Origin of the sequence: Neisseria flavescens, assembly GCF_005221285.1 — a bacterium.
Lineage (GTDB): Bacteria > Pseudomonadota > Gammaproteobacteria > Burkholderiales > Neisseriaceae > Neisseria > Neisseria flavescens.
This window is the reverse complement of the sequence record NZ_CP039886.1, coordinates 628,778-744,120: the sequence shown is the minus strand read 5'-3', so window position 1 is coordinate 744,120 and position 115,343 is coordinate 628,778. Positions and strand designations below refer to the sequence as shown.

The following is a 115,343-nucleotide window of genomic DNA, read 5'->3' as shown; positions in this document are numbered from 1 at the left end:
CGATCGACCAAAATTCGCAAGAGTCTTTGCGCCGCTTCAGGGCTTTTGTCGACCAATGGAACAAGGACAAGCAGAACGAAGACATTTATTTCTCTTTCGTCAGCCTGAATCGCAAAGACCTTCCACCGTCCCAGCTGAGGGACAAGGTATTGAATATCCCGACCAGTTTCTATCTGCCGCCGGAAGACGTGGACAACCTGCGCACCGCCGCCGCCGAACTGATGAAGCAATCGCTGGACTATCGCAACCTGCTGGCAGAATTTGCGGCACACCCCAATCCAGACACTATCTTCGCAGCCCCGCCTCCGGATACGCAAGAGTTCAAGCCATTGAACGAAAAGAAAAAGCAGGAGAAAACTGTTCCATAAAGTGCAGCTCTGTTAAAATATATGCTTCATCCTATATTTCAGACGGCCCCGATACCCAAGGCCGTCTGAAACACTTGACAATAAATAGAATCCAACCATGACCGAATTAAACACTCCCATCGTTACCGATATTGACCGCCCCATCCTCGTTCCGCCGGGCGGCCATAAAAAAGTCCTGCTTCATTCCTGCTGCGCCCCATGTTCCGGTGAAGTGATGGAAGCCATGCTTGCCAGCGGCATCGACTACACCATTTATTTTTACAACCCAAATATCCATCCGCACAAAGAATATATGTTGCGCAAAGAAGAAAATATGCGCTTTGCGGACAAATTCGGCATCCCTTTTGTCGATAAAGACGACGACTACGAAAACGACCGCAAAGAATGGTTCGCCAAAGCCAAAGGCATGGAATTCGAACCCGAACGCGGTATCCGCTGCACCATGTGTTTCGATATGCGTTTTGAAAAAGCGGCGCAATACGCCCATGAAAACGGCTTCCATGTTTTCACCAGTTCACTGGGCATTTCACGCTGGAAAGACATGAAACAGATCAACGGCTGCGGCCATCGAGCCGCCGAGCCGTATGATGACTTGGTTTATTGGGATTTCAACTGGCGCAAAGGCGGCGGCAGCGCACGCATGATTGAAATCAGCAAGCGAGAGCATTTCTACCAACAAGAATATTGCGGTTGCGCCTACTCCCTGCGCGATTCCAATGCCCACCGCAAATCGCAAGGCCGCATCCCCATCAAGCTGGGTGTATTGTATTACGGTGATGAATCCACCCAATACGAGCCTCAAGCCGAAAACAAAATTATTGTTGAGAAATAAATATCAAAGGCCGTCTGAAACATTCAGACGGCCTTTGTTTGAATCAGATGATTAACGGCGGCGGAATTTGCCGTGATCAAAATCATCAAATGCCTGATAAGCAGCTTGGCATTGAATTTTTTGCTCAGCATAAGGCAAACCGCGGAACGATTTTGCTGCTTTACGGTTTTCCCTCAACTCGGCCTTGTTGCCTTTGTAGCGATACCAAGCGGCACGACGCTCAAGGTATCTCTTACAAGCAGGATGCAATTTGTTTTTCTTCGCCTGCTGGTGTTTGCTCACGTGATGGCCATGCGGTTTGGCCGCCGCTTCAGCAGAATAAGTACCCAAGCTCAATACGGCAACCACTGCCAGTGCAGAACCTAAAGTTTTCAGTGTCAACATGATTTGCTCCCAATTCAGGTTGGATGGTTCTTCCATTATATGCCTCACCTGATGCCTCGACAAACCGCCTAATGTGTTGCATGACAGGCGAGTGTCAGCAATTACGACATTATCCTTCTTGCTTTGCAAAATTTAACACATACTCTATGCATACAGAAGCTGAATATAAATTTCTTTATTTCATAAGCCTCTAGCCAATGTTTAACCAAATGTGATGCAAATGCAAAATAATACCGAATCGCCACAAAGCCACATGAAACCTAGTCTGAGCCCTCCCCCTCCTTAATCAGCCCCCCGAAAAAAGCGCATTGTCAAGTCTAGTTAAACAAAGAAAAATACATTATATTGTGCCGTTCAAAGCAATCACATACCGTATCTTGTGTTTTTTAATGGGAAGACTGAACAATGAATGCAGCAACGAATATTAAAGTAACCAAACGCGACGGACGCTTGGAAGATATCAATTTAGACAAAATCCACCGCGTTGTTACTTGGGCGGCAGAAGGCTTACAAAACGTCTCCGTATCGCAAGTCGAGCTTAAATCACATATTCAGTTTTACAACGGTATCCGTACCGACGATATCCATGAGACCATCATCAAGGCCGCGGCCGACCTGATCTCACAAGATACGCCCGATTATCAATATCTGGCCGCCCGCCTCGCCATTTTCCATCTGCGCAAAATCGCTTATGGCGAATTCGAACCGCCCCACCTCTACGATCACGTTAAAAAACTGACCGAAGCAGGCAAATACGACCGCCATATCATCGCAGATTACAGCCGCGAAGAATTCGACGAGCTGAATGCCTATATCGACCACAGCCGCGATATGACCTTCTCTTATGCTGCCGTAAAACAGTTGGAAGGCAAATATCTGGTTCAAAACCGCGTTACCCGCCAAATTTATGAAACACCGCAGTTTTTATACATTTTGGTGGCCATGTGTCTCTTCAGCAAATATCCGAAAGAGACCCGTTTGGATTACGTCAAACGCTTTTACGATGCCGTTTCTACATTCAAAGTATCGCTGCCTACGCCTATCATGAGTGGAGTGCGTACGCCTACCCGTCAATTCTCAAGCTGCGTATTGATTGAATGTGACGACAGCCTCGACTCCATCAACGCCACCACCAGCGCAATTGTGAAATACGTTTCCCAACGCGCAGGCATCGGCATCAACGCCGGCCGTATCCGCGGCTTGGGCAGCGAAATCCGTGGCGGTGAAGCGCAACACACCGGCTGCATCCCCTTCTTCAAAATGTTCCAAGCGGCCGTTAAATCCTGCTCACAAGGCGGCGTACGCGGCGGTGCGGCAACCTTGTTCTACCCATTGTGGCACATCGAAGCCGAAAGCCTGTTGGTATTGAAAAACAACCGCGGCGTAGAAGACAACCGTATCCGCCAACTGGACTACGGCGTACAAATCAACCGCCTGCTATACACCCGTTTGATTAAAGGCGGCAACATTACCCTGTTCTCACCGAATGAAGTTCCGGGTTTGTATGATGCCTTCTTCGCCGACCAAGACGAATTTGAGCGCCTCTACACTCAATACGAGCAAGACCCAAACATCCGCAAACGCACTTTGCCGGCAACAGAATTGTTCTCCACCCTGATGCAGGAACGCGCCGGTACCGGTCGTATCTACATCCAAAACGTTGACCACTGCAACACGCACAGCCCGTTTGATCCGCGCGTTGCGTCTGTTCATCAGTCCAACTTGTGCATGGAAATCGCCCTGCCGACCAAACCGCTGGATAACATCAACGACGCAGAAGGCGAAATTGCCTTGTGTACCTTGTCTGCCTTCAACTTGGGCGCATTGAACGACTTGGACGAACTGGAAGAGCTTGCCGATTTGACCGTACGCGCACTTGATGCCCTGTTGGATTATCAAGACTATCCGGTTGCGGCCGCTCGCACCGCGACCATGAACCGCCGCACACTCGGCATCGGCGTCATCAACTACGCCTACTATCTGGCGAAAAACGGCGTACGTTACAGCGACGATTCCGCGCTTGGTCTGACCCACCGCACCTTTGAAGCCATGCAGTATTACCTGCTCAAAGCATCGGTAAACCTTGCCAAAGAATACGGCGCATGCCCGCTGTTCAACCAAACCGTTTATTCGCAAGGCAAACTGCCTATCGACACCTACAAAAAAGACTTGGACGCCGTGTGCAACGAACCTTTGCACTACGACTGGGAAAGCCTGCGCGCCGACATCGTCAAATACGGTCTGCGCAACTCTACCCTGACCGCACTCATGCCGTCTGAAACCAGCTCACAAATTGCCAATGCCACCAACGGCATCGAGCCTCCACGCGGCCTGGTCAGCGTTAAAGCATCAAAAGACGGTATTTTGAAACAAGTCGTACCGGAATTTGAAACCCTGAAAGACGCCTACGAAACCCTGTGGCAGCTTCCAGGCAACGAAGGCTACCTGAAACTCGTTGGCGTAATGCAAAAATTCGTCGATCAATCGATTTCCGCCAATACCGCCTACGACCCGAACAAATTCGAAGGCAGCAAAGTTTCCATGAAACAAATGCTGAAAGACCTGCTGACTGCCTACAAATACGGCGTCAAAACCCTGTACTACCATAACACCCGCGACGGCGCGGACGATACGCAAGCCGATATTCAAGATGACGGCTGTGCAGGTGGGGCTTGTAAGATTTAATAATATTCTATTTTTTCATATTAATGTTAAATTAAAAAATATTAGCAATGGTAACTAATATTTAAATAATTAATAAATTTTAAAGTTTAATTGGTAGCATGAAATAATATTATCAATAAGGATTTATAAAATGAATAAAATAAATTTGGCTTTATGTTTATTTTTCCTAACTGCTTGTGCCGCACCTAAATTTAACTATACAGGAAAAGCAGAAAATTTAAGTTGGCCTTCTATTGGTGAAACTAATACCGTAGGTATTGGTGAGAATATGTTGAATCAAGGTTATGCTTTACAGATGGATGCTCTATCCTTTGATTCTTTACAAAAAATTGCGGGAGGCGCATATAAGATTCCCCCTGGTGAATATGTAAAAACAGGTGAGGATGAAAATGCTGACTATTATCTAATTAGTAATACTAATGGAAGTCGTGTTATGGTAGGAATGTTAGCTGATCCTGTTATATCGATCATGAAAATTAAAAAAAATAATGAAATTTGTTTAATTACTGCTTTAAATTTAAAAAGCTGCTCAAAAAATATCCCAACAACTATTAAAAAGATTAATTCTACTAATGCAAATGGATTTCAACAAACTCTTTTATATAGTGGAAAAGTAGGAAATAGAATAAAACTTTCATATAGAGAATTCCAAAATAATATGGCACGTCAGGCATTTAGTAATGATGTTGAATATGATTTAAGTGAATCTCATCAAGTAGGATATAAAGGTGCATTACTAGAAATAATAAATGCAACAAATCAATCTGTCACATATAAGGTGATACGTAATTTCAACACTCCAAAATAACTATAAATATTATAAATTCTTTAGAAATTCTATTCTAGAAAATTATTGAATAAAAATTATAATATTTATTTTTTTAAGAAATGAAAGACACCATGTCCTGCGAACACCTAGTCATGTCATACAGCACTTTCTCCAAAACCAAAAACGACGCGCTGAAAGAGCCGATGTTTTTTGGTCAGCCGGTTAATGTTGCCCGTTATGACCAGCAGAAATACGAAGTATTTGAAAAACTGATCGAAAAACAATTGTCTTTCTTCTGGCGTCCGGAAGAAATCGACGTGTCGCGCGACCGTATCGACTACGCCAATCTGCCCGAACACGAAAAACATATTTTCATCAGCAATTTGAAATACCAAACCCTGCTCGATTCGATCCAAGGCCGCAGCCCGAATGTTGCTTTCTTGCCTTTGGTGTCCATTCCCGAGCTGGAAACTTGGATTGAAACGTGGAGCTTCAGCGAAACCATCCACTCGCGCAGCTACACTCATATCATCCGCAATATTGTGAATGATCCTTCAGTCGTGTTCGATGATATTGTGCAAAACAAATACATTATCGCCCGTGCTGAAGACATTGCCTGCTATTACGATGATTTGATTGAATACACTCAGTATTACAATCTGTTGGGCGAAGGTTCACACAATATCGGCGGCAAGCTCGTTACTGTATCTTTGCGCGAGTTGAAGAAAAAACTCTATCTCTGCCTGATGTGCGTCAATGTATTGGAAGCCATCCGCTTCTACGTTTCATTCGCCTGCTCTTTCGCCTTTGCCGAGCGCGAATTGATGGAAGGCAACGCTAAAATCATCAAGCTGATTGCCCGCGATGAAGCCCTGCACCTGACCAGCACCCAGCATATGCTCAACCTGATGCGCGCCGGTGCCGATGATCCTGAAATGGCTGAAATTGCGAATGAATTGCAGGACGAGTGTTTCAACCTCTTCAAAAAAGCAGCCGAGCAGGAAAAAGAATGGGCTGCCTATCTGTTTAAAGACGGTTCGATGATTGGCCTGAACAAGGAAATTCTGGCTCAATACGTTGAATACATTACTAATCTGCGTATGCAGGCGGTTGGTCTTCCTGCCGGATTTGAAGGCGCCACCCAAAACCCGATTCCGTGGATTAACGCGTGGCTGTCTTCTGACAATGTACAGGTTGCGCCGCAGGAAGTGGAAATTTCCTCTTACCTGATTGGTCAGATTGATTCGGAAGTCAATGCCGACGACTTGGGCGATTTCGAGCTGTAATCGAACATTCGGTTTTATGATCAAGGCCGTCTGAACGGTGTGGCAGAAATCTTTGATTTCGTCTTTACACCGTTTCAGACGGCCTTTCCAATCCAAACAAATCACATGGCACTCATCAGCACACACGACAAAACCTTCCAACTCCAACAAGGCGAAACCTTATTGGAGGGCTTGGAGCGCACCGGCCACGAGGTTGAATACCAATGTCGCAGCGGTTATTGCGGTTCATGCCGGGTTAAAATCTTGGATGGGAAAGTCTCTTATGATAATTTTCCGCTCGCTTTTGTCGCGCCCGGAGAAATTTTGCCGTGCTGCTGCCGGGTTATTGAAGACATCAAGCTTGATTGTCGGGAGCGCATCAAAGAGCCTGATTTATTTGATGTCGATTTATTTGAAGACAAATAAAAATGCCGTCTGAACATTCTGGCTGAAATCATTGATTTCATTTCCACCGTTCAGACGGCATTTTGTATGGTTAAGCTTATTTACGCTCGCCAACCGGCAAAACTGTCTTGCCGAAAGATTCGTTGATGACCTCTGCCGCTGCCAAGTAGAACGCACCAAGTGCAGTTACCAAGCCTAAGCAACCGCCGATATGGACGATGCTGTGGTTTTGCATACCATCGCCAATACCCAGTGCAAAGAAAGTCAGTGTCAAGCAAAAGAAAATACCGCTCAATACTTTAGGCTTGGTCAAGGTAGCCACAAACATCATCAGCGAAAACATACCCCATGCGCAGAGATACCAACCGATAAATGCCGGGGCTGTTTCACCTTTGAAAAAGATGGTAAACAAAGCCCATGTCCACCAGAATGCACCATAGCTGATAAAAGCGGTAAAGCCAAACGTATTGCCTTTCTTGAACTCAAACATACCGGCAATAACTTGGGCGATACCACCAAAGGCGAGAGCCATGCCCAAAACTAAGCCGATACCCTCTTGAGCAGTAAAAAAGCCGCCGTTAATCAGACTGAGCAACCAAGTTGTCAATGCAAAGCCGCACAGGCCTACTGGACCTGGATTTGCCAGGTTTTCTTTAGTAGTAGTCATTTTATTTCTCCTCTAGTTATTAAAATAGGAAGCCTATTGTTACCTATTTTATTTAGAATTGAAAGAAAAAAATGATAAAAAATCAGTCCATTTGAAAAATATCTTTCAAATGGACTTAAATATTAATAATTGAATTATCCTAAAATAGCCAGGATTTTCCTCAATTCATTGGCATCAATTTGACCGGGAGCTGACGTTTTTCCTGCTGCACCAAAGGTTACGGCTGAGCCGAAAGCCGAGCCGGCCAGACGACTGATCGCACCGATTTTATTCATAGACATAGTAATAATCGGGCAGTTTATACTTTGTGAAACATCATATGTTGCCTGCAATAAAGTTAATACATCTTGCGGAGATTGCGGCATCACGGCAATTTTACAGATATCCGCGCCCCACTCGGCCATTGTTTTCAGACGGCCTGTAATGTCTGCCAAAGACGGCGTGGCTTGGAAATCGTGATTACAAAGCAAGGCGGCAGTTTGATACTCATGCGCCAAAGCAATGGTTTGTTTTACACCGCCTTCCTCGGCAAAAAGCTCGATGTCGATCATATCAGCCTGCTTAGAACGGATGACTTTTTCCAATAATTCAAAATAATAGTCTTCCGAACAAGGCGTATTACCTCCCTCTTGCACCCTTCTAAACGTAAACAGTAAAGGCTTATCAGGAAAAGCCTGTCGGACAATGCTTAATTGCTCGGCAATAAAATCGGCATCAAGCGCAGCTTGAAAAAAATCTGCACGAAATTCAATAATGTCAAAAGCCGTCTCTTTCAATACGCGTAAAGCCTGCTCCAATTCCTGCGTGTTGGCGGCCACCAGCGGCACGGCAATTTTAGGCAGGTCTTTGCCGATCTCGATATTTTTGATGATGACAGGTTTCATATTGTTCCTTTTTGCTGTTCAAGCCAATCAGTGCAGATGCTCGTAAATGGTTTCCGCCAATGCTTTACTGATGCCTTCCACTTTTTCCAAGTCTTCGCGGCTGGCGGCAATCACGCCGCGCAGTCCGCCGAATCGGGTAAGCAATGCTTGGCGGCGTTTGCTGCCGATACCGGGGATTTCGCTGAGTGAGGAAGTAACGCGTGCTTTGTCGCGTTTTTTGCGATGGCCTGTAATCGCAAAGCGGTGCGATTCATCGCGTACGGTTTGCAATAAATGCAAGGCCGGGCTGTTGGGTGGCAGGCGGAAGACTTCGCCGGTAAAAGGCAGTATAAGTTCTTCCATACCGGCTTTGCGCTCAGGGCCTTTGGCGATACCGACCAAGGGGATGTGCAGCCCGAGTTCTTCCCATACCGATACGGCTACGCCGATTTGCCCTTTGCCACCGTCAATCAACACGACATCCGGCCATTTGACGCTTTCGCCGTTGGCCTCGGCTTCCAGCATTTTGCCGTAACGGCGCGTTAGGACTTCGCGCATAGCGGCGTAGTCGTCGCCGGGTTTGGCGGTGGTGATGTTGTAGCGGCGGTATTGCGAAGGCTGGATGTTTTGCTCATCGTACACAACGCAGGACGCAATAGTGGCCTCGCCTTGTGTGTGGCTGATATCGAAACATTCAAGGCGGTTGAGGCCGTCTGAATCCATGCCGAGGATTTTTGCCAGTTCATCAATACGGTGTTGCTGGCTACTTTGTTGCAGGCGGCGTTGTGCAATCGCCATTTGTGCGTTTTGTTCCGCCATTTTCAACCAGACTTTGCGTTCGCCTATGGTTTTGGTGACAAATTGCATCTGCTTGCCGTGTTCGCCTTCCAAAGCCTCTTTCAGCGCATCGGGAACGGAAAAGTTGCTAATAATGATGTCGGGTTTGCTTTTGCCCAAATAATGTTGGGCGACGAAGGCTTCGGCGTAATCTTGTCCGTTTGGATCGGGATCGTTTTTGGTGTCGGGGAAAAAGCTTTTGTCGCCGACGTGTCGTCCGCCGCGGATGCTGACCCAGTGTACGCAGACCAGGTCGTCTGAAACCGCCAGCGCGAGCAAATCGATATCGTTGGGATTGTTCGGATTTTTGCTGTCGATAAACTGATTACTCTGCATGATGCCGAGTGCTTGGATTTGATCGCGGTAACGGGCTGCTTCCTCAAATTGCAGATTGGCGGCGGCGGTTTGCATTTTGTGTTGCAAGGTACGCGTCAGTTCGTCGGTTTTGCCATTGAGGAAAGTTGCTGCTTCACGCACGCTGTCGCGATAATCTTCTTCGCTGATGTGGCCTACACAAGGCGCGGTGCAGCGTTTGATTTGGTAAAGCAGACAAGGACGGTCGCGGTGCTCGAATACACTGTCTTCGCAGGTACGCAGCATAAAGACTTTTTGCAACACTTGAATACTGTCGCGCACGGCGTTGCTGTTGGGATACGGGCCGAAATATTGATTTGGCTTTTTCAGCGTGCCGCGGTAATACGCCATTTGCGGATATTGATGGCCACTGAGCATCAAATAAGGATAGCTTTTGTCATCGCGGAAAAGAATATTGTATTTCGGCGATAAGGCTTTGATGAAGTTGTTTTCGAGAATCAGTGCTTCGGCTTCGGAACGCGTGATGGTGGTTTCGATATGATGCACCTGTTTTACCATCAATGCGATGCGCGGCGAATGGTCGTTTTTTTGGAAATAGCTGGAAACGCGCCGCTTGAGATTGACCGCTTTGCCGACATACAAAACATTATTGTCTTCGTCAAAAAAACGGTACACGCCCGGCAGATTGGGTAGATTTTTCAGAAAAAGAGGTAAATCGAACGGTTCGGTTGCGCTCACGGGATTTTCTTTTGGAATAAGCAGGCCGTCTGAAAACTTTTCAGACGGCCTTTTTCATTGACGTTTAAGATTCTTGAGACAGGGTATCTTCAGCTTCTACTACTTGGTTTTCAGCTGCATCGCTTTCCAAAGCGGCTTCATCTTCAGCCTCTTCGGCCACTCGTTCCAAGCTGACCAAGGTTTCGCCTTCATCCAGATTAATTAGGCGGACACCTGCGGCAGCACGGCCGGTTTCACGGATTTGCTCAACTTTGGTACGAATCAGGACACCGCCGCTGGTAATCAGCATCAGGTCGTCGGTTTCGCTGACCAAAGTCGCGGCAACCAAATCGCCGTTGCGCTCGCCGGTATTAATGGCGATATTACCTTGGCCGCCTTTGTTTTTACGGCTGTAATCGGCAATCGGGGTGCGTTTGCCATAGCCGTTGGCGGTAGCGGTCAATACTTGCAAATCGCTTTGCTCAGCTTCAGGGGCGAAGGTAATCAAGCTGACAATCTTGCCATCAGCCGGCAGGCGCATACCGCGCAAACCGCCGCTGCCGCGACCGGACGGACGGACACCGTGTTTGCCGCTTGGCAATGCATTTTCGGCATTTTCATCATCCAGGCCGTCTGAATCTTCATTTTCGGTTTCAATATCTGCATCTTCTGCTTCATCGTTACCGGATTTTTCCCAATATTCGTTAAAGCGGATGGCTTTGCCCAAGTTGGAGAACAACATAATGTCGTCCGCACCGCCGGTTTGCGCTGCGCCGACCAAGTAATCACCTTCTTTAAGCGTAATGGCTTTGATGCCTTGGCTGCGGACGTTTTTAAACGCAGACAGCTGGACTTTTTTCACCATGCCTTGTGCAGTGGCGAAGAAGACGTATTGGTCTTCCGGGAACTCGCGGACGGCCAAGATGGCGCTGACTTTTTCGCCCTCTTCCAATTGGATAACGTTGTTAATCGGACGACCTCGGCTGTTGCGGCCGCCTTCCGGCAGTTTGTACACTTTAATCCAATGGCACTTGCCCAAATTGGTGAAGCACATCAAATAATCATGCGTGTTGGCAACAAACAGGGTTTCGATGAAGTCTTCGTCTTTGGTTGCCGCTGCCTGCTTGCCGCGACCGCCGCGACGTTGCGCCTGATAATCGGTAGTCGGCTGGGTTTTGATGTAGCCGCCATGAGTCAGGGTAACGACCATTTCGCGTTGCGGAATCAGGTCTTCATCGGCGATATCACCGCCAAACGGATTGATTTCGCTGCGGCGTTCATCGCCGAAGTTGGCTTTAATGTCTGCCAATTCTTCGCGGATAATTTGGGTAACGCGCTCAGGTTTGGAAAGAATATCCACGAAATCAATGATTTTGCTCATCAGATTTTTATATTCGCCGACAATTTCTTCCTGATCGAGGCCGGTCAGGTTGCGCAGGCTCATGCGTAAAATGGCATCGGCTTGCAATTCGCTCAGATAATAGCCTTGGCTGTGCAGGCCCAAATTCTCTGGCAAGCCTTCAGGGCGCATCATATGCAAATCTAAATCCGTACGGCTGAGCATGTCTTCAACCAAGCTGCTACGCCATGGGCGGGACAGCAGTTTTTCTTTGGCTTCCGGCGCATTGGCAGATTCTTTAATCAGACGGATGATTTCGTCGATATTGGACAAGGCAACTGCTTTACCTTCGGCAATATGGCCTTCATGACGCGCTTTTTTCAGGCGGAATAAAGTACGACGGGTAACGACTTCGCGACGGTGGCGCAGGAACTCGGACAGGATTTGTTTCAGGTTCAGCAAGCGCGGCTGACCGTCAACCAAAGCCACCATGTTGATACCGAAGCTGTCTTGCAGCTGGGTCATTTTGTAGAGTTGGTTTAAAACGACTTCGGCATTTTCATTGCGTTTCAATTCGATCACAACACGCATACCGGATTTATCGGACTCGTCGCGCAGATCTGATATGCCTTCCAACGTTTTTTCGCGTACCAACTCACCGATTTTCTCAACCAGCTTGGCTTTGTTGACTTGATATGGGATTTCATCAATAACGATGGCTTCGCGTTCGCCGTTTTTGCCGATAGGCTCGATATGGGTTGTACCGCGCATCACCACGCGGCCACGGCCGGTTTTATAGCCTTCGCGCACGCCGCTTAAGCCGTAAATAGTTGCGCCGGTTGGGAAATCGGGCGCTTGGATAATATTGATCAGCTCGTCGATTTCAGTTTCAGGATCGTCCAACAAACGCAGGCAGGCATTGATGGTATCGCCTAAATTGTGCGGCGGGATATTGGTTGCCATACCGACGGCAATACCGGACGAACCATTGACTAACAGCGCAGGGAAACGGGTTGGCAATACCAGCGGCTCATGTTCGCTGCCGTCATAGTTGGGACCGAAATTAACGGTTTCTTCTTCAATATCCGCCAGCATTTCATGGGAAATTTTTTCCATGCGGATTTCGGTATAACGCATGGCTGCTGCGGCCAAGCCGTCGACAGAACCGAAGTTGCCCTGACCGTCAATCAGCACATAACGCATGGAGAAGTCTTGCGCCATGCGGACGATGGTGTCGTAAACGGCTGTATCGCCGTGGGGGTGGTATTTACCGATAACGTCGCCGACGATACGCGCCGATTTTTTATAGGCGGAATTCCAGTTGTTTTTCAACTCGTGCATCGCGTATAACACGCGGCGGTGTACCGGCTTGAGACCGTCGCGGACATCCGGCAGGGCTCGTCCCACAATCACGCTCATGGCGTAATCGAGGTAGCTCTTGCGCATTTCGTCTTCAAGGCTGACAGGCAGGGTTTCAAGTGCAAATTTATGGTCGTTGCGGATGGTTGCGTCGGTCATGATTATCTGTAATTTCGTATGGCAAAAATCTTGTTGATTCTACCACAAAACAAGCGGTTTATGGCTTTTGCGTGAAGGCCGTCTGAAACAGGATTTCAGACGGCCTTCGTTATTTAATAAAATTCAATTTAGTTGCAGCTAGAATTTTCGTTCGCAGCCTGCAAACTCAACTCTTTGCGCTTTTTAGCCTTTTCATAACGGCAGCGTTGGCGCGGTGTATTGATTTCCAAGGGCGGTACAGGAACCGGCTTACCGTCCTTAACGGCAACCATGGTGAAGTAGCAGCTGTTGGTATGACGCACTTCGCCGGTGTGGATGTTTTGCGCCTCTACGCGGATGCCGACTTCCATAGAAGTACGGCCGGTGTAGTTGATACTGGCATAAAAGGTTACCAGTTCGCCGACATGAATAGGCTCTTTAAACAATACTTTATCAACAGACAGAGTAACGCAATAAGTACCGCTGTAACGGCAGGCGCAGGAATATGCTACTTGGTCAAGCAGGCGCAAAAGATCGCCACCGTGAACATTGCCGCTGAAGTTTGCCGTATAAGGCATCATCAGCTCGGACATGATCAGTTCATGGGAAGGGAGTTGGCGTTCTGGTTTCATAGTTTATTATCCTTTTGATATTTATTTTTAAATTGTCTGAAAACTTCATACTGCACGTGTGCAAAATCATTCTACCGTTTTTCATCGTTGAATTTCAACTCTTTGCCTACCCGTTTACAGCCATTTTCTACGTGAAAAGAAAATCAGCAGTCCGATGATGATGCACAGCATCACACCCAAAACCATAAAATAGCCGTAATGCCAATGCAGCTCGGGCATATTGTCGAAGTTCATGCCGTAGATGCCGGTGATGACGGTCAGCGGCATAAAGATGATGGTGATAACCGTCAACACGCGCATTTGCCGGTTCATGCGGTTGGATTGGAAGGAAAGATAAATGTCCATCATGCTCAACACCATATCACGCGAGGCATCAAGCGACTCGATAAGCTGCATATTGTGGTCGTACACGTCGCGTAGATAAACAGTCGATTCGCCTTTGAAAATAGCAAAATCGCCGCGTACGGCCAGTTGGTAGAACACATCGCGCAATGGTAAAAGCGTACGCCGCAGACGGACGGCATCGCGCTTGAGGCGGTGAATCTTACTGAGAATATCGCTGTTTTCATTTTTAAACAGGGACTTGTCTATTGCTTCAACACGGTTGTTGTACGACTCCAAAACGATGAAATAGTCGTCCACAATGCGGTCAAGCAGGCAATAAGCAAGAAACGCTGTATTTTTGTTCAAAATATTGTGCGGGTTTTCGTGCATCTGCCGGCGGAGATGGCTGAACAAGCCCAACGGTTTTTGCTGGAAAGACAACACAAAATCTTTGCCGATAATCACATACACTTGATCGGAATGGAGCTTGCCTGTGGAGGTATAGTGGTAAACCTGTGCGGCAGTAAAAACATAGCTGCCGTAGTCTTCGATTTTTGGACGCTGCTTGCGGCTGAGAATATCTTCAATAACCAGCTCATGGATGCCGTACGGCTCAAGCGCGTGTTTGAGCAAGGCAACATCATTGATGCCGACAAAATGCAGCCAGTTGATTTGGCCTTCTTGCGGATGGGTAATATCAGGCAAGTTTTTTCCGGCAAGATAATCATGCTGAATAAAGGTATCGGCGGAATACAAGGTTTGATGAATGGCAGAGCGCGGCGCATTGTCGGTATTGCTGCGCTGCATGGCTTGGTCTTGCAGATTGTCGGTTGTCTCAACTGGATTGGCTGATTTGCTCATAAAAATAAATCATGCTTTTTTAGTTAGAATGAATTGTACAGACAGAAAAGGCCGTCTGAAAACTAATTTTCAGACGGCCTGACAATATTGATCAACGCTTTATTAGGCTTGAGGTGCGGTTTTCTCCAACTCCAATGCAGCGGCAAGCAAGGACAGGCGCGCCATTACGCCGTAAACATAGAGGCGGTTGTGTTCGTTGTCCACGTCACAGTCTTTTTCAGAGCGCGGCATACCGAGTGAGTCCCATTGTTCGAATACGCGTTTGCAGGCTTCAGGAGCTTCTTGGGAATTATCGCCATTGCCGGTAGGAATGCTGTTGGACAGCGGAACAAACACCATACCGCCGGCGTTGAGGTTTTCGTCTGCACCACGACCTTCGTGTACACGGAAGAAGCCGCCGATAACGAAACGGTCCATCATATAAACGACAGGTTCGCACACGGCGCCGTTCATGGTTTCGTAGGTATAAATACCTTCTTGAACAATGACTTCGCTAACTTCCAAACCTTCTTTGACTTTCGCCATTTTATTGCGGTTTTTACGGTTCAAGCCGCGCACTTCATCCGCAGATTTAACGCTCATCACGCCCATGCCGTAAGTACCTGCATCGGCTTTCACAATAACGAAAGGCTGGTCGGTAATACCCAATTCGTCGTATTTGGCTTGGATTTTCGCCAATACGCGATCTACCGCGCCTGCCAACGCATCCTCGCCTTCACGCTCTTGGAAATCCAAACCGCTGATTTTTTCAAAATAAGGGTTAATTTGCCATTCGTCGATGTCAATCAACTTGGCAAAGTCGGCGGCGACTTGATTATATGCGCTGAAATGTTCTGTTTTGCGGCGCGTCGTCCAACCACCATGCAGCGGAGGCAATACGGTTTGACTGATGTCTTTAAGGATTTCAGGAATGCCTGCAGACAAGTCGTTATTTAACAAAACAACGCAAGGCGAGAAACCGTCTGCAAGATGTACACGCTCACGGGTGCGCAATAAAGGCTCAAGCAAAATTTTGTCGCCTAATGCGGTTTCAAACTCGGTCGGCTCGGTAACTTCCGGATTCAGACTGCCCAAGCGTACTTCATATCCTGCAGAACGCAAAATCTCACTGAGGGCGTAAACGTTTTGCAGGTAAAACGTATTGCGCGTGTGGTTTTCGGGAATAATCAATACGGATTTTGCCGTTTCGCAGGCACGCTGTACCGCATCTTGCGCCGCAACCGCCGCCAGCGGGATAAAGTTGGGATTCAAATTATTGAAGCCGCCCGGAAACAAATTCATATCGATAGACGAAATTTTGTAACCGGCGTTACGGATGTCGACCGAACCATAAAACGGCGGACGGTGAACATTCCACTGCGAACGGAACCATGCTTCGATTTTGGCGTGGTTACACAAGATTTTCGCTTCAAACGCCTGAAGTTGAGCCAAATGCTCGGACGATATAACCGGTAATTTCATCTTTCCTCTGCCTGACGTGGTTTTAACAAGGTACAAATAATAATGCCTTTAAAAGAATCCCGACAAGTATTCTTTCATATCAAATTATTCTTTGAATATAACCATTCTCTCAAATAGACAATATGTCTAATTTTTATCTATAAATTGTTTTCAATTTTCTATTTCTTCAAAAATTAGACAAATTTTGTTGCATGGCGTGTAAAATCCGTCTAGAATCTTCATCCTACATTACTACCCACATAAAAGAACAACATCATGACAGCACAAACCCTCTACGACAAACTCTGGAACAGCCACGTCGTCCGCGAAGAAGAAGACGGCACTGTCCTGCTTTACATCGACCGCCACCTGGTTCACGAAGTAACCAGCCCGCAAGCATTTGAAGGCTTGAAAATGGCCGGCCGCAAACTCTGGCGTATCGACAGCGTGGTCTCCACCGCCGACCACAACACCCCGACCGGCGATTGGGACAAAGGCATCCAAGACCCGATTTCCAAGCTGCAAGTCGATACTTTGGACAAAAATATCAAAGAGTTCGGCGCACTCGCCTACTTCCCGTTTATGGATAAAGGTCAGGGCATCGTACACGTTATGGGCCCGGAACAAGGCGCTACCCTGCCCGGCATGACCGTTGTCTGCGGTGACTCGCACACTTCTACCCACGGCGCATTCGGCGCATTGGCTCACGGTATCGGCACTTCCGAAGTCGAACACACCATGGCGACCCAGTGCATTACCGCGAAAAAATCCAAATCCATGCTGATTGCCGTTGAAGGCCGTCTGAAACCCGGCGTCACCGCCAAAGACGTGGCACTTTACATCATCGGCCAAATCGGTACGGCAGGCGGCACGGGCTACGCCATCGAGTTTGGCGGCGAAGCCATTCGCAGCCTTTCTATGGAAGGCCGCATGACCCTGTGCAATATGGCGATTGAAGCCGGTGCGCGCTCAGGCATGGTTGCCGTCGACCAAACCACCATCGACTATGTCAAAGGCAAACCTTTCGCACCTAAAGGCGAAGCGTGGGACAAAGCCGTCGAATACTGGCGCACGCTGGTGTCTGACGAAGGCGCGGTTTTTGACAAAGAATACCGTTTCAAAGCCGAAGACATCGAACCGCAAGTTACTTGGGGCACGTCGCCCGAAATGGTTTTAAACATCGGCGGCAAAGTGCCGAACCCTGCCGAAGAAGCCGATCCGGTCAAACGCAGCGGTATGGAGCGCGCACTCGAATATATGGGCTTGGAAGCCGGTACGCCATTAAATGAAATCCCTGTCGACATCGTATTCATCGGTTCTTGCACCAACAGCCGCATCGAAGACTTGCGCGAAGCCGCCGCCATCGCCAAAGGCCGTAAAAAAGCCGGCAACGTACAGCGCGTGTTGATCGTCCCCGGCTCCGGCTTGGTTAAAGAACAAGCCGAAAAAGAAGGCTTGGACAAAATTTTCATCGAAGCCGGCTTTGAATGGCGCGAACCGGGCTGCTCTATGTGCCTCGCCATGAACGCCGACCGCCTGACTCCGGGACAACGCTGCGCCTCCACTTCCAACCGTAACTTTGAAGGCCGTCAAGGCAACGGCGGACGCACCCACCTCGTCAGCCCCGCTATGGCAGCCGCCGCCGCCGTTACCGGACACTTTACCGACATACGCACGATGGCTTAAAGTATTTTCAGACGGCCTTTATTCATCAGGCCGTCTGAAACAACACCTTACACAAGTAAGTTTTCCTATTGCGAAAAACGTCCGAAAAACTTCTCAATCATTGATAACTTGAAAGGAAACTAGTATGAAAAAACTGTTTGCATTGGCTGCCGCAGCCCTCATCCTGTCAGCTTGTTCCAGCACTTGGTCTGGCGCAAAAGACGATGCCAACCGCAATTGGGACAAAACCAAAGAGACTGCCGAGCGCGTAGCCGATAAAACCAAAGAAACCGCTGAACACGTTGCCGACAAAACCGGCGAAGCCGTTAAAAAAGGCGGCAATGCCGTAGGCCGCGGCATGAGCCATGTTGGAGAAAAAATCGAAGCCGCTACCGAATAATTCGGTAAATCAGGCCGTCTGAAGCTCCTGACTCCGTTTCAGACGGCCTGACACCTTATTACTTGTTCAGACATTTTCACGATTCCAAGCAAAGGGAGAAACAATGAGTAATCCGTCAAGCTGGTTTGGTATTCACGCTCATGATTTGGATCGCGCCAAAGCCTTTTACGAATCCGTATTCGGCAAGCCCCTGCAAGACGTTGGCAGCAACGGATTCCGTTTCATCATTTTCCCAGCCGATTACACCCAACACGGTACGGCCGGCATGATTTGGCACGACAGCAATGCCCAACCCGGTCACGGCGGTACAACTATTTTCTTCAATTGCCCGGATTGTGCCGAAACAGCAGAAAAAGCCGTTGCAACAGGCGGCAAACTGTTACAAGAAAAATTCCGCATTGCCAACGGCTTTGCAGCATTTATCGAAGACACAGAAGGCAACCGAATCGGTTTGTACAGCACACGCTGACCCGAATAGCCATAAAATTTCCCATTATTACTATAAGAATCTGACATGAAAGCCTTTACCAAAATTACCGCCATCGTCGCCCCGCTCGACCGCAGCAACGTCGATACCGACGCCATCATCCCCAAACAATTTCTGAAATCCATCAAACGCAGCGGCTTCGGCCCCAATGCCTTTGATGAATGGCGTTACCTCGACCACGGCGAACCGGGCATGGACAACAGCAAACGCCCGTTGAATCCGGATTTCTCCCTGAACCAGCCGCGTTACCAAGGCGCGCAAATCCTGTTGACGCGTAAAAACTTCGGTTGCGGCTCTTCACGCGAACACGCCCCTTGGGCATTGGACGACTACGGCTTCCGCGCCGTCATCGCCCCCAGCTTCGCCGACATCTTCTTTAACAACTGCTACAAAAACGGCCTTTTACCTATCGTGTTGACCGAAGAACAGGTTGACCGGCTTTTCAAAGAAGTTGAAGCCAACGAAGGCTATCAGCTCTCCATCGACCTTGCCGAACAAACCCTGACCACCCCTGGCGGCGAAACATTCGCATTCGACATTACCGAACACCGCAAACACTGCCTCTTAAACGGCTTGGACGAAATCGGTCTGACCCTGCAACACGCTGACGAAATTCACACTTTTGAAGAAAAACGCCGCCAAAGCCAGCCTTGGCTGTTTAACGGTTAAACCTATGCCGTCTGAAGACCGTTCAGACGGCATTCCTGATAACATATAATTGCTGCAACTAATGTAAACAGAGGGGCGATAAATTGCTTTCATCTTTCAAGCGGGCTTAGCAACGCTCTAAATTAATGCAATACAGCTCTATTTCAAATAAATTTTTAGATTTTTAATATGCAACAGATTAAATTTATTGACTTATTTTCCGGGATGAGCGGTATCAGGAAAGGATTTGAACAAGCCTGTCGGAAACAGTCGGTTGCTTGCGAATGTGTTTTTACCTCAGAAATCAAACCGGCAGCTTTGGAAGTATTGAAGCAAAACTATCCTGATGAAGTGCCGTATGGAGATATAACGAAAATTGAAACGGGAGATATTCCCGATTTTGACATCCTGTTGGCAGGCTTCCCTTGCCAGGCTTTTTCTTTCGCCGGAAAAAGATTGGGCTTTGAAGATACGCGGGGAACGCTTTTCTTTGATGTAGCAAGGATTTTAAAGGCAAAAAAACCAAAAGGTTTTATTTTGGAAAATGTGGAAGGATTGGTAACGCACGATAGAAAAGATCCGACACAAAAAATAGGGCGCACCCTGACCGTTATTTTGGAAACCTTGGAAGCATTGGGTTACTATGTTTCTTGGAAAGTTTTAAATGCAAAAGATTTCGGCATTCCCCAAAACAGGAAGCGCATTTATCTGACAGGCAGTTTGAAATCCAAACCCGACTTATCTTTTGAAACAACTCTAAGTCCGAAATTAAAAAATATTTTGGAATCGGGACTGCCTACCGAAAGCAGTCCTTTCATCAAAAAATTGCTAAAAAAATTTCCCCCGTCCGAACTGTACGGAAAATCAGTAAAGGACAAACGGGGAGGGAAAAACAATATCCACAGTTGGGATATTGAATTAAAAGGCACAGTAACCGAAGAAGAGAAGCAATTATTAAATATGCTTCTAAAAGAACGGAGGAAGAAAAAATGGGCTTCAGAAATCGGCATCGATTGGATGGATGGGATGCCTTTGACAAAAGCGCAAATTTCAACTTTCTATAAACACCCCAATCTTCAAAATATTTTGGACAGCCTGACAGATAAAGGCTATTTGGTTTTGGAGCATCCGAAACAAAAAATTGGCGGGCGAAGAATCAAAGATGAATCCCTGCCCAAAGGCTACAATATTGTTTCAGGAAAAAAATCATTTGAAATCAATAAAATATTAGACCCAAATGATGTTGCGCCAACCTTAGTTGCAATGGATATGGAGCACCTTTTCGTCGTTGACAACGGCGGTTTGCGCACACTTACCGGAAAAGAAGGTTTACGCTTATTCGGCTATCCGGACGATTATTCGTTTGATATTCCTAAAAAAGACAAATACGATTTATTGGGCAATACCGTTGCCGTTCCTGTGATTAAGGCGGTATCTGAAAGGCTTCTGCATACTTTATAAACCGATAGGGATAAAATGGTAAAACTTACTGCACAACAAATATTTGATAAGTTGCTGAATGAGGAAAAAATCTTATCGGCTAATGGTCAAATTAGATTTTTCTTGGGCGATGTGGATATTATCGTCAAACAAAAAGATGTCGTCGGCAACATCATTCAGGAATGGCTCGGCGGATGGTTGAGAAAAAGGGAAATTGAATTTGATGTTTCAACCAATACCCAAATGCCCCCCGATTTCTTTTTAAATAAAAAAGACCGCAGTAGAGAATTGTTGGAAGTAAAGGCGTTCAACCGAAATGCCGGCCCGGGTTTTGATATTGCAGATTTTAAAATGTATTCTGATGAAATCATTCATAAACCCTATATGCTGGATGTAGATTATTTAATATTCGGTTACGATATGGACGACAACGGCAATGTAACCATCAAGGATTTATGGCTTAAAAAAGTATGGCAAATTACCAGAAGTATGGATGGGTGGGCAATTAATCTTCAAGTCAAAAAAGGCGTGGTGCATAAAATCCGCCCAGGTGTTTGGTACAGCATCAATAAAAAGAATATGCCTATGTTTGAATGCTTGGAAGATTTTGTTTCCGCAATTGAAGAAACCGTTTATCAAAACCCGGCAACACGGCATAACGCATCCTTATGGAAAAAGAAATTTGAGGAAGCCTATAAAAAACACTACAACCGATCGATTTCCATACCCCGTTGGCACGAAATTGCACACAAATACAAAAAGAAATAACCCTTCAACCATCAACCCATAAGGAAACTTGAAATGACCAAACATATCGCCATCCTCCGAGGTGACGGCATCGGTCCCGAAATCGTCGCCGAAACCGTCCGCGTACTCGACAAACTTATCGCCCAAGGCTTGGATGCCGGCTACGAATACGCCCCATTGGGCGGCGAAGCCTATGACGAATACGGCCATCCTTATCCCGAATTTACGCAAAACCTCTGCCGCAAAGCCGATGCCGTCCTGCTTGGTGCAGTCGGTTCTCCTCAATACGACAACCTCGACCGTCCGTTGCGCCCTGAGCGCGGCCTGTTGGCAATCCGTAAGGATTTGAACCTGTTTGCCAATTTGCGTCCTGCCGTTTTATATCCCGAATTAGCCAACGCCTCCACGCTGAAGCCTGAAATCGTTGCCGGTTTGGATATTTTGATTGTGCGCGAACTCACCGGCGACATCTATTTCGGCGAACCGCGCGGCATCCGCGTTCTGGAAAACGGCGAACGCGAAGGCTACAACACCATGAAATACAGCGAAAGCGAAATCCGCCGCATCGCCCACGTCGCTTTCCAATCCGCCCAAAAACGCAGCAAAAAAGTCTGTTCCGTAGGCAAAGCCAACGTTTTGGAAACCACCGAACTGTGGCGCGAAATCTTTGAAGAAATCGGCAAACAATATCCCGATGTCGAGCTTTCCCATATGTATGTGGACAACGCCGCCATGCAGCTCGTGCGCGCGCCCAAACAGTTTGACGTGATTGCCACCGGCAACATCTTCGGCGATATCCTCTCCGACGAAGCCTCCATGCTGACCGGCTCCATCGGTATGCTGCCTTCCGCCTCGCTGGACGAAAACGGCAAAGGACTGTACGAACCGTCTCACGGCTCCGCCCCCGACATTGCCGGACAAAACAAAGCCAACCCGCTGGCCACCATCCTCTCGCTTGCCATGCTGCTGCGTTACAGCCTGAACGACGAAGCCCGCGCGCAACAAGTTGAAAACGCCGTACAAAAAGTGCTGCAACAAGGCTTGCGTACCGGCGATATTTACGAAGAAGGCACGAAACTCGTTTCCTGCTCCGAAATGGGCGATGCCGTATTGGCTGCTTTGTAAGAGGCCGTCTGAAAAAAAGCGTGGGACCAATCCCACGCTTTTTTATATGCGAAAACTTGAAACCATAAAAAAGGGCGTGTCTTCACACGCCCTTATGTCTTTTCAGACGGCCCTCAGATTGAAAAAATCAACCTCTTTTGTGTTTGCCGCCAAAGCTGTCGTTAGACTTGCGCTTGCCTTTAAAGCCTTCGCCGCCTTTTTTGAAACCGTCAGCCTTTTTGAAACCGTCTTTCTTAAAGCCGTCTTTTTTGAAACCGTCTTTTTTATGACCTTCGCCGCGTGAATTTCCGCCGAAGCCTTCTTTGCCCGGTTTCTTATCGCCGCGCCGGCCGCCGGATTTCCTATCGCCCCAGCCGCCTTTGCCTTTTGGCTTGCCGCCTGCGGATTTGCGTTTGCGGGTCGGTTCCATGCCTTCGATGGTCAGTTCGGGCAGTTTGCGGTTAATGTATTTTTCGATTTTGTGGACTTTGACGTATTCGTTCACTTCGGCAAACGTAATCGCAATACCGGTACGGCCTGCGCGGCCGGTACGGCCGATGCGGTGAACGTAGTCTTCCGCCTGTTTCGGCAGGTCGTAGTTGATAACGTGGGTAATGGTCGGTACGTCGATACCGCGTGCGGCAACGTCGGTGGCAACCAAAATTTTGCAGCGGCCTTTGCGCAAATCCATTAGCGTGCGGTTGCGCCAGCCTTGCGGCATATCGCCGTGCAGGCAGTTGGCGGCAAAACCTTTTTCGTACAATTCATCCGCAATGACTTCGGTCATGGCTTTGGTGGACGTGAAAATCACGCATTGGTCGATGTTGGCATCGCGCAGGATGTGGTCGAGCAGGCGGTTTTTGTGGCGCATATCGTCGCAGTACAGCAGCTGCTCTTCGATTTTGCCTTGGTCGTCCACGCGTTCGACTTCGATGACTTCAGGGTCTTTGGTCAGTTTGCGCGCCAGTTTGCCGACCGCGCCGTCCCAAGTGGCGGAGAATAATAAAGTCTGACGGTCGGCCGGGGTGGCTTCGACGATAGTTTCGATGTCGTCGATAAAGCCCATGTCCAACATGCGGTCGGCTTCGTCCAGAATCAGCACTTCCAAACGTTCAAAATCAACTTTGCCGCTTTGCATCAAGTCCATCAGACGGCCCGGCGTGGCGACAATCAGGTCGACAGGTTTGCTCAGGGCACGGGTTTGGTAGCCGAAAGATGCGCCGCCGACGATGCTGACGGTGCGGAACCAGCGCATATTTTTAGCATACGCCAGCGCGTTTTTCTCGACTTGCGCCGCCAATTCGCGGGTCGGCGTCAACACCAACGCGCGCGGGCCTTTGCCCGGTTTTTCGCTGCGTTTGGTCAGCCGCTGCAAAGTCGGCAGCAGGAAGGCGGCGGTTTTGCCGGAGCCGGTTTGCGCCGAAGCCATAATGTCGCGGCCTTCCAAAGCAAACGGAATGGCTTGCGCCTGAATCGGGGTCGGGCTTTCGTAACCCTCGCTGCTCACAGCGGACAAAATGTTTTTATCAAGGTTCAAATCGGCAAATTTAATAGACATAGCTATCCTAAAGAGACAACAACGCGCACGTCTGAACGGTTTTCAGACGACCTGAAGCAAAGGAAAGTAACGATACGGAAAATGTGAAGTTACAGGGTTGTCGCAAGCATCTTGCTTGTGGTTAACATCGACGACAACCTGCACAGAAAGGCTTGGCAAATATGCAAGCAATAAAAGAAACGCGCCCGAAACGGCGGTTTAGGTTGGAAGACGATGGCTTCGTATAAAAAAGCGAACGACGGATAATATAGATTTTATAGACAACGGTCAAGAAAAAAAGCATCAAGTGCGTTAAAATCCAAACCCTTCCCAATACTCATTCAGGCCGTCTGAAACCATGACCGACATCACACCCTTCGCCAACCGCATGGGCAAAAACATCAAACACCTCATGAAATGGGCGAAACGCAACGGCATCGAAGCCTGGCGCATTTACGACCGCGACATCCCCCAATTCCCCTTTGCCGTCGATGTTTACGGCGACCAAATCCATCTTCAGGAATACGATACCGGCTGGCTGATGCAGCCCGAAGAATACGAAGCATGGCTTGCCGATGTATTGGAAGCCATCGGTTTTGTAACCGGTTTTGCGCCCGAACAAATCCACCTCAAACGCCGAGAACGTCAAAAAGGTTTGCAGCAATACGAGAAAACCGGCAAAACCGGCGACGATTTCGTCATCACTGAAAACGGCCGCATGTTTTTGGTTAACCTCGACAAATACCTTGACACCGGCCTTTTCCTCGACCACCGCAACACGCGCAAAAAAGTCGGCGAAACCGCAGCGGGCAAACGCTTCCTCAACCTGTTTTCCTACACAGGCAGCTTTACCGTCTATGCCGCAACCGGCGGCGCAGCGTCCAGCGAAACCGTCGATTTATCCAACACTTATCTCGAGTGGGCAAAACGCAATTTCGAACTCAACGGCATCAACCCCGAACAACACAAAATCGTCCGCGCCGATGTGTTCCAATACCTACAAAATGCCGCTGGCGAAGGCAAAAAGTTTGACCTGATCGTCATGGATCCGCCCAGCTTTTCCAACAGCAAAAAGATGCTCGACATCCTCGACATCCAGCGCGACCATAAAAAGCTAATTGACGGCGCAATGAGCCTGCTCGCTTCAGACGGCATTCTGTATTTCTCCAACAATCTGCGCAGCTTTATGTTGGACAATTCGGTATCGGAACAATACGCAGTCAAAGACATTTCCAAACAGTCCGTTCCTGACGATTTCCGCAATAAAAAAATCCATCAATGCTGGGAAATCAAGCATAAATAAGTAAGTATCAGGCCGTCTGAAATCCAGTTTTCAGACGGCCTGATTGCCATATTGAATCTCGCAATCAATCGGCGCATAATTCAAGAGATTGTTGACAATATCAAAAGGAAAAGAACATGCAAAACTACCTGACACCCAATTTCTCATTCGCCCCCATGATTCCGGAACGCGCGCTCGGCAGCCGGGTTTGGGATACCGAAGGACGAGAATACATTGACCTGTCAGGCGGTATTGCTGTGAACGCGCTGGGCCATTGCCATCCCGATTTGGTCACAGCTTTGGCCGACCAGTCGCAAAAACTCTGGCACATTTCTAATATCTACACAACCCAACCGGCGCAAGAATTGGCCAAAAAACTGGTCGAAAACACCTTTGCCGACAAAGTATTTTTCTGCAATTCCGGCGCAGAGGCCAATGAAGCCGCGCTGAAACTGGCGCGCAAATACGGCCGCAATCATTTTGGCGAACACAAAACCGAAATCATCTCCTGCCTCAACAGCTTCCACGGTCGCACCCTGTTTACCGTATCCGTCGGCGGCCAGCCCAAATACAGTAAAGACTACGCGCCGCTGCCAGCCGACATTACCCACGTTCCCTTCAATGATGTTGCCACATTGGAAGCGACCATCAGCGATAAAACCTGCGCCGTGATTATCGAGCCAATTCAAGGCGAAAGCGGCATCCTGCCTGCCACCCAAGAATATCTGCAAGCCGCACGCCGTTTGTGCGACAAACACGGCGCTTTGCTGATTTTGGACGAAGTGCAAACCGGCATGGGCCATACGGGCAAACTGTTTGCCTACGAGCATTACGGCGTGACACCCGATATTCTCAGCTCCGCCAAAGCCTTGGGCAGCGGCTTCCCGATTGGCGCGATTCTGACAACCGATAAGATCGCCCCAACCTTCGGCCCCGGAACACATGGTTCGACCTTTGGCGGCAACCCAATGGCGTGTGCCGTCGGCAGTCGCGCATTCGACATCATCAATGCGCCCGAAACATTGGCACACGTTAAACAACAAGGCCAAAAACTTCAGACGGCATTGCGTGAATTGGGCGAAAAGAGCGGCGTATTTAAAGAAGTCCGCGGCATGGGTTTGCTGCTCGGCTGCGTGTTGGCAGACAAATACGAAAGTAAGGCATCGGAAATCACCGCCACCGCTTTAAAACACGGCCTGATGGTACTGGTTGCCGGCGCCAATGTGGTGCGTTTCGCCCCCAGCCTGCTGCTGAACGATGAAGACATGGCCGAAGGCTTGAAACGTTTTGAAGCGGCCTTGGCCGAATGGTTGGCCTGATTTTTAAAACCCAATATCCAAATCAGCCGACAGCTTTTGTTCCTAATTAATGCCATATAGTGAAGGCCGTCTGAAAGACTGTTTGAGTTTTTCAGACGGCCTTTTTTCAATATTGAAAACAACATCCGCCTACATACTTTGTCATTTGATGTTTGTTAAAAATCGTACCGCCTCTTCGTGTTACGCTTGGCAAACAATTTGATTTTGCGAAGAAAAGGAGCAGGAGATGGTATCTTTGAAAACCCAAATCGCCGGTTTTTCTTTTGACAACTGCCTGATGAACGCGGCTGGTGTGTCATGTATGACTGTTGAGGAATTGGAAGCAGTCAGACAGTCTTCGGCAGGCACTTTCATTACCAAGACCGCAACGCTTACCCCGCGTCAAGGCAACCCCAAGCCGCGTTATCGGGACGTGCCTCTAGGCAGCATCAATTCGATGGGCTTGCCGAATCAAGGCATTGATTACTATATGGATTACCTGCTTACCCTTCAAGAGTCTCAGCCGGAACGGACATTTTTCTTATCACTGGTCGGCCTGTCGCCCGGCGAAACACATATTCTGTTGGAAAAGGTGCAAAACAGCGGGTTCAACGGCATTACCGAACTCAACCTATCCTGCCCAAACGTCGCCGGCAAACCGCAAATTGCCTACGACTTTGAAACCACCGAGATGATTTTGGATAATGCCTTTACCTACTTCGACAAGCCCTTGGGCATCAAATTGCCGCCGTATTTCGATATTGCCCATTTCGATCAGGCGGCGAAAGTGTTCAACCGCTATCCCCTAAAATTTGTCAACTGTGTCAACTCCATCGGCAATGGCATGTATATCGAAGACGAATCCGTCGTGATTCGCCCGAAAAACGGCGTCGGCGGCATAGGCGGCCAATACATCAAACCGACTGCGCTCGCCAATGTTCACGCGTTCTATCAAAGACTGGATTCGTCTATCCAAGTCATCGGAACGGGCGGTGTTTACAGCGGCCGTGATGCGTTTGAACACATCTTGTGCGGCGCAAGTATGGTGCAGATCGGCACGGCGCTACACCAGCAAGGCGTAGACATTTTTGAACGGATTTCCCTTGAATTAAAAGCCATCATGGCACAAAAAGGCTATGAGAAGCTGGAAGACTTCAAGGGCAAATTGAAATATTTTGAATAAAGTTTACTCTAAAAAACGCCCAAGGCCGTCTGAAAATTTCAGACGGCCTTGTTGTATAATTGCTCCCCACATTACCCGTCTTTCCCTTCAATGAAACTCAACCCCCAACAGCAAGCCGCAGTCAAATATCTAGGCGGCCCCCTGCTCGTCCTTGCCGGCGCAGGCAGCGGCAAAACCGGCGTGATTACGCAAAAAATCAAGCATTTGATCGTCAATGTCGGCTATCTGCCGCATACCGTTGCCGCGATTACCTTTACCAATAAAGCCGCCACGGAAATGCAAGAGCGCGTCTCTAAAATGCTGCCCAAGTCGCAAACGCGCGGGCTGACGATTTGCACCTTCCACTCTTTGGGCATGAAGATTTTGCGCGAAGAAGCCAATCAAATTGGTTACAAAAAAAACTTTTCCATCCTCGATTCCACCGACAGCGCGAAAATCATCGGCGAACTCTTGGGCGGTACGGGCAAAGAAGCCATATTCAAAGCGCAACACCAAATTTCCCTTTGGAAAAATGATTTAAAAACGCCTGAAGATGTTGTTCAGACGGCCTCGAATGTGTGGGAACAACAAACAGCACGTGTCTATGCGAGTTATCAGGAAACCCTGCAAAGCTATCAGGCAGTGGACTTCGACGACTTAATCCGCCTGCCTGCCGTACTGTTGCAGCAAAACAGCGAAGTGCGCAACAAATGGCAGCGGCGGCTGCGTTATCTGTTGGTTGACGAATGTCAGGACACCAACACCTGCCAATTTACCCTGATGAAGCTCTTAACCGGCGCGGAAGGCATGTTTACCGCCGTCGGCGATGACGACCAGTCCATCTACGCATGGCGCGGCGCAAACATGGAAAACCTGCGCAAAATGCAGGAAGACTATCCGCAGATGAAGGTCATCAAGCTGGAGCAAAACTACCGCTCCACCGCGCGGATTCTCAAAATCGCCAACAAAGTCATCGAAAACAACCCCAAACTCTTTACCAAAAAACTTTGGTCTCAGTTCGGCGAAGGCGAAATCGTCAAAGTCGTTGCCTGTCAAAGCGAGCAACACGAAGCCGACTGGGTTGTCAGCCAAATTGTCAAGCAGAAGCTGGTCGGCGGCGACAAAACCCAATACGCCGATTTCGCCGTCTTATACCGCGGCAACCATCAGGCGCGGATTTTTGAAGAAGCCTTGCGCAGCGCACGCGTTCCCTACCAACTCTCCGGCGGACAAAGCTTTTTCGACAAAGCCGAAATCAAAGACGTTTTATCCTACTTACGCCTGCTTGCCAATCCCAACGACGATCCTGCCTTCCTACGCGCCGTCACCACACCCAAACGCGGCATCGGCGACGTGACACTGGGCAAGCTCAACACCTACGCGCACGAACACGAATGCAGCCTATATGAAGCCGCGCAAACCGAAGAAGCGCTTGCCCTGTTGAACCATACCAACCGCCAATACCTGCAAGCCTTTATGGATATGATTGAAAGCTACCGCGCCAAAGCCGAAACCAGCGAAGCAGGCGAGCTTATTCATAACTTACTGAAAGAAATCGACTACGAAAACCACCTGTTGGACAACGAAGAAGGAAAAGCAGGCGAAATCAAATGGCGCAACGTTACCGACCTGACCGGCTGGCTGGAACGCAAAGGCGAGCAAGACGGCAAAAACATCATCGAACTCGCCCAAACCATCGCCCTGATGACGCTTTTGGAGGGCAAAAGTGAAGAAGAAGTCGATGCCGTCAAACTCTCCACCCTGCACGCTTCCAAAGGTTTGGAATACCCCTATGTTTTCCTTGTCGGTTGCGAAGAAGGCATTTTGCCGCATAATGACAGCATTGAAGAAGACAATGTTGAAGAAGAACGCCGTCTGATGTACGTCGGCATTACCCGTGCCAAACGTCAACTTACACTGACCCACTGCCTCAAACGCAAAAAGCAAGGCACATGGCAATTCCCCGAGCCGAGCCGTTTCATAGATGAAATGCCGCAGGAAGACATCAAGATTTTAGGCCGCAAAGGCGGCGAGCCGATTGTGAGCAAGGAAGAAGGAAAAAGCAATCTGGCAGGTTTGCTGGATATGCTGGGAAACAAAAGAAAAGGATAAAGCAAGGCCGTCTGAAAGTAAGGTTTCAGACGGCCTTATTGTCAGCAAAATATCAAAGACAACAATCAAATAATTTTCACTTTATATCGTTACGTCTATCCATCCCCCTTCTCCCGATTCTTCAAAATTAAACAAAAACAATCGAATAATCAGGTACAAAATAAAAAAGCAGGTGACACGATCGCCTCATTCCCCTTCAATTTACAAGCAAAAATTGTCAACACTTGAAGTATAAATTCACAAGCAAAATTGCATTTTTCAGGTATAATAATGGATTCCCCAACTGCATTTTGTGAGCTGAATCCATGTCTGTTGTTCTGCCCTTGCGCGGTGTAACCGCCCTTTCCGATTTCCGTGTTGAAAAACTCTTCCAAAAAGCAGCCGCCCTCGGCCTGCCCGAAGTCAAATTAAGCAGCGAATTTTGGTATTTTGTCGGTAGCGAAAAAGCACTTGATGCCGCGACAGTCGAAAAACTGCAAGCCTTACTGGCAGCGCAAAGCGTTGAACAAACGCCCAAAGCGCGCGAGGGCTTGCATTTATTTTTGGTAACACCCCGTTTGGGTACCATTTCGCCTTGGGCTTCCAAAGCAACCAATATCGCCGAAAACTGCGGTTTGGAAGGCATTGAGCGTATCGAACGCGGCATGGCCGTATGGTTGGAAGGTGCGCTTACCGACGGGCAAAAACAACAATGGGCAGCCCTGTTGCACGACCGCATGACCGAAAGCGTGTTGACCGACATCGATGCAGCAGCACAACTGTTCCACCATATCCAATCGGAAACCTTCTCCAGCGTAGATGTATTGGGCGGCGGCAAAGAGGCATTGGTCAAAGCCAATACCGAAATGGGCTTGGCGCTTTCAGCCGACGAAATCGATTATCTGGTTGAAAACTATCAGGCTTTAAACCGCAATCCGTCCGATGTTGAATTGATGATGTTCGCTCAGGCAAACAGCGAACACTGCCGCCACAAAATCTTCAACGCCGACTTCATCCTCAATGGCGAAAAACAACCGAAATCCCTCTTCGGCATGATTCGCGATACACACAATGCGCATCCCGAAGGCACGGTCGTTGCCTATAAAGATAATTCGTCCGTAATCGAAGGCGCCAAAGTTGAGCGTTTCTATCCGAATGCGGCAGAAAACCAAGGCTACCGTTTCCACGAAGAAGATACCCATATCATCATGAAAGTGGAAACGCACAACCACCCGACCGCCATCGCTCCGTTTGCGGGCGCGGCAACGGGCGCGGGCGGCGAAATCCGTGACGAAGGTGCAACGGGCAAAGGTTCACGTCCGAAAGCGGGCTTGACCGGTTTTACCGTGTCCAACCTCAACATCCCTGACCTCAAACAGCCGTGGGAACAAGACTACGGCAAGCCAGAACACATTTCCTCGCCGCTGGACATCATGATTGAGGGCCCCATCGGCGGCGCGGCGTTCAACAACGAATTCGGCCGTCCAAATCTCTTGGGCTACTTCCGTACCTTTGAAGAAAAATTTGACGGTCAGGTCCGCGGCTACCACAAACCGATTATGATTGCCGGCGGCTTAGGCAGCATTCAGGCACAACAAACACACAAAGACGAAATCCCCGAAGGCGCATTGCTGATCCAACTGGGCGGCCCGGGCATGCTCATCGGCTTGGGCGGCGGCGCGGCTTCTTCCATGAACACCGGCACAAACGACGCATCTTTGGACTTCAACTCCGTACAACGCGGCAACCCCGAAATCGAACGCCGCGCGCAGGAAGTCATCGACCGCTGCTGGCAGCTTGGTGATAAAAACCCGATTATCTCCATCCACGACGTCGGCGCAGGCGGCTTGTCCAACGCCTTCCCCGAACTGGTCAACGATGCCGGACGCGGCGCAGTATTCAAATTACGCGAAGTGCCGCTAGAAGAACACGGCCTCAATCCATTGCAGATTTGGTGCAACGAATCGCAAGAGCGTTATGTATTGTCGATTTTGGAAAAAGATTTGGAGACCTTCCGCGCCATCTGCGAACGCGAACGTTGCCCATTTGCCGTAGTTGGCACGGCGACCGACGACGGTCATTTGAAAGTACGCGACGACTTGTTCTCCAACAACCCTGTCGATTTGCCGTTGAACGTTTTGCTTGGCAAACCGCCCAAAACCACGCGTACCGACAAAACGGTTGCGCCGTCCAAAAAACCGTTTAACGCGGGCGATATCGACATTACCGAAGCTGCCTACCGCGTTTTGCGCCTGCCTGCCGTAGCCGCCAAAAACTTCTTGATTACCATCGGCGACCGCAGCGTCGGCGGCATGACCCACCGCGACCAAATGGTCGGCAAATACCAAACCCCCGTAGCCGACTGCGCCGTGACCATGATGGGCTTCAACACCTATCGCGGCGAAGCAATGTCTATGGGCGAAAAACCGACCGTCGCCCTGTTTGACGCGCCTGCCTCGGGCAGAATGTGCGTCGGCGAAGCCATTACCAATATCGCGGCGGTCAATATCGGCGACATCGGCAACATCAAACTTTCCGCCAACTGGATGGCGGCATGCGGCAACGAAGGCGAAGACGAAAAACTCTACCGCACCGTCGAAGCCGTTTCCAAAGCCTGTCAGGCACTGGATTTGAGCATTCCCGTGGGCAAAGACAGCCTGTCGATGAAAACCGTATGGCAGGATGGCGGCGAACAAAAATCCGTGGTTTCGCCTTTAAGCCTGATTATCTCTGCGTTCGCGCCTGTTAAAGACGTGCGAAAAACCGTTACGCCCGAATTGAAAAATGCCCCAAAAACAACCATCGCCATGATCGATTTTGGTTTCGGCAAATCGCGTATGGGTGGATCAGCACTAAGTCAAGTCTATAATGATTTGGGGGGCGAAAGTCCTGATATTGATGATTTGGCTTTATTGAAAAACTTCTATTTTGTCATTCAACGCTTGGTAGATGAAGGCAAACTTTTAGCATATCACGACCGTTCAGATGGTGGACTGTTCACGACATTAGCAGAAATGGCATTTTGCAGTCGTTTGGGAATCAGCGTCAATTTAGCTCCCTTGGTTTGGAACTTTAAAGGTTTCAATTTAGAAGAAAACCTTACCGAGGAAAAATGGATCGATGCCCTAAATCGAATTTTGTTTAATGAAGAGTTAGGTGCGGTTTTCCAAATTCATAACGATGATATTAATTATATTATTGAATTATTTGAAGCAGCTGGTTTTGGGGGGGCATTGTTGCCGATTGCATCTGTTGTTGATGATGGTAATTTAACAATACGTTACGATGATGGTAATGTTCCAGAGGGAGATTATTATAAAACTTTAATTTTTAAGGAAAATATTGAAAACCTGCAACGCGCATGGCAGGAAACTTCTCACGCCATTCAAAAACTGCGCGACAACCCTGCCTGCGCCGACAGCGAGTTCGCCCTGATTGGCGACAATGGACGCAGCGCATTGTTCGCCGACGTGAAGTTTGACGTGAACGAAGACATCGCCGCGCCGTTTGTCAACAGCGGCGCGAAACCCAAAATCGCCATCCTGCGCGAACAGGGCGTAAACGGACAAATCGAAATGGCCGCCGCCTTTACCCGCGCCGGATTCGATGCCTACGACGTACATATGTCCGACCTGATGGCAGGCCGCGTCCACCTTGCCGACTTCAAAATGCTGGCGGCGTGCGGCGGCTTCAGCTACGGCGACGTACTCGGCGCGGGCGAAGGCTGGGCAAAATCCATCCTGTTCCACCCTGCTCTACGCGACCAGTTCGCCGCCTTCTTTGCCGATCCGGACACGCTGACATTGGGCGTGTGCAACGGCTGCCAAATGGTCAGCAACCTTGCCGAAATCATCCCCGGCACGGCAGGCTGGCCGAAATTCAAACGCAACTTGAGCGAACAGTTTGAAGCGCGCCTGAGTATGGTTCACGTCCCCAAATCCGCGTCGCTGATTCTGAACGAAATGCAAGGCTCCGGCCTGCCCGTCGTCGTCAGCCACGGCGAAGGCCGCGCCGACTTCACGCTTCACGGCGGCAAAATTTCAGACGACCTCGGCATCGCGCTGCAATACGTCGACGGAAAAAACCAAGTTACCCAAACCTACCCGCTCAACCCTAACGGCTCGCCGCAAGGCATCGCCGGCGTTACCAACGCCGACGGCCGCGTTACCATCATGATGCCGCATCCGGAACGCGTATACCGAGCCGCACAAATGAGTTGGAAACCGGAAGACTGGACGGAATTGTCCGGCTGGTACCGCCTCTTTGCCGGTGCAAGAAAAGCTTTGGGCTAATGGAAAACTTAATGTAATCAAGCTTTAAGAAAGGCCGTCTGAAACAGGAAAAGCAAAATTTGCTGCCCCCTGTTTTCAGACGGCCTTTATGTAAGCTTTTACTTATAGAAACCGACTGCCGTCATTCTGTATAATTCCCACTTTTAAACTATAATCGACATATTCAGACGGCCTTTCCCGACATTATGACTCGACAAGCCTTTATCCTCAGCGATTGCGAATTTTCCGAATGCGGCGAAAAGCCTTACGCCCTGTTGACCGCGAATCCGACGAAGGAACACCACTTCATCGCCCAAACCGAGCAGCGACAGCATTCGCATAATCCGCAGGTCAGCCCGCAAAACCAAAACGTTTACCGCCTGCCGCTGTCTATGTTCCATACTGGAGAAAAAGCCCGCGGCAAAGAACAAAACCGCAACGAAGCGATAAGCGTCAACATCATCAGCAACTTGGCGGCGAAAAACCTCTATACACTGACCTTTGTCGAAGACTCCGCCAACCAATACAATCTGGAAACCTGGTTCAACCGTCATGAAAGCGGTTACGAAGAGGCCTGCAACCACCTGCGCACCTTACCTGCAGGCCGTCTGAATACAACTACGGCAAATGCCGATACCGTCAAAGTACCGGATGCCTTGTGGCGGATATTGCGGCTGAAATTCCTCGGCATTCTGCGCAATCCGCACAACCATAAAAACCTGTTTGCCCACCGCCTGCATCAAACACTTCGGGCGCGGCTGCCAGAGGTTGGTTTTGAATTTGTCCGTTTGATCAGTAAACGCGACCCCAAGCGCATCGAAGCCATTATGCAGGACTACCGTTTTTCTTTTCTAGGCTATGTCGATTGGCTGGGCGGGCTTTACGGTATGTTGAGCGAAGGCGTGGCGCAGCCGTCGTTGTTTGAACGGTTGTTTTGTAATATCTTTGCCGAACCCGAAGCTGTGAAAATCGAATTGTTCCGCTATCCGGAAAACACGGGGCTGTGCCTGTTTGGCGACAGCAGTTTCTGCCTGCAAGCCTCGGCCAAGCTATTCAGCGTCGGCGTTAATATTTCGCACGATATGTTTGCCATCGTCCATCTGCAAACCGACCGTTGGCACGCGTTTAAGAATACCTTTCATCACGACGCGCCCAAACTGCAAGGCCAAGTGCGGATTATCGACGACGACCAAACCCAAAGATTGCTGTTCAACCGACTGTGCATCCATCAAGCCCATGAAGCCGTATTCGGTCAAAGCCCGAATATCAAAGATTATTTAGAGGCCGTCTGAAACCCCAAACCAGAAGAAAGCATATGAAAATCACACCAATCCAAGCCCTAAACGACAACTACATCTGGATGATTCAAGAAGGCAACCATGCCGCCTGCGTCGATCCGTCCGATGCCACGCCCGTTTTGAAATTCCTCGTCCACAACCGCCTGATGCTGGCGCAAACATGGATTACCCATCCACACCCCGACCATACCGGTGGCGCAAAAAGCCTGTTCCACGGCTTTTTAGAATCCCCAATCTATGGCGAAAGCGACATCGACGTGGCGACGCATACCGTCACCGCAGGTACGCAGTTCCCGTTTGGCGAAGGCTTGGTTACCGTTTGGGCAACCCCCGGCCATACCGACCGCCACATCAGCTATCTGCTGGAAAATTCAGACGGCCTGCACGTTTTCTGCGGCGATACCTTGTTCTCCGCCGGTTGCGGCCGCGTATTTACCGGCACAATCGAGCAGCTTTACGACAGCTTCCACCGATTCAACCAGCTGCCCGAAGAAACGCTGTTTTATCCGGCGCACGAATACACCGCCTCCAATCTGCGCTTTGCCCAGCATATCGAGCCGGACAACGCCGATATTCAGACAGCCTTGGCCGCAGCCGAACACATGCCGACACTGCCTGTCAGCCTGGCGCATGAACGCAAAGTCAATCCGTTTTTCCGCGTACACCTGCCCCAAGTTCAGGCACGCGCCGAAGAATTGAGCGAACGAAAGTTAAACAGCGAACTCGAAGTCTTCGCTGCCTTGCGTGAATTGAAAAATCAATTTTAATTGGGCTTAGTTCCTGAAGAATAAGGCCGTCTGAACAATATCTGTTCAGACGGCCTTTATTATTTAGGGATTATTCCCATTCAATCGTGGCAGGCGGTTTGCCGCTGACATCATAAACCACGCGGTTGATGCCTTTGACTTCGTTGATGATGCGGTTGGACACGCGGCCAAGCAGCGAGTATGGCAGCTCTGCCCAGTGCGCAGTCATAAAGTCGCTGGTAATCACGGCACGCAAGGCAACGACGTAATCGTACGTGCGACCGTCACCCATCACGCCGACGGATTTCACAGGCAGGAATACGGCAAAGGCTTGGCTGGTCAGGTCATACCAAGATGTGCCGTTTTCATCGGTAGTATTGCGCAATTCTTGAATGAAAATATCGTCTGCCTGACGGAGCAAGTCGGCGTATTCTTTTTTCACTTCGCCCAAGATACGCACACCCAAACCCGGGCCCGGGAACGGATGACGGTACACCATTTCACGAGGCAGACCCAAAGCGACGCCCAATTCACGTACTTCGTCTTTGAACAAATCGCGCAATGGTTCAAGCAATTTGAGCTTCATGTTTTCAGGCAGGCCGCCGACGTTGTGGTGCGATTTGATGGCGTGGGCTTTTTTGGTTTTCGCGCCGGCGGATTCGATTACGTCGGGGTAAATCGTGCCTTGCGCCAGCCATTTGGCGTTAGTGAGTTTTTTCTCTTCGGCATCAAATACTTCGATAAATTCCGCGCCGATGATTTTGCGTTTTTTCTCAGGGTCGGTTACGCCGGCGAGTTTCGCTATAAACTGCCCTTCGGCATCGACGTGTATCACTTTCACACCCAAGTTGCGGGCGAACATATCCATCACCATTTTGCCTTCGTTCAGGCGCAACAAACCGTGATCGACGAACACGCAGGTCAGTTGGTCGCCGATGGCGCGGTGGATCAGCGCGGCGGCTACGGAAGAGTCCACGCCGCCGGACAAGCCTAAAATCACTTCGTCGCTGCCGACTTGTTCGCGGATTTTGGCAACGGCTTCTTCGATGTAGTTCGGCATTGTCCAGCCCGGTTGTGCGCCGCAAATATCCAAAACAAAGCGGTTCAACAGGGCGCGGCCTTGTTTGGTGTGGGTTACTTCGGGGTGGAATTGGATGCCGTAGAATTGTTTTTCGGCGTTTTCCATCATGGCAATCGGGCAGGACGGCGTGTCGCCGATGACGGTGAAACCGGTAGGCAGTTTGGAAACTTTATCGCCGTGGCTCATCCATACGTCGAGCGTGTTTGGCGTATCGTCTTGAATGCCGCGTGTCAGCTCGCTGTCGATGGTTTTGACTTGCGCGTAACCGAATTCGCGCTGGTTGCCGGGTTGCACTTCGCCGCCCAAGTGGTGCGCCATAAATTGCATGCCGTAGCAGATGCCCAAAACCGGAATACCCAAATCAAAAATACCGGTATCGGCTTGATAATCGGATTCGTAAACGGAATTGGGACCGCCGGAAAGGATGATGCCTTTGGGGTTGAAGGCTTTGATTTCGTCCAAAGGCATATCGAAGGAATGCAGTTCGCAGTAAACGTGGGCTTCGCGCACGCGGCGGGCGATAAGCTGGGTAACTTGCGAACCGAAGTCGAGGATGAGGATTTTGTCTTGGGTCATGGCGGAAACTTTGCAAAATGTAAGAAAACGGTGTGGCCGAGAGGGTAAATTTCAAGTTTAAACCACAATAAAAAAGGCCGTCTGAAACGGCGGATTATACCATTGTTCAGACGGCCTTTATAGGGCAAAACCCAAATCTCTCATCTTTCTATTTTGTGTGTTTCTCAGGAATCATATCGCTGCGTGAGAGCAACAGCAGGCAACCCAACACAACCATGCCGATGGCCAGCAACGGCGAGAGGTAAATCCAGTAGCTCATGTGCAGATAAATGGCTGTGCCGATATAAACCAACATCGGGCCGGAAACGATGGACTGTTTGTTGATGCCGTCCATAATCAATACGGCAAGGCCTAAAATAATTAATGCGCCAGCAATCATTGTCGATGTCGCAGGCAAAATATCCGTAGCGCGTAAAAACCAAATCGCACCAAAGATAATCAAAAACAAAGGCAGAAAAAGTGAGGGACGGGACATAACAACGCTCCGTAAAGGTTTCAGACGGCCTGTATTATTGGGTGCGTCGGCAATGCAGGCAAGATATAAAAATGCAATCTTGTGTGTAATTATGCAAAGGTTGGCTCAACAAAAAAGCCGTCTGAACAGCGGCAAACCGAAATCGAATATTTCAATTTTCCCTGTTACAGACGGCCTTTCAAATCATCAGGCTTTGCCGGTGCTGCCGAATCCGCCTTCACCGCGCTCGCTGGCGGCAAACTCGTCCACAACCTTAAACGCAGCTTGGACAACCGGCACAATCACCATCTGCGCGATACGTTCCATCGGCTCGATGGTAAACGCTTCTTTACCACGGTTCCACAAAGAAACCTTCAATTCGCCTTGATAATCCGAGTCAATCAAACCGACCAAGTTACCCAAAACAATACCATGTTTATGGCCCAAGCCGGAACGCGGCAACAAAACGGCTGCATACGCAGGGTTGGCCAAATGCACCGCCAAACCGGTCGGAACGAGATACACATCGCCCGGCTGCAACACAACAGCTTCATCCAAGCAGGCACGCAAGTCCAAACCGGCAGAACCGGGCGTTGCATAAGCAGGCAGGGAATCGGCCATTTTCGGATTTAAGATTTTCAGTTCGACTTCGGTTTGCATGACAGGACTCCGTATTGTTCTATATTGGAAAGGGCTACGATTATACACAAATGCCCTTGAGGCCGTCTGAAAAAACGGAGTATGATTCAGTCAGACCTAAGGAGAAAAATCATGGATCTGCACAATATCCGCGAAGATTACAGCAAACGCGAGCTGTCGGAAGCCGAATGCCACGCCGACCCTATTGTCCAATTCGAGCAATGGCTGAATGAAGCGATTCACGCCGAAGTCAACGAGCCGACAGCAGTTAACGTTGCCGCCGTGGGCGAAGACGGTAGGCCCAACAGCCGCATGGTACTGCTGAAAGAAGTCAACCCCAAAGGCTTTGTTTTCTTTACCAATTACCACAGCCGCAAAGGCCGCTCCTATACGGCACACCCCTTTGCCGCCATGACTTTTTTCTGGCCGGAACTCGAACGCCAAGTGCGCGTTGAAGGACGCATTGAAAAACTCGATGCCGCCGCTTCGGACGAATATTTTGAAAGCCGCCCGTATACCAGCCGTATCGGCGCATGGGCAAGCGATCAAAGCGAAGTGATTTCCAGCAAAGCCGTATTGGTGGCCAAGGCCGCGGCCGTCGGTGTCAAACATCCCCTGCATGTTCCCCGCCCGCCGCATTGGGGCGGATACCTCGTTATTCCCGACCGTATCGAATTTTGGCAAGGTCGCCCCAGCCGCCTGCACGACCGCATCCAATACCGCCTGATTGACGGCAACTGGATACGCGAACGCCTTTCGCCATAATTTTCGGATTTTCAAACAAAAATTTACTGGTTGAGTTACAATACAGCCTTTCATCAGCAGGCCGTCTGAATCTGATTTTCAGACGGCCTTTTCCCCCCAATCCAACCCCTGCCGCAAATGCCGCAGAAGAACCGCTTTTTCAAGCGAGTTAGGAAAAATCATGTCCAAACAGCCTTCCAGCAAACGCCAATGGCGCGACGGCGTATCGTCTACCTCCAAAAAACCTTCCAAACCGGCCAAATCCTTTGCCAATAAAAAACGTCCCGACGACGAACGCAAAACATCAGGCAAACCTTACGGCCAAAAAGTTTCAGACGGCCCCAAAGCTCAAAATACCGCGCCTAAACAACGTGCCGCCAAAGCTAAAAAACTGGTTGTCCGCAATCCCAACCAAAAAATCATGGAGCACGCCCGCGATTTGAAAGAACGCCGCAGCGACCTTTCACGCTTTGAACCCGAGCGCCTGCAAAAAGTCCTGGCCGCTTCCGGTGTCGGCTCACGTCGCGAAATGGAAGAATGGATCAGCAACGGCTGGGTAACAGTCAACGGCCGCGTAGCGCAACTGGGCGAAAAAGTTACGCCTGACGACCACGTTACCGTCAAAGGCAGCATCATCAAACTCAAATGGGCCGACCGCCTTCCACGCATCATCCTCTACTACAAACAAGAAGGCGAAATCGTTTCCCGCGATGACCCGCAAGGCCGCGTCAGCATTTTCGACCGCCTGCCGCAAGCAGCCAGCAGCCGCTGGGTAGCCATCGGCCGTTTGGACATCAATACCAGCGGCCTTTTGATCCTGACCACTTCAGGCGAACTGGTTCAACGCTTTGCCCACCCCAGTTTTGAGGTCGAACGCGAATACGCCGTGCGCGTATTGGGCGAGTTGACCACCGAACAGATGCGCGTCCTGACCGAAGAAGGCGTCATGCTCGAAGACGGTTTGGCTAAAGTAGAACGCATCTACGAACAAGGCGGCGAAGGCGCAAACAAATGGTACAACGTCGTCATCAAAGAAGGCCGCAACCGAGAAGTACGCCGTATTTTTGAAAGCCAAGGCCTGACCGTCAGCCGCCTCGTCCGCGTAGGCTTCGGCCCCATCGGCCTGCCAAACCGCCTCAAACGCGGCCAGTTCTACGAACTCAATCCGGCAGAAGTCGCCAACATCATCAAATGGGCAGATATGCTGCTTCCGGGCGAACGTCGCCGGAAGAAAAGTTAATGTAAGATAAATCGGGGCTGAGACTTTTGCAAAATCGTCTCAGCCCGATTCAGCCCGAAACGGTTTTGTCCGATGCAAAAATCCGACACAAGAACTGAAAAATCAAAATAGTTGCGCCTGCCGCCGTGTCGCAATAACCTATACATTTCTTAACAATATTCAATATCCGTCTTAAAAAATAAAATATGGCTAAAAGAGAAATCAAAACAGACCTGTGGGTTTACGACCTGCTCAAAGAGGCAGAATTAAACTTATGCCCGCAAGGCAGTGATATTGCCGAACTGGACAAAGCATTAAAAACCGCTTCCAAAGCGCAAACAGGCAAAGCGGGCTATCCCGAATACTGCGGCGTTGTGAAAGATTTCGTGATTGTTGTTGAAGACAAAGCCGATACCGCCGACCACATCAAACGCGACGATAACGACTTAATTTGTCAAACCGCCGCCAGCGTCAAAGATTTTGCCGTAAACGGTGCGCTGCATTACGGCATCCATTTGGCAAAAAACACCGGCTACAAGAAAATCATTGCCATCGGCGTATCGGGCAACGAAAAACGTCACAAAATCTCACCGCTCTTTATTGACGAACGTGGCGGCTATAAAGAACTGGAAGATGTGGAAACATTCACCTTGTTCAACGAAAAGAACATTGGCGAGTATTACACTAAAAACATCTTGAAAGAGCAGACAGACGAAGAAAAAACCACTGCCGAAATCCTAAAAGATGCCAAAGAACTGCACGAAGATCTACGCAATTACGGCAGTATTCAGGATAAAGACAAGCCGTTGATTGTGTCCGGCATTTTGCTTGCACTGCGTGAAATCGAACATAAAAACTTTGATATAGATAATTTAAACGGCGACGATGTAAAAACCGATGGGCAAAAAATTTACGAAGCCATTCAGTCAAACTTAGAGCGTGCCCAAGTCAAACCACAGGTAAAAAAAGACAAACTGCTCAGCCAGTTTTTGGTTATCCGCGATACCAAAGCCATCAATGAAACCAATTCCATATTGGGCAAAACCCCGCTCAAACACTACACTCAATTTATCTACGACCACATTTACAAAAACATCAAATACATCCATTCCGCTGAAGACTATTTGGGACGCTTTTATGGTGAATTTATGTCCTATTCGGGCGGCGACGGACAGACGCTGGGTATTGTACTGACCCCGCGCCATATCGTTGAACTGTTTTGCGAACTGATTGACATCAAACCAACCGATTCGGTATTCGACCCCTGCTGCGGCACAGCAGGCTTTCTGATTGCCGCCATGCACCATATGCTGCAAAAAACCGATAAAGAAGCTGAAAAACGCAATATCCGCAAAAACCAACTGCACGGCATCGAATTGCAGCCCTATATGTTTACCATCGCCACCACCAATATGATTTTGCGCGGCGACGGCAAAAGTAACTTGGAGCAGGAAGATTTTTTAAAACAAAACCCTGCCCAGATCCAGCTCAAAGGCTGCAACATCGGCATGATGAATCCGCCTTATTCGCAAGGCTCGAAAGCCAATCCCAACCTTTACGAAATTTCCTTTACCGAACACCTGCTGGATTCCATTACAGCTGATGGCAAGGCCATTGTGATTGTGCCGCAGTCTTCCATGACGGGAAAAACCAAAGAAGAACAGGCAATTAAAGAGAACATCCTCAAAAAACACACGCTTGAAGGCGTAATTACCCTGAACAAAAACACCTTTTACGGTGTCGGAACCAACCCCTGCATTGCCGTCTTCTCCACAGGCATCCCACATGATAAAGACAAAACCGTCAAATTCATTAACTTTGAAAACGACGGTTTTGAAGTGCAGAAACACATCGGCCTAGTGGAAACCGTCAGCGCAAAAGACAAAAAACAGCATCTGCTGGACGTATGGTTCGGACGAATTCAGGCAGAAAGCAAATTCTGCGTGGAAACCACCGTGGAAGCCGATGACGAATGGCTGCATTCGTTTTACTACTTCAATGACGAAATCCCCACCGAGGCCGATTTTGAAAAAGTGATTGCCGATTATCTGACCTTTGAAGTCAATATGATTACGCACGGCAGGGGATATTTGTTTGGATTGGAGAGTGGCGATGAGTAAGTTGAAATTGACGGATAGGGTATGGCAAGGTTTCTTTATCGGCGGAAAAGAAGGCATTTTTCAAATTAAAGCAACCAAAAGTGGAATTGATAAAAATAAGCTGAAAGTTTCTGAAAACGGCAAAACACCCTATATCACCCGCAGCGATATGGATAACGGCATCAATTTATTTGTATCCGATGAACAAATGCCAAAATATAAAAAAGATGATGGAAATGTAATTACCATCGGCTTAGATACACAAACCGTTTTTTATCAAAAAAATAGTTTTTGGACCGGACAAAATATTCAGGTATTAAGTAATGACAATCTGAATTATTTGGTTGCTATGTTCATTATTCCGCTGCTAAAAATCCAGATGAAAAAATTTGCATGGGGAAGTACAGGAGCAACATTGGGTAGATTGAACCGTACTCGCATAATGCTCCCCGTCAATTCAGACGGCTTGCCCGACTGGCAGTTTATGGAAGGCTTTATGAAGCAAATCGAACGGGACAAAATCGCCTCCGTGCTAAGCTATTATAATAATTCATTAAATAACAATAGTTTGCGGGGGGGGGGGGTAGAACGTTGGACGCCGTCTGAAAACCGCTGGGCGGCGTTTGCGATACAGGATATTTGCGAGATTTATTCGGGTGTGCGATTAACCAAACAAGATATGAAAAGCGGCAAAATCCCGTTTGTCGGCGCAAGCGATTCAAATAACGGCATCACCGCCTTTATTGCGAATAAAAATGCCAGCTTGGATAAGGATGTTTTAGGCGTAAACTACAACGGCAGCGTGGTGGAAAATTTCTACCATCCTTACGAATGCCTGTTTTCAGACGATGTAAAACGCTTGAAAATCAAATCAAAACAGGCTGGAAAATATGCCTGTCTGTTTTTAAAAACCATGATTTTGAAACAGAAATCCAAATACCAATACGGCTATAAATTCAATGCAACCCGCATGGCGAAACAAAAAATCCTGCTGCCCGTCAATGCCGATAACCAGCCCGATTGGATGAATATCGAACGCTTTATGCAGCGAATCGAACTGGAAAAAATTGTATGCTATTTGAAGAGTAGGCAACAGATTCAGTTCCCTTGCAAGACTGTCTGAAACCCAAAGGCTGCCTGAAAAATAAAAAGCAGCCTGTACATTTGGAAAACAAAGTGCAGGCTGCTTTCAGGTAGCCCATTCCAAGCGTTCTTTCAAATGGTTGATCACGCCCTGCCCGTGCTCAAACCCGCTTTGCCGTTTTCCCACAAAGTTTTCAGCAATACTTTCCACGCCGACAATTTAGGATTGGGCTGTTTGCCTTGCCCGATCAAGTCCATTTGCGTCATATACCAATTCATTTCCAGCATCGCGCCCGCTTTTTTATCAACAAATGCTACGCCAGTTTGAATGCGGTCGGTTTGCACGGTTTGGTAGGTGCCGTTTTGCATTTTGTTTGCCAAATCAGGGACTAAGGCAAACGGACGAGCGACACCGACCAAATCCAAATGGCCGCTGGAGAGTGCGTCTTCCATGGCGTTTTGCGAACGGAAGCCGCCGGTGATAATCAATGGAACTTGGCTGACTGCACGGGCTTTTTCAGCGTAATCGATGAAAAAGGCTTCGCGTTTGCGGGTGCTGTCTTTGGCGGCGAGCATTTGCGGGCTTTCGTAGTTACCACCGGAAACTTCAATAAAATCAATGCCCATTTCTGACAGTTTTTGTACCACTTGCACCGATTCGCTTTCGTCAAAACCACCTTTTTGGAAATCCGCCGAATTAAGTTTTACGCCCACCAAGAAATCTTTGCCCACAGCGGCGCGGATGGAGGTGTAGGTTTCCAAAAGAAAGCGCATACGGTTTTCCAAGCTGCCGCCCCATTGGTCTTGGCGGCGGTTGTGGTGCGGCGAGAGGAATTGGCTGATGAGATAGCCGTGCGCGGCGTGAATTTGTATGCCTGAAAAGCCTGCTTGTTCGGCAATTTTCGCGGTTTGCACAAATTGCTGAATCAGCCCGTTGATTTCGTCGGCACTCAATTCGCGCGGCGGATTGATAAAGCCGTCCATGCCCACCAACGGCACGGCGCTAGGCGCAAGTGGGGTTTTATTGATCACCGCAGGCGACTGTTTACCCGCATGGTTAATTTGCATGATGAGCAGCGTGTCGTTTTGCGTGCCGGCTTTCGTCCATTTTTTCAGCATCTCAAGGCTGCGGCCGTCTGAAATTACCACATCGTTTATCGAACCTTTGCCGCTTTCAGCCACCATCACATTTCCCGTAACCAACACGCCCGCACCGCCTTTTGCCCAAGTGCCGTACAGGTGGATGAGTTTTTCAGACGGCTGGTCGTTTTGGGCAAGTTGCTCTTCCATGGCGGATTTGAAGATACGGTTTTTGGCGGTTTTGCCGTTTGGAAAAGTGAATGGAGTGAATAACATAATCGTTCCTTTAAGTTGATAAGTTTAAAAATGTAAACGTATTTGGGTAAAAATAAAGGGTTAACGGATAACCCTATTTTGAAAGCGGGCAATTTTGAGCCATCAAATCGGCAAGCTGTTTGAGCTTTTCCACCGCATCCGCCATGGCAATACTGTAAAACCGCTCTTTGCCAACCTGCTCCACCGTCACCGCACCAGCTTGCAGCATGATTTTCAAATGATGCGACACCGCAGGACGCGACAGATGCAGATGTTCGGTCAGCTCATTCACATTCATCCTGCCGTGTTCCCACAGCACGCGCAGGATTTGATGGCGGTTTTCATCGCTCAACACGGTAAAGATGGGAATGCACTCGCGCATTAAATTCATGGTTTGTTGCGGCATATTCGGCCTTTTAAGTTTATATGTTTAAAAACATGAACGCATTTTAGCAGGAAAGATGGAGAATGTCAAAGGGAATTTTCAGAAGATGGTTTTTTAGGTACTCAATTCAGGGCAACCGGTCGAGCTGTTGCCCGAGTACGCCATTACTTACGATCCGCTTTACCTCTATTACCCCAGCCGCCGCAGGCATTCCAATGCGTTTAAGTTGATTGTGGATGCGCTGCGGGTGGAGGTCGTCTGAAAATGCAAAAGCAGCCTGAGTTTCGTTTGCCGAAATGCAGGCTGCTTTCAAATAATCTCAATATGTCCGTCTGATTTTCAGACGACCTCTCCGTGCCGTCTTCATGACTGTGTGCTCTCGGAATCCGCGCCATTTATACGCGGATTAACTTTAATCCACCATAACAAACGTCGTCTGAAAACCGAATTTCCAGTTTTCAGACGACGTTTTCCATTCATAAAACTAAATCCTATTTCTCTGCTTTCAACACCCGCTGACGGCGTGTTTCGCTCAATACCATGCCCGCGCTGACGGAAACGTTCATGCTTTCTACCGTGCCAAACATCGGAATCGATATCAGCATATCACAATGTTCGCGCGTCAGGCGGCGCATGCCCTCGCCTTCGTTGCCCATTACCCAAGCCACGCTGTCAGGCAAGTCGCAATGGTAAAGGTCGGAGTCGCCGCCCATGTCCGTGCCGACGATCCAAATGCCGTATTCTTTCAGCTCACGCAAAGTACGGGCAAGATTGGTTACGGTAATATACGGCACGGTTTCCGCCGCGCCACAGGCAACTTTGCTGACGGTCGCATTCAGGCCGGCACTTTTGTCTTTGGGCGCAATCACGGCATGCACGCCCATCGCATCGGCAGTACGCAGGCACGCGCCGAGGTTGTGCGGATCGGTAATGCCGTCCAATACCAGCAAAAATGGCGGTTCGCTCAAGTTTTCCAACACATCTTCCAAGTGAACATGGTTTTTGGAAGCGTCGATAAATCCGACCACACCCTGATGGCGCGCCCCTTTGCTGATGGCATTCAGGCGGTCGGCATCAGCAAAATGCACGCGCACGTTTTCAGAGGCCGCTTTATCCAATACATCTCGGGTGCGCGCATCGGATTTTCCCTCTTGGATATAGAGTTCGGTAATCGATTTCGGGTTTTGCCACAAACGGGCATTGACGGCGTGAAAGCCATAGATGAGTCGTTGGTTTGCCATGTTTTTGCTTTATCAAAAAATTCAGACGGCCATTATAACAAGTAAGGCCGTCTGAAAATTTTTTATTTCATCAAATAACCAAGTATGCCCGAAGTGCCAACGCCGATTAATACCGTCACCAACATCGAAAACCGGCTGGCCGCCAATACTGTCAAAGCAATGGCTATCAGCTCATGCGGTTTATCCGATACAAAATAAGGCGCAATCACAGAAATCAACACGCAGCCCGGCGCAGCCTCCATAACCACTTGCGCACGACGGCTCAACGTACGGTTGCGCAAGGCAAAAAAGCCGATTAATCGGGTTGAATAAGTAACGGCCAACATGCTTAAAAACAGCAAAAACGATTGCAGCGACAACAAATCCTTCATTTTTGCTCTCCCCACAAATACGCCGCCAACAAGCCCGACAACGTTCCGGCCGGAACATACCATGCGCCATCCACGGTCAAATAGGTTACGCACGCCACAATCAGGCTGACAAACCAAGGGCGTGAAGCCGCAAAGCTCTTCCACATCCCGCGCAGCAACACCAAAAACACCGCAGGAAACGCCATGCCGAAGCCCCAAGCTGCCACATCGCCGAACATCGGGCCGACTGCCGCGCCAAATGCCGCAAAACCAATCCAAGTTACATACAAAATAAAACTCACACCGGCATAAAACGGCATATTGAACGCAGGCAAACCTGCCGCCTTACGCTTTTGAATTTCAGCAAATGCCATCGCCCAGCTTTCATCACACATAAAAAACAGCGCGGGCATTGCCTTTTTCAGCGGTATATCCCTCATATACGGCGCAATCGCCGCACCCATCAGGATATGGCGCGAATTGATCATAAACGTAACCGTTGCAATCAGCATAATCGGCAAAGGATTTGCCCACAAATTGACTGCGGCAAATTCCGAACCTCCGGCAAAGTTCATGCCCGTCATCAGCAGCATTTCCAGCCAACTCATGCCTTTCTGCCCGCCCTGCATGCCCAAAATCAGCGCCCACGGCAACAAGCCGATCAGCATGGGCGATGTTTCTTTGATACCGCGCAGAAATTCCGATTGAGGAGAAGCAGTGTGATTCATTTTGATTGAAACGGTTTATTAAAAAGAAGCGACGTATTATAAAGCAGGCCGTCTGAACAAGGTATAATACGGAAAAATTAGATTTATTTACGGAAACCAATATGACCCATACCGTCCATTTGCAGTTTGAAGAAATTGACAATATCGTGTTGCAACGCCTGTGCGGCGCGCTCGACAGCAATCTCGAAGCCTTAGGCAAAGCCCTTGATATCCAAATCAGCCGCCGCTTCGAACATTTCACCTTCATGGGCGAACTGGCACACGCCGGCCGCCGTGCCTTGCTGTCGCTTGCCGAAGCCGCAGAAAAAGGCGACTTGGACGACAACGCCATCAGCCTCGCAGCCGTTGAAGCAAAAACCGCAGATGAAAAGCACGAAGAAAAACACCACGACCAACAATACTATTTCCGCACCAAACGCGGCAGCATCGGCGGCCGCACCCCGCGCCAAAACGGCTATATCCGCGCCTTGCTCAACCACGATGTCGTGTTCGGCTTAGGCCCTGCCGGTACGGGTAAGACCTATCTTGCCGTTGCCGCCGCAGTCGATGCCATGGAAAAACATCAAATCGAACGCATCGTTTTGGTTCGCCCTGCAGTCGAAGCAGGTGAAAAATTAGGCTTCCTACCAGGCGATTTGGCACAAAAAGTCGATCCCTACCTACGACCGCTTTACGATGCGCTTTATGATTTGATGGGCTTCGACCGCGTAACCAAACTGATGGAAAAAGGTTTGATTGAAATTGCGCCGCTGGCCTATATGCGCGGCCGCACCTTAAATGGCGCGTATGTCATTTTGGACGAAGCACAAAACACCACACCCGAACAAATGAAAATGTTCCTGACCCGTATCGGCTTCGGTGCCAAAGCAGTCATTACCGGCGACATCAGCCAAATCGACCTGCCGCGCAACATCAAATCCGGCTTGAAAGATGCACGCGAAAAACTGCGCGATGTAGAAGGCCTGTATTTCCACACCTTCACCAGCGAAGACGTTGTCCGCCATCCTTTGGTGCAGAAAATCGTCGAAGCCTATGAAGCAGCGGAAGAACAAGCTGAAAAGAAAAACAGCGAATAATCTTTTCAAACACTTCAGGCCGTCTGAAAATCAAATTTCAGACGGCCTTTCTACATCATTCTCCCCATAATACTGCTATAATCCGAAAATCAAGTAAAACAACGACTTCAAAAGGAAAAATATGACCCTCAAGCCACCCGTCCGAATCGCCGTTACCGGCGCGGCAGGCCAAATCGCCTACGCCACCCTCTTCCGTATCGCCGGCGGCATCATGCTCGGACGCGACCAACCCGTTATCCTGCAGCTGCTCGACCTGCCGCAGGCACAACAGGCATTGCGCGGCGTGATTATGGAAATGCAGGATTGCGCCTTCCCGCTCCTTGCCGACATCTTTGCCACAGACGACCCCGAAGTCGCCTTCAAAGATGCCGACATCGCCCTCTTGATTGGTGCCCGTCCGCGCACACAAGGCATGGAGCGCGCCGACTTGCTGCACGCCAATGGCGAAATTTTCAAAGTACAAGGCGCGGCGTTAAACAAAGTTGCCAATCGCAACGTTAAAGTCCTCGTTGTCGGCAACCCGGCCAATACCAACGCCTACATCGCCATGAAATCCGCACCCGACATCCCGCCGGAAAATTTCACCGCCCTGATGCGTCTTGACCATCACCGCGCCGTCAGCCAAATTGCCGAAAAAATCAACCGCCCGATTACTTCCATCGAGCAAATGTGCGTCTGGGGCAACCACAGCCCAACCATGTACGCCGACTACCGCTACGCCACCAGCAACGGCGAGTCCGTCCAAGACATGATTACCGAACCCGACTGGAATACCGAAGTCTTCATGCCGAAAATCGCCGGACGCGGTGCCGCCATTATCGCTGCACGCGGTTCATCATCCGCGGCCTCCGCCGCCAATGCCGCCATCTACCACCTGCGCGACTGGTTGCTCGGCAGCAGCGGCAAATGGATAACCATGGGCGTTCCATCCGACGGCTCTTACGGCATTCCCGAAGGTTTGATTTTCGGTTTCCCCGTCATTTGTGACGAAGGCAGCTACCGCATCGTCCAAGGCTTGGATTTGTCGGACGAATTCAGCCAAAAACGTATTGCCGCCACGCTGGCCGAATTGGAAGAAGAACGTTCAGCCATCCAGGATTTACTCTAAAACAAAGGCCGTCTGAAAACCAAATTTCAGACGGCCTAAATAATTAAATACCCGTTCTACAATCATTTTTAAAAACTAGAATGGCACTCTTTGTCCTTGTTTATCTTTAAGATGCCATTGACCTGACGGTGTACAACCGCCACCACTACCGCCGACAGCATAATGATCACAATTCGGGTCAAGCCGTTTCCCTTGAGAATATGAGCCATTTGTCAAACCGTTCCCATCAAAGGAATTGCATGCGCCGATAAAAGCTACACAAAACAGGACTAAAATTTTCTTAAACATTCACATTACCATTTTTTTGTGAAAGTAATACCAATCATAGAACTATGACTTTTGTTTTTTTAATATAGTTCTTTAATTTTTGTTTTTTATGCAAATAACTAATAATGATATAAGATTGATTAGTAAATTTTCTGCGTTTGAAAAGGCCGTCTGAAATCAAATTTCAGACGGCCTTTACTGTGCAGCCTTATTCCGCTACATCAATACACAAATATTTCAATTCCAAATACTCATCCGCGCCATATTTGCTGCCTTCACGTCCCAAACCGCTGCGTTTCACGCCGCCAAACGGTGCTACTTCATTACTGATTAAGCCCGTATTGATGCCGACCATGCCGTATTCCAAAACTTCGCCGACTCGCCATTGGCGGGCAGTGTCGGCAGTGAAAAGGTAAGCCGCCAAACCGTATTCCGTATTGTTGGCGGCCGCGATGACTTCGGCTTCGGTTTCAAAACGGAACACCGGACACAAAGGCCCGAAGGTTTCCTCGCGAGCTACCGCCATTTGCGCCGTTACGCCGCTTAAGACGGTCGGCTCGAAAAACGTTCCGCCCAAGGCACTGCGTTTGCCGCCTGTCAGGCAGACCGCGCCTTTAGCGATTGCGTCGGCGATGTGCTGCTCGACTTTCTCTACCGCTTTTTCCTCAATCAGCGGCCCTTGGTTTACGCCATCTTCCAAGCCGTTGCCCAATTTGAGCGCGGCTGCTTTTTCACTCAATTTGCGGCAAAATGCGTCGTAAATGCCGGATTGGGCGTAAACTCGGTTGGTGCAGACGCAGGTCTGACCGCTGTTGCGAAACTTGCTTGCCAGTGCGCCTTCGGCGGCTTTGTCCAAATCGGCATCGTCAAACACGATAAACGGCGCGTTGCCGCCCAGTTCCAAACTGAGTTTTTTAATGTCCGCCGCGCTGTCGGCAAAAATTTTCGCGCCGACTTCGGTTGAGCCGGTAAAGCTGATTTTGCGGATAATCGGATTTGTGGCAAATTCATGGCTGATTTCCGAAGCACTACCGCTGACAACGGGCAATAAATCCTGCGGTACGCCCGCTTCATAAGCCAGTACGGCCAACGCATACGCACTCAAAGGCGTGAGTGATGCAGGTTTGACTATCATCGCGCAGCCCACCGCCAAAGCAGGCGCGGCCTTGCGTGCAATCATTGCGGATGGGAAGTTCCACGGCGTAATCGCAGCGGTAACGCCGATTGGCTGTTTCAACACGACCAGTTTTTGCGACGCTTTCACGCTTGTCAGCACATCGCCGTCAATCCGCCTCGCCTCTTCGGCAAACCAGCGCACAAACGAAGCTGCATAATCAATCTCGCCACGCGCCTCAGTCAGACTTTTACCCTGCTCCATCGTCATGATACGCGCCAGTTTTTCTTTGTTTTCTTTAATCAAAAAATACCAACGCCACAACACATCGGCACGCTCCAACGCAGTTTTTGCCGCCCATAATTTTTGTGCCGCCTCCGCCTTTTGAATCAAAAGCTTCAGGCCGTCTAAATCAGTCTTACGGACAAACGCCAATGCCTCACCTGTTGCAGGATTATCAACTCTAATGGCACCTGAAATCGGAGAAAAGAAAACATCGGGATGATTGAGCAAACGGGCAAAATCTTTCATGAGAAACGACCTTTCTAAAACCGAGGATATACGTTCATTATCATATTCATACCATGAAAGCGCAACTGAATCTCAAAATAAGACAACAGCAAAGGCCGTCTGAATATCTTACAGCCGGCCTTTGGTTTAGCGACATCATATTCATCTTAATAACGAATGAAATACGATTATTAATACTCTACCTCAAAAGGATAAGACACATGTATTACAACAATTTGCTATAATACAAAATTCATTTCAACACTCATCCAAAATTCCATTTTCAGACGGCCTTTGTCTGTTTATAAGGCCGTCTGAAATATTTTCTGTCCATCCTCTTCTGCCGAGCCATGATTCCATCTGATTTCATTGACGAGCTTTTGTCCAAAGTCGATATTGTCGACATTATCGACGAGCAGGTTCCGCTGAAAAAAGGCGGGGCGAACTATATGGCGTGTTGCCCATTCCATAAAGAAAAAACGCCGTCGTTTTCGGTCAGTCCGACCAAGCAGTTTTACCATTGCTTCAGTTGCGGGGCGCATGGTTCGGCGATTGGTTTTGTGATGGAGCATCAAGGGCTGTCATTTCCGGAGGCGGTGCAGTTTCTTGCCGACCGCGTGGGCATGGTCGTGCCTAAAGTACGCGGGCAGAACGATAATCCTGAAGTCCGTGCCGAACGTAAGAAAAAGCAGCAGACGCTGGAGGAAACGACGGCAGCGGCAGCAGATTTTTATGCGCAACAGTTGAAATTTAATCCGACTGCGAAAGCTTATTTGGACAAGCGCGGCTTGAGTGCGGAAGTCATCGCGCATTATGGCTTGGGCTATGCGCCCGACGGCTGGCAGCCTTTGGCGCAGGTGTTCCAACCGTATCCGAATACCGCGTTGGTGGATACGGGTATGGTGATTGACAATGAGGGGCGGCATTATGACCGCTTCCGCCATCGGATTATGTTCCCCATCCGCAATCCGCGCGGGCAGGTAATCGGTTTCGGCGGCAGGGTATTGGACGACTCGAAGCCGAAATATTTGAATTCGCCTGATACACCTTTGTTTGATAAAGGGAAAAACCTTTACGGATTGCATGAAGGACGTGCCGCAGTCAAGGAAGCAGGGCGGATTTTGGTGGTCGAAGGCTACATGGACGTGGTCGCATTGGCGCAGTTCGGCGTGGGCTACGGCGTAGCGGCTTTAGGTACGGCAACCACGGCGGAACACGTCAAAATCCTGATGCGTCAGGCAGACAGTATTTATTTCTGTTTTGATGGCGACAGCGCGGGACGTAAAGCGGCTTGGCGCGCGCTGGAAAATGCGTTGCCGCAATTAAAAGACGATAAATCGCTGCATTTTCTATTCTTACCCGAAGAACACGACCCTGACAGCTACATCCGCGCCTATGGCAAAACGCAATTTGAAGATGCCTTGTTAAACCAAAGCAAGCCTCTATCGGAATACTTTTGGGAACATCTTTCAGACGGCCTCAACCTCAATACGCAAGAAGGCAAAGCAGAATTGATCAAAACCAGTTCTCCGCTTTTGGCTCAGATTACCGCGCCGGCATTGGGCTATCTTCTGAAACAAAAACTCAGCGAACTGGTGGGCATTGACCCGGACAACCTCGCCCAATTACTGGGACAAGAAGCGCCAAAGCGGCACGTCAAACAAAAAAGTTACAAACTGCCGCCTATTTCTGTCAAACAACCAACCATGCTGACACTGGTTCAAAGACAGATACGCAGCCTCTTGATAAATCCGGCTTGGGCTTCATATATAGACCTGCCCGATTATCTGGCTTTAAGTGGCGACTTTGCCTGCCTTGCCAATTTGGCCGAAACCATCAAGCATCACGATACGACTCCTGCAACTGCACAAGTGCTTGAATATATGCGCGGTTCGCCCTATGAAGAAACCGTCAATCAAATCTTTTTATCGACCCTTCATTCTGAAGAAATGGAAGGGGATAACGAAGAAGATTGCGAAAGTTTCCAAATCGGCATGAAAAAGTTGTTAAATGAATTAAAATACAGTCAAATCGAAACTTTAAAGCAAAAAAGTATTCAAACCGGTTTGACCGAAAATGAAAAAAGACTATTGCTGTCACTTTTGACGGCAAAGCAAAACTAACCCCTCAGGCCGTCTGAACAATCTAAACACACGCTGCGAAACATGACACGCAGAACACTCCATTTGTAATATTTTCAGACGGCCTCAGAGTATTAAAGTGAAATCTGATTTCACAACAAAAAGCTCTGCTCCGCCTTCAGGTACGGCCACATCACCGTAAACCGTCGGCATCCTATCAACCTAGAGAGCAATCCATGTCTAAAAATCAAAACTACGAAGAATACCAAGACCAAGACGACAACCGTCCCTTGAGTATCGAAGAGCAGCGCGCGCGTCTGCGCCAACTCATTATCATGGGTAAAGAACGCGGCTACATCACTTATTCTGAAATTAACGACGCCTTGCCCGACGATATGTCCGATGCCGAGCAAATCGACAATATCGTCAGCATGATTTCCGGCTTGGGCATCCAAGTAACCGAGCAAGCCCCCGATGCTGAAGACATCCTCTTAAGCGACAACGCCGCCGCCATGACCGACGACGATGCCGTTGAAGAAGCCGAAGCGGCACTCTCCAGCGCAGATTCAGAATTCGGCCGCACTACCGACCCTGTGCGTATGTATATGCGTGAAATGGGGCAAGTCGATCTGTTGACGCGCGAAGACGAAATCATCATCGCCAAAAAAATCGAAAATGCACTGAAAAACATGGTGCAGGCAATCTCAGCCTGCCCAGGTTCGATTGCTGAAATTCTGGCTTTGATCGAGCAAGTCCGCAACGACGAAATCCGTGTGGATGAAGTGGTTGAAGCGATCATCGACCCTAATGAAGTCTTATTGAACGAATTGGGCTTAGGTCACTTGGAAAATGCCAAACCAGATGACGAAGAAGGCGAAACCGTTAGCGATGATGAAGATGGCGACGATGAAGATGAAGACGACTCCAGCAGCGACTCCGATGCCATGTCCGCCGCCCATTTGGCAGAACTGAAGCAAAAAGTTTTAGAACACTTCGCCTTTATCGAAAGCGAATACGGCAAAATGATCAAGCAGTTGGAAAAACACGGCAGCCAACACGCCAACTACCTGAAACACCGTGATGCCATTGCCAACAAACTGTTGGAAGTCCGTTTTGCCACACGTCAAATCGAAAACCTGAGCAGCAACCTGCGCAGCCGCGTTGAAAACATCCGCAAACTCGAACGTGAAATCCGCGACATCTGTATCGACCGCGTCCGCATGGATCGCGACTACTTCATCAAAAACTTCCTGCCAGCCATTACCGATTTGGAATGGGTAGAAGAAGAAGTAGCCAAAGGCTGTGTATGGGCAAACGCGTTGGATCGTTTCCGCCACGCCATCCTCGAAAAACAAACCGAGCTGGCAAATATGGAAGCCGAAACCCGCATTTCCATCGAAGAATTGAAAGAAATCAACAAAAACATGGTGTTGAGCGAGAAAGAAACCTCAGCCGCCAAACAGGAAATGATTCAGGCCAACTTGCGTTTGGTTATTTCCATTGCCAAAAAATACACCAACCGCGGCTTACAGTTCCTTGATTTGATTCAAGAAGGCAATATCGGCCTGATGAAAGCGGTGGACAAATTCGAATACCGCCGTGGCTACAAGTTCTCAACTTACGCCACATGGTGGATCCGTCAAGCGATTACACGTTCCATCGCCGACCAAGCACGTACCATCCGTATTCCGGTTCACATGATTGAAACCATCAATAAAATGAACCGTATCTCGCGCCAATACCTGCAAGAAACCGGTGAAGAGCCTGATTCCGCCAAACTGGCCGAGCTGATGGAAATGCCGGAAGACAAAATCCGCAAAATCATGAAAATCGCCAAAGAGCCAATTTCCATGGAGACACCGATTGGTGATGACGACGATTCGCACTTGGGCGACTTCATCGAGGATGCTAACAACGTTGCACCGGCAGAAGCTGCAATGTACACCAGCCTGCACGAAGTAACCAAAGAAATCCTCGAAAGCCTGACGCCGCGCGAAGCCAAAGTTTTGCGTATGCGTTTCGGTATCGATATGAATACCGACCACACTTTGGAAGAAGTCGGCAAACAATTTGACGTAACCCGTGAACGTATCCGTCAAATCGAAGCCAAAGCCCTGCGCAAGCTGCGCCACCCGACCCGCAGCGACCGCCTCCGCAGCTTCCTCGACAGCGAAGAAAACAAATCATAAAAGTAAACCGCAGGTTGAAAGACCTGCGGTTTTTTATTGGAATACGAAAAGGCCGTCTGAAAACCAAATCTCAAAAGATTTAATCGTTTCAGACGGCCTTAAACTTATTTTGATAATTTATTCAGCCTCAGTGGTTTTCTTTTTCGGACGACGGCGACGACGTTTGGGTTTGCCGTCAGTTGATCCACTTTGTTTCTGACGTTTGTGATCATTGGCCGCAGTCATTTGCTGGCGTGTTTCCTCATCGGCATGTTGGAAAGTTGTCCACCAAGAAGCCATCTCTTTATCAACCTCGCCAACCTCGCTACGCAAAATCAGGAAATCATAAGCGGCTCGGAAACGTGCTTGCGATAGCAGGCGATACGGGCGTGCGCCGCGCATATTGTCGAATTGCGGCTGAAATTGCCAGATTTCACGCATAGTTGCGGAAAATCGTTGCGGTACGCCCCAACCTTTTTCCACCGTATCACGCATGGTGTTCATCGCATCCATCAATGCAGGGACAGGTTTTTGTCCATGGCTTAGATTGCGTTGCCACATAGCATTTAGTGTCGGCCACAATACCGCCGCCAATACGAAACCGACGGAAACGGACTTATCCGCACGGATACGCTCATCGGTATTTTTCAAGGCCAACATAATCATACGTTTATCGGCCGTTTCGGCAGTTTTCAAGGCATCTAAAAGCGGATGGATGCCTTCGGGAATACCCAAATCGTTTAGCCGTTTCAAACAGGCACGGGAATAACCGGAAAACAGGATTTTCAGAATTTCATCAAAAAGACGGGCTACAGGCTCATTTTTCAGACGGCCTGCATATTCGGCAATCGGCAAAGCAGTTTGCTCTTCCACTTTAAAACCCAATTTGCCCGACAAACGGACAGCGCGAAGAATACGGACAGGATCTTCCTGATAGCGTTCGGCAGGATCGCCTATCATCACCAATTTTTTATCGGCAACATCAGCCACGCCCTGATGGAAGTCCCAAATCTCCTCTTTAATCGGGTCGTAATACAGCGCATTGCAAGTAAAGTCGCGGCGCATGGCATCTTCTTCAATGCTGCCGTAAGTATTGTCCTTCATAATGCGGCCTTGCGCATTTTGCTGAACCTTATTGCCACCGCGGAACGTCGTGACTTCAATGGTTTCAGGTCCGATCATCACATGAACGATTTGGAAGCGGCGGCCGATAATGCGGCTGCGGCGGAATACTTTGCGGATTTGCTCCGGCGTGGCATCGGTTGCAATATCAAAGTCTTTGGGCTCAACCCCGAGCAACAAATCCCGAACGGCACCGCCCACAACATAAGCCTGAAAACCGGCTTCATGCAGGCGTTTGGCAACTTTCTCCGCGGCAAAGCTCAACATATCCGCGCAGATACCGTGTTGCTCAAACGGGATAATTTCCTTTTCTGGCAACGATTTGACGTGTTTTTTAGGCAACACTTTATGCAGCCATTTTTTTAACATAAGCAGCTCTTTTCACAATAAAAAAGGCCGTCTGAAACTTGTCTGGCTTAAGCCTTTGCACAATATTCTGCCGCAGAAGGGGCAAAACATTGAGCAAAGGCTTCAGACGGCCTAAAAAAGACGTGCCATTATACCTTATGGAAGTTCGATTAATTAGCGTATTGGCAAAAAATATCGGCTATAATGACGGTCTGACAACGATTCAGGCAGAACATCATGTACCACTACAAATCCGAAGCTACCCAATTCCTCGACAAACTCATGGAAGACAATCCCGAAATGGAAGCGCAACGCCTCGAAAACCGCCATTTGCTGTGGGATGTTACCCTCAATCCGACAGAGCAGGCCGAATTTGAAGCGGCCAAAGTCAACAAAAAACCCTATACCTACTATCAAGACTAATCCCGCATCGGCATGACGACCAACACGCACAATACCGATCCGGCATTACAACATTACCTCAACAGCATCGGCCAATCCGAACATCCCGTTTTGACCGCATTGCGCGAGCGCACCCAATCACATCGTCTGGGAAAGATGGCTATCGCCCAAGAGCAGGCAGCCATGTTGGTGTGGTTAGCCAAATTATTGAATGCCCAAAAATATTTGGAAGTTGGCGTCTTTACCGGTTACAGCAGCACCGCCATGGCGCTTGCCCTCCCCGAAGACGGCAAAATCACGGCTTGCGACATTAATGTAACCTTTACCGATATTGCCTGCGAAACATGGCAGGCGGCAGGCGTAGTGCATAAAATCTCGCTTCATCTGCAACCGGCTTTGCTGACTTTGGACGATTTGATTGCGCAAGGCGAATCGGAAAGCTACGACTTGGCACTTATTGATGCCGACAAACCTCCTACGCCGAGATATTTCGAACGCTGTTTGCAACTGGTACGGAGCGGCGGCGTGATTGCCATCGACAATATCTTATTGGGTGGGCGCGTCATGAATGAAGCTGCTGAAAATGATCCGCCCAGCTTGGATATCCTGCGCCATTTCAACCAAAATCTGCCGCACGATACACGCATTATTCCCATTACCCTGCCTGTCGGCGACGGTTTGACATTGCTACTAAAAAAATAAAACGACACAATCCGATGAAAACATTATCACATTCCCTGTTTCTTTTGCCGCTTACTCTATTGGCCGCATCGTGCGCCGTTTCCCATCCTCCCCAACCTGCCGACAATCCCAACTTTGTCCTGCCGGATATTCCGCGTGAGCCTTTGCATGAAAAAAATATTCCCTATCCACGTTTGGACGCACAAACCCAGATTGACCACTTGGGCATACAAATCGCCCGACTGGAACGCACGGTTGAAGAATTAAATCAACGCTTGCACACATTGGAACAACAACGAAACATCAAACGTCCGACTACTTCGGCTTCCAAACCCCAAGCCCAGCGATTAGACGACCGCAAGCTGAAAATGAACTATTTGGCCAATGGCGGCAGCGTGCTGTCTGAAACAGACTCAGCCGCACAAAACGAACTGCGCCTTTATAATCAGGCGCAAAAATACTACCAACGCAACAACTTCTCCGCCGCAGTGGCCATTTTGAAAGAGGCAGACGGCGGCAACGGCAGCGAAATTGCCCGCCGCAATATGTACCTGCTCCTGCAAAGCCAACAACGTCTGGGTAACTGCGAATCCGTTATCGAAATCGGTAACCGCTACGCTAATCGATTCCGCAACAGCCCTCAAGCTCCCGATGCCATGTACAGCATCGGCCAGTGCCAATACAAACTGCAACAAAAAGACATCGCCCGCAGCACATGGCGCAAACTGATACAAAGCTTCCCCAACAGCGAAGCGGCAAAACGCGCTTCCATCAGCATTAAACAAAGATAAACGTTCAGACGGCCTTGTCATTCCCAAGGCCGTCTGAATATTTTTTACCCTTAATCCATTCAAGCAAAAGGAACTCCTCATGATCCAAGTCGGCATTATTATGGGCAGCAACAGCGATTGGCCGGTGATGCAGCAGGCAGCACAATTTCTCAAAGAATTCGGCGTTGAATACGAAGCGCGTGTCGTCTCTGCACACCGTACGCCTGATTTGATGTTTGAATACGCCGCAACCGCACGCGAACGCGGCATCAAAGCCATCATTGCGGGCGCGGGCGGCGCGGCACACCTGCCCGGCATGGTTGCTGCCAAAACCACGGTTCCCGTATTGGGCGTTCCCGTACCCAGCAAATACCTGCGCGGCGAAGACTCCCTGCTTTCGATTGTGCAAATGCCCAAAGGCGTTCCTGTTGCCACATTTGCCATTGGCGAAGCCGGTGCGGCCAATGCAGCGCTGTTTGCCATTTCACTTTTGGCCAACGAAAACCCTGAATTGGCTGAAAAACTGGCCGCTTTCCGTGCCAAACAAGAACAAACCGTTCTTGCCATGGAGTTGCCCGAAGCATAAGGAACTAAGGCCGTCTGAAAGTTGTAAATGGAAACTTTGATTTCGTTTTACGATTATTCAGACGGCCTTAGTCTTTTATCAAATTGAATTAATACCATGAAAACCCTAGCATTCGTCCTACTCGCCACCCTGCTTTGCGCCTGCCAAAGCCCAAGCACTCCCGCTCAATCAACTGCCACTCCATCTCAACATCAAGCCCAAGATACAACCGGCAACCTGATTATCTTCTATGATGCCCAAATCGGTTCTGCGCCATTGCTAAAAGCAGTGAAAACCTCCGGCGCAACTTTGGTTTACGAATACAAAAACCTGCACGGCATTGCTATTCATCCGTCCTCCAAGACCAATATTGAAGATGCTATTGCCTATTTCAAGAAGGTAAACGGCGTTTTGTCTGTCGAACAAGACCGACTGCTTAAACTTCAATAAACAAACTATTTTTTGACCAAATAAAAAAGGCCGTCTGAAACGCATCACTACGATTTCAGACGGCCTTTACCTTTTCAATAAATTAAATCATGCCTCTGCCTTGTGCTTTTGGCTTGGCTTGACCAAATTCCAATTTGCTCAGTGCAGACAGATAAGCCTTGGCAGTCGCCACCAACACATCGGTATCTGCGCCTTGACCGTTGACCACACGATCGCCACGTTGCAGGCGGACAGAAGTTTCGCCTTGGCTTTCCGTGCCTTGCGTCACCGCGTTGACAGAGTAAATCTGCAAGGTCGCGCCACTTTGAGCCACGCTTTCAATGGCTTTAAAGATCGCGTCAACAGGGCCGGAGCCGGTAGCGGTAGCGTGTTTTTCTTCGCCGCGAATACTGAACACGATATTGGCACGAGGCTCTTCACCGGTTTCGGTACTGATTTTTTGAGAGATGAATTTGTAGCTTTCAGTGTTCAGGCTGCCCATTTCATCAGACACCAAAGCATGCAAGTCTTCATCAAAGATTTCGCGTTTCTTATCCGCCAGCTCTTTAAAGCGTGCAAATGCCGCATTCAACGCCTCTTCGCTTTCCAATTCGATGCCCAAATCTGCCAGCTTGGTTTTGAAAGCATTCCGGCCGGACAGTTTGCCCAAGGTCAGGCGGTTGGTTGACCAGCCGACCGATTCGGCAGTCATGATTTCATAGGTTTCAGGGTGTTTCAACACGCCGTCTTGGTGGATGCCTGATTCGTGTGCAAAGGCGTTTGCGCCGACCACCGCCTTGTTGGGCTGAATCGGATAGCCGGTAATGGTGGACACCAGTTTGGATACCGGCACGATTTGCGTGGTGTCGATGCCGGTTTCCAAGCCGAACAAATCATGACGTACTTTCAACGCCATCACGATTTCTTCAAGGCTGGCATTACCTGCGCGTTCGCCCAAACCGTTGATGGTGCATTCCACTTGGCGCACGCCTGCCTGAACAGCGGCCAGCGAGTTGGCAACCGCCATACCCAAGTCGTTGTGGCAGTGGGTCGACCAGACTACTTTGTCGCCGTTGGGTACGCTTTTGATGATGTTGCTGATACGCTCGTACCACACGGAAGGGATGGAGTAGCCGACGGTATCGGGAATATTGATGGTGGTCGCGCCCGCTTCGATAACCGCCGTAAAGATTTTGGCGAGGAAGTCCAAATCCGAACGCACGGCGTCTTCGGCGGAAAATTCCACATCGTCGGTGTATTCTTTGGCGATTTTCACTGCTTTGACCGCCGCATCGATGACCTGCTGCGGCTTCATTTTCAGTTTGTGCTCCATGTGGATGGGGCTGGTGGCGATAAAGGTATGGATGCGTTTTTTCGGAGCGGGGGAAACGGCTTCGCCTGCCTTACGCACATCGTTTTCAACGGCACGCGCCAACGAGCAGACTGTGGATTTGGTGATGATTTTGGCAATCGCATTGACCGACTCGAAATCGCCCGGGCTGGCAGCGGCAAAACCCGCCTCAATCACATCCACGCCCATTTTCTCCAACTGGCGGGCAATGCGGATTTTCTCCTCTTTGGTCATGGATGCACCGGGCGACTGCTCGCCATCGCGCATGGTGGTGTCGAAAATAATTACGCGGTTGGTCTGTGTCATTTCTGTTCTCTCCAGAGATTCGTTTTTTTGTAAAAAAGCATTCAAATCCAGCGGTCTGCCTTGCGCTTCCGCCAAAGCGGTCAATTTTTGCAACTGAGCCAAAGGCAGGGAACCGCGTGTACGCCATTTGTAGATAGCCGCTGTGGTCGCAGCATTTTCCGGGTCGTGCTGTTTCAGGGCTTCGGCCAGTGCGTTGACGCCACCAAAATAGGCAACCAAACGGTCAATGTCTAATTGCATGATGTTCCTTGTCCAAATCTGATTAAGATTATTGTGTTCTGGTTTTGCATTATACTCATTTTAGACAAAACGACAATCTATTTTTATCGAAATATTGGTATTAATTTCAAAATTTGAAAAATTTTTATACACTTTGTCCAATTAGGACTATTAAAAGCCCCTCTCAAACCGAACCTATCCTAAATATAGTAAACTAATCCCTTATTTCCTCGATTTGAAACACATTATGCCCCACACCATCCCCACCAACCGCTCCGACATCGAATGGCGCAACGAAAGTACACAAAAACCGCCCAAGCAGGCGGTTTACATACAAGAAGCAGGTGCAGCAGAAATTTTAAAAAATGCCCACGCGCAAACTGCAACTGTTTGGACTGGCGATTTTCACAATGCCAAGCAAGTCTTGGCCGCAATGAAAAAACGTATCCGCAGGCCGTCTGAAAAAAAGAAAGACGCACCTGCCGATATTCAGACGGACTTCCACACCCACCGTATGAAACAGGCGCAACAAAGCCGTTTGCTCAATATGCTTGCCGTTGAAATCCAACCGAATTTTCAACTGGACAATGCACGCGCACCCGACATCTACGCCGCCCTTCGCGATGTTTACGACACACCAAACGACAAACCGTTTCTTTTGCCGCTGAATCAATTACTGGGTTTTATCGGCGCGCACGAGTGGCACAAAAAAGGTATAGATATTCCGCAGCTAGACAGAAAAATCCATGTTCCTTTCGGCGTATTCTCTCCACTGCGTGGCGAATATTTGGATTTAATCGCCCAAGTGCCACTCGCTCCCAATATTCAGACGGCCTTTGACATCGGCACCGGCTCAGGCGTGATTGCCGCAATTTTGGCCAAACGAGGCATACCCGACATCATTGCCACAGACACCAACCCCAAAGCAATTGCCTGCGCCACAGCAAATCTCGAACGCCTAGGCTTGAATAAAGCCGTCAACATCCAATCGATTGATTTATTTCCCGAAAGTTGCGCCGACCTTATCGTCTGCAATCCGCCTTGGTTGCCGGCAAAACCAACCTCCGCTATTGAAACTGCCCTTTACGATCCCAATCATGCCATGCTGACTGCATTCCTCAACGGCGTACACAAGCACTTAAATCCAAACGGCGAAGCCTGGCTGATTATTTCCGACTTGGCAGAACACTTGCATTTGCGCGATAAAGACTTTCTAAACCGATACTTTCAGACGGCCTCGCTCAATGTAGTCGATATTTTGAAAACCAAACCGCAACACAAAAAAGCAATAGATGAATCCGATCCTTTGGCGTTTGCCAGAAACAAGGAAACTACTTATCTATACCGTTTGAAAGCGATATAAAATCAAGGCCGTCTGAACATTCAGACGGCCTTTAAGCATTTCCATAAAAAAACGGCATATCCGTAAAGATATGCCGTCGATGGGAGCAGGGACTGCTATATTTGGCAGTGGTTTGTGTTTTAGTCCTCTTGCGCCGCTGTTTGCAGGTAGTTTGGCAAACCAACTTTACCAATCAATTCCTGCTGAGTTTCGAGCCAGTCGATGTGTTCTTCGTTGATGTCTTTTTGTTTTTCCAACAAATCACGGCTGACGTAGTCTTGTTGCTCTTCTGCAAGAGCGATGGCTGCAACCAAAGCATCATGTTTTTCATACTCTTTTTTCAGATCACAGGCAATGATTTCTTCGGTAGATTCACCGATCAACAGTTTACCCAATTCTTGCAGATTAGGCAGGCCTTCCAAGAACAAAATACGCTCGATCAAATCGTCTGCGGATTTCATTTCGCGGATGGACTGTTTGAAGAAGTGTTCGCCCAATTCTTCAAAGCCCCAGTTTTTCAAAATGCGGGCATGCAGGAAGTATTGGTTGATGGTAATCAGCAACAAACCTAAGTTTTTGTTCAGCTCGCGAATAACTAAGCGATCGCCTTTCATATTCAGCTCCTTATATGTTATACGCTAGATTACAGTTGGCTTTGGTAGTAGTTGCCTTCGCCAACCAATTCGATCAGACGCAGTTGTTGTTCCAACCAGTGAGCGTGATCTTCTTCAGTGTCTTTCAGTTGGGCAACCATCAAATCACGGGTAACATAGTCTTGAGCTTCTTCGCACAATTTGATACCTTTTTTCAGCGCATCGCGTACTTCGTATTCAGTGTTCAAGTCTGCTTTCAGGCAAGAGATTACGTCAGTACCGATGTTCAGTTCGGCACGGGTCATTTTAGGCGTACCGCCCAACATCAGGATACGACGGATGAAGTCTTCGGCGTGAGTGGTTTCTTCTTCCATCTCGTGATTCAAACGTTCGAACAGTTTGGTGTAACCCCATTCAGAGTACAGGCGAGAGTGGATAAAATATTGGTCGCGAGCAGCCAACTCACCAGACAATAATTCGTTCATGTAATCAATAACTGCTTGGTTGCCTTGCATAATTCTTTCTCTTTCTTTAAGAAAAGTTGACGATCACGAAATGAAGATTCGTGTGTTGTTATGGAATGAGGTAATTGTATGCACAAGTAGCACTTTTGACAAATTTTCTATTTAAAATACAAACAATTATCAAAAAATTTAGCCCACCAAAAAGGCCGTCTGAAAAATTAATTCACTGTTTTTAATAACAATTTTTTGACATTAGTATTAAGAATCCATTGCATTATTCAAAAAACATTTACATTTATTAACCATAAATAAAAGCAAATAATCCAACAAAATCAATCAAATTTAATTATTAACTATTCTCAACTGCTTTTGCCTCATTTTTTTAAATCTTCTACTCCGTCAATACTTAGGAATCGTGCTATAATTGCCAGTTATCTTTTTTTTAAGCACCTAGCTGAAACACGTAAATCATCATGAAACAAATCCGCAATATTGCCATCATCGCCCACGTCGACCATGGCAAAACCACATTAGTTGACCAATTACTGCGTCAGTCCGGTACATTCCGTTCCAACCAGCAAGTAGAAGAGCGCGTAATGGACAGCAACGATCTTGAAAAAGAGCGCGGCATTACCATTCTCGCTAAAAACACCGCCATCGATTACGAAGGCTACCACATCAACATCGTAGATACCCCGGGACACGCCGATTTTGGTGGCGAAGTGGAACGTGTATTGGGCATGGTTGACTGCGTCGTACTGTTGGTTGACGCACAAGAAGGCCCTATGCCGCAAACCCGTTTCGTGACCAAAAAAGCCTTGGCTTTGGGTCTGAAACCTATCGTTGTTATCAACAAAATCGACAAACCGTCTGCTCGTCCAAGCTGGGTTATCGACCAAACATTCGAATTGTTCGACAACTTGGGCGCAACCGACGAGCAGTTGGACTTCCCGATTGTCTACGCTTCCGGTTTGTCTGGTTTCGCCAAGCTGGAAGAAACCGACGAGAGCAGCGACATGCGCCCGCTGTTCGACACCATCCTAAAACACACGCCGGCACCGAGTGGCAGCGCGGACGAACCGCTGCAACTGCAAATTTCCCAACTCGACTACGACAACTACACCGGCCGCCTCGGCATCGGCCGCATCCTGAACGGACGTATCAAACCCGGCCAAGTCGTTGCCGTGATGAACCACGAGCAGCAAATCGCCCAAGGCCGCATCAACCAGCTTTTGGGTTTCAAAGGCTTGGAGCGCGTACCGCTTGAAGAAGCCGAAGCCGGCGACATCGTGATTATTTCCGGTATCGAAGACATCGGTATCGGCGTAACCATCACCGACAAAGACAACCCCAAAGGCCTGCCGATGTTGAGCGTGGACGAACCGACGCTGACGATGGACTTTATGGTTAACACCAGCCCGCTGGCGGGTACAGAAGGCAAATTCGTAACCAGCCGCCAAATCCGCGACCGCCTGCAAAAAGAATTGCTGACCAACGTCGCCCTGCGCGTGGAAGATACCGCCGATGCCGACGTGTTCCGCGTATCCGGACGCGGAGAACTGCACCTGACCATTTTGCTGGAAAACATGCGCCGCGAAGGCTACGAACTCGCCGTCGGCAAACCGCGCGTCGTTTACCGCGACATCGACGGTCAAAAATGCGAACCTTATGAAAACCTGACTGTGGACGTACCCGACGACAACCAAGGCGCGATAATGGAAGAACTCGGCCGCCGTCGCGGAGAACTGACCAATATGGAAAGCGACGGCAACGGCCGCACCCGCCTCGAATACCATATTCCCGCGCGCGGCTTAATCGGTTTCCAAGGCGAATTCATGACCCTGACGCGCGGTGTCGGTCTGATGAGCCACGTGTTCGACGACTACGCGCCCGTGAAACCCGATATGCCCGGCCGCCACAACGGCGTGCTGGTGTCCCAAGAGCAGGGCGAAGCGGTCGCTTACGCCTTGTGGAATTTGGAAGACCGCGGCCGTATGTTCGTATCGCCCAACGACAAAATCTACGAAGGCATGATTATCGGCATCCACAGCCGTGACAACGATTTGGTCGTCAATCCGCTCAAAGGTAAAAAACTCACCAACATCCGAGCCAGCGGCACCGACGAAGCCGTGCGCCTGACCACGCCGATCAAACTGACGCTGGAAGGCGCGGTCGAGTTTATCGATGATGACGAACTCGTTGAAATCACGCCGCAGTCCATCCGCCTGCGTAAGCGTTACCTGAGCGAATTGGAACGTCGCCGTCATTTCAAAAAACTGGACTAATTCTCTTTGATTGATACGTTTTAAAATTAAGGCCGTCTGAAAAGTGTTTTAGAAATCCTAAATTTCATTTTTACACTTTCAGACGGCCTTTTATCATCTGTTCAAATAAAGTAAATTGGCATTTCTTCCGCTTGTACCGCTGCCTCATCAGTACGATCATTCTTACGATATTGCCCCGGCGATACCCCATATTGCTTTTTAAATGCCTTGCCAAAATGCGTTTCCGATTGAAAACCGACCGAAAGCGCAACCGATAAAACCGAATCCGCCGTCTGTTTCAACAATAATGCCCCCTGTTGCAAGCGAATACTGTTAACAAAGGCATGCGGGCTTGTTCCCGTCTGCTGCTTAAATACCCGCATCAACTGGGCGCGAGATAAGTTGGCAATCGCAGTCATTTTCTCGATATTCCATTCCTCTTCCGGCTTATCCACTACTGCCTGAAGCAAATTCCGCAGGCGTTTGTCCTGCCAACCATTCAGCAAACCGCTTAATTGCGCTTCCCCATTTTTCTCCAGGCTGGCTCGAAGTAGAAATACCAGCAACACCGAAGCCAATGCGTTCACAACCGCTACCGAACCGGCCAAAGCCTGACCGCTCTCATATTGCAACAATGCCACCAAATACTGTAAAGAAGGATGGTTGATATTCAGCAAAACCGTGTCAGGCAGCCCCGACATAATATCCGCCTGAGCTTCATATTCAAACCGCGCGCAGAAAAGATGCAAAGCCGCATCGCCTCCTGCATGACTCTGCTTGACTTTAAATGCGCCTTTTTCACTCGTCAGCACGCTGACACCGAGATTTTCACAACTGCTATCACTGCTCAAAGTATGCCCTACGCTGCGCGGGAAAAAAATGATATCCCCCGCACTTAGCAGCCTTGCCTCTTGCTCCCCATCCATTCGGATATAACCTGAACCGGCTGTTACGATATGCACCAAACCATGAGCACGCTTTGGTTCATGCCGCACATACCACTCCCCCTGAAACAGACATTGAACATCCACGCTGCCTTTTACCTGCGCCAATTCGACCAGCCTATCTAAAATATCCATAGTGTTTTTTACCAATAAATGAGATGTTTTGACGATTTAAATCTTCCAATTATTGTAATAATACACACACTAAACACAAACGGATAGGATTTTTTATCTTATCCACCCACCTTAAGAAAGGACATATCATGTTTAAAGACTGGCCTGAACATACCGCCTTAGTAAAAAAATCATTCGGTGAATTGGGTAAAAACCATCCTAAAATGCTGCAAGCCTACGGCGCACTGGATCAAGCAGCCGCTGCCGAAGCACTGGATGCCAAAACACGCGAACTGATCGCCATTGCCGTTGCCATTACCACACGTTGCGAAAGCTGCATCAGCGTGCATGCAGCCGCCGCAGCCAAAGCAGGTGCAACCGAAAGCGAAATCGCCGGCGCATTGGCCACCGCTATCGCACTGAATGCTGGTGCCGCTTATACATACGCTTTGCGCGCTTTAGAAGCAGTAGAAACCCAACGCTAATCGGTTTGTAAAATCAGGCCGTCTGAAAGCCGACTCCCCTTTCAGACGGCCTGATGAAATGCTAGACTGATAAAGTTATCATATTGTTTTCTGTCTAACAGGGGATTGAACCATGAAGAAACTGCTGACCGCCGTACTTTTTACCGCCGCTATTGCCACTCCTTTGGCTGCTTCCGCAGCCTCTATGCCTAAGGTTGAAAAAAGCGCGGCACAGCCTGCAAAAGCAAAAGGCGTTTGGATTGATGTCCGCTCTGCCGAAGAATTTAAAGAAGGCCACTTGCAAGGTGCACTCAATATCCCTCATGACCAAATCGTTGACCGCATCAAATCCGTCAGCCCGGATAAAAATGCGCCGGTAAACCTCTACTGCCGCAGCGGCCGCCGTGCAGAAGCCGCGCTGACCGAGCTGAAAAAAGCCGGCTACACCAACGTAACCAACTATGGCGGTTATGAAGATTTGGTAAAAAAAGGTTTGAAATAAACCTAGCTGATTTTAAAAAGGCCGTCTGAAACTTTTCAGACGGCCTTTATTGCCATTACAGACAGCAACTTCCAAATCTCAAACGTTTGCTGAGACCGGTTTCGTGAATTAATTGTTTGATAACCAAAATATTGGTGTTATCGGCCAACGCGCGAATACTGTGTGCTTCCATCGGCTCAAGACGGATAACTTGCAAGCCTTCTGTTTGCAAAACTTCGCCCACCGTTTTGATTTCGGCTTTGCCGTTTAAAACCAAAAGCAAAATAATCGCATCCGCCTCATATGTCGGAATTTCATTATCCTTCTGCAGTGAAAGCTGAACAATCTCCTGATTGCCGTCTGAAGCAATCACGCCGCCCAATAAAGCTTTGGGGTCTAACTCATAATGTTTCATTATTATCCTTTCCGCCCAAACGTTGCCGATTCGTGGACAATCGCTCAAGCAAACCAGTACAATACCGCCCATCTTACCGATAGACACAATATTGTCACATGAACATATTAATCTCAAACGACGATGGTTATCTTGCGCCCGGTTTGGCAGTTTTGGCAAGAGTGTGCGCAGAATTTGCCAATGTCAGGGTGGTTGCTCCCGAACGCGATCGCAGCGGCGTCAGCAATTCCCTGACTTTAGACCGTCCTTTACAACTAAAACAGGCGGAAAATGGGTTTTACTATGTCAACGGTACTCCGACCGACTGCATTCATGTTGGCCAGCACGCCCTTGCCAATTTCAAACCCGACTTAGTCTTGTCCGGCATTAATAACGGCGCGAACATGGGCGACGATACGCTTTATTCCGGTACAGTTGCCGCCGCGACGGAAGCCTACCTGATGGGCATTCCCGCCATTGCTTTCTCACTTGCCGACTCCAGCGGCCGTTATTGGGAAACCGCAGAAAAAGCCGCTTGGATACTGCTTTCCTACTTTCTCAAACGCCCTATTTCCGCACCCATCTTATGGAACATCAATATCCCTGCCGTCGCACCTGAGGATATCCAAGGCATAAAAATTACACGGCTCGGCCGCCGTCATCATGAACAAAGCATTGTTCCCATGTATAATCCACGTGGCGAACAAATTTATTGGATTGGGCCGGTCGGCGATGTTTCCGACAGCGAAGAAGGTACCGACTTTGGCGAATGCGCGTCCGGCTTCATCACGATTACCCCCCTGCAAGTCGATTTGACTGCCTACGGACAAATGGAGCAAACCGCTTCCTTTTGGTCAGAAATCCCTGCGCCTTAACAGTCCCTAACAGCCGAACACTTGAGAAACAAGCATATTTTTATTATGATATGTTCCGATGAGAACAATTACCCGAATACGAAAGTCATTAACATGTTGAAAAAAAGTGTATCTTATGCCAGATCGGCAGCTTTGGTTTTATTACTTGCAGCCTGTGCCAGCCAACAACCGGCTCCTGTAGTCGTCGGCACACAAAGCGGTGGTTCAACAGCAAGCTCTACCGCTGACAATCCTTACGGTGCAGCGCCTTACAATACCAACACCAGCCCAGCGGCAGATGCTCCATACACTCCGCCGGCAAGTACACCTGCTCCAACGTACAACAGCGGCAGCATCGGCACTTACACGCCTTCTTATGCGCCTGTTGATATTAATGCAGCGACACATACTGTTGTTCGTGGTGATACCGTTTACAACATCTCCAAACGCTACAACATTACCCAAGACAATCTGCGTGCATGGAATAACCTGGCCGACAACACCATCAACATTGGTCAAACCCTGCGCGTGAAACCTGAAGGCTACGTTGCACCTGCAGCTTCTGCAAGCAAACCTTCTACTCCAACAACTACAACCACTGCTCCGGCTCCAAGCACTCCTGCCAATACACCAACCGTGTCTACCGGCAGCAGCCGCAACGTCAGCGGCATCACATGGCAGCGTCCGACTACCGGTAACGTTATCGCCAACTTCGGCGGCAGCAACAAAGGTGTGGATATCGCCGGTACGCAAGGCCAGCCTGTTGTTGCAGCGGCAGACGGTAAAGTCGTTTACGCAGGCTCAGGCTTGCGCGGTTACGGCAACTTGGTCATCATCCAACACAACTCCTCATTCTTGAGCGCATACGGCCACAACCAACGCCTGCTGGTTAATGAAAACCAAACCGTTAAACGCGGTCAAACCATTGCGCACATGGGTAATACCGATGCATCTCGTACCCAGTTGCACTTTGAAATCCGTCAAAACGGTAAACCGGTCAATCCGGCAAATTATGTTGCCTTCTAAGCTGATTCAAGCAACCTAATTTCAATTCAATCCCTGCCTAAATGTCATTTAGGTAGGGATTGTTTGTACCGGTTTCCCATGAAATTTCATCTTCCCTTTCTTTATACCCTGCTATTGGGCGGTTGCGCCGCGTTTTTGCCATCCTTGGACGAACGCACCCAAAGCAGTTATCTTGACATACCTGCAACACCGCGGCTGGACAGCGCATTAGGCATTCCTTCTACGTCCTCCAAGACCGATGTCTCCCATATCTATCTGCTGAACGATGCCCATGAAGCCTTTGTCGCCCGTGCAGCCCTGATTGAGTCCGCCGACCATACCCTCGATTTGCAATACTATATTTGGCACAACGACATCTCCGGCAAGCTTCTGTTCAACCTGATTCATCGCGCGGCCGAACGCGGCGTCCGTGTGCGTTTGCTTTTGGACGACAACAACACCAACGGCATGGATGATCTCCTGCTGGCACTCGACAATCATCCCAATATCGAAGTCCGTCTGTTTAATCCCTTTATTTTCAGAAAATGGCGTGCACTCGGCTATGTTACCGACTTTCCGCGACTCAACCGCCGAATGCACAACAAATCGTTTACCGCCGATAACCGTGCCACCATTTTGGGCGGGCGCAATATCGGCGACGAATATTTTAAGGTTAACGACGATACCATCTTTGCCGACCTCGATATCCTCGCCACAGGCCGTGTCGTAACCGAAGTTTCCCAAGACTTCGACCGCTATTGGGCAAGCCATTCCGCTTATAACGCAACAAGTATCATCAAACGGGGAAACCTGCAAAAAGGATTGGCAGAGCTTAATTACACCGACCAAGATAAAAACCAAACACTCATCCGCTACCGCCAAAGCATCGAACACTCCAACCTCTATCAAAAAATGCAGAGCAACCTTATGGAGTGGCAAAGCGTCAGCACACGCCTGATCAGCGATGACCCGGCCAAAGGCTTAGACCGCGACCGGCACAAACCGCCTATTTCCGAACGCCTGCAAGACGCCCTCAAGCAACCCGAAAAAAGCGTTTACCTTGTCTCCCCTTATTTTGTACCCACAAAATCAGGCGTTAAGGCCATAGAAAAGCTGATTCACAACGGCGTGGCCGTTACCGTCCTGACCAACTCCCTCCAAGCGACCGACGTTGCCGCCGTCCATTCCGGCTACGTCAAATACCGCAAGCCCTTACTTAAAGCCGGGGTCAAACTTTATGAACTCCAGCCCAACCACGCCGTTCCGACCTCCAAAGACCGCGGCCTGACCGGTAGCTCCGCCACCAGCTTGCATGCCAAAACATTCATCGTGGACGAGAAACGCATTTTCATCGGCTCATTCAACCTCGACCCACGCTCCGCACGCCTCAATACCGAAATGGGTGTCGTCATCGAAAGCCCCGAAATCGCAGGCCAAATGCAGCGCACCCTCGTAACGACTACCCCAAGCTACGCCTATCAGGTAACGCTTGGCAATTACAACAAACTATACTGGTATGACCCAAGCGAAAAACGAACTTACGCACACGAACCCGAAGCCAAGTTCTGGAAACGGATTACTTCAAAAATCCTGTCCATCCTGCCCATAGAAGGATTATTATAGAGGCCGTCTGAAAACAGAAATTATGCGGCCGGAGGAATTCACCATGTCTCGACTCATCTGCAAAACCCTATTTGTTTGTACCACCGGCCTATTGTTGGCCTCCTGCGGCACCACCGGCAAACACAAATCCCACAAGCTGCAAACAACCGCCAGAAAAGTCCAACCTGTCCGCATTTCCCATATCGACCGCACCCAAGGTTCGCAGGAATTGATGCTTCACAGCCTAGGCCTAATCGGCACACCCTACAAATGGGGCGGCAGCACCACATCCACAGGCTTTGACTGCAGCGGCATGATCCAATTCGTCTATAAAAACGCCCTCAACGTCAATCTGCCACGCACCGCGCGCGATATGGCCGCAGCCAGCCGAAAAATTCCCGACAGCAAATTAAAAGCCGGCGATCTTGTCTTTTTCAATACCGGCGGCGCACACAAATATTCCCATGTCGGCCTCTACATCGGCAACGGCGAATTCATTCATGCACCCAGCAGCGGCAAAACCATCAAAACCGAAAAACTTTCCACTCCGTTCTACGCCAAAAACTATTTGGGCGCACATACTTTTTTTACTGAATAAATCAAGGCCGTCTGAAAGGTATCGCAATATCATCGATACCTTTCAATCTATTGCTAATAAGTAGAGCTTGATTGCCAGATAGGCCCATGCAAAAATTTACCCATAACAAAGCAATAGAAAGATAACACTCAGTTTCAACAGCTTAATTCATCTTCAGCCCTGTCATTTTGTAAGTACGAAACCATCAAGGATATATCATGCACACAGAATCCGTTCTAACCCTCCTTAAAACCCTGCAAAACCAAATCTGCACCGCGCTGGAGCAAGAAGATGGCGAAGCCAAATTTGTGCATGAAGCATGGACTGGGAAGCTGGGCATCGGCGAAACCCGCGTATTGAAAAACGGCGCAGTATTCGAGCAGGCAGGTGTGAATTTCTCGCATGTAAAGGGAACTCAAATGCCGGCTTCTGCTACGGCCCATCGTCCGGAATTGGCAGGCGCGGCGTTTGAAGCCATGGGCGTGTCGCTGGTCATTCATCCGAAAAATCCTTATGTTCCTACCAGCCATGCCAATGTGCGCTTTTTTATTGCCTACCCTGAAAATGCCGAGCCGGTTTGGTGGTTTGGCGGTGGCTTTGATTTGACGCCGTTTTATCCTTTTGAAGAAGATATCGTGCATTGGCACACAGTAGCGCGGGACGTATGCGCACCATTTGGTGAATCGGTTTATCCTGAATTCAAACAATGGTGTGACGAATATTTCTATTTGAAACACCGTAACGAAACACGCGGCGTGGGCGGCCTGTTTTTTGACGATTTAAACCGCTGGGATTTCGATACCTGCTTGAACTTTATCAAGGCAGTCGGGGAAGGCTATATCGCAGCGTATCTGCCGATTGTGACCAAACGCAAAAACACGCCTTATGGAGAACGTGAACGCGATTTCCAGCTCTACCGTCGCGGACGCTATGTGGAATTTAACTTGGTTTGGGACAGAGGCACGCTGTTTGGCCTGCAAAGCGGCGGCCGCACGGAAAGCATTTTGATGTCCATGCCGCCTTTGGTACGCTTTGAGTATCAATATGCGCCGGAAGAAGGTTCTCCAGAAGCCGCATTAAATCAATTTTTGGTAGCGCGAGACTGGCTGCAGGAATTCGGAAAATAATATCTGTTTGCAATACAGGCCGTCTGAAAGGCTGTTTTTAACCATCAATACTGCTTTTTCAGACGGCCTTTGCTTCAATTGCTTTGAATTTGCATACCTTTGCCTATTGTGCTGTTTCATCTCTATAGAGTTTTTGAGACAATGCGCCCATATAAAAATCACCTCACAAACCACACTAAAAAGGAATAATCGGTGAAACGCATTTTCTTATTTATCGCAACCAATATCGCAGTTCTGGTTGTCATCCGTGTTATTTTGGCCATCTTGGGCATCAACAGTACCGACCAAGTCGGCAGCCTGTTGGCTTATTCCACAGTCGTCGGTTTCAGCGGCTCGATTGTCTCCCTGCTGATGTCGAAAACCATCGCCAAACATTCGGTCGGCGCTGTTGTCATCGACCAGCCCCAAAGCGAAGAAGAAGTTTGGCTGTTGGCAACTGTTGAAGCGCAAGCCCGCCAATGGAATCTGAAAATGCCGGAAGTAGCCATTTACGACTCTCCCGAGCCTAACGCCTTTGCAACCGGTGCGACCAAAAACAGCTCGCTCGTCGCCGTCAGCACCGGCCTGCTCGACCACATGACCCGCGATGAAGTCGAAGCCGTTTTGGCGCATGAAATGGCGCACGTCGGCAACGGCGATATGGTAACGCTGACGCTGATTCAAGGTATTGTGAATACTTTTGTCGTCTTCTTGGCGCGTATCGTTTCCAGCATGGTGGCGCGCAACAATGACGGCAGCACTTCGCAAGGTACATATTTCATGGTCAGCATGGTATTGCAGATCGTATTCGGCTTCCTCGCCAGCATCATCGTGATGTGGTTCAGCCGCCAACGCGAATACCGCGCTGATGCAGGCGCTGCAAAATTGGTGGGTGCGCCGAAAATGATTGCCGCCCTGCAACGCTTAAAAGGCGGTACCAGCGACCTGCCGCAAACCATGACGGCAATGGGCATTGCCAGCGAAGCAAAAGATTCTTGGTTCAGCACCCATCCTTCTTTGGACAACCGCATCAACCGTTTGAAAAACCGCTAATCGAAAAACATCAAGGCCGTCTGAAACCTCAATTTCAGACGGCCTTTTTTTATTTCTTCATCAAAGCCCGCTTGATGATAATCATCCAGTCTTTTTTATCCAACAGCGGCCACCGGTTAAACACGTCATATTTGCAACCGTCCAGCTTCTGCAAAATCAACTGGCCGCCGACAATAATCATGCGCAGCTCAAAACCGATTCGTCCTTTGAGGGTTTTGCCCAACGGCGATCCGGCCTTCAGCATTTGAAAAGCACGTTGGCACTCATGCGCCATCAACCGTTGAAAAGCAAAGTCGGCTTTGCCGGCCGCAATCTGCTCTTCACTGACTTTAAACTTCTGCAAATCTTCCTGAGGGATGTACACGCGACCTTTCTGCCAATCTACCGCCACGTCCTGCCAGAAATTAATCAGCTGCAAGGCAGTGCAAATGCCGTCGCTTTGCGCCATGCTCACTTCGTCGGTTTGCCCGTACAAATGCAGCATAATGCGCCCCACCGGATTGGCGGACAAGCGGCAATAGGCAATCAATTCGCCAAAGTTTTCATAACGGGTTTTGACCACATCCTGACTGAACGCCGCCAGCAAATCATAAAACGGCTGCAACGGCAATTGAAACGGCTCAATCGCTTCGTTGTGCAAACGCTGCATCAAAGCCGTTTGCGGTTTCCCGCCTTGTGCAATGCGGTCTAACTCTGCCTTCAGCTCGTCCAGTTGGCGCAGGCGTTCGGCTGCTTCGGCATTGCCTTCGTCGGCAATATCGTCCGCCGTCCGTGCAAAAGCGTAAACGGCGTGAACCGGCTTGCGCAAACGGCGCGGCAGCACAATGGAGCCGACCGGGAAGTTTTCGTAATGATTGACTGACATGGGAAATCCGAAAATTTAAAATAAAATGTTTTTGCTGACAGGCCGTCTGAAATTCAGACGGCCTTACGTTTGGCCGCAAAGAAATCCTGCAATACGCTTTGGCATTCTTCTGCCAATATGCTGCCCAAAATTGCGGTATGCTTGTTCAGACGTTTGTCGGCAAACAAATCGACCACGCTGCCTGCTGCACCGGTTTTGGCTTCGGCCGCACCATAAATCACGCGCCCAACCCGCGCCTGTATCAAGGCAGATGCGCACATGGAGCAAGGCTCTAAGGTAATGTACACGTCGCAATCTTCCAAACGGTAGTTTTGTAAAGCTTTGCCGGCGGCGGCAAGCGCGTTGATTTCGGCGTGGTGGCTGACATTGTGGTCGCCAATGCAGGTATTGTGTGCCGCTGCGATTGCCTTGCCTTGATATACGATGACCGCGCCAACCGGCACCTCGCCCAATGTCGCCGATTGTCTGGCCTGTTCTATCGCCAGCCGCATAAAGGCTTCCATATCGCTTTGCGAAGGGAAAACGGCAACAGGCGGATGGTTTTTCAACGCCTCACCCAGTTCCGTCTTTCTCTCCTCGGAAATATGCCGGACATCAACACCTGAAACCAGCGCATCCAGTTGCCACAAGGTGCTTTTGGTTACGGTCAAACCCGACGCTTTCAGCAATAGAAATGCGCGGACTGCGCCGATTTCCTGTAAATCTTCCAGTGTACAAATGCCCAATTCTTTTAGCGCGGCCAATGTTTTAGGCGCAAATGGTGGCGTAGTCAGCATGGATTATTCCTGAAAATGCTGACGCGCCAAGGCTAAGGCCGTCTGAACATAATCGCTGTCTGCGTAAGGATCTAACGTGTGCGCCAAAGGAATTTTCCGCAACCAGGTCAACTGGCGTTTGGCAAGCTGGCGCGTGGCGACAATGCCTTTTTCGACAAAGGTGTCATAATCGGTTTCGCCTTCGAGATAATCCCAAGCCTGACGGTAGCCCACGCAGCGCATAGACGGCATATCGGCATACAGCTGCGGATAATCGCGGCGTAAAGCGTGTATTTCATCGAGGAAACCGTGTTCCAGCATATTTAAAAAGCGTTTTTCGATTTGCTGGTGTAACAAATGACGGTCTTCGGGAATCAAGGCAACCGTGCATAAATCCAATAAAGGCGCGGCCTGCTTCTGCTCCGTGAAATGTTCGCTCAAAGGCTTGCCGGTCAGAAGATAAACTTCCAAAGCGCGTTCAATACGCTGGCTGTCATTGGCTTTCAGACGGCCTGCCGTAATCGGGTCAACTTCCTGCAAACGGCGATACAGGCCTGCCAGACCGTGTTCGTTCTTTTCCGCCTGAAGTTGTGCGCGCACCGCCGTATCCGCACTGGGCAAATCGTTCAAACCTTCCGTCAGCGCGTGGAAATACATCATCGTACCGCCGACAATCAGCGGATAGCGACCGCGCGCATGTATTTCGTTCACCAAGCGCACGCAGTCGCCGACAAAATCCGCCGCGCTGTAACTTTCCAGCGGCGAGATAATATCAATCAAATGATGCGGTACGGCGGCAAGCTCTTCGGCAGTCGGCTTGGCCGTACCGATGTCCATGCCGCGATACACCAGCGCGGAATCCAGACTGATGATTTCCACCGGCAAAGATTGGGCAATATTTAAGGCTAGTGCGGTTTTACCGCCGGCGGTCGGGCCGAGTACGGCGAAGGCTTTGGGCGCATTCATAAGAAAACGGAAAAATTAAAAATGCGATTATAGCAAACCCGGGCAAACCATATTTCAGGCCGTCTGAAACATTTGCTCTACATTATCAAAAGCGTTACACTTGCTGCGCCGTTTCAGACGGCCTTTTATATTGATTTCAAACCTGCTGCTGCCGTCATTGCGCCGACAGTCAAGCCGTCAGCGACACTGCGTCGCTGTAAACACGAAAGAACACACTATGACCGTATCTCCCGTAGCCTTACGCCGTCAAACCGAGCGCAAGCCGCATCCGACTGCGCGTTATTGGAAAAAATGCGATGTCGAGGCTTTGTTTGGACTGCCTTTCCTCGACCTCGTTTTCCAAGCCGCCGAAATCCACCGCCAAAACTTCAACCCGCGCGAAATCCAACTCTCCACCCTGCTCTCCATCAAAACCGGCGGCTGCCCCGAAGATTGCGCCTACTGCCCGCAATCGGCACACCACAACACCAATCTGGGCAAAGAGCAGATGATGGATGTGGACGAAATCGTCGAAAAAGCCAAAATTGCCCAATCGCGCGGCGCCAGCCGTTTCTGCATGGGAGCGGCATGGCGCGGCCCTAAGCCCAAAGACGTAGCTGTCGTTTCCGAAATCATCAGCGCGGTGAAAGGCTTGGGCATGGAAGTGTGCGGCACCTTCGGCATGCTCGAAGACGGCATGGCGGAAGACTTCAAAAAAGCCGGTTTGGACTACTACAACCACAACCTCGACACCGACCCCGAACGCTACAACGACATCATCCACACCCGCAAACACGAAGACCGCATGGATACTTTGGGCAAAGTCCGCAATGCCGGTTTGAAAGTCTGCTGCGGCGGTATCGTCGGCATGAATGAAACCCGCGCTGAACGCGCAGGCCTGATTGCCAGCCTTGCCAACCTCGACCCTCAGCCCGAAAGCGTGCCGATCAACCAGTTGGTTAAAGTAGAAGGCACGCCGCTGGCCGATGCCGAAGATTTGGACTGGACGGAATTTGTCCGTACCATCGCTGTAGCGCGGATTACGATGCCGCACAGCTACGTCCGCCTGTCCGCAGGCCGCAGCAATATGCCGGAATCCATGCAGGCCATGTGTTTCATGGCTGGCGCAAACTCGATTTTCTACGGCGACAAGCTGCTGACTACAGGCAATCCGGGTGAAGACGGTGACCGCCTGCTGATGGAAAAACTGAATTTGTATCCGCTGCGCTTTGAATTGGAAGAAGAATACAAAGCCGTGCAGGAAACGCCCAAAATCAAAGTCGACTATTAACCGCCATCATAATGCCGTCTGAAAGGACAGGCTTTCAGACGGCATACGGCACTCCGGCACGCGGCGCAACATCAGGCGCGGCGCGTGCCGCCCCGTCCGAAGCCTGATAAACAAACCGATAAGGAAATACGATGAAACACATACTCCCCCTGATTGCCGCATCCGCACTCTGCATTTCAACCGCTTCGGCACATCCTACCGGCGAACCGTCCACCCAAAACGAAACCGCTATGACCACGCATACCCTCACCTCAAAATACAGCTTTGACGAAACCGTCAGCCGCCTTGAAACCGCCATAAAAAGCAAAGGAATGGACATTTTTGCCGTCATTGACCATCAGGAAGCCGCCCGCCGAAACGGCTTAACGATGCAGCCGGCAAAAGTCATCGTCTTCGGCACGCCCAAAGCCGGCACGCCGCTGATGGTCAAAGACCCCGCCTTCGCCCTGCAACTGCCCCTGCGCGTCCTCGTTACCGAAACGGACGGCAAAGTACGCGCCGCCTATACCGATACGCGCGCCCTCATCGCCGGCAGCCGCATCGGTTTTGACGAAGTGGCAAACACTTTGGCAAACGCCGAAAAACTGATACAAAAAACCGTAGGCGAATAAGCCCGTCGCCGACATAAAAGGCCGTCTAAAACTTTTTCAGACGGCCTTTTATCGTTATTCAGCATCAAAACCTTCAATCTTCCGTATCCACTCTTCCTTTTCCTCCTCGCTCAAAAACGAAGCGCGGAACGAATTGGCGCACAAGGTTTTGATTTCTTCCGCACTCAAATCCAAAGCCTCGGCAAGCGCTTCAAAATTGCGGTTCATATAGCCGCCGAAATACGCCGGATCATCGGAATTGACGGTTACCAACACGCCGCGTTGCAACATACGGCGCAAATTGTGTTTTGCCATTTCAGGGAACACTTTTAATTTCAAATTACTCAACGGGCAAACGGTCAACGGCATTTGCTCTTTAATCAAACGCGCCATCAATACCTCATCTTCTTCCGCCCGTACGCCATGATCGATACGGCGGACATGCAGCAAGTCCAAAGCCTCGTAAACATATTCCGGTGGGCCTTCTTCTCCGGCATGAGCCACCGTCAACAAACCCTCCGCCCGTGCCTGAGCAAACACGCGCTCGAACTTAGACGGCGGATGCCCCAGTTCGCTCGAATCCAAGCCTACGCCGATGATGTGTTCTTTATAAGGCAAAGCCTGATTTAAGGTTTCAAATGCGCTTTCTTCCGACAAATGGCGCAGGAAACACATAATCAAACGCGTACTTATGCCCCATTGCTGCCCGGCTTCGCGGCAGGCGCGGACAATACCGTTAATCACGGTTTCAAACGCCACGCCACGCGCAGTATGGGTTTGCGGATCGAAAAATATTTCCGTATGCACGACATTGTCTTCGCGGCAATGCTCAAGATACGCGCGGGTCAAATCGTAAAAATCCGCCTCGTGCAGCAAGACGCCGGCACCGGCATAATAAATATCCAAAAACGACTGCAAATTGTGGAAATCATAAGCCTGCCGTACCGAATCGACATTCTCATAAGGAATCGCTATGTGGTTGCGCTTGGCGATTTCAAACATCAACTCCGGCTCGAACGTCCCTTCGATATGGACGTGCAGCTCGGCTTTGGGCAAGGCTTGGATCAATTGTTTGATATTCATATTTTCTCTGATTTTCTGTTTATATTTAATATTGAAGGCCGTCTGGAACTTTCAGACGGCCTTTGACCATTTATCTGTTAAAAACCATTTTCCATCATGATTTCGCCAGGGATACGGTTGCGGTGCATAGCGTAGCCCAAATCCATCAGGGCTTGGAAAGTGTCTTTGACCATTGCCGGATTGCCGCAGACCATAAAGCGCGTATCGGCCTTAGTGAACTTGAAGCCGACTTTTTCTTCCAAGCCGCCATTCTTCAGCAATTCGGGAATCCGTTTGCCGCTCAATGCGCCTTCTGTTTCTTCACGCGTAGTGACCGGAACAAAAGTGAATTTATGGAAATATTCTTCAATCAGCGGATGCTCTTTCAAATCGGCAAGGCACTGGTTGAAAATCAACTCGTCGGCGTAAGAGACGGAATGCGCCAAAACCAAACGGTCGAAACGCTGCCAGATTTCAGGCTGCTCGATAATGGAGAGGAAAGGCGCAATGCCGGAACCCGTGCAGAGCATGACCAAATCTTTGCCGTCGGGGAAACGCTCGGGCAAGAGGAAACCGGTAGCCGTTTTATCCAGCAAAATGGTATCGCCCTCTTTCATTGCAGCAAAACGCGCCGACATCGGGCCGCCTTCAATTAACACTGCAAAATACTCAAGCGTATCGGCGTATTCGGCAGACACGACAGAATACGCGCGCCAAATAAAGCCCTCGCCGTCACGGAAACCAAGGCGCGAAAACTGCCCTGCCGAAAAACGGTAGGACTCGGGACGGCTGATGGCAAAAGTCATCAACTTAGGCGTATGGTGTTTGATCCACAAGACTTTTTCTTCGGTAAACTTGGCTTCTGGAGAAGCTGCCATAATAGGTTTCCTTGATATTCGGTATCAGTTTCAAATAGGGCTTATTATAAAGATTCAAAAGGCCGTCTGAAATATTTATTTTCAGACGGCCTTTAAGATTATTCACGGCGCAAACGGATACTGATGCCTTTTTGTTCCAAAATCAAATCGTTACCGTCAAAACGATAGTTCCATACGCCTTGTTTGCGCAAAAACGCATCTTCCAGCTTCATGTCTTCACACAACATCATGCTTACCGCAATATGGCCAAAATCAATTTTGTCCGAACCAATCGTATTGGCTTGAAACATCATACCGTTACACCCCATCTTGCCATACGCCTTAGGCATCTTACTCAAATCCAGATAGGCATCAGTACCGGCCAAATCTTTTTCAGTGAATTGATTGAAAGCGACAACACGCCATTTGGCGGCTAGAGTAGGTTGCGCCGTTTGTTGAGTTTGCACCTGTGCTTTAGAGGCTTGTTCAGGCTGAGATACCGAAGGAGATGTACAAGCTGCCAAAACTACTATACCCATCAATGCGCCGAATAATGTTTTCATATCTATTCCTTATGTATTGCTAAAGGCCGTCTGAAAAACCATTCACCTTCAGACGGCCTTTAAGCCTTATTTACAAAGTCGTATCCAATGCTTTGGAAATGTCGTTCCAAATATCGTCAACGTCTTCAATACCGACAGAGAAACGCAGCAAGCCGACTTTGATGCCCATTTCCATTTTCACATTATGCGGCACGCCGCTGTGGGACTGGGAATAGCAATGGTTGACCAAACTTTCCACGCCGCCGAGGCTGGAAGCCATTTTGACCAGTTTCATGTTTTTAATCACGCTATTGGCCGCTTCACGTGTGTCGTTTTTGAGATAAACCGTAACCACGCCGCCGATGCCTTTGGGCATTTGTACTTTAGCGAGTTCGTAATGTTCATGAGACGGCAGGCCGGGATAGAACACTTTTTCAATGGCGGGATGGGCTTCCAAACGGCGTGCGATTTCGAGTGCGTTTTGGCAATGGGCGTTCATGCGCAGAGCCAGCGTTTTGATACCGCGCAGCACCAGCCAGCAGTCCATCGGGCCTGCAATCGCGCCGGTATGCACCATCATGTCGTGCAAAGGCTGAGCCAGCTCTTTGGTTTTGGCAACGACTACGCCCATCAGTACGTCGGAATGGCCGCACAAATATTTGGTAGCGGAATGGAACACAAAATCGCAACCCATATCCAACGGCTGTTGCAGATACGGCGTGGCAAAGGTGTTATCGATGCCGACCAGCGCACCGGCTGCTTTGGCTTTCGCGGCAAGGGCTTTGATGTCCACCAAGCGCAAAAGCGGATTGGACGGCGTCTCTAGCCAAACCAGTTTGACATTGTGCGCTTTGAGCAGCTCGTCCAGATTATCCGGATTGCCCAAATCGGCAAAAACAACGTTTACACCCCATTTTTGATAAACATCGACCAATAAATCATAAGCACCGCCGTAAATATCGGCGACGGCGACAATGGTATCGCCCGGGCGCAGGAAAGTACGCCATACGGCATCAATCCCCGCCATACCGCTGGAAAACGCAAAGCCGGCCGCACCGTGTTCCAAATCGGCAACGGTATCTTCCAATACCTGACGGGTCGGGTTGCTCAGGCGCGAATAGCGGTAAGGCACATTTTCGCCAATCTCATGCAACGCAAACATACTGTTTTGATAAATCGGCGGCATCAGCGCACGGTTGTGTTCGTCGCAATCGTAGCTGGAATGAATGGCTTTCGTGGCGAATTTCATTTGGTCTCTGCCTATATAGATGTGAATAATCGAAGATTTTATCACTATCTGAAAAATAGAAACAATCAATGCAGGCGGATAAAGCAAGTGATATAATCTCGCATTTGCAAATCGGCCGACACGAGCCGATTCCCTCCACACGCATCTCAACAATCCTATCATGAAGGACATACCACGCATGAACGCCATTGCAGACGTGCAATCCAGCCGCGATTTACGCAACCTGCCGATTAATCAGGTCGGCATCAAAGACCTGCGCTTTCCAATCTCCCTTAAAAGCAAAGAAGGCGAACAATCCACCGTCGCCCGCCTGACCATGACGGTTTTCCTGCCTGCCGACCAAAAAGGCACGCATATGTCGCGCTTTGTCGCCCTGATGGAACAACAAACCGATGCTTTGGATTTCGATACGCTGCACAAGCTGACCGCCGATATGGTTGCCCTGTTGGATTCGCATTCCGGCAAAATCAGCGTTTCCTTCCCGTTTTTCCGCAAGAAAAGTGCGCCTGTCTCCAGCATCCAATCGCTGCTTGACTATGATGTTACCCTGACCGGCGAAATCAAAAACGGTACATACAGCCACAACCTGAAAGTAATGGTTCCGGTTACTTCATTGTGTCCGTGTTCCAAAGAAATTTCCCAATACGGTGCGCACAACCAACGTTCGCATGTGACCGTCAGCCTGATTGCAAACGCGGATGTAGGCATTGAAGAAATCATCGATTACGTCGAAGCGCAAGCAAGCTGCCAGCTCTACGGCTTGCTCAAACGCCCTGACGAGAAGTATGTAACGGAAAAGGCGTACGAAAATCCGAAGTTTGTCGAAGATATGGTTCGCGATGTGGCCACTGCACTGATTGCCGACAAACGCATCGAATCGTTTGTTGTCGAAAGCGAAAACTTCGAATCGATACACAACCATTCCGCTTACGCCTATATCGCTTATCCTTAAAAGCCGAGCCGAATAGAAACAAATGCCGTCTGAAAATTTCAGACGGCATTTGGCATAGATTGAACGATAACATGAGACTATCGGTCATATATGGGCAACCCTATTTCGATATAATTCAAAAGCATTAGATTTCTCTCGCAATATTTAACATAAATTAAGCCAATTGTTTTTTCCATCATTTATAATGACGGTTTCTCAACGGCATCTCCGTAGATACTATGAAAAAATTCCTTTATTTCCTCATTGCATTTTTAGGCCTGAGCAGCTTCGCATTCGCAGTAGATGCCAATGATTTGCTGTCTCCAGAGCAAGCCTTTGTACCTCAAGTCAATGTAACCGATCAAGGCATCAGCGTGCAGTTCAAGATCGCTGACGGCTACTATATGTACCAGTCCAAAATCGTTGCAGCGACCAATCCTGACAAAGTCTTGGGCGAACCCAAATTCAGCAAAGGCGAAGAAAAAGAAGACGAATTCTTCGGCAAACAAACGGTTTACCACCATACCGCACAGGTTGACCTGCCTTACAAACAAGCCGCGCCGCAATACAAACTGACGCTGACTTATCAAGGCTGCGCCGAAGTGGGTGTGTGTTATCCGCCGGTGGACACCGAGTTTGACGTAAAAGGCAACGGGGTTTACCAGCCGCAAAGCGATGAGCCGGTTTCCGCCAAAGACCGCTTTTTGCAACCGTCCGCCTCTTCAGACGGCCAAATGCCCACCCAACCCGGTACAAACAATCCCGACAGCAGCCGCTTCAAGCTCTCTTGGGATACTTTAAACGCCAACCTGTTGGCGTTTTTTGTCGCAGGATTGGGCTTAAGCTTTACAGCCTGCATGTATCCGCTCCTGCCGATTGTTTCCAGCATTGTCGTGGGCGATAAAAAAGCCGGCAAAGGCCGCGCGTTCACCTTGTCTATGGTGTATGTACAAGGCTTGGCATTGACCTATACCTTGGTCGGCGTGATTGCCGGTTTGACAGGCGCGCTGTTGACCGTATGGCTGCAACAGCCTTGGGTTGTACTTGCCGCCGCCGCATTGATGGTGGTACTGGCGCTGTCTATGTTCGGCCTCTTCAATATCCAGCTGCCAAACTCCGTCCAATCCTATTTCCAAAACCAAAGCAACAAACTCTCCGGCGGCAAAATCATTTCCGTCTTCATCATGGGTATTTTGTCCGCCCTGATTGTCGGCCCTTGCGTTGCGCCTCCGCTGGCATTTGCTTTGGGCTATATCGGCCAGACCGGCGATGCCGTATTGGGTGGCCTTGCGCTCTATACATTAGCACTCGGCACCGGCGTACCGCTCATCATCATCGGCACATTCGGCGGCCATATCCTGCCCAAAGCAGGCGACTGGATGAACGGCATCAAATACGCATTCGGCTTTATTTTGCTGGCCGTTGCCGTATATCTTGCCACACCGCATCTGCCTTATTTCGCAGTAGTCGGCCTCTACACCTTGCTGATGATTGTTCCCGCCCTTATGCTTTTGGCGAAATCCGGCAAACAAAAAGGCCGTCTGAAAACAGTTGCCGCCGTATTGGGCTTTTTACTGCTGATTGGCGGCTTATGGTTTGGCTGGCAAAGCTTTAATAAACAAACCACTGCCCTGCACCACTTCTTAACCTTGGTTCCGCCATCCGAAGCCGGACAAGAAACCGACCACGGCAAGATGTTTACCGATGTCGGCGAACTCAAAGCCGCTATGGATGCCGCCTTGAAAGCCGATCCAAGCAAGCCCGTGCTGATTGATTTCTACGCCGACTGGTGCGTATCCTGCAAAGAAATGGCCGCCTACACGCTCAACCAACCACAGGTACACGAAGCAGTCGATATGCAGCGCTTCTTCCAAATCGACGTGACCGCCAACACTCCCGACCATCAGGCCTTACTGAAAGAATACGGCCTCTTCGGCCCTCCGGGTGTGTTTGTTGTCCGCGCCGACGGCAGTCATAGCGAAGCCTTATTAGGTTTTGTCAAACCCGATGCCTTCATCGAATGGTATCGCAAAAACGAGAAATAGCCGTCTATAAAAAGGCCGTCTGAAAACAGTTTTTCAGACGGCCTTTTTTATGTTCGACAATTAAAATTCATCTTGATGCCAACGCGTAGAACGCAAAATGCCGGAATCCACATCTTGAATATTGCGATGACCCGTAAACGCCATCGACACATCCATTTCCTTATACAGGATTTCCAGCGCACGGGTTACGCCTTCTTCGCCATACGCGCCCAAACCATACAGAAACGCCCGGCCGATCATCGTACCTTTCGCACCCAAAGCCCACGCCTTCAAAATATCCTGACCGCTGCGGATGCCGCTGTCCATCCAAACTTCGATGTCGCTGCCGACTGCGCTGACGATGTCGGGCAAGGCTTTGATGGCAGACACGGTATCGTCGAGCTGGCGGCCGCCGTGGTTGGAAACAACCAATGCGTCCGCGCCGCTTCTCGCCGCCCTTTCCGCGTCTTCAGGTTCCATAATGCCTTTGATAATCAGCTTGCCGCCCCATAAATCTTTAATGCGCGCCACATCGTCCCAGCTCAAGCGCGGGTCAAATTGTTCAGAAGTCCATGAAGACAACGAAGACAAATCGCCCACATTTTTTGCATGACCAACGATATTGCGGAAGGTGCGGCGTTCCGTATTCAGCATTTTCATACACCATTCCGGTTTGGTCGCCAAATTGATTAAATTGGCGATGGTCGGTTTCGGCGGCGCAGACAGGCCATTTTTAATATCTTTGTGGCGCTGACCCAAAACCTGCAAATCGGCAGTCAATACCAAAGCCGAACAATTAGCATCCTTCGCACGCTTAATCAGGTTTTCCATAAACTCGCGGTCGCGCATCACATAAAGCTGAAACCAAAACGGCGAGCTGGTGTTTTCAGCCACATCTTCAATCGAACAAATGGACATGGTTGAAAGCGTAAACGGGATACCGAATTTTTCCGCTGCCCGCGCCGCCAAGATTTCACCGTCGGCGTGCGCCATGCCCGTGAAACCTGTCGGTGCAATCGCTACCGGCATTTTCACATCCTGACCGATCATTTTGGTCTCAAGGCTGCGTCCTTCCATATCAACCAATACTTTTTGACGGAAACGGATGTCTTTAAAATCCGAAGTATTTTCACGATAAGTGGTTTCCGTCCAAGAGCCTGAGTCAATATAATCATAAAACATACGCGGCATTTTACGTTTGGCAACAAGGCGCAAGTCTTCGATACAGGTTATTTTGCTTAAATCAGATTTCATGGTCGATTGCCTCTGTTAAGGTAAAGATGGATGATTCAAGGCCGTCTGAACATTTCAAACACCTCATTCATTTTACTCCATCAAAACAACTAAATTTTAAGAATAATTTTGATAATCTATATCACTATCAATATTTAATCAAAACATTTTAACCCTGATATTTGTAGGGTTGATAGCCTTTTTTCAGACGACCTTAAATCCAAATTACAGAAAAATAAAGAAAATATTTTCCGATTTAAAAATCAGCCAATGCCATCATTTAAACAAACAATCAAACCGAGCCGCCACATACTTGACTGAAACACTCAGATATTAGACAATCCCCCCCACTAATAAAAACGCCCCACACAGGCAACCACACCATGAGACTGACTACCAAAGGGCGATTTGCAGTAACCGCCATGATAGATTTGGCGATGAACGCGCAAACCGGCGCTGTCAAACTCAGTGCCATCAGCGAACGACAAAGCATATCGCTTTCCTACCTCGAACAATTATTCAGCAAGCTGCGCCGTGCCGGATTGGTTGAAAGCCTACGCGGCCCCGGCGGAGGCTACATCCTTGCCGCTCCCGCCGAGCAAATCAATATTGCACAAATCATCTCCGCAGCCGAAGACCGACTGGATGCCACGCAGTGCGGCAGCAAAGCAAACTGCAACCACGGCGCCCCCTGCCTGACCCACGACCTTTGGGAAAATTTAAACAAAACCATCAATGATTACCTCAGTGGCGTTACGCTGCAAAGCATCATTGAACAAAAAAACTGCAGCGACAGCAGTCATGTCGTTACCTTTACACACATTCATTAAACCGACTTGCGGCAAAGACCGCAGGCAGATGACCAAACGAAAGAGCAAACCATGACCGTCAAAACCCCCGTTTATCTCGACTACGCCGCTACCACTCCTGTTGACCGCCGCGTTGCCGAAAAAATGATTCCCTACCTGTCCGATATTTTCGGTAACCCAGCCTCCAACAGCCATAGCTTCGGCTGGGAAGCAGAAGAGGCCGTAGAAAAAGCACGTGCAGACATTGCCGCCCTGATTAACGCTGACTCCAAAGAAATCGTTTTTACCAGCGGCGCAACCGAGTCCAACAACCTCGCCATCAAAGGCGCGGCGCACTTCTACAAATCCAAAGGCAACCACCTCATCACCGTAAAAACCGAGCACAAAGCCGTGCTCGATACCATGCGCGAACTCGAACGCCAAGGTTATGAAGTGACTTATCTGGACGTACAAGAAAACGGCTTGGTTGATTTAGACGTACTGAAAGCTGCTATCCGCGAAGACACCATCCTTGTTTCCGTCATGTGGGTAAACAACGAAATCGGCGTGGTTCAAGATATTCCTGCCATCGGCGAAATCTGCCGAGAACGCAAAATCATTTTCCACGTTGACGCAGCACAAGCATGCGGTAAAGTGCCTGTCGATGTCGAAGCCGCCAAAATCGACCTGCTCTCGATGTCCGCGCACAAAGTGTACGGCCCCAAAGGCATCGGCGCGCTGTACGTCCGCCGCAAACCACGCGTCCGCCTCGAAGCCCAAATGCACGGCGGCGGTCACGAGCGCGGCTTCCGTTCCGGCACATTGCCGACCCATCAAATCGTCGGTATGGGCGAAGCCTTCCGCATTGCCAAAGAAGAATTGGCACAAGATACTGCACACTACTTGAAACTGCGCGATATCTTCCTCAAAGGCATCGAAGGCATCGAAGAAGTCTACATCAACGGCGACCTCGAACACCGCGCCCCGAACAACCTGAACGTCAGTTTCAACTTCGTCGAAGGCGAAAGCTTGATTATGGCGGTGAAAGAACTCGCCGTATCCAGCGGCTCCGCCTGTACTTCCGCAAGCCTTGAGCCAAGCTACGTCCTGCGCGCACTCGGCCGCAACGACGAACTGGCACACTCATCCCTGCGCATCACCTTCGGCCGCATGACCACCGAAGAAGAAGTGCAGTTTGCAGCAGAACTGATTAAATCCAAAATCGGCAAACTGCGCGAACTGTCGCCGCTGTGGGAAATGTTCAAAGACGGAATTGATTTGAACTCGATTGAATGGGCAGCGCATTAACCCGCTGCCCCGCAATGCCGTCTGAACCTTCAGACGGCATTGCGGGAAACAGACCGTTCCAATCCAATCAAGGGAAGAAGATGAAAGATCAAGATTTCGATTTAGACAATCTCGACAAACTGCTTGACGATTTCGACGGCGTTACCGTGGAAGGCGGCGTCGATTCGGAAAACGACGACGGCTGCGAAGGCGGTGCGTGCAAAATCTAAGATGGCTTGGGTCGTCTGAAAAAATTTAGAGGCAAAATAAGGAATCCTTATGTCCCTACAAAATCAGGAACAGCAGCATCATTTGCCGCAAACGACGCATTCCATTATCGGCTCATGGCGGATGGAGCAGTTGAACATCAGCCCGGAGACCATACGCGATATGCAGCATTTGGCAGAAGGCAAAATCAGCTTGGATGACGCTTTGGACGGCATCAAACAAAGAATGGCGGCAAAATGAGCAAATACGGCGGAGAAGACACTATTTATATGAATGGAGGCGTATTTAAAAACAAGCTCTCCATCCAAGATAGTGAATTGCTGGAAACCGCCGAAAAAGAATTTTCCGCCATTCGCGCCCAATATCTGCTTTTGCAACCCATTACGGGCAATTTCGATTTGGCGCATATACAGACCATTCATCGCGAACTGTTTGGCGATGTTTATGATTGGGCAGGCGAAATCCGGCGGATTGATATTTCTAAAGGAAATACCCGATTTGCAAATTTTGCTTTTATCGAAAACGAAAGCCGTAAACTTTTGGAGAAGCTGAGAAGCGAAAAATATTTGCATGGCTTGGATAAAGAGAAGTTTGCAGAGCGTGCAGCCTATTATTTGGGCGAGTTGAACGTCCTACATCCTTTTCGTGAAGGAAACGGCAGAACATTGCGCCTGTTTATGACGCAATTGGCAATGAAAAACGGTTTGCAGATACGTTGGCAAAATATCTCCGCCAAACAAATGATTCAAGCCTGTATTCAGGCATACCATGCCGATAGCAGTTTATTGGCACGATTAATTTTAGACAATTTAGAACAATCGTCTTTTTCGGACGACTAAAACATCAACAAACCACGATATTTTAAGGAAACCACATCATGGCATACAGCGATAAAGTTATCGACCACTACGAAAACCCCCGCAACGTCGGCACTTTCGACAAAAACGACGAGTCCGTCGGCACCGGTATGGTCGGCGCGCCCGCCTGCGGCGACGTGATGCGCCTGCAAATCAAAGTCAACGACGAGGGCATCATCGAAGATGCAAAATTCAAAACTTACGGCTGCGGCTCCGCCATCGCTTCGTCCAGCCTGATTACCGAGTGGGTCAAAGGCAAAAGCCTTGACGATGCACTGGCAATCAAAAATAGTGAAATTGCCGAAGAGTTGGAATTGCCTCCAGTTAAAATCCACTGCTCTATCTTGGCTGAAGATGCGGTAAAAGCAGCCGTTGCCGACTATCGCAAACGTCAGGAAAACAAATAACCGGATTCAACGACCCCTTGTCGGCAGGTGCCCAAGACTCCTAGCGAGTCTTCGAGAAAAGCAAATCTGGTGATTTATTCCCCTCTTAAGCAGACAGGGTGAATTGAGAACACAGAAACTTCATCCTTTTGAAGTTGCCGCCAAATTTGGGACTGCCTGCCAATCTATCCCCTCTCCCCGCGGGAGAGGGTTAGGGAGAGGGCAATAAATCGCAGCTTATATTTAATTTAGTCGTTATACCTGCAAAATCAAAGGAGGCGAAATGCCTTTTACTGATGAAGAAGTCCAATCCCTACTTGCTGTCGAAGGCATAGGTAAAACCATATTGCAGCGTTTGCAGCAAATGGGTTTGGATGATGTTCCACACTAGCGGCAGCGGATTTGGACGATGTTTTGGAACTAGGGGCAAAATTGACCGGCTCGACCTGTTGGAGAAACAGTCCGCAGGCTAAAGCTGCCATTGCCGCCGCAATAGAGTGGGCAAAACAGCGTTTTCAGACGGCCTGATAATCAAGATGCCGTCTGAAATAAAAAAGCAGGCAAAACAGAAAATAATTGCGAAATGAGGAAAAAAGCATGATTACCATCACAGAAAACGCAGCCAAATACATCAACAATTACCTGACCAAACGCGGCAAGGGCTTGGGCGTACGCTTAGGTGTGAAAACCAGCGGCTGCTCGGGTATGGCATACAACCTTGAATTTGTCGATGAAGCGAACGAGGACGATCTGATTTTCGAAGAACATGGCGCGCGCATTTATATCGATCCAAAAAGTTTGGTTTATTTAGACGGCACGCAAGTCGATTACACCAAAGAAGGCTTACAGGAAGGTTTCAAATTTGAAAACCCGAATGTCAAAGACTCCTGCGGATGCGGCGAGAGCTTCCACGTTTAAAACATAAAAAATGGCGGGAAAGTATCAAAACCATCCCGCCATTTTTTGGCTTCTTGCCTATTATAGCTACCCTTGCCTTTTCTTTTTCGTTCTACTTTGTGTCGGAACAAATCAGATCTGACTAAGGCTTTTAGGGCATTGTCTCGTATCTTGCCTTTATTGTGTTGCACCTTACCGGACATATTGTTTTCCTTTCGTATAAACAGTTTCCGGATTATATCGTAAAATAATCCTCTTCTTTAGATTTTTTCCTTTAATATCATGTCTCAATACTTCAACCTCTTCCAGCTTGAGCCATCTTTCAATATTGATACCAAGGCACTCGAACAGACCTATCGAGCTTTAGCTGCCCGTTTTCATCCCGATAAATTTGCTTCTGCTTCAGCTTTTGAGAAGAAACAAGCCGTTATGATGTCTTCTACAATTAATGATGCCTACCGCACATTAAAAAGCCCTATTGATCGGGCTGCTTATCTCTTGAAAAGCCAAAATATCGATGCTGATGCACCTGAACACACTTCGTTTTCACCAGAATTCCTCATGCAGCAGATGGAATGGCGGGAAACATTGATGGATGCTCAAATGGAACAAAACCATGATACCATCCGAGCGCTGGATCAAGAAATCCAAGAAGTACAAGGCAACCTATATCAAGACTTGCAACAAGCATTTGAACAACAGGATTATGAATCGGCCGCACAATGGGTACGGCATGGTCGCTTTCTTAATAAACTTCGCAATGAAATTGCTTCAATCTTATAAAGTACATATGCTGTTACATTTGACCTAGTTATTTTATATGCAAAACAAAAACCGTATCAGATAAATCTGATACGGTTTTCTTATATTAACTACCTATTAGCGTTTTTTACCGGTAACAGTAGCAACAGCCAGGTTTTCGTTACGTTTCAGAGAAACGCTTTCAACACCTTCTGGCAATTTGATGTCTGACAAGTGCAGAATGTCGCCGGCAACTACTGATGCACAATCCAGCTCCAAGAAAGCAGGAATGTTTGCAGGAAAAGCAGCTACTTCAACAGAAGTGTTCAACAAAGATACGCGACCACCTTGCAATTTAACAGCTTGAGAGTTTTCAGCGTTAACAATGTGCAGAGGAACACGGATACGTACAACTTGGTCAGCTTTTACAGCTTGGAAGTCAATGTGTTGAACTTCGCGACGGAATGGGTGCATTTGGAAGTCACGAACGATAACGTCTTTAGTTTCACCATTCAAATACAGTTTGATCAAAGCAGTATGGAAAGATTCTTTTTCCAATGCGTAGAATACAGTTTTGTGGTCTACAGCAATAGCAACAGGCTCTTGACTTTCACCGTACAGGATGCCAGGGATTTGGCCTTCTCGACGCAGGCGGCGGCTCGCACCAGTGCCTTGGGCTTCGCGAACAGAAGCTTGAATTTCGTAAGTCATGTTTAATACTCCAATTTAGATAAAATCGTCGTCATCGGCCGCGACCAGCTTAAGACGACATCGGGTTATGGCAGCAACATGCCGCCAGTCATCACATCTTCATTGAAAAGATATGAGACGGATTCTTCATTGCTGATACGGCGTACCGTTTCAGCCAGCAAACCGGCAATGGTAACTTGACGGATGCGTTCACATTTTTTAGCTGCTTCAGACAACGGAATCGTATCTGTCACAACTACTTGGTCAATTTCGGAAGAAGCAATTCGATTCACTGCTTCGCCGGAGAATACTGCATGGCTGGCATATGCCAGTACACGATCTGCACCACGCTCTTTCAGAGCAACGGCTGCTTTACACAAGGTGTTTGCCGTATCGATCATATCATCTACGATCAAGCAAGTACGGCCTTGAATATCGCCAATAATGTTCATCACTTCAGCCACGTTGGCTTTAGGACGACGTTTGTCGATAATGGCCAAATCAGCATTTAAAGATTTAGCAACAGCACGTGCACGTACAACACCACCAATGTCAGGGCTGACAACAGTCAGGTTCTCAATGCGCTGTTGTCTAATATCGTTCAACAAAATCGGGGTAGCGTAAATATTATCTACCGGAATATCGAAAAAACCTTGAATTTGATCGGCATGCAAGTCAACAGTCAATACACGGTCGATACCAGCCGAGTACAACATATTTGCCACTAATTTAGCAGAAATCGGTACACGAACAGAGCGAGGACGGCGATCCTGGCGCGCATAGCCAAAGTAAGGAATCGCGGCAGTAATACGACCGGCAGAAGCACGTTTGAGTGCATCGGCCATAGTCAAAATTTCCATCAGGTTGTCATTGGTTGGCGCGCAGGTAGGTTGCAAAATAAACACATCGCGACCACGCACATTTTCCAACAATTCAATGGCTACTTCGCCATCAGAGAATTTGGAAACAGTGGCTTCACCGAGTGAAATATCCAAATGTTTGACAACACGTTGCGCCAATTCCGGATTTGCATTACCAGTAAACACCATTAAACTGTCATAAGCAGCCATATCTTCACCTGATTCTAGATTTAATTTACGCGCAGAAAACATTACGCTTCCCTTTGCCCCATGTCTAAGACACTAATTATGCGATTATACGCGTAAAGACGGGTAAAAAGAAGTTTTTCAGCGTTATTTTGCCCTTAGCGTAAAAAAGCGTGTAAGAAAACTTACACGCTTTTATTTGGCTGGGGAGGAAGGATTCGAACCTTCGCATGCTGGAATCAAAATCCAGTGTCTTAACCGCTTGACGACTCCCCAATAAAGGGTGTTGGCTGGGGAGGAAGGATTCGAACCTTCGCATGCTGGAATCAAAATCCAGTGTCTTAACCGCTTGACGACTCCCCAACAAAGGGTTTGGCTGGGGAGGAAGGATTCGAACCTTCGCATGCTGGAATCAAAATCCAGTGTCTTAACCGCTTGACGACTCCCCAACTTACTAAATCATATGAAACAGTGGATGAATATCTAACCCTTCCACACAATAAGCTTCATATGATTGAGAAACCTGTTGGTAAATTGTATTTGCTTCTTGATGAGATGCACTTGCTATAAACAAACAAGCCCCAGAACCGGTCATTAATGCATAACCATATTGGGATAACTCAACATAAGCCTTCCAAACTTCAGGATATTCCTGAAACACAACCGCCTGCATATCATTTTGAAACGGCTGTAATGATTGGAAAGTCGGCATTATGCTGGGTTTGGAATCCCGTGTCAAGCTTTCATGTGCAAAAATTTTAGCTGTTGCCACATGGACGGGGGGCTTAACGATAACATACCATTGTTTAGGGACATCTATTTCAGCCAGCTTCTCACCTACTCCTTTGGCAAAAGCACTTCTTCCAAAAATAAAAAAAGGAACATCCGCACCAAGACTTACGCCTAAATCAATCAGTTGCTGCCTGCTCAAGCCGCATTGCCACCATTGGTTTAAAACCATTAAAACTGTAGCCGCATCAGAGCTGCCGCCGCCCAATCCTCCGCCCGTCGGAATCACCTTATCCAACCAGATTTCGACGCCGTGCGCTACGCTTGCATATGGCAGCAATAATTTAGCCGCCCGATAAGTCAAGTCCTGTTCAGGCTCAAGCCCTTCAACCGGCGTATGCAGAATAATCTGCCCATCAGTACGCATTTTCAGTTGAACGGTATCATATAAGCCGATCAAACAGAAAATACTTTCCAAATTATGATAACCATCGCTCCTACGGCCGGTAATCCTCAAATCCAAATTTAATTTGGCCGGCGCAGGAAAGGCTTGGATTTCCTCTGAAACAGACATGGCATCCTCTATTTGCGTGCTGCGCATCGGGTTTGTCCATTCTTATCTAAAGAGTGGTTTACCGTGTCGAACACCAAGCGGATATTAAACTTGGCATTCTCAAGTTGAAGTGTTTTGGGCTGTTCTGAACTATTTAAAGTACGCGATATTGTCCAGTCAAACTGCTCCAGACGGCCATCAGGCAGGATTTTGTATGGCGCATTGGCGACGCGTTTACCATCAGCCCAAATATGCAGATATTGAACCGGCAAAGCAAAGCCCAAAAGCTGTCTGCTCAATTCCTCAGCCGTTTCCGCCTGATAAACCTTACCCTTACTGTCTACTGCCAATACGCCTTCACTGTCTTGACACAGCTGGCCTACGGTATTGCCTAATGGTGTATTCACATCAATGGTTTGAACCGCATTCTGATAAGTCCAGTCGAAATTGGCATAAGAGCCTTTTCCTTCCACTTTGACAGCCAATCGACCGTCTGCGCTAAAATCCTGCACCTGCTCTGCTACTTGCCAATTGTTTTGCTGAGGTAAGTTTGGCTGCGCACAAGCAGCTAAAAACAATAAGGCTGCAACCGATGATAATTGTTTTAAATTCATGGATATTCCTTCATAGGCCGTCTGAAATCAAACGCTTTTCAGACGGCCTTTTGGTTTTATTTGTGTTTTTGAGGATGCGGTTTACTGGACGTTATACCGAATTTGGACATTGTCTCTTTTAATACTCGGAGATTGCTTCCGCGCTTCAAACCGTCATTCCAGATTTCTTTGGCTTTGTCTTGGTCGCCAAGTGTCCATAGGACTTCACCCAAATGCGCGGCGACTTCGGCTTCAGGTTCTTTTTCATAGGCATATTGGATATATGGAAGCGCCATTTGCGCATCGCCTTTAAGATAATACGCCCAGCCTACACTGTCATTAATTGCTGCACTTTCCGGCTCCATTTGATAGGCCGTCTGAACCATTTTAAACGCTTCCTCCAAATCCTTGCCGTTGAACAGCAAGGTATAGCCCAAAGCATTCCAACCGTGCGGATTATCCGGATACAGCTCTACCACACGGCGTAAATCGGCAATCGCCTTGCCTGGCTGATTCAGCTTCTCATACACCATCGAACGCTGATACAACACATTGGCAAGCAGCTCGGGAGAAGCTTGGGTTTTCAAGGATTTTTCGGTGGAGTTTACCAAACTGTTCAACGCATTTAACGATTCTTGAAGATTGGTATTTTTAGACAATACAAACAAAGCCGTATTCAGCAAATCACTGGCTTCAAAATAACGTCCTCTTTGCTCGGGCATTTTTTGTGCGCGTTGCACCAAAGCCCAAGCCTCTTTATGGTTGCCCTGTTTGGCTTCGATAGAAGCGGCCAAAATAGTTTTATCAAACGTATAAGCCGTTGCCGTTACCTTGTCCAGCCATTGTTTGGCTTTGGCAAATTCTTCTACATCATTATATGAAACTGCACCAATCAATGCCGCACGGCTGCGTTGCTCTTCCGTACCGGCTTTATAAGCCTTTTCCAGATAGCTGTTTACCGCAGAAATATTTTCCGTCTTACTGGCTGACAATAAGGCGGCCTGAATATACAAATCAGGGTTTGGATTTTCTTCCAACAAAGTCTGCAAACGCTTAAAAGCCTGATCATTTTGACCATGAGCGATCAAATTGGCGATGTCCAATTCCTGCCAAATCGGAGATAAGGTTTTGGTATCTGTCTCTTTGAAGAAGCCATCCAGAATATCAGGATACCGTTGCGCCATCAGCCGCAACGTAACAAAAGTCGGTGGCAGAATTTCGTTATCCAACTTGGCCAAGCGCTGCAATGCCGCAATGGCGTGTTTCTTTTGACCGTCTTTTGCACTAAAAATTGCATCCGCAATCGCAGCTTCAGGGAAGTCTTTATAATTCAATGCCGTTTTATGCACTTGTTTGACCGCATCGCTGGTCAGATTCGGCTGTTGGGCTGCGGTTTGTGCCAAAAGCAGGAACACGCGCTTTTGCTCGTCTTCACTACCGCCGGCAATCACCTTGTCCAATCCGCTCAAATTCTTATCGGCTTTGCCCAGCAGCAAATTGCGCAACCAAGTCATACGCTTTTGAGTTTCACCAGGCTCCGGCTCGATTTCGCGCCATTTTTGGTAAATGGCTTCAGCCTGTTCAAAGGCATTTAAAGAAACCGCCATTTCCAAAGCGCGTTCGGCTACTTCGGGAGATTTGGTGCGATGCAACGTTAAAATATAAGTAAACAGCGCAGAAGCCGCATCGCCCTTTTGCAGGGCCAGTTCTGAATTTAACAAAGTAAAAACCTGCGAGGTGCGGTTTTGTATACCCAACAGACGTATCCGCTCCTGCTCGCGTTCTTCGGGAGAAAAACGGTCTGCACGGCTTTTCTTTTTAATAATCTTAGCCGATTCAAAAACTGTATTTGAATCGCCGGGCGCGGCAAAAGTTTGTGTAGCAAACAACATCATTACAGCCGCAGCTGCCACTCGAATACGGGATGGGGAAAACAACATAACTATCCTTTTTGAGAACCTGCCGGTATTTTCAGACGGCCTAAGCACTTGCAAAACAGACGCAAAGCTTTATTTATCATTCAGGCATAACTGTAACACACGCACCCTATTTTGTTGACACGGTAACCGTAAACCTTGTGTAATCCTCATCTGCATAAAACGATCAGCGCCAAAATGAATACCGACCAACTTATCCATTTCCTAACTCAAGCTTCACGCTTCAGCAGCCGTATGCAAGCAGAGCGCAATCAATTAGTTACCGCCCAAACAGCCAAAGAAGCAGCCGTTTTGGTCGGCATGGTTTTGAATGAAGGAACGTGGCAAATTTTACTGACCAAAAGGGCCGAAACCTTAAGGCAGCACACCGGACAAATCGCCTTTGCAGGCGGCCGTAAAGATGCCCAAGACGACAGCCTAACAGCAACGGCGTTAAGAGAAGTTTATGAAGAAACCGCCATTCCGATTACCGCATGGCAAACTTTTGCGCCGCTACCCTTTTATGACACGCCTTCCGGCTACCGTGTTACGCCTGTTCCGGCAATTTGCACCCAGCCCGTCAACCCCAAAGCCAATCCCGATGAAGTAGCAGAAATTTTTTATCTGCCTTTGGACTTCGCCTTAAACCTGAAAAACTACACATTCCGTCAACTTCATCACAACAATCAAACCCTCGCCCTCCCTGCCCTGCCTTTCCGACACTACGACATTTGGGGGCTGACAGCAATCATTCTATATGGACTGGCAGAACGTTATCAGCAATATTGCCAAGCTTTTAAATAAGGCAAGGCCGTCTGAAAAAATAGGAAAGAATGGTTTCTGATTTTCTTATGGTGTTTGGTTATATACCTGACACAACAAAATAAGTTATAGCGGCAAACACAAAATAGGAGCAGAAAATTTCAAAATAAATGATTGGAAAATAGTGTAACGATATAAAAATTCATTTTTTCACAAACAAATTGCGCCCTCTTCATTTTTCAGACGGCCTTTGCCTGCGTATAATATCGGTCTATTTACAATTCAAACGAGCTTAGTCCAGTCATGACCGAATCCATCCGCCTGCCCGCTTCTACACTCAAGCCTTCCACCATTGCCCTACCCGGATCCAAAAGCATCAGCAACCGCACGCTGCTCTTGGCCGCACTCTCCGACAACGTTTGCGAAATCCATTCTTTGCTCAAATCCGACGATACCGACCGAATGCTTGAAGCACTCGACAAACTCGGCGTACAAATTGAATCTTTACCTGAAGGCCGTCTGAAAGTTCATGGCAGCGGCGGCCGCTTTCCCAACCAAACCGCCGATTTATTTTTAGGCAACGCCGGTACGGCATTCCGCCCTTTGACTGCCGCGCTTGCCGTTTTGGGTGGCGACTATCATCTGCATGGCGTACCGCGTATGCACGAACGCCCCATTGGTGATTTGGTGGATGCGCTACGCATTGCAGGTGCGGACGTACAATATTTGGGCAATGAAAACTATCCGCCGCTTCAGATCGGCAAACGCAAAGACAACGGCGAGCGCGTTATTCCGATTAAAGGCAATGTTTCCAGCCAATTCCTGACCGCCCTGCTGATGGCTTTGCCCTTGACCGGACAAGCTTTTGAAATCCACATGGTAGGCGAATTGATTTCCAAACCTTATATCGACATCACGCTCAAGCTGATGGCGCAGTTCGGTGTGGACATCATCAATGAAAACTACCGTGTATTTAAAATCCCGGCCGGTGCCAAATATCATGCGCCCGAACATTTATATGTAGAAGGCGATGCATCCAGCGCGTCTTATTTCTTGGGCGCAGGCCTGATTGCGGGTACACCCATCCGCGTGACCGGCATCGGCGCGCACAGCATCCAAGGCGATGTTGCCTTCGCACGCGAACTGGAGAAAATCGGCGCAGATGTCATTTGGGGCGAAAATTTTGTTGAGATTTCCCGCCCGGCCGAGCGCAAGATTCAGGCTTTTGATTTGGATGCCAACCATATCCCTGATGCAGCCATGACCTTGGCTATCGTCGCACTGGCCACTAAGCAACCATGCACCCTGCGCAATATCGGCTCATGGCGCGTCAAAGAAACCGACCGTATCGCCGCCATGGCAACCGAACTGCGCAAACTGGGTGCAGAAGTCGTTGAAGAAGCCGAAGCCATCCATATCACGCCGCCCGAAACACTTACCTCCGATGCCGTCATCGATACTTATGACGACCACCGCATGGCCATGTGTTTCTCGCTGGCTTCGCTTTTAGGCGTCCCTGTCATCATCAACGACCCAAAATGTACGCATAAAACTTTCCCCGACTATTTCCAAGTTTTTGCATCATTGACCAAATGATTGATTATTCAAAGTTTCAGACGGCCTGTTGCATACAAAAAACACAGGCCGTCTGAAAAATAAAAATAAAACTATACTTTTTCTTAATTTATGCAATAATAGCTAAATAAATTCTTAGCGATTCATATTTCCTTTCGGAGAGAAAACATGTCAGACGAAAAAAGCAAAGCCTTAGCCGCCGCCCTTGCCCAAATCGAAAAAAACTTCGGCAAAGGCTCCATCATGAAAATGGACGGCAGCCAACAGGAAGAAAACCTTGATGTTATTTCCACCGGCTCCCTCGGCGTTGACTTGGCACTCGGCGTTGGCGGTCTGCCCCGCGGCCGCGTGGTTGAAATTTTCGGCCCGGAATCCTCCGGTAAAACCACACTCTGTCTCGAAGCAATTGCCCAATGCCAAAAAAATGGCGGCATCTGCGCATTCATCGATGCCGAGCATGCTTTTGACCCGATTTACGCCCGTAAACTCGGCGTAAAAGTCGAGGAACTCTATCTCTCCCAACCGGATACCGGCGAACAGGCATTGGAAATCTGCGATACCTTGGTACGCTCTGGCGGTATCGATATGGTCGTTGTCGACTCCGTAGCCGCACTTGTGCCTAAAGCCGAGATCGAAGGCGAAATGGGCGACAGCCACGTCGGCCTGCAAGCCCGCCTGATGAGCCAAGCCTTGCGTAAACTGACCGGCCACATCAAACGCACCAATACATTGGTTGTTTTCATTAACCAAATCCGTATGAAAATCGGCGTGATGTTCGGTAGCCCTGAAACCACAACCGGCGGTAACGCGCTCAAATTCTACGCCTCCGTCCGCCTCGACATCCGCCGTACCGGTCAGATTAAAAAAGGCGATGACGTTATTGGTAACGAAACCAAAGTCAAAGTCATCAAAAACAAAGTTGCGCCTCCATTCCGTCAAGCCGAATTCGATATTCTTTACGGCGAAGGCATCAGCTGGGAAGGCGAATTGATCGACTTGGGCGTTAAACATGACATCGTTGAAAAATCCGGTGCATGGTACAGCTACAACGGCGCAAAAATCGGCCAAGGTAAAGACAATGTACGCGTTTGGCTGAAAGAAAATCCTGATATCGCCAACGAAATCGATGCCAAAATCCGTGCGGCAGTCGGTATTAATGTCGATATTACCGAAGGCAAATTAGACGATACCGACGGCGAACGTCCTGAGGAATAAGTCTGTTTAAAATTAAAGGTTAAATAAAGACCAAATAAAGGCTGTCTGAAATCCGACCATTAATCGGATTTCAGACGGCCTTTTATTCAATACTGCTTAAAGCCCTAATGCCTGAGCGTGAAACTCAATATGTGAATCGATAAAGCTGGCAATAAAGAAATAGTCATGCCCATAGCCCGGGCGTACTTTATATTGGATATTGAAACCTTTTTCGCGTGCTGAGCGGACAAACCCTTCCGGTTGCAGGACTTCAGGATACAAAGCATCTTCACTGCCGACATCAATCAAAACAGGCAATTTATGCAAGGCCGTCTGAAGCAGCTCGGTACTGTCATAGCGTTTCCATGTTTCCACGTTTTGACCCAAATAAGCTGAAAACGCCTGCCTGCCGCCTTCCGTATCGATAGGATGACATAAAGGCGCAAAAGCGGAAACCGCGGCATATCGACCGGGATAGTTCAAAGCCAAATGCAGCGCGCCATGCCCGCCCATGCTGAAACCTGCAATGCTGCGCTCTTTCGTTACCGGGAAATTATGCTCAATCAAATCAGGCAATTCTTGGCTGATATAGCTTTCCATTTGGTAATGCTGCACCCAAGGTGCTTCAGTTGCGTTAACATAAAATCCGGCCCCCTGTCCAAGATAATGTTCCTCACTGTCGGCAACATGCTGACCACGTGGCGAGGTATCCGGAAAAACCACGATAATATTCCATTGCGCCGCAAAACGCTGGATTCCGCTTTGCCGAACCAATTCAGAACCATCACTATTTAAGCCGGAAAGAAAATATAAAACAGGAGCGGGATAGCCTTTTAAGACTTGTGGTGGCAGATAAACGTCAAACACCATATCCGTTTGGCAGGTTTGAGAAAAGTGGCGGTACCGTTCCTGATGCCCGTTAAACATCTTTCTGCGTTCCAGCAAATGCAATTCTGAATTTTTCATTTTATCCCTTGTAAGGAAACAACAATAAGCAGAATGTTAGCGCAAGACCTGCCCATCGTGTTGTTGCCCCACCTTTTAAGGCAACCAAATCTGCTATAAATAAGGCTTGCCAATCATGCGAAATCATTACGCCGACAGCATTTAAAATCTATACACAATCTCTGTGGATAAATCTGTTGATAAGCTTTGGGTAATCGTAAAATTTTCTTTAGGAACAAACCAAGTCTTAAATTGACTAAAATTTAATCAAATAAAATATAATAAAATCAAATAGTTATATTTATAAGATTTCGCTATAATCATACAGTGAAAATTTATAGGTAAAACAAGGTTATGCAGTTTTGTGCATAAATTAGGGTTGACATCCCTAAAAATCGCCCCGAATCAAAAGCTCCGTGAAACAACGGCCAATTTCATCAGACGCCATTCAAAAGACGCGCGACCATACATTTTGCGTTACAATACGCACTTATTTTTAAGAAAGAAAAATACGCCATGAAAGCCTCCCAGTTCTTCATTTCTACCCTTAAAGAAGCCCCTGCCGAAGCCGCACTTGCCAGCCACAAGCTGATGATTCGTGCCGGTTTGATCAAAGCCAACGCATCCGGTCTTTATACTTGGATGCCGATGGGTCTGCGCGTATTGCGCAAAGTTGAAAATATCGTGCGCGAAGAAATGGCCCGCGCGGGTAGCGTGGAGCTGCTGATGCCGGTGGTACAACCTGCCGAACTGTGGCAGGAATCCGGCCGCTGGGAGTTTTACGGTAAAGAACTGCTGCGCCTGAAAGACCGTCATGACCGTGATTTCTGCATGGGTCCGACTTGTGAAGAAGTCATTGCCGACATCGTGCGCAAAGAAGTCAACAGCTACAAACAACTGCCGAAAAACTTTTACCACATCCAAACCAAATTCCGCGATGAAGTGCGCCCACGCTTCGGTGTGATGCGTGCGCGCGAGTTCGTCATGAAAGATGCTTATTCCTTCCATGCCGACTATGCCTCGCTTCAGACGACCTATCAAGATATGTATGACGCTTACTGCCGTATCTTTGCCCGTTTGGGTTTGGAATTTCGTCCTGTTGCTGCGGATACCGGCAGCATCGGCGGTACCGGCTCTCACGAATTCCAAGTATTGGCTGAAAGCGGCGAAGACGTTATTGCATATAGCGACACTTCCGATTACGCCGCCAATATCGAGTTGGCACCAACTTTGCCGCTTAAAGGCGAACGTGCAGCTGCTCAGGCCGAGTTGACCAAAGTACATACGCCAAACGTCAAAACCATTGAGTCTTTGGTTGAATTCCTGAATATTCCGGTTGAACAAACCCTCAAATCCATTGTGGTTGAAGGCGAAAACGAAGGCGAACTCGTCCTGTTGCTGTTGCGTGGCGACCATGAATTTAACGACATCAAGGCAGAAAAACTGGCCGGCGTGAAATCGCCACTAACCATGGCGAGCCCTGCCGCAATTGTTGAACAGTTCGGCGCAAACGGCGGCTCTCTCGGCCCTGTCAACTTCAAAGGTAAAGTCTATGCCGATTTCGCCACCGAAAAAGGCGCAGACTGGGTGATTGGCGCGAATGAAGACGACTACCACTATACCGGCTTCAACTTCGGCCGCGATGCTGCCGAGCCTGAATTTGTCGATTTGCGCAATGTCATCGAAGGCGACATCAGCCCTGATGAACAAGGCCGTCTGAAACTGGCGCGCGGTATTGAAGTCGGTCACGTTTTCCAATTGCGCAACAAATATACCCAAGCCATGAATGTCAGCTTCTTGGACAATAACGGCAAATCCCAAATCATGGAAATGGGCTGCTACGGTATCGGTATTACCCGCGTTGTGGCTGCTGCCATCGAGCAAAACAACGACGAAAAAGGCATTGTTTGGACCAAAGCAATGGCACCGTTTGAAGTCGTTATTGTGCCGATGAACTACAAAAAATCTGAAGCCGTACGCGAAGCCGCCGACAAAATCTATGCCGAGCTTTTGGCTGCCGGTGCGGATGTTTTGCTGGATGACCGCGACGAACGTGCGGGCGTATTGCTGAATGACTCCGAGCTGTTGGGTATTCCTCACCGCATCGTAATCGGCGATCGTGCTTTGAAAGAAGGCAATGTCGAATATGCTGAACGCCGTGACAATCAGGCTCAAGCCGTTGCGATATCAGAAGTTGTCGCCAAGGTTTTGGCCGCATTGAACGCTTAAGTCTTTTTCAATCATGAAAAGGCCGTCTGAAACTGATTATTTCGTTTCAGACGGCCTTTTTCTGTTTTAATAAATAATGTTTTTTCCGTAGCTCTCTAATATTTCTTTGATTTTCAAAATGGTTTCTTTAGGCGGCGGATGTACGCCTTTTAATTTGTATTCGTCACCGCACAAAGCCCATTTATGCGCGCCCAATTCGTGATACGGCAAAAGCTCGACCATTTCGACATTATCCATATCACCGATAAACTCGCCCAATAAATGCGCCGAACGCTCATCATCGGTGTAGCCTGGAACAACCACATAACGTACCCGCGTCGGCTGATTGCGTTCGGCAAGATAGCGCGCGAATTTCAGCGTTTTGGTATTTGGGATACCGACAAGCACTTTATGAATTTCAGGATCGATTTGTTTTAAGTCGAGCATGACCAAATTGGTATGATCGAGTAAATCATCCAAAATCGAATCATAGTGCAGCGCATAGCCATTGCTGTCGAGACAGGTATGGATATCATGTTCCCGACAGGCCGTAAACCAATCGCGTACAAACTCATATTGCAATAATGGCTCGCCGCCTGTTGCCGTTACGCCTCCGCCTGTTGCACGCAGATAATGACGATAGGTCATGACCTGCTTCATCACGGTTGCCACATCCAATTCCTGCGCCTGCTCGGTATGAAGATCCCATGTGTCGCGATTATGGCAATACAGGCAGCGCATCAGGCAACCTTGCAAAAAAAGCACGTAGCGCAAACCCGGACCATCGACAGCACCGCAAGATTCAATCGAATGAATAATGCCTTTGCCGTTGTAGTGGCGGTGGCCAAGGTCTTTCAGTTCCGGCTCTGGGGTAATGGCAAAAGTCGTGGACATAGTGTTCGGCTCAAAAATGTTTTTGCTTATATGGATTGTACGATAATAAAGGCCGTCTGAACATTTCAGACGGCCTCGGAGCTTTGTTTCAAAACAAACCAAATGCAAATTTAGCTTCCGGTTTGTTTCTCCACCCGGATTACATGGTTTCTGTGAATGTACGGGTAATCACGTCAAGCTGTTGCTCGCGGGTCAGCGAGTTGAAGCGAACCGCATAACCGGACACACGAATGGTCAACTGCGGATATTTCTCCGGATTGTGCATTGCATCTTCCAAAGTCTCGCGATTCAATACGTTGACGTTCAAGTGTTGGCCGCCTTCCAAAATACCGTCTTCATGGTGGAAATAACCGTCCATCAAACCGGCAAGGTTGCGTTCGCGAGAATGCTCGTCTTTACCCAACGCGCCAGGAATAATGGAGAAGGTATAGGAAATACCGTCTTTGGCAAACTCAAATGGCAGTTTGGCTACGGAAGTCAATGAAGCGACTGCACCGTTGACGTCACGGCCGTGCATTGGGTTTGCCCCCGGACCAAACGGAGCGCCTGCACGGCGGCCGTCTGGAGTATTACCGGTTTTCTTACCGTAAACAACGTTGGAGGTAATGGTCAGTACGGACTGAGTCGGAGTGGCGTTGCGGTAAGTTTTGTGGGTTGCCACTTTTTTCATGAAGCGTTCAACCAAATCGCAGGCGATATCGTCAACGCGGTCGTCGTTGTTACCAAATTGTGGGTATTCGCCTTCGATTTCAAAGTCAACGGCAATGCCGTTTTCGTCACGAACCGGTTTTACTTTGGCGTATTTAATGGCAGACAGAGAGTCGGCAGCCACAGACAGACCGGCAATACCACACGCCATCGTACGAATCACATCACGGTCATGCAATGCCATCAATGCAGCTTCGTAGCTGTATTTGTCGTGCATGTAGTGAATGATGTTCAACGCGGTAACGTATTGGGTTGCCAACCAATCCATGAATTGGTCCATGCGTGTGAATACGGTATCGTAATCCAAAACTTCGTCCAAAATCGGTTCGGTTTTCGGGCCGACTTGGTCTTTAGATTTTTCGTCCACACCGCCGTTGATTGCGTACAGCAAGGTTTTTGCCAAATTCGCACGGGCGCCGAAGAACTGCATTTGTTTGCCGACAATCATCGGGCTGACGCAGCAGGCAATAGCGTAATCATCGCTATTGAAGTCAGGACGCATCAAGTCGTCGTTTTCGTATTGGATAGACGAAGTGTCGATGGATACTTTGGCGCAAAACTCTTTAAAGCCTTGCGGCAGTTGTTCAGACCACAACACGGTGATGTTTGGCTCAGGAGACGGGCCCATGTTGTACAAGGTGTGCAACACACGGAAGTTGGTGCGTGTTACCAAGGTACGGCCGTCCAAGCCCATACCGCCGATAGATTCGGTTGCCCAAATCGGGTCGCCGGAGAAGAGTTGATCGTATTCCGGAGTACGCAGGAAACGAACCATACGCAGTTTCATCACCAAGTGGTCAATGAATTCTTGCGCTTGGGTTTCGGTAATCACACCGTTTTTCAGGTCGCGTTCGATGTAGATGTCCAAGAATGAAGATACACGGCCGAAAGACATCGCTGCACCATTTTGAGATTTAACGGCAGCGAGGTAGGCAAAGTAAGTCCATTGGATGGCTTCTTGTGCATTTTTCGCAGGGCCGGAAATATCGTAGCCGTAAGAAGCCGCCATTTCTTTCATTTGGCTCAATGCTTTATATTGGTCATTGATTTCTTCGCGGCGGCGGATCACTTCTTCCAAGTCCACACCGTTTTCCAAATCGGCTTGCAGTGAGTTGAACTGGTTGAGTTTGTCTTTCATCAAGAAGTCGATACCGTACAATGCAACACGACGGTAGTCACCGATAATACGGCCACGGCCATAAGCATCCGGCAGACCGGTAATCACGCCTGATTTGCGGCAACGGCGGATGTCGGGAGTGTAAACGTCAAACACGCCTTGGTTATGGGTTTTACGGTATTTGGTGAAAATTTCGCTGACTTCAGGGTTCAGCTCAACGTTGTACACTTTACACGCGTCTTGCACCATTTTCAAACCGCCAAACGGCATGATGGAGCGTTTCAAAGGCTCGTCTGTTTGCAGGCCGACGATGGTTTCCAAATCTTTGTTGATGTAGCCTGGAGCGTGGCTGGTAATACCGGATATGATTTGCGCGTCGATTTTGTACGGCTCGTGCGTACGGTTTTCTACTTTAATGCCTTCCAATACGTCCGCCCACAGTTTGGTTGTGGCTTCGGTTGCAGGTGCCAAGAAAGAAGCATCGCCTTCATAAGGCGTGTAGTTTTTCTGAATAAAATCGCGAACATCTACGTTGGTTTCCCAGTTACCGCCAGTAAAACCTTCCCAAGCGGCTGGACGTTGCTGAACATCATTTGACATATCAAGCTCCTAATTTTATTGAAAATATAGACCGTAAATTTTCTGAAAGGATAGCACTAATACCCTTCCATTCACAGGGATTTTCTTGAAATAAAATTACAGACTAGCCTTTTCTTGACTTACATCAATGAGAATAATTGTTACTTGGCACTACATCTCGGTTTCCAAACATTCGCGTTTAAAAACGGCGTAGAATACAAAATTCAGCCCTGAAGACAGACATCCTTCAGGGCTGAATTTTTATTGCATTTCATATAAAAGGCCGTCTGAAACATTCAGACGGCCTTTTATTCACTTAATCATTAAGCAAACGGATGATGCAAAACGATGGTTTCCTCACGGTCAGGACCGGTTGAAACAATAGCCACAGGCGCACCGCACACTTCTTCAATACGTTTCAGATAAGCTTTAGCGTTTTCAGGCAGCTTGTCGTACTCTTTCACGCCGAAAGTCGACTCGCTCCAACCCGGTATGGTTTCGTAAATCGGTTTGCAGGTTTCTACCGCATCGGAGCCGCAAGGCAGAATGTCGGTTTTGCTGCCATCAGGCAATTCATAACCTACGCAAATATTGATGTTCTCAATACCGTCCATCACGTCCAGCTTGGTAATGCACATGCCGGAAATGCCGTTAACTTGAATAGAGCGTTTCAGAGCAGCCGCGTCAAACCAGCCACAACGACGCGCACGACCGGTTACGGAACCGAATTCATGACCGCGCTCAGCCAAGCCTGCGCCCACTTCGTCAAACAATTCAGTCGGGAATGGGCCGGAACCCACGCGGGTAGTATAGGCTTTAACAATACCCAAAACGTAATCCAGCATTTGCGGACCTACGCCTGCACCCGCAGAAGCGGCACCTGCCAAGCAGTTGGAGGAAGTTACAAACGGATAAGTACCGTAGTCGATATCCAACAACGTACCTTGCGCGCCTTCAAACAACAGGCTTTCGCCTTTGCGGTTTTTCTCGTTCAAAACACGGGAAACATCAGTAATCATCGGTGTAATGCGCGGTGCAACTTTTTCAATAACCGCCATCACATCTTCAATTTTGACCGGCTCGGCATTGTGCAGGTGTTGCAACTGAACATTGTAATAAACCAAAACGGCTTCCAGTTTTTCAACCAGTTTTTCAGGGTGCAACAAGTCCACCACGCGAATCGCGCGACGGGCAACTTTATCTTCATAGGCTGGGCCGATGCCGCGACCGGTTGTACCGATTTTGCTTTTACCGCGGGAAGCTTCGCGAGCTTGGTCAAGCGCAATGTGGTAAGGCAGAATCAATGGGCAGGTTGGCGCAATTTTCAGACGGCCTTCAACGTTTTTCACACCGGCAGCGTTCAATTCGTCGATTTCGCCCAACAATGCTTCAGGAGAAACGACAACACCTGAGCCGATGAAGCAGTCCAAAGTCTCATGCAAAATGCCGCTTGGAATCAGGCGCAAAATGGTTTTTTTGCCACCGACGACCAAAGTATGGCCGGCATTGTGGCCGCCTTGGAAACGTACTACACCGCTGGTTTCTTCCGCCAGCCAGTCAACAATCTTACCTTTGCCTTCATCACCCCATTGGGCACCGATTACGACAACATTTTTAGCCATAGCCATCTAACCTTATTTCAGATACAAAATTTCAAAATAAAACTCAATCGTTCAAAGCGATTACTTTCCAAACGCCGTCTACCTGTTTCAGACCGCCTGTAACCTCTTCCGAACCGTTATAGCCGATACCGTAATCGATAACGACACATTGTCCTTGTTCGCGCAAAGCATCTACCGCTTCTTGAGCCGCAGGCATGTCTTTTACATCAACAGCCACCACGGACTCCCGTCCGATAGCTGGAAGGCGGCCGATAAAGCTGCGCAAATCAAAACTGAATCCGGCTGCAGGACGCGCGCGTCCGAAGTATCCGCCCAATCCGTCATAACGGCCGCCGCGTGCCACAGCATCATGACGGTTTGAACCATAAGCCGCGTAAAGCAAACCGGTATGGTAATTGTCAACGCGCAGTTCCGACAAATCGATATGCACTTTTTGATTTGGGAACGCATCGCATACTGCCTGCAATTCATCCAAAGCCGCACTGACTGCGGACAATTCCGGTAATTTCTCTCTAGCCAAAGTCAGCACTTCACGACCGCCGTACAGTCGGGGCAACAATGAAAACGCTTTTGCCCACATGCCATCGAGTTTCCACTCTTTGACCAACTGGCTGACAGCCTCGGCATCTTTGTCCTGCATCGATGACAGCAGGATTGCCGATTGCTGCTCATCCAAATGCGCAGCATTGGCCAAAGCGCGGAATACACCGATATGTCCCAATGAAAGCAAAACTTCGCCCATGTCGGCGATTTTCATACTTTTCAGCATCAAATCGATCAATTCAATATCCGCTTCAATGCCTTCCAAGCCGTACATTTCCGCACCCGCCTGCAAAGGCTCGCGCATATTGAGCAATCCGTCAGGCCGCGCATGAAGCACCGAACCGGCATAGCATAAACGGTTGATGCCTTGATTGGCGGAAAGCAAGTGGGCATCAATACGCGCCACCTGAGGCGTAATATCCGCGCGGATACCAAGCTGACGGCCGCTGAGCTGATCGACGACCAAAATGGTTTTCAAAGACAAACCGGCATCGATATGCGTCAATAAGGAATGACTGTATTCCATCAATGGCGGTTGCACCAATTCATAACCATGCACGCGGAACAAAGCCAACAGCCGCTCACGGGCGCTTTCCAGTTGTCGGGCATTGGTCGGTAACACGTCGGCAACGTGTTCAGGAAGCTGCCAAGACTTCATGAGAATCTACCTCTGTTTTTTTGTAAACATAAAGGGCTGATTAAATTTAAAACCAAATCAGCCTGACGACTGAAATTTTCCTGAACGCATCAACGGCAAATCCGATGCTGCTTCAACAAAACTGATTTTAAATTTAAACAGCCCCTGAGTAACGGCTTCAAACCGTCGAGTTATTAAAATCAGACTTTACCATATTAAAACGAATTTTGCACCCTGTTTACAGAGAACGTAAAAAAACATTAAAAACAAAGGCCGTCTGAAAACCAAATGCATAGCTGCATCATTTTCAGACGGCCTTATTCATGCCTGAACAACCCGACGCTTAACGCCAGTAACGCCACCAAGGCATATCGTCAGATCGCCATTCGTGTTGCAAGAACGGGCTTTGCGGGAAGTTGGTTTCCAAAACACGGCGTGTATCGGCAGCCAGTTGCGGCTTGTCCAGTTTTTTGTACGCCAATTCCATCATCGCCAAAGCTTCTTCAACGTAACGGGTATTTTGGTAACGGCTGACGATTTTTTGCGCACGGTTGGCCGCTGCGACATAAGCACCGCGTTTCATGTAATAACGCGCCACAGATATCTCGTTACCGCCCAAAGCGTCCACCAGCTTGGCCATACGCTCGGTTGCATCGGCAGCGTATTTGCTGTTTGGATAACGTTGCACCAACTCGGCAAACGCCTGATAAGCATCGCGGTTGGCTTTCGGGTCACGGTCGGACCAGTCTTGGGAAGCCAGCTTGTTCAAGAAAGACTGGTCTTCGTTAAACAGGACCAAACCTTTCAAGTACAGCGCGTAGTCCATATTCGGATGTTGCGGATGATGGCGTTGGAAGCGCGCAATGGCAGCCAAGGCTTTTTCCGGCTCATCGTCTTTATAATAGGCATACGCCGTATCCAACTGGGACTGCTGGGCATAGCGGCCGTTTGGAAAACGGGATTCTAAAATTTCGTATAACTTGACAGCTCGCGTATAATTGTTGCTGTTCAATTCGTCTTGCGCTTCGGCATAAAGCTTTTCCACACTCCAATCTTGAGTAATTTGGGCGTCTTTATCGATTGTGCCTTTATTTGCGCAGGCACTCAGTGCCAAACCTAAAGAAACTACTAAAAGAATTTTTTTCATGCAGAATACTTCCTTTGATAACGAAGCCGATTATAGCGATGATTTAGACTTTCCGTCATCCCCTGAAACAGAAAGTTGTGTTAATTTGACCGTTCCGCTCGAAATGGCGGGCGGAAGGCTGGATGCCGTATTGGCCAAACTCATGCCCGACTACTCGCGCAGCCGCCTGAGTTCGTGGATTAAAGAGGGTGCGGTCATTGTAAACGATAAGCCCGCGCAACCCAAAGACAAAATGATAGGCGGTGAATTGATTGCCGTTACGGTACGTCCGAGCGAAGAAAACCTCGCGTTCACGCCAGAACCGATGGATTTGGACATCATTTATGAAGACGATACCGTCATCGTCATCAACAAACCGGCCGGATTGGTCGTCCATCCTGCCGCAGGCAACTGGAGCGGCACCCTGCTCAACGGCCTGTTGGCGCACTGTTCCGAATTAAGCCAAGTGCCGCGTGCGGGCATCGTACACCGTTTGGACAAAGAAACCAGCGGCCTGATGGTGGTCGCCAAGACCTTGCCGGCGCAAAACTCACTGGTTCAACAGCTTCAAGAGCGCACAGTCAAACGCATTTACCGCGCAGTCGCCAACGGCATTGTTCCTTTCGACGGCAAAATCGAAACCCAAATCGGCCGCGATCCGCACAACCGCCTGAAAATGGCAGTCGTCAAATTTGGCGGCAAACCTGCCATTACGCACGTCAAAGTGTTGGAACGTTATCTGGCACACAGCTACATTGAATGCTCGCTCGAAACCGGCCGCACACACCAAATCCGCGTCCATATGCGCGAAGCCAATCATCCGCTGGCCGCCGATCCTGTTTACGGCAATCTGCGCCATCCATGCAGCGACGCAGTTAAAGAAGCCATCAAAGCCCTCGGCGCGCGCCAAGCCCTGCATGCTTACCGCTTGAGCTTTGTACACCCGAAAACCGGCGAAACCGTTTCCTTTGAAGCGCCTATGCCTGACGATATGTACCACCTGCTTTCCGTCCTGCGTCTGGAAGCCGGTTTGGATTCATCTTTGAGTAATGAGGAAGAATGGCAAGAGAAATTCGGCATGGACGATGACGACGATTGGAATGAAGACGACTACGATGTCGAAGTCGTTTATGTAAAGGATTAAACCCATTTTTCAGACGGCCTAAAACATTATTTCAGGCCGTCTGAAATCAATCCGTTCCAATATTTCAGCGATTCAAAAATTATGAAAACCATCACAGATACCCTAAACCTCGCCCCGCAAGGCAAGAACTTTTTAACTGCCGACTGGCCTGCCCCTGCCAATGTCAAAACGCTTATTACCACGCGCAACGGCGGTGTCAGCGAAGGCGTGTACCGCAGCCTGAATGTCGGTTCGCACGTCGGCGACAATCTGGAAGCCGTGCTCCGCAACCGTGAAATCGTACAGGAACAAGTCGGCCTGCCCGTTGCCTACCTCAATCAAATCCACAGCAGCATTGTTGTAAATGCCGCCGAAGCGTTAGGTAATACGCCCGACGCCGATGCCTCGGTTGATACGACGGGTACGGTCGCCTGCGCTTCAATGACTGCCGATTGCCTGCCCGTCTTGTTTTGCGACAAAGCAGGTACAGTCGTTGCGGCGGCTCATGCAGGTTGGCGCGGTTTGGCCGGCGGCGTTTTGCAAAATACCATTGCGGCAATGAATGTCGAGCCGTTGGAAATCATGGCCTATCTCGCGCCTGCCATCGGCCCTGATGCGTTTGAGGTGGGGCAAGATGTATTTGATGCGTTTTGCACACCTATGCTGGAAGCTGTCGATGCGTTTGAAGACATCGGCGGCGGCAAATACCTTGCCGACATTTACGCTTTGGCACGCATGGTTCTGCACCGCGAAGGCGTGAGCATGATTTATGGCGGCACCCATTGTACCGTCTTGGAGCGCAATACTTTCTTCTCCTATCGCCGCGACGGACAAACCGGCCGCATGGTCAGCCTGATTTGGTTGGAAAAATAAGATTCGCACCATCAAAGACAAGGCCGTCTGAAATACTTTCCGTTTGCGGTTTCAGACGGCCTAAACATTATTCGTTATAATCCGACGATACCGTAACCGGTTTCAACGAAGGAATATCCAATGAAAAAAATCCTATTGCCTGCACTCGCCCTATTGCTTGCCTCTTGCGGTTTCCACCTGAAAGGCACAGGCGTGACTTCGCAGCCGCTGCCTTATCAAAACTGGCATGTAGAAGGCGGAGCCGTCATGCAAAAAGCGCTGGAAAATGCCTTACGCCGTGCCGACGGCCATCCGGTTA

104 protein-coding genes, 3 tRNA genes and 3 pseudogenes (2 of these 110 running past the window's edge) are annotated in these 115,343 nt (G+C 48.9%); 63 read left to right on the top strand and 47 right to left on the bottom strand.

Translation table 11 applies throughout. The features are described from left to right. A pseudogene (locus FAH67_RS03840) lies at positions 1–368 on the top strand (patatin-like phospholipase family protein) (its annotated part extends 37 nt beyond the left edge of the window); the annotation flags it as partial. Between the two features lie 97 nt (positions 369–465). Then, a complete protein-coding gene (locus FAH67_RS03835) occupies positions 466–1,200 on the top strand; it encodes an epoxyqueuosine reductase QueH (RefSeq protein ID WP_004464372.1) in 735 nt (244 codons plus the stop codon). A gap of 51 nt (positions 1,201–1,251) precedes the next feature. Here the strand turns inward: FAH67_RS03835 and FAH67_RS03830 are convergent, their stop codons facing one another. Continuing rightward, positions 1,252–1,584: a hypothetical protein gene (locus FAH67_RS03830; protein WP_039863731.1), complete on the bottom strand. Its 333-nt coding sequence runs from the start codon at positions 1,582–1,584 to the stop codon at positions 1,252–1,254. Between the two features lie 405 nt (positions 1,585–1,989). Between FAH67_RS03830 and nrdA the strand changes: the two genes are divergently transcribed. The 4 genes from nrdA to yfaE all read left to right on the top strand — a co-directional run bounded on the left by nrdA (position 1,990) and on the right by yfaE (position 6,729). Continuing rightward, the gene (nrdA, locus tag FAH67_RS03825; protein WP_004464375.1) at positions 1,990–4,269 is read left to right on the top strand and encodes a class 1a ribonucleoside-diphosphate reductase subunit alpha; all 2,280 of its coding nucleotides are present in this window, start codon (positions 1,990–1,992) and stop codon (positions 4,267–4,269) included. 130 nt (positions 4,270–4,399) lie between these two features. Next, positions 4,400–5,077 (top strand): hypothetical protein, encoded by a 678-nt coding sequence (locus tag FAH67_RS03820; RefSeq protein WP_004464377.1) that lies wholly within the window; start codon positions 4,400–4,402, stop codon positions 5,075–5,077. A gap of 113 nt (positions 5,078–5,190) precedes the next feature. Further along, a complete protein-coding gene (gene nrdB, locus FAH67_RS03815) occupies positions 5,191–6,324 on the top strand; it encodes a class Ia ribonucleoside-diphosphate reductase subunit beta (RefSeq protein WP_039863698.1) in 1,134 nt (377 codons plus the stop codon). A 105-nt stretch (positions 6,325–6,429) separates the two neighbouring features. Continuing rightward, positions 6,430–6,729 carry a class I ribonucleotide reductase maintenance protein YfaE gene (gene yfaE, locus FAH67_RS03810; RefSeq protein ID WP_039863699.1) on the top strand — a complete coding sequence of 100 codons (300 nt, stop codon included), beginning with the start codon at positions 6,430–6,432 and terminating at the stop codon, positions 6,727–6,729. 76 nt (positions 6,730–6,805) lie between these two features. On the opposite strand, the gene FAH67_RS03805 is transcribed toward yfaE, so the two are convergent. From FAH67_RS03805 to gshA, 7 genes are all read right to left on the bottom strand, one after another. Next, entirely contained in the window at positions 6,806–7,375 is a 570-nt protein-coding gene (locus FAH67_RS03805) for an acetate uptake transporter (protein WP_004464382.1), read from the bottom strand. 134 nt (positions 7,376–7,509) lie between these two features. Beyond that, positions 7,510–8,259, bottom strand: a complete 750-nt coding sequence (aroD, locus tag FAH67_RS03800) for a type I 3-dehydroquinate dehydratase (RefSeq protein ID WP_004464384.1) — start codon at positions 8,257–8,259, stop codon at positions 7,510–7,512. Between the two features lie 27 nt (positions 8,260–8,286). Further along, on the bottom strand, positions 8,287–10,128 hold the full coding sequence (gene uvrC, locus FAH67_RS03795; protein ID WP_004464386.1) for an excinuclease ABC subunit UvrC: 1,842 nt from the start codon (positions 10,126–10,128) through the stop codon (positions 8,287–8,289). Between the two features lie 64 nt (positions 10,129–10,192). After that, positions 10,193–12,964 carry a DNA gyrase subunit A gene (gene gyrA, locus FAH67_RS03790; RefSeq protein ID WP_004464388.1) on the bottom strand — a complete coding sequence of 924 codons (2,772 nt, stop codon included), beginning with the start codon at positions 12,962–12,964 and terminating at the stop codon, positions 10,193–10,195. 128 nt (positions 12,965–13,092) lie between these two features. Further along, complete coding sequence (locus FAH67_RS03785) at positions 13,093–13,575, bottom strand: acyl-CoA thioesterase (protein ID WP_039863702.1); 483 nt, start codon at positions 13,573–13,575, stop codon at positions 13,093–13,095. A 114-nt stretch (positions 13,576–13,689) separates the two neighbouring features. Next, entirely contained in the window at positions 13,690–14,760 is a 1,071-nt protein-coding gene (corA, locus tag FAH67_RS03780) for a magnesium/cobalt transporter CorA (protein ID WP_039863707.1), read from the bottom strand. A gap of 102 nt (positions 14,761–14,862) precedes the next feature. Beyond that, on the bottom strand, positions 14,863–16,221 hold the full coding sequence (gshA, locus tag FAH67_RS03775) for a glutamate--cysteine ligase (RefSeq protein WP_004464399.1): 1,359 nt from the start codon (positions 16,219–16,221) through the stop codon (positions 14,863–14,865). A 255-nt stretch (positions 16,222–16,476) separates the two neighbouring features. Between gshA and leuC the strand changes: the two genes are divergently transcribed. The 7 genes from leuC (at position 16,477) to leuB (ending at position 22,712) form a co-directional block, all read left to right on the top strand. Continuing rightward, positions 16,477–17,886: a 3-isopropylmalate dehydratase large subunit gene (gene leuC, locus FAH67_RS03770; RefSeq protein ID WP_004464401.1), complete on the top strand. Its 1,410-nt coding sequence runs from the start codon at positions 16,477–16,479 to the stop codon at positions 17,884–17,886. A gap of 124 nt (positions 17,887–18,010) precedes the next feature. Then, the gene (locus FAH67_RS03765) at positions 18,011–18,265 is read left to right on the top strand and encodes a hypothetical protein (protein ID WP_004464402.1); all 255 of its coding nucleotides are present in this window, start codon (positions 18,011–18,013) and stop codon (positions 18,263–18,265) included. Positions 18,266–18,368: 103 nt separating this feature from the next. Beyond that, a complete protein-coding gene (locus tag FAH67_RS03760) occupies positions 18,369–18,734 on the top strand; it encodes a VOC family protein (protein ID WP_004464405.1) in 366 nt (121 codons plus the stop codon). Between the two features lie 45 nt (positions 18,735–18,779). After that, a complete protein-coding gene (leuD, locus tag FAH67_RS03755; protein WP_004464407.1) occupies positions 18,780–19,421 on the top strand; it encodes a 3-isopropylmalate dehydratase small subunit in 642 nt (213 codons plus the stop codon). A 168-nt stretch (positions 19,422–19,589) separates the two neighbouring features. After that, positions 19,590–20,861: a DNA cytosine methyltransferase gene (locus FAH67_RS03750; RefSeq protein WP_003750427.1), complete on the top strand. Its 1,272-nt coding sequence runs from the start codon at positions 19,590–19,592 to the stop codon at positions 20,859–20,861. Positions 20,862–20,876: 15 nt separating this feature from the next. Further along, positions 20,877–21,608, top strand: coding sequence for an NgoBV family restriction endonuclease (locus FAH67_RS03745; protein ID WP_004464411.1), 732 nt, complete (start codon positions 20,877–20,879; stop codon positions 21,606–21,608). 33 nt (positions 21,609–21,641) lie between these two features. Beyond that, entirely contained in the window at positions 21,642–22,712 is a 1,071-nt protein-coding gene (gene leuB, locus FAH67_RS03740) for a 3-isopropylmalate dehydrogenase (RefSeq protein WP_004464412.1), read from the top strand. 127 nt (positions 22,713–22,839) lie between these two features. On the opposite strand, the gene FAH67_RS03735 is transcribed toward leuB, so the two are convergent. After that, the gene (locus FAH67_RS03735; RefSeq protein ID WP_112890743.1) at positions 22,840–24,249 is read right to left on the bottom strand and encodes a DEAD/DEAH box helicase; all 1,410 of its coding nucleotides are present in this window, start codon (positions 24,247–24,249) and stop codon (positions 22,840–22,842) included. Positions 24,250–24,586: 337 nt separating this feature from the next. On the opposite strand from FAH67_RS03735, the gene FAH67_RS03730 reads away from it, so the two are divergent. The 7 genes from FAH67_RS03730 to gloB all read left to right on the top strand — a co-directional run bounded on the left by FAH67_RS03730 (position 24,587) and on the right by gloB (position 36,397). Continuing rightward, on the top strand, positions 24,587–25,531 hold the full coding sequence (locus FAH67_RS03730; RefSeq protein WP_004464415.1) for a class I SAM-dependent methyltransferase: 945 nt from the start codon (positions 24,587–24,589) through the stop codon (positions 25,529–25,531). A gap of 116 nt (positions 25,532–25,647) precedes the next feature. Next, the gene (locus FAH67_RS03725; RefSeq protein ID WP_004464416.1) at positions 25,648–26,829 is read left to right on the top strand and encodes an acetylornithine/succinyldiaminopimelate transaminase; all 1,182 of its coding nucleotides are present in this window, start codon (positions 25,648–25,650) and stop codon (positions 26,827–26,829) included. A gap of 226 nt (positions 26,830–27,055) precedes the next feature. Continuing rightward, a complete protein-coding gene (locus FAH67_RS03720) occupies positions 27,056–27,991 on the top strand; it encodes a dihydroorotate oxidase (RefSeq protein WP_004464418.1) in 936 nt (311 codons plus the stop codon). A gap of 90 nt (positions 27,992–28,081) precedes the next feature. Then, positions 28,082–30,082 (top strand): DNA helicase Rep, encoded by a 2,001-nt coding sequence (gene rep / locus FAH67_RS03715; protein WP_004464420.1) that lies wholly within the window; start codon positions 28,082–28,084, stop codon positions 30,080–30,082. 305 nt (positions 30,083–30,387) lie between these two features. Next, the gene (gene purL / locus FAH67_RS03710; protein WP_004464423.1) at positions 30,388–34,353 is read left to right on the top strand and encodes a phosphoribosylformylglycinamidine synthase; all 3,966 of its coding nucleotides are present in this window, start codon (positions 30,388–30,390) and stop codon (positions 34,351–34,353) included. Between the two features lie 185 nt (positions 34,354–34,538). After that, complete coding sequence (locus FAH67_RS03705) at positions 34,539–35,624, top strand: hypothetical protein (protein ID WP_039863725.1); 1,086 nt, start codon at positions 34,539–34,541, stop codon at positions 35,622–35,624. 23 nt (positions 35,625–35,647) lie between these two features. After that, positions 35,648–36,397 (top strand): hydroxyacylglutathione hydrolase, encoded by a 750-nt coding sequence (gloB, locus tag FAH67_RS03700; protein ID WP_004464430.1) that lies wholly within the window; start codon positions 35,648–35,650, stop codon positions 36,395–36,397. A gap of 70 nt (positions 36,398–36,467) precedes the next feature. Here the strand turns inward: gloB and guaA are convergent, their stop codons facing one another. From guaA to dut, 3 genes are all read right to left on the bottom strand, one after another. Further along, positions 36,468–38,033: a glutamine-hydrolyzing GMP synthase gene (gene guaA, locus FAH67_RS03695; protein ID WP_039863727.1), complete on the bottom strand. Its 1,566-nt coding sequence runs from the start codon at positions 38,031–38,033 to the stop codon at positions 36,468–36,470. Between the two features lie 148 nt (positions 38,034–38,181). Next, positions 38,182–38,508 carry a hypothetical protein gene (locus tag FAH67_RS03690; protein ID WP_004464437.1) on the bottom strand — a complete coding sequence of 109 codons (327 nt, stop codon included), beginning with the start codon at positions 38,506–38,508 and terminating at the stop codon, positions 38,182–38,184. Positions 38,509–38,694: 186 nt separating this feature from the next. After that, positions 38,695–39,147 (bottom strand): dUTP diphosphatase, encoded by a 453-nt coding sequence (gene dut, locus FAH67_RS03685; RefSeq protein WP_003680707.1) that lies wholly within the window; start codon positions 39,145–39,147, stop codon positions 38,695–38,697. Positions 39,148–39,258: 111 nt separating this feature from the next. On the opposite strand from dut, the gene pdxH reads away from it, so the two are divergent. The 4 genes from pdxH to FAH67_RS03665 all read left to right on the top strand — a co-directional run bounded on the left by pdxH (position 39,259) and on the right by FAH67_RS03665 (position 44,311). Next, the gene (gene pdxH, locus FAH67_RS03680) at positions 39,259–39,891 is read left to right on the top strand and encodes a pyridoxamine 5'-phosphate oxidase (RefSeq protein ID WP_039864003.1); all 633 of its coding nucleotides are present in this window, start codon (positions 39,259–39,261) and stop codon (positions 39,889–39,891) included. Positions 39,892–40,051: 160 nt separating this feature from the next. Next, positions 40,052–41,110 (top strand): pseudouridine synthase, encoded by a 1,059-nt coding sequence (locus FAH67_RS03675; RefSeq protein WP_003680709.1) that lies wholly within the window; start codon positions 40,052–40,054, stop codon positions 41,108–41,110. Between the two features lie 185 nt (positions 41,111–41,295). After that, positions 41,296–43,209, top strand: coding sequence for an HsdM family class I SAM-dependent methyltransferase (locus FAH67_RS03670; RefSeq protein ID WP_003680710.1), 1,914 nt, complete (start codon positions 41,296–41,298; stop codon positions 43,207–43,209). After that, complete coding sequence (locus FAH67_RS03665) at positions 43,202–44,311, top strand: restriction endonuclease subunit S (RefSeq protein WP_115287628.1); 1,110 nt, start codon at positions 43,202–43,204, stop codon at positions 44,309–44,311. The genes FAH67_RS03670 and FAH67_RS03665 overlap by 8 nt, the downstream gene beginning before the upstream one ends. 104 nt (positions 44,312–44,415) lie before the next feature. Here the strand turns inward: FAH67_RS03665 and FAH67_RS03660 are convergent, their stop codons facing one another. The 5 genes from FAH67_RS03660 to FAH67_RS03635 all read right to left on the bottom strand — a co-directional run bounded on the left by FAH67_RS03660 (position 44,416) and on the right by FAH67_RS03635 (position 48,310). Continuing rightward, complete coding sequence (locus tag FAH67_RS03660) at positions 44,416–45,627, bottom strand: NADH:flavin oxidoreductase/NADH oxidase family protein (RefSeq protein ID WP_003680713.1); 1,212 nt, start codon at positions 45,625–45,627, stop codon at positions 44,416–44,418. Positions 45,628–45,700: 73 nt separating this feature from the next. Next, on the bottom strand, positions 45,701–46,012 hold the full coding sequence (locus FAH67_RS03655; protein ID WP_003680714.1) for an ArsR/SmtB family transcription factor: 312 nt from the start codon (positions 46,010–46,012) through the stop codon (positions 45,701–45,703). A 470-nt stretch (positions 46,013–46,482) separates the two neighbouring features. After that, positions 46,483–47,232: a 23S rRNA (guanosine(2251)-2'-O)-methyltransferase RlmB gene (rlmB, locus tag FAH67_RS03645; RefSeq protein WP_003680716.1), complete on the bottom strand. Its 750-nt coding sequence runs from the start codon at positions 47,230–47,232 to the stop codon at positions 46,483–46,485. A 62-nt stretch (positions 47,233–47,294) separates the two neighbouring features. Continuing rightward, positions 47,295–47,603 carry an AzlD family protein gene (locus tag FAH67_RS03640; protein WP_003680717.1) on the bottom strand — a complete coding sequence of 103 codons (309 nt, stop codon included), beginning with the start codon at positions 47,601–47,603 and terminating at the stop codon, positions 47,295–47,297. Then, positions 47,600–48,310 carry an AzlC family ABC transporter permease gene (locus tag FAH67_RS03635; protein WP_003680718.1) on the bottom strand — a complete coding sequence of 237 codons (711 nt, stop codon included), beginning with the start codon at positions 48,308–48,310 and terminating at the stop codon, positions 47,600–47,602. Before FAH67_RS03635 ends, FAH67_RS03640 begins: the two co-directional genes overlap by 4 nt. A 101-nt stretch (positions 48,311–48,411) precedes the next feature. Between FAH67_RS03635 and FAH67_RS03630 the strand changes: the two genes are divergently transcribed. Then, the gene (locus FAH67_RS03630) at positions 48,412–49,386 is read left to right on the top strand and encodes a PhoH family protein (RefSeq protein ID WP_003680719.1); all 975 of its coding nucleotides are present in this window, start codon (positions 48,412–48,414) and stop codon (positions 49,384–49,386) included. A gap of 121 nt (positions 49,387–49,507) precedes the next feature. Beyond that, a complete protein-coding gene (locus FAH67_RS03625) occupies positions 49,508–50,494 on the top strand; it encodes a malate dehydrogenase (RefSeq protein ID WP_003680720.1) in 987 nt (328 codons plus the stop codon). Between the two features lie 475 nt (positions 50,495–50,969). On the opposite strand, the gene FAH67_RS03620 is transcribed toward FAH67_RS03625, so the two are convergent. Continuing rightward, on the bottom strand, positions 50,970–52,406 hold the full coding sequence (locus FAH67_RS03620; protein WP_003680722.1) for an NAD-dependent succinate-semialdehyde dehydrogenase: 1,437 nt from the start codon (positions 52,404–52,406) through the stop codon (positions 50,970–50,972). Positions 52,407–52,735: 329 nt separating this feature from the next. Here FAH67_RS03620 and dnaG point away from each other — a divergent pair, with 329 nt between their 5' ends. Together dnaG and rpoD are read left to right on the top strand one after the other, a co-directional pair. Next, positions 52,736–54,508, top strand: coding sequence for a DNA primase (gene dnaG, locus FAH67_RS03615; RefSeq protein ID WP_003680724.1), 1,773 nt, complete (start codon positions 52,736–52,738; stop codon positions 54,506–54,508). Between the two features lie 194 nt (positions 54,509–54,702). Then, the gene (rpoD, locus tag FAH67_RS03610) at positions 54,703–56,655 is read left to right on the top strand and encodes an RNA polymerase sigma factor RpoD (protein ID WP_003680725.1); all 1,953 of its coding nucleotides are present in this window, start codon (positions 54,703–54,705) and stop codon (positions 56,653–56,655) included. Between the two features lie 117 nt (positions 56,656–56,772). On the opposite strand, the gene FAH67_RS03605 is transcribed toward rpoD, so the two are convergent. Then, positions 56,773–58,125 (bottom strand): polynucleotide adenylyltransferase PcnB, encoded by a 1,353-nt coding sequence (locus FAH67_RS03605; protein ID WP_003680726.1) that lies wholly within the window; start codon positions 58,123–58,125, stop codon positions 56,773–56,775. A gap of 216 nt (positions 58,126–58,341) precedes the next feature. On the opposite strand from FAH67_RS03605, the gene FAH67_RS03600 reads away from it, so the two are divergent. From FAH67_RS03600 to FAH67_RS03580, 5 genes are all read left to right on the top strand, one after another. After that, positions 58,342–58,527 carry a DUF3460 family protein gene (locus FAH67_RS03600; protein ID WP_003680728.1) on the top strand — a complete coding sequence of 62 codons (186 nt, stop codon included), beginning with the start codon at positions 58,342–58,344 and terminating at the stop codon, positions 58,525–58,527. A gap of 12 nt (positions 58,528–58,539) precedes the next feature. Beyond that, positions 58,540–59,208, top strand: a complete 669-nt coding sequence (locus FAH67_RS03595) for a class I SAM-dependent methyltransferase (RefSeq protein WP_003680730.1) — start codon at positions 58,540–58,542, stop codon at positions 59,206–59,208. A gap of 14 nt (positions 59,209–59,222) precedes the next feature. Further along, the gene (locus tag FAH67_RS03590) at positions 59,223–59,978 is read left to right on the top strand and encodes a tetratricopeptide repeat protein (protein ID WP_003680731.1); all 756 of its coding nucleotides are present in this window, start codon (positions 59,223–59,225) and stop codon (positions 59,976–59,978) included. A gap of 79 nt (positions 59,979–60,057) precedes the next feature. Beyond that, positions 60,058–60,543: a 5-(carboxyamino)imidazole ribonucleotide mutase gene (gene purE / locus FAH67_RS03585; RefSeq protein ID WP_003680732.1), complete on the top strand. Its 486-nt coding sequence runs from the start codon at positions 60,058–60,060 to the stop codon at positions 60,541–60,543. A gap of 96 nt (positions 60,544–60,639) precedes the next feature. After that, a complete protein-coding gene (locus FAH67_RS03580) occupies positions 60,640–60,972 on the top strand; it encodes a hypothetical protein (protein ID WP_003680733.1) in 333 nt (110 codons plus the stop codon). A gap of 82 nt (positions 60,973–61,054) precedes the next feature. On the opposite strand, the gene FAH67_RS03575 is transcribed toward FAH67_RS03580, so the two are convergent. Next, on the bottom strand, positions 61,055–62,848 hold the full coding sequence (locus FAH67_RS03575) for a 2-isopropylmalate synthase (RefSeq protein WP_003680734.1): 1,794 nt from the start codon (positions 62,846–62,848) through the stop codon (positions 61,055–61,057). 226 nt (positions 62,849–63,074) lie between these two features. Between FAH67_RS03575 and FAH67_RS03570 the strand changes: the two genes are divergently transcribed. Beyond that, positions 63,075–64,190 (top strand): methyltransferase, encoded by a 1,116-nt coding sequence (locus tag FAH67_RS03570; protein WP_003680735.1) that lies wholly within the window; start codon positions 63,075–63,077, stop codon positions 64,188–64,190. A 119-nt stretch (positions 64,191–64,309) separates the two neighbouring features. Here the strand turns inward: FAH67_RS03570 and bfr (FAH67_RS03565) are convergent, their stop codons facing one another. After that, on the bottom strand, positions 64,310–64,783 hold the full coding sequence (bfr, locus tag FAH67_RS03565; RefSeq protein WP_003680736.1) for a bacterioferritin: 474 nt from the start codon (positions 64,781–64,783) through the stop codon (positions 64,310–64,312). A 29-nt stretch (positions 64,784–64,812) separates the two neighbouring features. Next, positions 64,813–65,277: a bacterioferritin gene (gene bfr / locus FAH67_RS03560; RefSeq protein ID WP_003680738.1), complete on the bottom strand. Its 465-nt coding sequence runs from the start codon at positions 65,275–65,277 to the stop codon at positions 64,813–64,815. 422 nt (positions 65,278–65,699) lie between these two features. On the opposite strand from bfr (FAH67_RS03560), the gene typA reads away from it, so the two are divergent. Next, complete coding sequence (typA, locus tag FAH67_RS03555) at positions 65,700–67,511, top strand: translational GTPase TypA (protein ID WP_003680739.1); 1,812 nt, start codon at positions 65,700–65,702, stop codon at positions 67,509–67,511. A 101-nt stretch (positions 67,512–67,612) separates the two neighbouring features. On the opposite strand, the gene FAH67_RS03550 is transcribed toward typA, so the two are convergent. Next, positions 67,613–68,569, bottom strand: coding sequence for a cupin domain-containing protein (locus FAH67_RS03550; RefSeq protein ID WP_003680741.1), 957 nt, complete (start codon positions 68,567–68,569; stop codon positions 67,613–67,615). A gap of 128 nt (positions 68,570–68,697) precedes the next feature. On the opposite strand from FAH67_RS03550, the gene FAH67_RS03545 reads away from it, so the two are divergent. After that, a complete protein-coding gene (locus FAH67_RS03545) occupies positions 68,698–69,033 on the top strand; it encodes a carboxymuconolactone decarboxylase family protein (RefSeq protein ID WP_003680742.1) in 336 nt (111 codons plus the stop codon). A gap of 112 nt (positions 69,034–69,145) precedes the next feature. Further along, positions 69,146–69,514: a rhodanese-like domain-containing protein gene (locus FAH67_RS03540; protein ID WP_003680743.1), complete on the top strand. Its 369-nt coding sequence runs from the start codon at positions 69,146–69,148 to the stop codon at positions 69,512–69,514. A gap of 55 nt (positions 69,515–69,569) precedes the next feature. Here FAH67_RS03540 and FAH67_RS03535 read toward each other — a convergent pair whose 3' ends face one another. Then, on the bottom strand, positions 69,570–69,908 hold the full coding sequence (locus tag FAH67_RS03535; protein WP_039864012.1) for a cupin domain-containing protein: 339 nt from the start codon (positions 69,906–69,908) through the stop codon (positions 69,570–69,572). 98 nt (positions 69,909–70,006) lie between these two features. On the opposite strand from FAH67_RS03535, the gene surE reads away from it, so the two are divergent. The 6 genes from surE (at position 70,007) to htpX (ending at position 76,084) form a co-directional block, all read left to right on the top strand. Beyond that, positions 70,007–70,762 carry a 5'/3'-nucleotidase SurE gene (gene surE / locus FAH67_RS03530; RefSeq protein WP_003680745.1) on the top strand — a complete coding sequence of 252 codons (756 nt, stop codon included), beginning with the start codon at positions 70,007–70,009 and terminating at the stop codon, positions 70,760–70,762. A gap of 93 nt (positions 70,763–70,855) precedes the next feature. Beyond that, positions 70,856–71,767, top strand: coding sequence for a peptidoglycan DD-metalloendopeptidase family protein (locus tag FAH67_RS03525; protein WP_039864014.1), 912 nt, complete (start codon positions 70,856–70,858; stop codon positions 71,765–71,767). 78 nt (positions 71,768–71,845) lie between these two features. Beyond that, positions 71,846–73,369: a phospholipase D family protein gene (locus tag FAH67_RS03520; protein WP_039864015.1), complete on the top strand. Its 1,524-nt coding sequence runs from the start codon at positions 71,846–71,848 to the stop codon at positions 73,367–73,369. 43 nt (positions 73,370–73,412) lie between these two features. Beyond that, positions 73,413–73,946: a C40 family peptidase gene (locus FAH67_RS03515; RefSeq protein WP_039864047.1), complete on the top strand. Its 534-nt coding sequence runs from the start codon at positions 73,413–73,415 to the stop codon at positions 73,944–73,946. Positions 73,947–74,143: 197 nt separating this feature from the next. Then, the gene (hemF, locus tag FAH67_RS03510; RefSeq protein WP_003680752.1) at positions 74,144–75,052 is read left to right on the top strand and encodes an oxygen-dependent coproporphyrinogen oxidase; all 909 of its coding nucleotides are present in this window, start codon (positions 74,144–74,146) and stop codon (positions 75,050–75,052) included. Between the two features lie 192 nt (positions 75,053–75,244). Continuing rightward, positions 75,245–76,084: a protease HtpX gene (gene htpX / locus FAH67_RS03505; RefSeq protein ID WP_003680753.1), complete on the top strand. Its 840-nt coding sequence runs from the start codon at positions 75,245–75,247 to the stop codon at positions 76,082–76,084. 49 nt (positions 76,085–76,133) lie between these two features. On the opposite strand, the gene hpnC is transcribed toward htpX, so the two are convergent. The 3 genes from hpnC to miaA are packed head-to-tail and all read right to left on the bottom strand — an operon-like array spanning position 76,134 to position 78,670. Then, positions 76,134–76,949: a squalene synthase HpnC gene (gene hpnC / locus FAH67_RS03500; protein WP_003680754.1), complete on the bottom strand. Its 816-nt coding sequence runs from the start codon at positions 76,947–76,949 to the stop codon at positions 76,134–76,136. 53 nt (positions 76,950–77,002) lie between these two features. Next, positions 77,003–77,725 carry a tRNA adenosine(34) deaminase TadA gene (gene tadA, locus FAH67_RS03495; protein ID WP_003680755.1) on the bottom strand — a complete coding sequence of 241 codons (723 nt, stop codon included), beginning with the start codon at positions 77,723–77,725 and terminating at the stop codon, positions 77,003–77,005. 3 nt (positions 77,726–77,728) lie between these two features. Then, a complete protein-coding gene (miaA, locus tag FAH67_RS03490) occupies positions 77,729–78,670 on the bottom strand; it encodes a tRNA (adenosine(37)-N6)-dimethylallyltransferase MiaA (protein ID WP_003680756.1) in 942 nt (313 codons plus the stop codon). Between the two features lie 217 nt (positions 78,671–78,887). Between miaA and bioB the strand changes: the two genes are divergently transcribed. Further along, positions 78,888–79,940: a biotin synthase BioB gene (gene bioB / locus FAH67_RS03485; protein ID WP_039864018.1), complete on the top strand. Its 1,053-nt coding sequence runs from the start codon at positions 78,888–78,890 to the stop codon at positions 79,938–79,940. Between the two features lie 131 nt (positions 79,941–80,071). After that, on the top strand, positions 80,072–80,551 hold the full coding sequence (locus FAH67_RS03475) for a DUF302 domain-containing protein (RefSeq protein ID WP_003680761.1): 480 nt from the start codon (positions 80,072–80,074) through the stop codon (positions 80,549–80,551). A 54-nt stretch (positions 80,552–80,605) separates the two neighbouring features. Here the strand turns inward: FAH67_RS03475 and FAH67_RS03470 are convergent, their stop codons facing one another. The 4 genes from FAH67_RS03470 to FAH67_RS03455 all read right to left on the bottom strand — a co-directional run bounded on the left by FAH67_RS03470 (position 80,606) and on the right by FAH67_RS03455 (position 84,240). Then, positions 80,606–81,613, bottom strand: a complete 1,008-nt coding sequence (locus tag FAH67_RS03470) for an adenosine deaminase (RefSeq protein WP_039864021.1) — start codon at positions 81,611–81,613, stop codon at positions 80,606–80,608. Positions 81,614–81,690: 77 nt separating this feature from the next. Then, positions 81,691–82,470: a ferredoxin--NADP reductase gene (locus tag FAH67_RS03465; protein WP_003680764.1), complete on the bottom strand. Its 780-nt coding sequence runs from the start codon at positions 82,468–82,470 to the stop codon at positions 81,691–81,693. 98 nt (positions 82,471–82,568) lie between these two features. Further along, the gene (locus FAH67_RS03460; RefSeq protein WP_003680766.1) at positions 82,569–83,012 is read right to left on the bottom strand and encodes an META domain-containing protein; all 444 of its coding nucleotides are present in this window, start codon (positions 83,010–83,012) and stop codon (positions 82,569–82,571) included. Positions 83,013–83,082: 70 nt separating this feature from the next. Next, positions 83,083–84,240, bottom strand: a complete 1,158-nt coding sequence (locus FAH67_RS03455) for a trans-sulfuration enzyme family protein (RefSeq protein ID WP_039864023.1) — start codon at positions 84,238–84,240, stop codon at positions 83,083–83,085. Between the two features lie 178 nt (positions 84,241–84,418). Here FAH67_RS03455 and folE2 point away from each other — a divergent pair, with 178 nt between their 5' ends. Both folE2 and dsbD read left to right on the top strand, forming a co-directional pair. After that, positions 84,419–85,192, top strand: coding sequence for a GTP cyclohydrolase FolE2 (gene folE2 / locus FAH67_RS03450; RefSeq protein ID WP_003680767.1), 774 nt, complete (start codon positions 84,419–84,421; stop codon positions 85,190–85,192). 218 nt (positions 85,193–85,410) lie between these two features. Next, entirely contained in the window at positions 85,411–87,216 is a 1,806-nt protein-coding gene (gene dsbD, locus FAH67_RS03445; RefSeq protein WP_003680770.1) for a protein-disulfide reductase DsbD, read from the top strand. Positions 87,217–87,276: 60 nt separating this feature from the next. Here dsbD and FAH67_RS03440 read toward each other — a convergent pair whose 3' ends face one another. Then, entirely contained in the window at positions 87,277–88,449 is a 1,173-nt protein-coding gene (locus tag FAH67_RS03440; RefSeq protein ID WP_003680771.1) for an alpha-hydroxy acid oxidase, read from the bottom strand. A gap of 362 nt (positions 88,450–88,811) precedes the next feature. On the opposite strand from FAH67_RS03440, the gene iscR reads away from it, so the two are divergent. The 8 genes and pseudogenes from iscR to iscA all read left to right on the top strand — a co-directional run bounded on the left by iscR (position 88,812) and on the right by iscA (position 92,892). Next, a complete protein-coding gene (iscR, locus tag FAH67_RS03435) occupies positions 88,812–89,258 on the top strand; it encodes a Fe-S cluster assembly transcriptional regulator IscR (protein WP_003680774.1) in 447 nt (148 codons plus the stop codon). A 51-nt stretch (positions 89,259–89,309) separates the two neighbouring features. Beyond that, entirely contained in the window at positions 89,310–90,524 is a 1,215-nt protein-coding gene (locus FAH67_RS03430) for an IscS subfamily cysteine desulfurase (RefSeq protein ID WP_039864026.1), read from the top strand. 80 nt (positions 90,525–90,604) lie between these two features. Then, positions 90,605–90,733 carry a hypothetical protein gene (locus FAH67_RS12240; protein ID WP_269763643.1) on the top strand — a complete coding sequence of 43 codons (129 nt, stop codon included), beginning with the start codon at positions 90,605–90,607 and terminating at the stop codon, positions 90,731–90,733. Positions 90,734–90,782: 49 nt separating this feature from the next. Next, positions 90,783–90,971 carry an antitoxin VbhA family protein gene (locus FAH67_RS03425; protein ID WP_003680777.1) on the top strand — a complete coding sequence of 63 codons (189 nt, stop codon included), beginning with the start codon at positions 90,783–90,785 and terminating at the stop codon, positions 90,969–90,971. Next, positions 90,968–91,570, top strand: a complete 603-nt coding sequence (locus FAH67_RS03420) for a Fic/DOC family protein (RefSeq protein WP_003680780.1) — start codon at positions 90,968–90,970, stop codon at positions 91,568–91,570. The genes FAH67_RS03425 and FAH67_RS03420 overlap by 4 nt, the downstream gene beginning before the upstream one ends. 38 nt (positions 91,571–91,608) lie before the next feature. Beyond that, positions 91,609–91,995: a Fe-S cluster assembly scaffold IscU gene (gene iscU, locus FAH67_RS03415; protein ID WP_003674559.1), complete on the top strand. Its 387-nt coding sequence runs from the start codon at positions 91,609–91,611 to the stop codon at positions 91,993–91,995. Between the two features lie 262 nt (positions 91,996–92,257). Further along, positions 92,258–92,502, top strand: a pseudogene (locus FAH67_RS03410) (recombinase RecA). A gap of 69 nt (positions 92,503–92,571) precedes the next feature. Further along, positions 92,572–92,892 (top strand): iron-sulfur cluster assembly protein IscA, encoded by a 321-nt coding sequence (gene iscA / locus FAH67_RS03405; RefSeq protein ID WP_003680782.1) that lies wholly within the window; start codon positions 92,572–92,574, stop codon positions 92,890–92,892. Here the strand turns inward: iscA and FAH67_RS03400 are convergent. After that, positions 92,852–93,074: pseudogene (locus tag FAH67_RS03400) on the bottom strand (alternative ribosome-rescue factor A). The gene iscA and the pseudogene FAH67_RS03400 sit on opposite strands and share 41 nt — an antisense overlap. Positions 93,075–93,153: 79 nt before the next feature. Here FAH67_RS03400 and hscB point away from each other — a divergent pair. Continuing rightward, positions 93,154–93,654, top strand: coding sequence for a Fe-S protein assembly co-chaperone HscB (gene hscB, locus FAH67_RS03395; protein WP_003680784.1), 501 nt, complete (start codon positions 93,154–93,156; stop codon positions 93,652–93,654). Between the two features lie 96 nt (positions 93,655–93,750). On the opposite strand, the gene FAH67_RS03390 is transcribed toward hscB, so the two are convergent. The 8 genes from FAH67_RS03390 to FAH67_RS03355 all read right to left on the bottom strand — a co-directional run bounded on the left by FAH67_RS03390 (position 93,751) and on the right by FAH67_RS03355 (position 99,163). Beyond that, on the bottom strand, positions 93,751–94,323 hold the full coding sequence (locus FAH67_RS03390) for a 50S ribosomal protein L25/general stress protein Ctc (RefSeq protein ID WP_003680785.1): 573 nt from the start codon (positions 94,321–94,323) through the stop codon (positions 93,751–93,753). Between the two features lie 65 nt (positions 94,324–94,388). Next, positions 94,389–95,372, bottom strand: a complete 984-nt coding sequence (locus tag FAH67_RS03385; RefSeq protein ID WP_100066432.1) for a ribose-phosphate pyrophosphokinase — start codon at positions 95,370–95,372, stop codon at positions 94,389–94,391. 176 nt (positions 95,373–95,548) lie between these two features. After that, positions 95,549–95,624: transfer RNA gene (locus FAH67_RS03380), tRNA-Gln, on the bottom strand. Between the two features lie 11 nt (positions 95,625–95,635). After that, positions 95,636–95,711 (bottom strand) — tRNA-Gln (locus FAH67_RS03375). A 10-nt stretch (positions 95,712–95,721) separates the two neighbouring features. Continuing rightward, positions 95,722–95,797: transfer RNA gene (locus FAH67_RS03370), tRNA-Gln, on the bottom strand. A 5-nt stretch (positions 95,798–95,802) separates the two neighbouring features. Then, positions 95,803–96,651, bottom strand: coding sequence for a 4-(cytidine 5'-diphospho)-2-C-methyl-D-erythritol kinase (ispE, locus tag FAH67_RS03365; protein ID WP_112890776.1), 849 nt, complete (start codon positions 96,649–96,651; stop codon positions 95,803–95,805). 8 nt (positions 96,652–96,659) lie between these two features. Beyond that, positions 96,660–97,244, bottom strand: a complete 585-nt coding sequence (gene lolB / locus FAH67_RS03360) for a lipoprotein insertase outer membrane protein LolB (protein ID WP_003680790.1) — start codon at positions 97,242–97,244, stop codon at positions 96,660–96,662. 56 nt (positions 97,245–97,300) lie between these two features. Continuing rightward, positions 97,301–99,163, bottom strand: a complete 1,863-nt coding sequence (locus tag FAH67_RS03355; RefSeq protein WP_039864032.1) for a tetratricopeptide repeat protein — start codon at positions 99,161–99,163, stop codon at positions 97,301–97,303. A gap of 174 nt (positions 99,164–99,337) precedes the next feature. Between FAH67_RS03355 and FAH67_RS03350 the strand changes: the two genes are divergently transcribed. The 3 genes from FAH67_RS03350 (at position 99,338) to recA (ending at position 102,691) form a co-directional block, all read left to right on the top strand. Next, positions 99,338–99,943 (top strand): CoA pyrophosphatase, encoded by a 606-nt coding sequence (locus FAH67_RS03350; protein WP_003680792.1) that lies wholly within the window; start codon positions 99,338–99,340, stop codon positions 99,941–99,943. 261 nt (positions 99,944–100,204) lie between these two features. After that, positions 100,205–101,497 carry a 3-phosphoshikimate 1-carboxyvinyltransferase gene (gene aroA / locus FAH67_RS03345; protein WP_003680793.1) on the top strand — a complete coding sequence of 431 codons (1,293 nt, stop codon included), beginning with the start codon at positions 100,205–100,207 and terminating at the stop codon, positions 101,495–101,497. Between the two features lie 147 nt (positions 101,498–101,644). Beyond that, the gene (gene recA / locus FAH67_RS03340) at positions 101,645–102,691 is read left to right on the top strand and encodes a recombinase RecA (RefSeq protein WP_003680794.1); all 1,047 of its coding nucleotides are present in this window, start codon (positions 101,645–101,647) and stop codon (positions 102,689–102,691) included. 96 nt (positions 102,692–102,787) lie between these two features. Here the strand turns inward: recA and fghA are convergent, their stop codons facing one another. Next, complete coding sequence (fghA, locus tag FAH67_RS03335; RefSeq protein WP_003680795.1) at positions 102,788–103,636, bottom strand: S-formylglutathione hydrolase; 849 nt, start codon at positions 103,634–103,636, stop codon at positions 102,788–102,790. A gap of 495 nt (positions 103,637–104,131) precedes the next feature. Here fghA and FAH67_RS03330 point away from each other — a divergent pair, with 495 nt between their 5' ends. Then, positions 104,132–105,844, top strand: coding sequence for a proline--tRNA ligase (locus FAH67_RS03330; RefSeq protein WP_003680797.1), 1,713 nt, complete (start codon positions 104,132–104,134; stop codon positions 105,842–105,844). Between the two features lie 66 nt (positions 105,845–105,910). On the opposite strand, the gene pflA is transcribed toward FAH67_RS03330, so the two are convergent. The 5 genes from pflA to FAH67_RS03305 all read right to left on the bottom strand — a co-directional run bounded on the left by pflA (position 105,911) and on the right by FAH67_RS03305 (position 113,070). Beyond that, a complete protein-coding gene (gene pflA / locus FAH67_RS03325) occupies positions 105,911–106,717 on the bottom strand; it encodes a pyruvate formate lyase 1-activating protein (RefSeq protein ID WP_039864035.1) in 807 nt (268 codons plus the stop codon). Positions 106,718–106,856: 139 nt separating this feature from the next. Next, complete coding sequence (gene pflB / locus FAH67_RS03320) at positions 106,857–109,142, bottom strand: formate C-acetyltransferase (RefSeq protein ID WP_003680803.1); 2,286 nt, start codon at positions 109,140–109,142, stop codon at positions 106,857–106,859. 302 nt (positions 109,143–109,444) lie between these two features. Next, positions 109,445–110,743, bottom strand: coding sequence for an adenylosuccinate synthase (locus FAH67_RS03315; protein ID WP_039864038.1), 1,299 nt, complete (start codon positions 110,741–110,743; stop codon positions 109,445–109,447). 43 nt (positions 110,744–110,786) lie between these two features. Next, positions 110,787–111,944: an ATP phosphoribosyltransferase regulatory subunit gene (locus FAH67_RS03310; protein ID WP_003680805.1), complete on the bottom strand. Its 1,158-nt coding sequence runs from the start codon at positions 111,942–111,944 to the stop codon at positions 110,787–110,789. A gap of 322 nt (positions 111,945–112,266) precedes the next feature. Further along, positions 112,267–113,070: an outer membrane protein assembly factor BamD gene (locus FAH67_RS03305; RefSeq protein WP_003680807.1), complete on the bottom strand. Its 804-nt coding sequence runs from the start codon at positions 113,068–113,070 to the stop codon at positions 112,267–112,269. On the opposite strand from FAH67_RS03305, the gene rluD reads away from it, so the two are divergent. The 3 genes from rluD to FAH67_RS03290 form a co-directional block, all read left to right on the top strand. Then, positions 113,069–114,193 carry a 23S rRNA pseudouridine(1911/1915/1917) synthase RluD gene (rluD, locus tag FAH67_RS03300; protein WP_003680806.1) on the top strand — a complete coding sequence of 375 codons (1,125 nt, stop codon included), beginning with the start codon at positions 113,069–113,071 and terminating at the stop codon, positions 114,191–114,193. The two genes, FAH67_RS03305 and rluD, sit on opposite strands and share 2 nt — an antisense overlap. An 81-nt stretch (positions 114,194–114,274) precedes the next feature. Further along, positions 114,275–115,045 (top strand): peptidoglycan editing factor PgeF, encoded by a 771-nt coding sequence (gene pgeF / locus FAH67_RS03295; RefSeq protein ID WP_003680808.1) that lies wholly within the window; start codon positions 114,275–114,277, stop codon positions 115,043–115,045. A gap of 120 nt (positions 115,046–115,165) precedes the next feature. Continuing rightward, positions 115,166–115,343: the 5' portion of an LPS-assembly lipoprotein LptE gene (locus FAH67_RS03290; protein ID WP_003680809.1), read on the top strand. It continues 302 nt past the right edge of the window; the window shows 178 of its 480 coding nt (coding positions 1–178); the start codon lies at positions 115,166–115,168; its stop codon lies off the right edge, out of view.

Excerpts from the sequence above, each read along its gene's own strand:
- FAH67_RS03835 (WP_004464372.1), top strand. The coding sequence starts at position 466 with ATGACCGAATTAAACACTCCCATCGTTACCGATATTGACCGCCCCATC.
- FAH67_RS03830 (WP_039863731.1), bottom strand. The coding sequence starts at position 1,584 with ATGTTGACACTGAAAACTTTAGGTTCTGCACTGGCAGTGGTTGCCGTA.
- nrdA (WP_004464375.1), top strand. The coding sequence starts at position 1,990 with ATGAATGCAGCAACGAATATTAAAGTAACCAAACGCGACGGACGCTTG.
- FAH67_RS03820 (WP_004464377.1), top strand. The coding sequence starts at position 4,400 with ATGAATAAAATAAATTTGGCTTTATGTTTATTTTTCCTAACTGCTTGT.
- nrdB (WP_039863698.1), top strand. The coding sequence starts at position 5,191 with ATGTCATACAGCACTTTCTCCAAAACCAAAAACGACGCGCTGAAAGAG.
- yfaE (WP_039863699.1), top strand. The coding sequence starts at position 6,430 with ATGGCACTCATCAGCACACACGACAAAACCTTCCAACTCCAACAAGGC.
- FAH67_RS03805 (WP_004464382.1), bottom strand. The coding sequence starts at position 7,375 with ATGACTACTACTAAAGAAAACCTGGCAAATCCAGGTCCAGTAGGCCTG.
- aroD (WP_004464384.1), bottom strand. The coding sequence starts at position 8,259 with ATGAAACCTGTCATCATCAAAAATATCGAGATCGGCAAAGACCTGCCT.
- gyrA (WP_004464388.1), bottom strand. The coding sequence starts at position 12,964 with ATGACCGACGCAACCATCCGCAACGACCATAAATTTGCACTTGAAACC.
- FAH67_RS03785 (WP_039863702.1), bottom strand. The coding sequence starts at position 13,575 with ATGAAACCAGAACGCCAACTCCCTTCCCATGAACTGATCATGTCCGAG.
- corA (WP_039863707.1), bottom strand. The coding sequence starts at position 14,760 with ATGAGCAAATCAGCCAATCCAGTTGAGACAACCGACAATCTGCAAGAC.
- gshA (WP_004464399.1), bottom strand. The coding sequence starts at position 16,221 with ATGAAATTACCGGTTATATCGTCCGAGCATTTGGCTCAACTTCAGGCG.
- leuC (WP_004464401.1), top strand. The coding sequence starts at position 16,477 with ATGACAGCACAAACCCTCTACGACAAACTCTGGAACAGCCACGTCGTC.
- FAH67_RS03765 (WP_004464402.1), top strand. The coding sequence starts at position 18,011 with ATGAAAAAACTGTTTGCATTGGCTGCCGCAGCCCTCATCCTGTCAGCT.
- FAH67_RS03760 (WP_004464405.1), top strand. The coding sequence starts at position 18,369 with ATGAGTAATCCGTCAAGCTGGTTTGGTATTCACGCTCATGATTTGGAT.
- leuD (WP_004464407.1), top strand. The coding sequence starts at position 18,780 with ATGAAAGCCTTTACCAAAATTACCGCCATCGTCGCCCCGCTCGACCGC.
- FAH67_RS03750 (WP_003750427.1), top strand. The coding sequence starts at position 19,590 with ATGCAACAGATTAAATTTATTGACTTATTTTCCGGGATGAGCGGTATC.
- FAH67_RS03745 (WP_004464411.1), top strand. The coding sequence starts at position 20,877 with ATGGTAAAACTTACTGCACAACAAATATTTGATAAGTTGCTGAATGAG.
- leuB (WP_004464412.1), top strand. The coding sequence starts at position 21,642 with ATGACCAAACATATCGCCATCCTCCGAGGTGACGGCATCGGTCCCGAA.
- FAH67_RS03735 (WP_112890743.1), bottom strand. The coding sequence starts at position 24,249 with ATGTCTATTAAATTTGCCGATTTGAACCTTGATAAAAACATTTTGTCC.
- FAH67_RS03730 (WP_004464415.1), top strand. The coding sequence starts at position 24,587 with ATGACCGACATCACACCCTTCGCCAACCGCATGGGCAAAAACATCAAA.
- FAH67_RS03725 (WP_004464416.1), top strand. The coding sequence starts at position 25,648 with ATGCAAAACTACCTGACACCCAATTTCTCATTCGCCCCCATGATTCCG.
- FAH67_RS03720 (WP_004464418.1), top strand. The coding sequence starts at position 27,056 with ATGGTATCTTTGAAAACCCAAATCGCCGGTTTTTCTTTTGACAACTGC.
- rep (WP_004464420.1), top strand. The coding sequence starts at position 28,082 with ATGAAACTCAACCCCCAACAGCAAGCCGCAGTCAAATATCTAGGCGGC.
- purL (WP_004464423.1), top strand. The coding sequence starts at position 30,388 with ATGTCTGTTGTTCTGCCCTTGCGCGGTGTAACCGCCCTTTCCGATTTC.
- FAH67_RS03705 (WP_039863725.1), top strand. The coding sequence starts at position 34,539 with ATGACTCGACAAGCCTTTATCCTCAGCGATTGCGAATTTTCCGAATGC.
- gloB (WP_004464430.1), top strand. The coding sequence starts at position 35,648 with ATGAAAATCACACCAATCCAAGCCCTAAACGACAACTACATCTGGATG.
- guaA (WP_039863727.1), bottom strand. The coding sequence starts at position 38,033 with ATGACCCAAGACAAAATCCTCATCCTCGACTTCGGTTCGCAAGTTACC.
- FAH67_RS03690 (WP_004464437.1), bottom strand. The coding sequence starts at position 38,508 with ATGTCCCGTCCCTCACTTTTTCTGCCTTTGTTTTTGATTATCTTTGGT.
- dut (WP_003680707.1), bottom strand. The coding sequence starts at position 39,147 with ATGCAAACCGAAGTCGAACTGAAAATCTTAAATCCGAAAATGGCCGAT.
- pdxH (WP_039864003.1), top strand. The coding sequence starts at position 39,259 with ATGGATCTGCACAATATCCGCGAAGATTACAGCAAACGCGAGCTGTCG.
- FAH67_RS03675 (WP_003680709.1), top strand. The coding sequence starts at position 40,052 with ATGTCCAAACAGCCTTCCAGCAAACGCCAATGGCGCGACGGCGTATCG.
- FAH67_RS03670 (WP_003680710.1), top strand. The coding sequence starts at position 41,296 with ATGGCTAAAAGAGAAATCAAAACAGACCTGTGGGTTTACGACCTGCTC.
- FAH67_RS03665 (WP_115287628.1), top strand. The coding sequence starts at position 43,202 with ATGAGTAAGTTGAAATTGACGGATAGGGTATGGCAAGGTTTCTTTATC.
- FAH67_RS03660 (WP_003680713.1), bottom strand. The coding sequence starts at position 45,627 with ATGTTATTCACTCCATTCACTTTTCCAAACGGCAAAACCGCCAAAAAC.
- FAH67_RS03655 (WP_003680714.1), bottom strand. The coding sequence starts at position 46,012 with ATGCCGCAACAAACCATGAATTTAATGCGCGAGTGCATTCCCATCTTT.
- rlmB (WP_003680716.1), bottom strand. The coding sequence starts at position 47,232 with ATGGCAAACCAACGACTCATCTATGGCTTTCACGCCGTCAATGCCCGT.
- FAH67_RS03640 (WP_003680717.1), bottom strand. The coding sequence starts at position 47,603 with ATGAAGGATTTGTTGTCGCTGCAATCGTTTTTGCTGTTTTTAAGCATG.
- FAH67_RS03635 (WP_003680718.1), bottom strand. The coding sequence starts at position 48,310 with ATGAATCACACTGCTTCTCCTCAATCGGAATTTCTGCGCGGTATCAAA.
- FAH67_RS03630 (WP_003680719.1), top strand. The coding sequence starts at position 48,412 with ATGACCCATACCGTCCATTTGCAGTTTGAAGAAATTGACAATATCGTG.
- FAH67_RS03625 (WP_003680720.1), top strand. The coding sequence starts at position 49,508 with ATGACCCTCAAGCCACCCGTCCGAATCGCCGTTACCGGCGCGGCAGGC.
- FAH67_RS03620 (WP_003680722.1), bottom strand. The coding sequence starts at position 52,406 with ATGAAAGATTTTGCCCGTTTGCTCAATCATCCCGATGTTTTCTTTTCT.
- dnaG (WP_003680724.1), top strand. The coding sequence starts at position 52,736 with ATGATTCCATCTGATTTCATTGACGAGCTTTTGTCCAAAGTCGATATT.
- rpoD (WP_003680725.1), top strand. The coding sequence starts at position 54,703 with ATGTCTAAAAATCAAAACTACGAAGAATACCAAGACCAAGACGACAAC.
- FAH67_RS03605 (WP_003680726.1), bottom strand. The coding sequence starts at position 58,125 with ATGTTAAAAAAATGGCTGCATAAAGTGTTGCCTAAAAAACACGTCAAA.
- FAH67_RS03600 (WP_003680728.1), top strand. The coding sequence starts at position 58,342 with ATGTACCACTACAAATCCGAAGCTACCCAATTCCTCGACAAACTCATG.
- FAH67_RS03595 (WP_003680730.1), top strand. The coding sequence starts at position 58,540 with ATGACGACCAACACGCACAATACCGATCCGGCATTACAACATTACCTC.
- FAH67_RS03590 (WP_003680731.1), top strand. The coding sequence starts at position 59,223 with ATGAAAACATTATCACATTCCCTGTTTCTTTTGCCGCTTACTCTATTG.
- purE (WP_003680732.1), top strand. The coding sequence starts at position 60,058 with ATGATCCAAGTCGGCATTATTATGGGCAGCAACAGCGATTGGCCGGTG.
- FAH67_RS03580 (WP_003680733.1), top strand. The coding sequence starts at position 60,640 with ATGAAAACCCTAGCATTCGTCCTACTCGCCACCCTGCTTTGCGCCTGC.
- FAH67_RS03575 (WP_003680734.1), bottom strand. The coding sequence starts at position 62,848 with ATGCAATTAGACATTGACCGTTTGGTTGCCTATTTTGGTGGCGTCAAC.
- FAH67_RS03570 (WP_003680735.1), top strand. The coding sequence starts at position 63,075 with ATGCCCCACACCATCCCCACCAACCGCTCCGACATCGAATGGCGCAAC.
- bfr (WP_003680736.1), bottom strand. The coding sequence starts at position 64,783 with ATGAAAGGCGATCGCTTAGTTATTCGCGAGCTGAACAAAAACTTAGGT.
- bfr (WP_003680738.1), bottom strand. The coding sequence starts at position 65,277 with ATGCAAGGCAACCAAGCAGTTATTGATTACATGAACGAATTATTGTCT.
- typA (WP_003680739.1), top strand. The coding sequence starts at position 65,700 with ATGAAACAAATCCGCAATATTGCCATCATCGCCCACGTCGACCATGGC.
- FAH67_RS03550 (WP_003680741.1), bottom strand. The coding sequence starts at position 68,569 with ATGGATATTTTAGATAGGCTGGTCGAATTGGCGCAGGTAAAAGGCAGC.
- FAH67_RS03545 (WP_003680742.1), top strand. The coding sequence starts at position 68,698 with ATGTTTAAAGACTGGCCTGAACATACCGCCTTAGTAAAAAAATCATTC.
- FAH67_RS03540 (WP_003680743.1), top strand. The coding sequence starts at position 69,146 with ATGAAGAAACTGCTGACCGCCGTACTTTTTACCGCCGCTATTGCCACT.
- FAH67_RS03535 (WP_039864012.1), bottom strand. The coding sequence starts at position 69,908 with ATGAAACATTATGAGTTAGACCCCAAAGCTTTATTGGGCGGCGTGATT.
- surE (WP_003680745.1), top strand. The coding sequence starts at position 70,007 with ATGAACATATTAATCTCAAACGACGATGGTTATCTTGCGCCCGGTTTG.
- FAH67_RS03525 (WP_039864014.1), top strand. The coding sequence starts at position 70,856 with ATGTTGAAAAAAAGTGTATCTTATGCCAGATCGGCAGCTTTGGTTTTA.
- FAH67_RS03520 (WP_039864015.1), top strand. The coding sequence starts at position 71,846 with ATGAAATTTCATCTTCCCTTTCTTTATACCCTGCTATTGGGCGGTTGC.
- FAH67_RS03515 (WP_039864047.1), top strand. The coding sequence starts at position 73,413 with ATGTCTCGACTCATCTGCAAAACCCTATTTGTTTGTACCACCGGCCTA.
- hemF (WP_003680752.1), top strand. The coding sequence starts at position 74,144 with ATGCACACAGAATCCGTTCTAACCCTCCTTAAAACCCTGCAAAACCAA.
- hpnC (WP_003680754.1), bottom strand. The coding sequence starts at position 76,949 with ATGTCAGTCAATCATTACGAAAACTTCCCGGTCGGCTCCATTGTGCTG.
- tadA (WP_003680755.1), bottom strand. The coding sequence starts at position 77,725 with ATGCTGACTACGCCACCATTTGCGCCTAAAACATTGGCCGCGCTAAAA.
- miaA (WP_003680756.1), bottom strand. The coding sequence starts at position 78,670 with ATGAATGCGCCCAAAGCCTTCGCCGTACTCGGCCCGACCGCCGGCGGT.
- bioB (WP_039864018.1), top strand. The coding sequence starts at position 78,888 with ATGACCGTATCTCCCGTAGCCTTACGCCGTCAAACCGAGCGCAAGCCG.
- FAH67_RS03475 (WP_003680761.1), top strand. The coding sequence starts at position 80,072 with ATGAAACACATACTCCCCCTGATTGCCGCATCCGCACTCTGCATTTCA.
- FAH67_RS03470 (WP_039864021.1), bottom strand. The coding sequence starts at position 81,613 with ATGAATATCAAACAATTGATCCAAGCCTTGCCCAAAGCCGAGCTGCAC.
- FAH67_RS03465 (WP_003680764.1), bottom strand. The coding sequence starts at position 82,470 with ATGGCAGCTTCTCCAGAAGCCAAGTTTACCGAAGAAAAAGTCTTGTGG.
- FAH67_RS03460 (WP_003680766.1), bottom strand. The coding sequence starts at position 83,012 with ATGAAAACATTATTCGGCGCATTGATGGGTATAGTAGTTTTGGCAGCT.
- FAH67_RS03455 (WP_039864023.1), bottom strand. The coding sequence starts at position 84,240 with ATGAAATTCGCCACGAAAGCCATTCATTCCAGCTACGATTGCGACGAA.
- folE2 (WP_003680767.1), top strand. The coding sequence starts at position 84,419 with ATGAACGCCATTGCAGACGTGCAATCCAGCCGCGATTTACGCAACCTG.
- dsbD (WP_003680770.1), top strand. The coding sequence starts at position 85,411 with ATGAAAAAATTCCTTTATTTCCTCATTGCATTTTTAGGCCTGAGCAGC.
- FAH67_RS03440 (WP_003680771.1), bottom strand. The coding sequence starts at position 88,449 with ATGAAATCTGATTTAAGCAAAATAACCTGTATCGAAGACTTGCGCCTT.
- iscR (WP_003680774.1), top strand. The coding sequence starts at position 88,812 with ATGAGACTGACTACCAAAGGGCGATTTGCAGTAACCGCCATGATAGAT.
- FAH67_RS03430 (WP_039864026.1), top strand. The coding sequence starts at position 89,310 with ATGACCGTCAAAACCCCCGTTTATCTCGACTACGCCGCTACCACTCCT.
- FAH67_RS12240 (WP_269763643.1), top strand. The coding sequence starts at position 90,605 with ATGAAAGATCAAGATTTCGATTTAGACAATCTCGACAAACTGCTTGAC.
- FAH67_RS03425 (WP_003680777.1), top strand. The coding sequence starts at position 90,783 with ATGTCCCTACAAAATCAGGAACAGCAGCATCATTTGCCGCAAACGACG.
- FAH67_RS03420 (WP_003680780.1), top strand. The coding sequence starts at position 90,968 with ATGAGCAAATACGGCGGAGAAGACACTATTTATATGAATGGAGGCGTA.
- iscU (WP_003674559.1), top strand. The coding sequence starts at position 91,609 with ATGGCATACAGCGATAAAGTTATCGACCACTACGAAAACCCCCGCAAC.
- iscA (WP_003680782.1), top strand. The coding sequence starts at position 92,572 with ATGATTACCATCACAGAAAACGCAGCCAAATACATCAACAATTACCTG.
- hscB (WP_003680784.1), top strand. The coding sequence starts at position 93,154 with ATGTCTCAATACTTCAACCTCTTCCAGCTTGAGCCATCTTTCAATATT.
- FAH67_RS03390 (WP_003680785.1), bottom strand. The coding sequence starts at position 94,323 with ATGACTTACGAAATTCAAGCTTCTGTTCGCGAAGCCCAAGGCACTGGT.
- FAH67_RS03385 (WP_100066432.1), bottom strand. The coding sequence starts at position 95,372 with ATGGCTGCTTATGACAGTTTAATGGTGTTTACTGGTAATGCAAATCCG.
- ispE (WP_112890776.1), bottom strand. The coding sequence starts at position 96,651 with ATGTCTGTTTCAGAGGAAATCCAAGCCTTTCCTGCGCCGGCCAAATTA.
- lolB (WP_003680790.1), bottom strand. The coding sequence starts at position 97,244 with ATGAATTTAAAACAATTATCATCGGTTGCAGCCTTATTGTTTTTAGCT.
- FAH67_RS03355 (WP_039864032.1), bottom strand. The coding sequence starts at position 99,163 with ATGTTGTTTTCCCCATCCCGTATTCGAGTGGCAGCTGCGGCTGTAATG.
- FAH67_RS03350 (WP_003680792.1), top strand. The coding sequence starts at position 99,338 with ATGAATACCGACCAACTTATCCATTTCCTAACTCAAGCTTCACGCTTC.
- aroA (WP_003680793.1), top strand. The coding sequence starts at position 100,205 with ATGACCGAATCCATCCGCCTGCCCGCTTCTACACTCAAGCCTTCCACC.
- recA (WP_003680794.1), top strand. The coding sequence starts at position 101,645 with ATGTCAGACGAAAAAAGCAAAGCCTTAGCCGCCGCCCTTGCCCAAATC.
- fghA (WP_003680795.1), bottom strand. The coding sequence starts at position 103,636 with ATGAAAAATTCAGAATTGCATTTGCTGGAACGCAGAAAGATGTTTAAC.
- FAH67_RS03330 (WP_003680797.1), top strand. The coding sequence starts at position 104,132 with ATGAAAGCCTCCCAGTTCTTCATTTCTACCCTTAAAGAAGCCCCTGCC.
- pflA (WP_039864035.1), bottom strand. The coding sequence starts at position 106,717 with ATGTCCACGACTTTTGCCATTACCCCAGAGCCGGAACTGAAAGACCTT.
- pflB (WP_003680803.1), bottom strand. The coding sequence starts at position 109,142 with ATGTCAAATGATGTTCAGCAACGTCCAGCCGCTTGGGAAGGTTTTACT.
- FAH67_RS03315 (WP_039864038.1), bottom strand. The coding sequence starts at position 110,743 with ATGGCTAAAAATGTTGTCGTAATCGGTGCCCAATGGGGTGATGAAGGC.
- FAH67_RS03310 (WP_003680805.1), bottom strand. The coding sequence starts at position 111,944 with ATGAAGTCTTGGCAGCTTCCTGAACACGTTGCCGACGTGTTACCGACC.
- rluD (WP_003680806.1), top strand. The coding sequence starts at position 113,069 with ATGCAGAATACTTCCTTTGATAACGAAGCCGATTATAGCGATGATTTA.
- FAH67_RS03305 (WP_003680807.1), bottom strand. The coding sequence starts at position 113,070 with ATGAAAAAAATTCTTTTAGTAGTTTCTTTAGGTTTGGCACTGAGTGCC.
- pgeF (WP_003680808.1), top strand. The coding sequence starts at position 114,275 with ATGAAAACCATCACAGATACCCTAAACCTCGCCCCGCAAGGCAAGAAC.